The organism is Pseudoalteromonas sp. S2721, from assembly GCF_005887425.1.
GTDB classification, from domain to species: domain Bacteria; phylum Pseudomonadota; class Gammaproteobacteria; order Enterobacterales; family Alteromonadaceae; genus Pseudoalteromonas; species Pseudoalteromonas simplex.
On record NZ_PNCZ01000021.1, the window covers coordinates 1 to 115,343 of the forward strand.

At 41.1% G+C, this 115,343-nt stretch carries 108 protein-coding genes and 2 pseudogenes; 53 read left to right on the top strand and 57 right to left on the bottom strand.

Annotation, left to right across the window (positions count from 1 at the left end; genetic code table 11):
• Window positions 1–325 precede the first annotated feature (325 nt).
• The 4 genes from CWC02_RS09140 (at window position 326) to CWC02_RS09155 (ending at window position 4,248) form a co-directional block, all read left to right on the top strand.
• Window positions 326–556 carry a helix-turn-helix domain-containing protein gene (locus CWC02_RS09140; RefSeq protein WP_138617797.1) on the top strand — a complete coding sequence of 77 codons (231 nt, stop codon included), beginning with the start codon at window positions 326–328 and terminating at the stop codon, window positions 554–556.
• A gap of 48 nt (window positions 557–604) precedes the next feature.
• Window positions 605–1,948: an N-succinylarginine dihydrolase gene (gene astB / locus CWC02_RS09145; RefSeq protein WP_138617799.1), complete on the top strand. Its 1,344-nt coding sequence runs from the start codon at window positions 605–607 to the stop codon at window positions 1,946–1,948.
• A 3-nt stretch (window positions 1,949–1,951) separates the two neighbouring features.
• Complete coding sequence (locus CWC02_RS09150) at window positions 1,952–2,461, top strand: GNAT family N-acetyltransferase (protein WP_138617801.1); 510 nt, start codon at window positions 1,952–1,954, stop codon at window positions 2,459–2,461.
• Window positions 2,462–2,559: 98 nt separating this feature from the next.
• Window positions 2,560–4,248, top strand: a complete 1,689-nt coding sequence (locus tag CWC02_RS09155; protein ID WP_138617803.1) for a methyl-accepting chemotaxis protein — start codon at window positions 2,560–2,562, stop codon at window positions 4,246–4,248.
• Window positions 4,249–4,285: 37 nt separating this feature from the next.
• Here the strand turns inward: CWC02_RS09155 and CWC02_RS09160 are convergent, their stop codons facing one another.
• Window positions 4,286–4,726 carry a hypothetical protein gene (locus tag CWC02_RS09160; RefSeq protein ID WP_054553598.1) on the bottom strand — a complete coding sequence of 147 codons (441 nt, stop codon included), beginning with the start codon at window positions 4,724–4,726 and terminating at the stop codon, window positions 4,286–4,288.
• 229 nt (window positions 4,727–4,955) lie between these two features.
• Between CWC02_RS09160 and CWC02_RS09165 the strand changes: the two genes are divergently transcribed.
• Complete coding sequence (locus tag CWC02_RS09165; protein ID WP_138617948.1) at window positions 4,956–5,954, top strand: DUF4382 domain-containing protein; 999 nt, start codon at window positions 4,956–4,958, stop codon at window positions 5,952–5,954.
• 40 nt (window positions 5,955–5,994) lie between these two features.
• Here the strand turns inward: CWC02_RS09165 and CWC02_RS09170 are convergent, their stop codons facing one another.
• Window positions 5,995–6,606 carry a MarC family protein gene (locus CWC02_RS09170; protein ID WP_054553595.1) on the bottom strand — a complete coding sequence of 204 codons (612 nt, stop codon included), beginning with the start codon at window positions 6,604–6,606 and terminating at the stop codon, window positions 5,995–5,997.
• A gap of 253 nt (window positions 6,607–6,859) precedes the next feature.
• On the opposite strand from CWC02_RS09170, the gene CWC02_RS09175 reads away from it, so the two are divergent.
• Window positions 6,860–8,452, top strand: coding sequence for a carboxylesterase/lipase family protein (locus tag CWC02_RS09175; RefSeq protein ID WP_138617805.1), 1,593 nt, complete (start codon window positions 6,860–6,862; stop codon window positions 8,450–8,452).
• A 36-nt stretch (window positions 8,453–8,488) separates the two neighbouring features.
• Here the strand turns inward: CWC02_RS09175 and CWC02_RS09180 are convergent, their stop codons facing one another.
• From CWC02_RS09180 to CWC02_RS09190, 3 genes are all read right to left on the bottom strand, one after another.
• Entirely contained in the window at window positions 8,489–9,208 is a 720-nt protein-coding gene (locus CWC02_RS09180; protein ID WP_138617807.1) for an SIR2 family NAD-dependent protein deacylase, read from the bottom strand.
• Window positions 9,205–10,227, bottom strand: a complete 1,023-nt coding sequence (locus CWC02_RS09185) for a Kelch repeat-containing protein (RefSeq protein ID WP_138617809.1) — start codon at window positions 10,225–10,227, stop codon at window positions 9,205–9,207. Before CWC02_RS09185 ends, CWC02_RS09180 begins: the two co-directional genes overlap by 4 nt.
• 68 nt (window positions 10,228–10,295) lie before the next feature.
• Entirely contained in the window at window positions 10,296–10,925 is a 630-nt protein-coding gene (locus CWC02_RS09190) for an NAD(P)-dependent oxidoreductase (RefSeq protein WP_138617811.1), read from the bottom strand.
• Between the two features lie 102 nt (window positions 10,926–11,027).
• Here CWC02_RS09190 and CWC02_RS09195 point away from each other — a divergent pair, with 102 nt between their 5' ends.
• Together CWC02_RS09195 and CWC02_RS09200 are read left to right on the top strand one after the other, a co-directional pair.
• The gene (locus CWC02_RS09195; RefSeq protein WP_054553590.1) at window positions 11,028–11,912 is read left to right on the top strand and encodes a LysR family transcriptional regulator; all 885 of its coding nucleotides are present in this window, start codon (window positions 11,028–11,030) and stop codon (window positions 11,910–11,912) included.
• 45 nt (window positions 11,913–11,957) lie between these two features.
• The gene (locus CWC02_RS09200; protein ID WP_054553589.1) at window positions 11,958–12,209 is read left to right on the top strand and encodes a TIGR03643 family protein; all 252 of its coding nucleotides are present in this window, start codon (window positions 11,958–11,960) and stop codon (window positions 12,207–12,209) included.
• A gap of 2 nt (window positions 12,210–12,211) precedes the next feature.
• Here the strand turns inward: CWC02_RS09200 and CWC02_RS21130 are convergent, their stop codons facing one another.
• The 17 genes and pseudogenes from CWC02_RS21130 to CWC02_RS09280 all read right to left on the bottom strand — a co-directional run bounded on the left by CWC02_RS21130 (window position 12,212) and on the right by CWC02_RS09280 (window position 35,397).
• Window positions 12,212–12,652, bottom strand: coding sequence for a methyl-accepting chemotaxis protein (locus CWC02_RS21130; RefSeq protein WP_425334987.1), 441 nt, complete (start codon window positions 12,650–12,652; stop codon window positions 12,212–12,214).
• A 102-nt stretch (window positions 12,653–12,754) separates the two neighbouring features.
• Window positions 12,755–13,537, bottom strand: a pseudogene (locus tag CWC02_RS21135) (PAS domain-containing protein); the annotation flags it as partial.
• A 272-nt stretch (window positions 13,538–13,809) separates the two neighbouring features.
• Complete coding sequence (locus CWC02_RS09210) at window positions 13,810–15,129, bottom strand: methyl-accepting chemotaxis protein (RefSeq protein ID WP_138617813.1); 1,320 nt, start codon at window positions 15,127–15,129, stop codon at window positions 13,810–13,812.
• Window positions 15,130–15,217: 88 nt separating this feature from the next.
• On the bottom strand, window positions 15,218–15,463 hold the full coding sequence (locus CWC02_RS09215) for a YfhL family 4Fe-4S dicluster ferredoxin (RefSeq protein WP_054553587.1): 246 nt from the start codon (window positions 15,461–15,463) through the stop codon (window positions 15,218–15,220).
• A gap of 568 nt (window positions 15,464–16,031) precedes the next feature.
• Window positions 16,032–16,316: a hypothetical protein gene (locus tag CWC02_RS09220; RefSeq protein ID WP_138617815.1), complete on the bottom strand. Its 285-nt coding sequence runs from the start codon at window positions 16,314–16,316 to the stop codon at window positions 16,032–16,034.
• A 504-nt stretch (window positions 16,317–16,820) separates the two neighbouring features.
• Complete coding sequence (locus CWC02_RS09225; RefSeq protein ID WP_138617817.1) at window positions 16,821–19,256, bottom strand: PKD domain-containing protein; 2,436 nt, start codon at window positions 19,254–19,256, stop codon at window positions 16,821–16,823.
• 29 nt (window positions 19,257–19,285) lie between these two features.
• On the bottom strand, window positions 19,286–21,988 hold the full coding sequence (locus CWC02_RS09230) for a TonB-dependent receptor (RefSeq protein ID WP_138617819.1): 2,703 nt from the start codon (window positions 21,986–21,988) through the stop codon (window positions 19,286–19,288).
• Between the two features lie 77 nt (window positions 21,989–22,065).
• Complete coding sequence (locus CWC02_RS09235) at window positions 22,066–23,046, bottom strand: DUF4880 domain-containing protein (protein WP_138617821.1); 981 nt, start codon at window positions 23,044–23,046, stop codon at window positions 22,066–22,068.
• A gap of 5 nt (window positions 23,047–23,051) precedes the next feature.
• Window positions 23,052–23,567, bottom strand: a complete 516-nt coding sequence (locus tag CWC02_RS09240; RefSeq protein ID WP_054553565.1) for a sigma-70 family RNA polymerase sigma factor — start codon at window positions 23,565–23,567, stop codon at window positions 23,052–23,054.
• 112 nt (window positions 23,568–23,679) lie between these two features.
• Complete coding sequence (locus tag CWC02_RS09245; protein ID WP_138617823.1) at window positions 23,680–24,963, bottom strand: HlyD family type I secretion periplasmic adaptor subunit; 1,284 nt, start codon at window positions 24,961–24,963, stop codon at window positions 23,680–23,682.
• Window positions 24,960–26,672: a type I secretion system permease/ATPase gene (locus CWC02_RS09250; protein WP_138617825.1), complete on the bottom strand. Its 1,713-nt coding sequence runs from the start codon at window positions 26,670–26,672 to the stop codon at window positions 24,960–24,962. The genes CWC02_RS09245 and CWC02_RS09250 overlap by 4 nt, the downstream gene beginning before the upstream one ends.
• Complete coding sequence (locus CWC02_RS09255; protein WP_138617827.1) at window positions 26,669–28,564, bottom strand: hypothetical protein; 1,896 nt, start codon at window positions 28,562–28,564, stop codon at window positions 26,669–26,671. Before CWC02_RS09255 ends, CWC02_RS09250 begins: the two co-directional genes overlap by 4 nt.
• 54 nt (window positions 28,565–28,618) lie before the next feature.
• Window positions 28,619–29,257: a heme acquisition protein HasA gene (locus CWC02_RS09260; RefSeq protein ID WP_138599167.1), complete on the bottom strand. Its 639-nt coding sequence runs from the start codon at window positions 29,255–29,257 to the stop codon at window positions 28,619–28,621.
• A 106-nt stretch (window positions 29,258–29,363) separates the two neighbouring features.
• On the bottom strand, window positions 29,364–31,298 hold the full coding sequence (locus CWC02_RS09265; protein WP_138617829.1) for a choice-of-anchor tandem repeat GloVer-containing protein: 1,935 nt from the start codon (window positions 31,296–31,298) through the stop codon (window positions 29,364–29,366).
• 17 nt (window positions 31,299–31,315) lie between these two features.
• Window positions 31,316–33,820 (bottom strand): TonB-dependent receptor, encoded by a 2,505-nt coding sequence (locus CWC02_RS09270; RefSeq protein ID WP_138617831.1) that lies wholly within the window; start codon window positions 33,818–33,820, stop codon window positions 31,316–31,318.
• Between the two features lie 101 nt (window positions 33,821–33,921).
• Complete coding sequence (locus CWC02_RS09275; RefSeq protein ID WP_138599164.1) at window positions 33,922–34,887, bottom strand: FecR family protein; 966 nt, start codon at window positions 34,885–34,887, stop codon at window positions 33,922–33,924.
• Between the two features lie 6 nt (window positions 34,888–34,893).
• Window positions 34,894–35,397 carry a sigma-70 family RNA polymerase sigma factor gene (locus CWC02_RS09280; RefSeq protein ID WP_200909101.1) on the bottom strand — a complete coding sequence of 168 codons (504 nt, stop codon included), beginning with the start codon at window positions 35,395–35,397 and terminating at the stop codon, window positions 34,894–34,896.
• Window positions 35,398–35,683: 286 nt separating this feature from the next.
• On the opposite strand from CWC02_RS09280, the gene exbB reads away from it, so the two are divergent.
• The 5 genes from exbB to CWC02_RS09305 are packed head-to-tail and all read left to right on the top strand — an operon-like array spanning window position 35,684 to window position 38,905.
• A complete protein-coding gene (gene exbB / locus CWC02_RS09285; RefSeq protein WP_212751476.1) occupies window positions 35,684–36,556 on the top strand; it encodes a tonB-system energizer ExbB in 873 nt (290 codons plus the stop codon).
• A 4-nt stretch (window positions 36,557–36,560) separates the two neighbouring features.
• The gene (locus tag CWC02_RS09290) at window positions 36,561–36,992 is read left to right on the top strand and encodes a biopolymer transporter ExbD (RefSeq protein WP_054553556.1); all 432 of its coding nucleotides are present in this window, start codon (window positions 36,561–36,563) and stop codon (window positions 36,990–36,992) included.
• On the top strand, window positions 36,992–37,846 hold the full coding sequence (locus CWC02_RS09295; protein WP_138617835.1) for an energy transducer TonB: 855 nt from the start codon (window positions 36,992–36,994) through the stop codon (window positions 37,844–37,846). The genes CWC02_RS09290 and CWC02_RS09295 overlap by 1 nt, the downstream gene beginning before the upstream one ends.
• Window positions 37,847–37,869: 23 nt before the next feature.
• The gene (locus tag CWC02_RS09300) at window positions 37,870–38,475 is read left to right on the top strand and encodes a biliverdin-producing heme oxygenase (RefSeq protein ID WP_138617837.1); all 606 of its coding nucleotides are present in this window, start codon (window positions 37,870–37,872) and stop codon (window positions 38,473–38,475) included.
• 46 nt (window positions 38,476–38,521) lie between these two features.
• Window positions 38,522–38,905 (top strand): YbaN family protein, encoded by a 384-nt coding sequence (locus CWC02_RS09305; RefSeq protein WP_138617839.1) that lies wholly within the window; start codon window positions 38,522–38,524, stop codon window positions 38,903–38,905.
• 296 nt (window positions 38,906–39,201) lie between these two features.
• Here CWC02_RS09305 and CWC02_RS09310 read toward each other — a convergent pair whose 3' ends face one another.
• The 4 genes from CWC02_RS09310 to CWC02_RS09325 all read right to left on the bottom strand — a co-directional run bounded on the left by CWC02_RS09310 (window position 39,202) and on the right by CWC02_RS09325 (window position 48,425).
• Complete coding sequence (locus tag CWC02_RS09310; protein ID WP_138617841.1) at window positions 39,202–42,666, bottom strand: ATP-binding protein; 3,465 nt, start codon at window positions 42,664–42,666, stop codon at window positions 39,202–39,204.
• A 17-nt stretch (window positions 42,667–42,683) separates the two neighbouring features.
• A complete protein-coding gene (locus CWC02_RS09315; protein WP_138617843.1) occupies window positions 42,684–44,945 on the bottom strand; it encodes an ATP-binding protein in 2,262 nt (753 codons plus the stop codon).
• Window positions 44,946–44,954: 9 nt separating this feature from the next.
• Window positions 44,955–46,223, bottom strand: a complete 1,269-nt coding sequence (locus CWC02_RS09320) for an ABC transporter substrate-binding protein (protein WP_054553551.1) — start codon at window positions 46,221–46,223, stop codon at window positions 44,955–44,957.
• Window positions 46,224–46,310: 87 nt separating this feature from the next.
• The gene (locus CWC02_RS09325) at window positions 46,311–48,425 is read right to left on the bottom strand and encodes an EAL domain-containing protein (RefSeq protein ID WP_138617845.1); all 2,115 of its coding nucleotides are present in this window, start codon (window positions 48,423–48,425) and stop codon (window positions 46,311–46,313) included.
• 323 nt (window positions 48,426–48,748) lie between these two features.
• Between CWC02_RS09325 and CWC02_RS09330 the strand changes: the two genes are divergently transcribed.
• Window positions 48,749–49,792, top strand: a complete 1,044-nt coding sequence (locus CWC02_RS09330) for a flavin reductase family protein (RefSeq protein ID WP_138617847.1) — start codon at window positions 48,749–48,751, stop codon at window positions 49,790–49,792.
• Entirely contained in the window at window positions 49,789–50,850 is a 1,062-nt protein-coding gene (locus CWC02_RS09335) for a fatty acid desaturase family protein (protein ID WP_138617849.1), read from the top strand. Before CWC02_RS09330 ends, CWC02_RS09335 begins: the two co-directional genes overlap by 4 nt.
• A gap of 84 nt (window positions 50,851–50,934) precedes the next feature.
• Here CWC02_RS09335 and CWC02_RS09340 read toward each other — a convergent pair whose 3' ends face one another.
• On the bottom strand, window positions 50,935–51,999 hold the full coding sequence (locus CWC02_RS09340) for an ankyrin repeat domain-containing protein (RefSeq protein WP_054553549.1): 1,065 nt from the start codon (window positions 51,997–51,999) through the stop codon (window positions 50,935–50,937).
• The gene (locus tag CWC02_RS09345) at window positions 51,996–52,964 is read right to left on the bottom strand and encodes an NAD(P)H-dependent oxidoreductase (RefSeq protein WP_138617851.1); all 969 of its coding nucleotides are present in this window, start codon (window positions 52,962–52,964) and stop codon (window positions 51,996–51,998) included. Before CWC02_RS09345 ends, CWC02_RS09340 begins: the two co-directional genes overlap by 4 nt.
• Before the next feature lie 110 nt (window positions 52,965–53,074).
• Here CWC02_RS09345 and CWC02_RS09350 point away from each other — a divergent pair, with 110 nt between their 5' ends.
• Window positions 53,075–53,977, top strand: coding sequence for a LysR family transcriptional regulator (locus tag CWC02_RS09350; protein WP_138617853.1), 903 nt, complete (start codon window positions 53,075–53,077; stop codon window positions 53,975–53,977).
• On the opposite strand, the gene CWC02_RS09355 is transcribed toward CWC02_RS09350, so the two are convergent.
• On the bottom strand, window positions 53,974–54,330 hold the full coding sequence (locus CWC02_RS09355; protein ID WP_138617855.1) for a winged helix-turn-helix transcriptional regulator: 357 nt from the start codon (window positions 54,328–54,330) through the stop codon (window positions 53,974–53,976). The two genes, CWC02_RS09350 and CWC02_RS09355, sit on opposite strands and share 4 nt — an antisense overlap.
• Before the next feature lie 127 nt (window positions 54,331–54,457).
• Here CWC02_RS09355 and CWC02_RS09360 point away from each other — a divergent pair, with 127 nt between their 5' ends.
• The 7 genes and pseudogenes from CWC02_RS09360 to CWC02_RS09385 all read left to right on the top strand — a co-directional run bounded on the left by CWC02_RS09360 (window position 54,458) and on the right by CWC02_RS09385 (window position 60,020).
• The gene (locus CWC02_RS09360) at window positions 54,458–55,039 is read left to right on the top strand and encodes an NAD(P)H-dependent oxidoreductase (RefSeq protein WP_138617857.1); all 582 of its coding nucleotides are present in this window, start codon (window positions 54,458–54,460) and stop codon (window positions 55,037–55,039) included.
• Window positions 55,040–55,048: 9 nt separating this feature from the next.
• Entirely contained in the window at window positions 55,049–55,597 is a 549-nt protein-coding gene (locus CWC02_RS09365; protein ID WP_054553544.1) for a redoxin domain-containing protein, read from the top strand.
• A gap of 9 nt (window positions 55,598–55,606) precedes the next feature.
• Window positions 55,607–55,972: a cupin domain-containing protein gene (locus CWC02_RS09370; RefSeq protein WP_249364090.1), complete on the top strand. Its 366-nt coding sequence runs from the start codon at window positions 55,607–55,609 to the stop codon at window positions 55,970–55,972.
• A gap of 12 nt (window positions 55,973–55,984) precedes the next feature.
• The gene (locus CWC02_RS09375; protein ID WP_138617859.1) at window positions 55,985–57,187 is read left to right on the top strand and encodes a low temperature requirement protein A; all 1,203 of its coding nucleotides are present in this window, start codon (window positions 55,985–55,987) and stop codon (window positions 57,185–57,187) included.
• A 169-nt stretch (window positions 57,188–57,356) separates the two neighbouring features.
• Complete coding sequence (locus tag CWC02_RS09380) at window positions 57,357–58,259, top strand: TIGR03571 family LLM class oxidoreductase (protein ID WP_138617861.1); 903 nt, start codon at window positions 57,357–57,359, stop codon at window positions 58,257–58,259.
• A gap of 9 nt (window positions 58,260–58,268) precedes the next feature.
• Window positions 58,269–59,075: pseudogene (gene dkgB, locus CWC02_RS20960) on the top strand (2,5-didehydrogluconate reductase DkgB); the annotation flags it as partial.
• Between the two features lie 102 nt (window positions 59,076–59,177).
• The gene (locus CWC02_RS09385; RefSeq protein ID WP_249364091.1) at window positions 59,178–60,020 is read left to right on the top strand and encodes an alcohol dehydrogenase catalytic domain-containing protein; all 843 of its coding nucleotides are present in this window, start codon (window positions 59,178–59,180) and stop codon (window positions 60,018–60,020) included.
• Between the two features lie 37 nt (window positions 60,021–60,057).
• On the opposite strand, the gene CWC02_RS09390 is transcribed toward CWC02_RS09385, so the two are convergent.
• Both CWC02_RS09390 and CWC02_RS09395 read right to left on the bottom strand, forming a co-directional pair.
• The gene (locus CWC02_RS09390; RefSeq protein WP_138617863.1) at window positions 60,058–60,912 is read right to left on the bottom strand and encodes a DUF417 family protein; all 855 of its coding nucleotides are present in this window, start codon (window positions 60,910–60,912) and stop codon (window positions 60,058–60,060) included.
• Between the two features lie 127 nt (window positions 60,913–61,039).
• The gene (locus tag CWC02_RS09395) at window positions 61,040–62,188 is read right to left on the bottom strand and encodes an MFS transporter (protein WP_054553540.1); all 1,149 of its coding nucleotides are present in this window, start codon (window positions 62,186–62,188) and stop codon (window positions 61,040–61,042) included.
• Between the two features lie 200 nt (window positions 62,189–62,388).
• Here CWC02_RS09395 and CWC02_RS09400 point away from each other — a divergent pair, with 200 nt between their 5' ends.
• The 10 genes from CWC02_RS09400 (at window position 62,389) to CWC02_RS09445 (ending at window position 70,867) form a co-directional block, all read left to right on the top strand.
• Window positions 62,389–63,165, top strand: coding sequence for a DeoR/GlpR family DNA-binding transcription regulator (locus CWC02_RS09400; RefSeq protein ID WP_138617865.1), 777 nt, complete (start codon window positions 62,389–62,391; stop codon window positions 63,163–63,165).
• A 94-nt stretch (window positions 63,166–63,259) separates the two neighbouring features.
• Entirely contained in the window at window positions 63,260–64,090 is an 831-nt protein-coding gene (locus tag CWC02_RS09405) for an AraC family transcriptional regulator (RefSeq protein ID WP_138617867.1), read from the top strand.
• Window positions 64,091–64,116: 26 nt separating this feature from the next.
• On the top strand, window positions 64,117–64,719 hold the full coding sequence (locus tag CWC02_RS09410) for a LysE family translocator (protein ID WP_138617869.1): 603 nt from the start codon (window positions 64,117–64,119) through the stop codon (window positions 64,717–64,719).
• A 59-nt stretch (window positions 64,720–64,778) separates the two neighbouring features.
• Window positions 64,779–65,489, top strand: coding sequence for a helix-turn-helix domain-containing protein (locus CWC02_RS09415; RefSeq protein ID WP_349304112.1), 711 nt, complete (start codon window positions 64,779–64,781; stop codon window positions 65,487–65,489).
• A gap of 98 nt (window positions 65,490–65,587) precedes the next feature.
• A complete protein-coding gene (locus CWC02_RS09420) occupies window positions 65,588–66,508 on the top strand; it encodes a DMT family transporter (RefSeq protein WP_138617871.1) in 921 nt (306 codons plus the stop codon).
• 1 nt (window position 66,509) lies between these two features.
• On the top strand, window positions 66,510–66,923 hold the full coding sequence (locus tag CWC02_RS09425; RefSeq protein ID WP_054562624.1) for an Rrf2 family transcriptional regulator: 414 nt from the start codon (window positions 66,510–66,512) through the stop codon (window positions 66,921–66,923).
• 386 nt (window positions 66,924–67,309) lie between these two features.
• Window positions 67,310–68,224 (top strand): alpha/beta hydrolase, encoded by a 915-nt coding sequence (locus CWC02_RS09430; RefSeq protein ID WP_138617873.1) that lies wholly within the window; start codon window positions 67,310–67,312, stop codon window positions 68,222–68,224.
• A gap of 58 nt (window positions 68,225–68,282) precedes the next feature.
• Window positions 68,283–69,218, top strand: coding sequence for an alpha/beta hydrolase (locus CWC02_RS09435; protein WP_138617875.1), 936 nt, complete (start codon window positions 68,283–68,285; stop codon window positions 69,216–69,218).
• Between the two features lie 107 nt (window positions 69,219–69,325).
• The gene (locus tag CWC02_RS09440; protein ID WP_138617877.1) at window positions 69,326–69,946 is read left to right on the top strand and encodes a flavodoxin family protein; all 621 of its coding nucleotides are present in this window, start codon (window positions 69,326–69,328) and stop codon (window positions 69,944–69,946) included.
• Window positions 69,947–69,961: 15 nt separating this feature from the next.
• A complete protein-coding gene (locus CWC02_RS09445) occupies window positions 69,962–70,867 on the top strand; it encodes an AraC family transcriptional regulator (RefSeq protein ID WP_138617879.1) in 906 nt (301 codons plus the stop codon).
• 38 nt (window positions 70,868–70,905) lie between these two features.
• On the opposite strand, the gene trhP is transcribed toward CWC02_RS09445, so the two are convergent.
• Window positions 70,906–72,291, bottom strand: coding sequence for a prephenate-dependent tRNA uridine(34) hydroxylase TrhP (gene trhP / locus CWC02_RS09450; RefSeq protein WP_138617881.1), 1,386 nt, complete (start codon window positions 72,289–72,291; stop codon window positions 70,906–70,908).
• Between the two features lie 767 nt (window positions 72,292–73,058).
• On the opposite strand from trhP, the gene ndk reads away from it, so the two are divergent.
• From ndk to CWC02_RS09500, 10 genes are all read left to right on the top strand, one after another.
• Window positions 73,059–73,490, top strand: coding sequence for a nucleoside-diphosphate kinase (ndk, locus tag CWC02_RS09455; RefSeq protein ID WP_036972405.1), 432 nt, complete (start codon window positions 73,059–73,061; stop codon window positions 73,488–73,490).
• A gap of 170 nt (window positions 73,491–73,660) precedes the next feature.
• Entirely contained in the window at window positions 73,661–74,791 is a 1,131-nt protein-coding gene (gene rlmN, locus CWC02_RS09460; protein WP_054553528.1) for a dual-specificity RNA methyltransferase RlmN, read from the top strand.
• 114 nt (window positions 74,792–74,905) lie between these two features.
• Complete coding sequence (pilW, locus tag CWC02_RS09465) at window positions 74,906–76,681, top strand: type IV pilus biogenesis/stability protein PilW (RefSeq protein ID WP_138617883.1); 1,776 nt, start codon at window positions 74,906–74,908, stop codon at window positions 76,679–76,681.
• Complete coding sequence (locus CWC02_RS09470; protein ID WP_138617885.1) at window positions 76,678–77,562, top strand: RodZ domain-containing protein; 885 nt, start codon at window positions 76,678–76,680, stop codon at window positions 77,560–77,562. The genes pilW and CWC02_RS09470 overlap by 4 nt, the downstream gene beginning before the upstream one ends.
• A gap of 5 nt (window positions 77,563–77,567) precedes the next feature.
• On the top strand, window positions 77,568–78,686 hold the full coding sequence (ispG, locus tag CWC02_RS09475) for a flavodoxin-dependent (E)-4-hydroxy-3-methylbut-2-enyl-diphosphate synthase (RefSeq protein WP_054553525.1): 1,119 nt from the start codon (window positions 77,568–77,570) through the stop codon (window positions 78,684–78,686).
• A 132-nt stretch (window positions 78,687–78,818) separates the two neighbouring features.
• Window positions 78,819–80,093 carry a histidine--tRNA ligase gene (gene hisS, locus CWC02_RS09480; RefSeq protein ID WP_138617887.1) on the top strand — a complete coding sequence of 425 codons (1,275 nt, stop codon included), beginning with the start codon at window positions 78,819–78,821 and terminating at the stop codon, window positions 80,091–80,093.
• A 24-nt stretch (window positions 80,094–80,117) separates the two neighbouring features.
• Window positions 80,118–80,738 carry a YfgM family protein gene (locus CWC02_RS09485; protein ID WP_054553523.1) on the top strand — a complete coding sequence of 207 codons (621 nt, stop codon included), beginning with the start codon at window positions 80,118–80,120 and terminating at the stop codon, window positions 80,736–80,738.
• A 9-nt stretch (window positions 80,739–80,747) separates the two neighbouring features.
• Window positions 80,748–81,926: an outer membrane protein assembly factor BamB gene (gene bamB, locus CWC02_RS09490; protein WP_138601964.1), complete on the top strand. Its 1,179-nt coding sequence runs from the start codon at window positions 80,748–80,750 to the stop codon at window positions 81,924–81,926.
• 75 nt (window positions 81,927–82,001) lie between these two features.
• Window positions 82,002–83,471, top strand: a complete 1,470-nt coding sequence (gene der / locus CWC02_RS09495) for a ribosome biogenesis GTPase Der (RefSeq protein ID WP_138617889.1) — start codon at window positions 82,002–82,004, stop codon at window positions 83,469–83,471.
• 115 nt (window positions 83,472–83,586) lie between these two features.
• Window positions 83,587–83,967, top strand: coding sequence for a VOC family protein (locus tag CWC02_RS09500; RefSeq protein ID WP_138617891.1), 381 nt, complete (start codon window positions 83,587–83,589; stop codon window positions 83,965–83,967).
• Here the strand turns inward: CWC02_RS09500 and CWC02_RS09505 are convergent.
• A complete protein-coding gene (locus tag CWC02_RS09505) occupies window positions 83,964–84,404 on the bottom strand; it encodes a MarR family winged helix-turn-helix transcriptional regulator (RefSeq protein WP_062565867.1) in 441 nt (146 codons plus the stop codon). The two genes, CWC02_RS09500 and CWC02_RS09505, sit on opposite strands and share 4 nt — an antisense overlap.
• 193 nt (window positions 84,405–84,597) lie before the next feature.
• On the opposite strand from CWC02_RS09505, the gene CWC02_RS09510 reads away from it, so the two are divergent.
• Entirely contained in the window at window positions 84,598–85,596 is a 999-nt protein-coding gene (locus CWC02_RS09510; RefSeq protein ID WP_138617893.1) for an NADP-dependent oxidoreductase, read from the top strand.
• Between the two features lie 430 nt (window positions 85,597–86,026).
• Here the strand turns inward: CWC02_RS09510 and CWC02_RS09515 are convergent, their stop codons facing one another.
• The 4 genes from CWC02_RS09515 to CWC02_RS09530 all read right to left on the bottom strand — a co-directional run bounded on the left by CWC02_RS09515 (window position 86,027) and on the right by CWC02_RS09530 (window position 88,073).
• Window positions 86,027–86,422: a DUF805 domain-containing protein gene (locus tag CWC02_RS09515; RefSeq protein ID WP_138617894.1), complete on the bottom strand. Its 396-nt coding sequence runs from the start codon at window positions 86,420–86,422 to the stop codon at window positions 86,027–86,029.
• A complete protein-coding gene (locus CWC02_RS09520; protein WP_054553516.1) occupies window positions 86,415–86,930 on the bottom strand; it encodes a TFIIB-type zinc ribbon-containing protein in 516 nt (171 codons plus the stop codon). The genes CWC02_RS09515 and CWC02_RS09520 overlap by 8 nt, the downstream gene beginning before the upstream one ends.
• A gap of 20 nt (window positions 86,931–86,950) precedes the next feature.
• Window positions 86,951–87,538, bottom strand: coding sequence for a DUF4202 domain-containing protein (locus CWC02_RS09525; protein WP_138617896.1), 588 nt, complete (start codon window positions 87,536–87,538; stop codon window positions 86,951–86,953).
• A gap of 82 nt (window positions 87,539–87,620) precedes the next feature.
• Window positions 87,621–88,073 carry a TlpA family protein disulfide reductase gene (locus CWC02_RS09530; protein ID WP_138617898.1) on the bottom strand — a complete coding sequence of 151 codons (453 nt, stop codon included), beginning with the start codon at window positions 88,071–88,073 and terminating at the stop codon, window positions 87,621–87,623.
• 172 nt (window positions 88,074–88,245) lie between these two features.
• On the opposite strand from CWC02_RS09530, the gene CWC02_RS09535 reads away from it, so the two are divergent.
• The gene (locus CWC02_RS09535) at window positions 88,246–88,581 is read left to right on the top strand and encodes a zinc ribbon domain-containing protein YjdM (protein ID WP_054553514.1); all 336 of its coding nucleotides are present in this window, start codon (window positions 88,246–88,248) and stop codon (window positions 88,579–88,581) included.
• Window positions 88,582–88,635: 54 nt separating this feature from the next.
• On the opposite strand, the gene CWC02_RS09540 is transcribed toward CWC02_RS09535, so the two are convergent.
• The 4 genes from CWC02_RS09540 to CWC02_RS09555 all read right to left on the bottom strand — a co-directional run bounded on the left by CWC02_RS09540 (window position 88,636) and on the right by CWC02_RS09555 (window position 92,885).
• Entirely contained in the window at window positions 88,636–89,472 is an 837-nt protein-coding gene (locus CWC02_RS09540; protein ID WP_054553513.1) for a mechanosensitive ion channel family protein, read from the bottom strand.
• Window positions 89,473–89,508: 36 nt separating this feature from the next.
• Window positions 89,509–90,480, bottom strand: a complete 972-nt coding sequence (locus tag CWC02_RS09545; protein ID WP_138617900.1) for a calcium/sodium antiporter — start codon at window positions 90,478–90,480, stop codon at window positions 89,509–89,511.
• 467 nt (window positions 90,481–90,947) lie between these two features.
• Window positions 90,948–91,922, bottom strand: coding sequence for a hypothetical protein (locus CWC02_RS09550; RefSeq protein ID WP_138617902.1), 975 nt, complete (start codon window positions 91,920–91,922; stop codon window positions 90,948–90,950).
• Between the two features lie 63 nt (window positions 91,923–91,985).
• Entirely contained in the window at window positions 91,986–92,885 is a 900-nt protein-coding gene (locus CWC02_RS09555; RefSeq protein WP_138617904.1) for an EamA family transporter, read from the bottom strand.
• Window positions 92,886–92,986: 101 nt separating this feature from the next.
• On the opposite strand from CWC02_RS09555, the gene CWC02_RS09560 reads away from it, so the two are divergent.
• Complete coding sequence (locus tag CWC02_RS09560) at window positions 92,987–93,886, top strand: LysR family transcriptional regulator (RefSeq protein WP_138617906.1); 900 nt, start codon at window positions 92,987–92,989, stop codon at window positions 93,884–93,886.
• Between the two features lie 127 nt (window positions 93,887–94,013).
• Here CWC02_RS09560 and CWC02_RS09565 read toward each other — a convergent pair whose 3' ends face one another.
• Entirely contained in the window at window positions 94,014–94,376 is a 363-nt protein-coding gene (locus CWC02_RS09565) for a MerR family transcriptional regulator (protein ID WP_054553508.1), read from the bottom strand.
• A 74-nt stretch (window positions 94,377–94,450) separates the two neighbouring features.
• Between CWC02_RS09565 and CWC02_RS09570 the strand changes: the two genes are divergently transcribed.
• Window positions 94,451–95,335: an alpha/beta hydrolase family protein gene (locus CWC02_RS09570; protein ID WP_054553507.1), complete on the top strand. Its 885-nt coding sequence runs from the start codon at window positions 94,451–94,453 to the stop codon at window positions 95,333–95,335.
• Window positions 95,310–95,711 carry a hypothetical protein gene (locus CWC02_RS09575; RefSeq protein ID WP_138617908.1) on the top strand — a complete coding sequence of 134 codons (402 nt, stop codon included), beginning with the start codon at window positions 95,310–95,312 and terminating at the stop codon, window positions 95,709–95,711. Before CWC02_RS09570 ends, CWC02_RS09575 begins: the two co-directional genes overlap by 26 nt.
• A 49-nt stretch (window positions 95,712–95,760) precedes the next feature.
• On the opposite strand, the gene CWC02_RS09580 is transcribed toward CWC02_RS09575, so the two are convergent.
• From CWC02_RS09580 to CWC02_RS09615, 8 genes are all read right to left on the bottom strand, one after another.
• Entirely contained in the window at window positions 95,761–95,898 is a 138-nt protein-coding gene (locus CWC02_RS09580; RefSeq protein WP_206004046.1) for a hypothetical protein, read from the bottom strand.
• Window positions 95,899–95,903: 5 nt separating this feature from the next.
• On the bottom strand, window positions 95,904–96,443 hold the full coding sequence (locus CWC02_RS09585) for a GNAT family N-acetyltransferase (protein WP_138617910.1): 540 nt from the start codon (window positions 96,441–96,443) through the stop codon (window positions 95,904–95,906).
• On the bottom strand, window positions 96,440–97,621 hold the full coding sequence (locus CWC02_RS09590; protein WP_138617912.1) for a MerR family transcriptional regulator: 1,182 nt from the start codon (window positions 97,619–97,621) through the stop codon (window positions 96,440–96,442). The genes CWC02_RS09585 and CWC02_RS09590 overlap by 4 nt, the downstream gene beginning before the upstream one ends.
• 144 nt (window positions 97,622–97,765) lie before the next feature.
• Window positions 97,766–98,974 (bottom strand): organoarsenical effux MFS transporter ArsJ, encoded by a 1,209-nt coding sequence (gene arsJ, locus CWC02_RS09595; RefSeq protein ID WP_138617914.1) that lies wholly within the window; start codon window positions 98,972–98,974, stop codon window positions 97,766–97,768.
• A gap of 5 nt (window positions 98,975–98,979) precedes the next feature.
• Window positions 98,980–99,990 carry an ArsJ-associated glyceraldehyde-3-phosphate dehydrogenase gene (locus CWC02_RS09600; protein WP_138617917.1) on the bottom strand — a complete coding sequence of 337 codons (1,011 nt, stop codon included), beginning with the start codon at window positions 99,988–99,990 and terminating at the stop codon, window positions 98,980–98,982.
• A gap of 2 nt (window positions 99,991–99,992) precedes the next feature.
• Window positions 99,993–100,493, bottom strand: a complete 501-nt coding sequence (locus CWC02_RS09605; protein ID WP_138617919.1) for a phosphatase domain-containing putative toxin — start codon at window positions 100,491–100,493, stop codon at window positions 99,993–99,995.
• 13 nt (window positions 100,494–100,506) lie between these two features.
• Window positions 100,507–101,529, bottom strand: coding sequence for an ACR3 family arsenite efflux transporter (arsB, locus tag CWC02_RS09610; protein ID WP_054553500.1), 1,023 nt, complete (start codon window positions 101,527–101,529; stop codon window positions 100,507–100,509).
• Between the two features lie 9 nt (window positions 101,530–101,538).
• A complete protein-coding gene (locus tag CWC02_RS09615) occupies window positions 101,539–102,303 on the bottom strand; it encodes a metalloregulator ArsR/SmtB family transcription factor (protein WP_138617921.1) in 765 nt (254 codons plus the stop codon).
• Window positions 102,304–102,479: 176 nt separating this feature from the next.
• Between CWC02_RS09615 and CWC02_RS09620 the strand changes: the two genes are divergently transcribed.
• Together CWC02_RS09620 and CWC02_RS09625 are read left to right on the top strand one after the other, a co-directional pair.
• Entirely contained in the window at window positions 102,480–103,262 is a 783-nt protein-coding gene (locus CWC02_RS09620; protein ID WP_138617924.1) for an SDR family NAD(P)-dependent oxidoreductase, read from the top strand.
• Window position 103,263: 1 nt separating this feature from the next.
• Window positions 103,264–104,262 (top strand): AraC family transcriptional regulator, encoded by a 999-nt coding sequence (locus tag CWC02_RS09625; protein WP_054553497.1) that lies wholly within the window; start codon window positions 103,264–103,266, stop codon window positions 104,260–104,262.
• Between the two features lie 87 nt (window positions 104,263–104,349).
• Here the strand turns inward: CWC02_RS09625 and CWC02_RS09630 are convergent, their stop codons facing one another.
• Genes CWC02_RS09630 through CWC02_RS09645 form a run of 4 tightly spaced genes read right to left on the bottom strand, consistent with a single transcriptional unit; the run spans window position 104,350 to window position 107,068 of the window.
• Window positions 104,350–104,595, bottom strand: a complete 246-nt coding sequence (locus CWC02_RS09630; protein WP_054553496.1) for a hypothetical protein — start codon at window positions 104,593–104,595, stop codon at window positions 104,350–104,352.
• Window positions 104,592–105,539 carry a polysaccharide deacetylase family protein gene (locus tag CWC02_RS09635; protein ID WP_138617926.1) on the bottom strand — a complete coding sequence of 316 codons (948 nt, stop codon included), beginning with the start codon at window positions 105,537–105,539 and terminating at the stop codon, window positions 104,592–104,594. Before CWC02_RS09635 ends, CWC02_RS09630 begins: the two co-directional genes overlap by 4 nt.
• Window positions 105,540–106,640 carry an alkene reductase gene (locus CWC02_RS09640; RefSeq protein ID WP_138617928.1) on the bottom strand — a complete coding sequence of 367 codons (1,101 nt, stop codon included), beginning with the start codon at window positions 106,638–106,640 and terminating at the stop codon, window positions 105,540–105,542. It abuts the gene before it with no gap.
• Window positions 106,641–106,651: 11 nt separating this feature from the next.
• The gene (locus CWC02_RS09645; RefSeq protein WP_138617930.1) at window positions 106,652–107,068 is read right to left on the bottom strand and encodes a VOC family protein; all 417 of its coding nucleotides are present in this window, start codon (window positions 107,066–107,068) and stop codon (window positions 106,652–106,654) included.
• 97 nt (window positions 107,069–107,165) lie between these two features.
• Here CWC02_RS09645 and CWC02_RS09650 point away from each other — a divergent pair, with 97 nt between their 5' ends.
• Window positions 107,166–108,077 carry a LysR family transcriptional regulator gene (locus CWC02_RS09650; RefSeq protein ID WP_171043833.1) on the top strand — a complete coding sequence of 304 codons (912 nt, stop codon included), beginning with the start codon at window positions 107,166–107,168 and terminating at the stop codon, window positions 108,075–108,077.
• Window positions 108,078–108,116: 39 nt separating this feature from the next.
• Here CWC02_RS09650 and CWC02_RS09655 read toward each other — a convergent pair whose 3' ends face one another.
• From CWC02_RS09655 to CWC02_RS09665, 3 genes are all read right to left on the bottom strand, one after another.
• A complete protein-coding gene (locus tag CWC02_RS09655) occupies window positions 108,117–110,078 on the bottom strand; it encodes a TonB-dependent receptor plug domain-containing protein (RefSeq protein ID WP_138617934.1) in 1,962 nt (653 codons plus the stop codon).
• A gap of 499 nt (window positions 110,079–110,577) precedes the next feature.
• Window positions 110,578–111,714 carry a serine hydrolase domain-containing protein gene (locus CWC02_RS09660; RefSeq protein ID WP_138617936.1) on the bottom strand — a complete coding sequence of 379 codons (1,137 nt, stop codon included), beginning with the start codon at window positions 111,712–111,714 and terminating at the stop codon, window positions 110,578–110,580.
• A gap of 130 nt (window positions 111,715–111,844) precedes the next feature.
• Window positions 111,845–112,654: a sulfite exporter TauE/SafE family protein gene (locus CWC02_RS09665; protein WP_138617938.1), complete on the bottom strand. Its 810-nt coding sequence runs from the start codon at window positions 112,652–112,654 to the stop codon at window positions 111,845–111,847.
• A 380-nt stretch (window positions 112,655–113,034) separates the two neighbouring features.
• On the opposite strand from CWC02_RS09665, the gene CWC02_RS09670 reads away from it, so the two are divergent.
• Together CWC02_RS09670 and CWC02_RS09675 are read left to right on the top strand one after the other, a co-directional pair.
• A complete protein-coding gene (locus tag CWC02_RS09670) occupies window positions 113,035–114,012 on the top strand; it encodes a DUF1852 domain-containing protein (protein WP_138617940.1) in 978 nt (325 codons plus the stop codon).
• A gap of 11 nt (window positions 114,013–114,023) precedes the next feature.
• Window positions 114,024–115,061, top strand: coding sequence for a methionine synthase (locus tag CWC02_RS09675; RefSeq protein WP_138617942.1), 1,038 nt, complete (start codon window positions 114,024–114,026; stop codon window positions 115,059–115,061).
• Window positions 115,062–115,343: the final 282 nt, after the last annotated feature.

A 115,343-nucleotide genomic window follows, 5' to 3' on the forward strand; every position in this document is an offset into this window, starting at 1 on the left:
GCGATTTCACATCGCGTATTTCCTCGTTCAACAATAAAAGCACGCATCATTAAAGTGCATTACTGCATTTGCCTTTCACTATTTTAGTGCCTGATTTTAGGGACACCCAAACCACCACAAGTTAACCTATTGATTTTTAATGAATTTGAATTTAATAAAGGGTTGGCACAGATCTTCCAATAGTGAGTGTGAACTGGCACTAACAAGGAGACTAACGTGACTAACTTCTTTCACACTCTTTATCTACTTTGGCGATTAGACATCAGCACATGGCATATACATGAAGCAAACGATCCGCATAATGTTGCTGATTTGGAGCGTCGCTATGTTAAATAATGACCCTGCATTTGTTGAAGCGCTAAAAAAAATTTCGGTGCACCAACTGACAATCACCGAAGCGTCTGAGCAGTACCACATTCCTAAACGTGTGTTGTATAAAGCTGCACGACAGCAACAAGTTAAACAGAACAAACAAAAAGCGTATTTAATTGCCACTCAGAAACGCCTTCAACAAAGTTTGCGTCATGTCGAATTAGAGTTAGCTGGCTTCAGCTAAATAACTTCTGTATGGTTAAAATACATGCACAAAAATGATGGACAAAGTATGCACGCAGTAGAAGTTAATTTTGATGGCTTAGTAGGGCCTACCCATAATTACGCGGGATTATCGTATGGCAATGTCGCTTCACTAAGTCACGCCTCTTCGCATTCAAACCCTAAAGAGGCTGTACTACAAGGCCTTGAAAAAATGAAGGCGATGCACGAGTTAGGACTAGAACAAGGTATTTTTGCACCTCATGCTCGCCCCGACATTAATGTGCTGAAGCGTTTAGGCTTCACAGGCACCGATAGCCAGATTATTGAAAAAGCATTTAAAGCCGACCCCATTTTACTGCGAGCTTGTTACAGTGCATCGGCCATGTGGACAGCCAATGCTGGCACTATCTCGCCTTCAGTCGATACCCTTGATGGCAAAGTACACTTTACGGCTGCTAACTTAAATAATAAGTTTCACCGCTCGCTAGAACCCGTTACAACTACAGCATTATTAAAAGCCATGTTTAACGATGAGCGTTACTTTAGCCATCATACGCATTTACCTGCTCAAGGCTTTTTTGGTGATGAAGGCGCCGCAAATCATAATCGATTGTGCGACAGCCATGCAGATACAGGGCTTGAGATCTTTGTTTATGGGGCAAGTAGTTTTAATAGCGCCTTACCAAAACCTGTTAAATTTCCTGCAAGACAATCTCTTGAGGCTTCGCAAGCAGTTGCCCGTTTGCATCAGCTAAAGCCAGAAAATCAGTTATTTATTCAACAAAATCCTGATGTGATAGATCAAGGTGTCTTTCATAACGATGTGATCGCTGTGGCCAATGGCAATGTACTTTTATGCCATGAACAAGCGTTTTTACATCAAGCTGACACGCTAAAACAGATTAAACAAGCTTACTTAGGTAACAAGCCACTCCATATTATTGAAGTGCCAACCAATAAAGTGAGCATTACAGATGCTGTAAGCAGCTATTTATTTAATAGCCAATTAATTACCTTAAGTGATGACAGCATGATACTGGTTGCACCTAAAGAGTGTCAGCGTAATCAAGCTGTTCACGATTACATTCAAGAAATGATTTTGGCTGATAACCCTGTTCAGCAAGTGCGCTTTTTTGACTTGCGCCAAAGCATGCAAAATGGCGGTGGCCCTGCTTGTTTACGCTTGCGTGTTGCACTCAATACTGACGAACTAGCCGCGGTTAATCCGGCAGTACGATTCAGCGAAGAAAAATATACCCAACTAGTAAATTGGGCGAATAAGCATTATCGTGACTCGTTAAGTAGTGATGACTTTGCCGATCCGATGCTTTTAACCGAAAGCTATCAGGCACTTGATGAGCTAACCAGCTTACTTAATTTAGGTTCTGTGTATCCATTTCAACAAGAATAAATAATGAAAATTAAAGCAGTGCATTCTATAAAAGGGGTGTCGAAATCCCTCAATAATTTGCTGATTGATAGCGTGGCCAGTGGCGCGTCAATTGGCTTTATTGCTCCTTTATCATTACAGTCAGCACACGACTACTGGCAAGGGGTTGATAGAGATTTAGCAACGCCTTACCGTAGGCTTTACCTTGCCCTAAATGGTGATACGGTGATTGGTTCAGTACAGCTTTCTTTATGCGCCAAAGCTAATGGCGCTCACCGCGGTGAAGTAGAAAAGCTCATGGTGCACAGCGAATATCAAGGCCAAGGAATTGCAAAACAATTGATGAATAGCCTAGAGACCGACGCGCGTATTTTAGGTCTTCAATTACTATTACTTGATACCCGCCAAGGTGACACTGCCTCATATTTGTATCGTAAACTCGATTATATTGAAGCGGGCACTATTCCTGGATTTGCGAAAAGTTCCTCCGGTGAATTTGATGCAACAGTGTATTTTTATAAGCAGGTCGCATAAACCAGCTTCAATAGCCTATCGATCTAACCATAAAGTCGACTAATAAAACTTTTGAAAAGTACTAAACTAGTACTGCGGATTTTTATTAGGAGCGATAGATGGCGCTATCAATACAGCAACGGGTACTCTTTCTAGCCCTACTTCCCCCCCTACTCATTGCAATTATGCTGACACTCTACAACTATGTGCAATCAAAACACAGTGGTGCACAAACCGTTGAAAGTTTTGCTACACAAATGGAAAACGACCGTAAGTCTGAAGTTAGCAATTACCAAAAAATTGCTATGAGCTCGATTGCTAACCTCATCGCACAAGATGATGGCTCTAATACTGAGCAACTACAAAACCAAGCAAAAAGCATTTTACGTAATTTGCGTTTTGATGATGCTGGCGATACTGGCTATGTGTTTGTTTATGATGTAAAAGGTGTCAACATTGCCCATGGGGTTAACACCTCTCTTGAGGGTAAAAACCTTTATGATTTCAAAGATCCTAATGGGGTTTACCTCATTCGAGAACTGATTGATGCTGCAAAGAACGGCGGTGGTTATGTTCAGTATTCTTGGAAAAATACCAATGGCAGTGTGAATCCTAAGCTCGGCTATGCCGCTTTAGTACCAAAATGGAATTGGGTGCTAGGAACAGGTTTTTGGATCAGTGGTCTTGAGCAACAAGTTGCAGTAACAGAACAACGGGTTAATGAAGGTATCGATAATGCCTTTATAAACACCATCATCGCTTCTGTATTTGCTGTCGCAATTACCGCAGCGATTGCAGTGGTGGTATCGCGCAGTATTACTAGCCCTTTGCACACAACCGTACTAGCAATGAACGATATATCACAAGGTGATGGCGATTTAACCCAACGTTTAATGGTGAAACGAGACGATGAACTCGGCAAGCTTGGCAGTTCGTTTAACCGCTTTGCCGATGACGTTGGTAAAATGGTTATTGATATTCGCCAATCATCGCAATCGATGAATCAAGCCTCACATAAGCTCAACGAGCTACTTGCCAATATGCATGCAGGTATTAATCGCCAACATGAAGAAAGTGAACAAGTTGCAACCGCAATAAACGAAATGTCGGCGGCGTCAATGGAAGTTGCACGCAGTGCGCAAGAGGCCTCAACGGCTGCTGAACATGCCGATCATTTAGTCAAACAGGCTAACAACCAGTTGCTCATTGCCATAAAGGTGATTAACGGCCTTGCTAAACAAGTTGATGAAGGGGCGAATGCGGTCGATCAGCTTAATCAACAATCGAGTCAAATTGGTAGTGTGCTTGATGTGATCAGAAACATTGCCGAGCAAACAAACCTACTAGCACTAAATGCGGCAATTGAATCTGCCCGAGCTGGTGAAGCGGGTCGTGGCTTTGCGGTGGTGGCTGATGAAGTGCGAACGCTTGCAAAACGCACGCAAGATAGCACTCATGAAATAGAGGCGATGATTGAGCAAGTACAACAAGGAACAACAACTGTAAATAACATTATGCAGTCAATCAAATCAGGCAGTGCAACCAGTGTTAATGAAGCGGGCGAAGTCGAAAAAGCACTCAATGAAGTATTGCTTTCGGTAAACACTATCACGTCACAAAATGCACAAATAGCCACAGCTGCTGAAGAGCAAACATCAGTGTCTGAAGCGATTAACCAAAACATGACGACCATTGTCGATATTGCGAATAAAACCGCCAATGATACCGATGTAGCCACATCGTACATGCACGAGCTGACAGACACAGCAACTCAGTTAGAACAAAATGTAAGTCGTTATAAAACCTAATATCTAGCGCCATGGTTAAGCAGGTAAATGTGCCTGCTTAACAAAAGTCATTGGTCTTTTGTAAGTTCTTTAACCAATCAAACAAATCGTTATCGTAGCGCTTTAAGCGTTGTTGGTGTTTGTCATTAAGGCTATAAAAAGGCGCAAAGCAAATATATTTTTCGCCCATAACAAGCACTAATCGCAAACCAAAAAACGAGTAATGGTGAATAAATTGCACTTGTCTTGCATGCATATGGCGGCATTGCCCGAATAAATTGCGGTAATGCACACCGTGGCGGCATACCGTTAAATTGCGTTTTGAATTGAATACAAGTACCGCTAATAGTAATGAAACAGAGCACAACAAAAAACTAAAAAGTAAATTACTTACCTCCGATTTACTATTCATAAACCCCACTAGTAAAAGCATATTTACTGCACTTAATAATGCCCAGCTCATAAGCTCAAAGCGCTTTTCCAAGTCAATAACCTTCATTTTCGTTCCTAGGTTCTTATTTTTTGTCATGGTGTCAGCAAAATGTGGAAGAAAAATGGATTTACCTAAAAAGCATTCTAAACTTGCAGTTATTTTTTATTCTGACTTTCAGCTTGTTACATAAAAGGTACAAAGGTGTTAATCGAAACTTATCATTAGAAGTTCAAGTTACATTAAGTTTTAGTTATTACACTGCTAATAAATTTTTAGAACACAAAGGGAAGAAATGATGAACTTTAAAACTACATTACTTAGCAGCGCCGTTTTATTTGCACTTGTTGGTTGTGGCTCAGATAACGACAAGAACGACTCGGTTGATCCTCAGCCGCAAACTGCACAGTTCACATTAGGTGTGTCTGATGCACCAGTGACAGGTTTAAAAGCTGTAAATGTTGTGTTTGATTCAATCACATTGAAAACCCAAGGTGGTGAAGAATTCACGTTTGAGACCCGTGAAGATAATGATGAAACAATGCCTGAAATGGTTAACTTATTAGACTACACAGGTGATGATGTATTTTCTTTATTAGAAGATGAAGAAGTGCCTGCTGGCGAATATCAATGGATCCGTGCAGATGTGATCAATGGTGACACAAACGATTTAACCATGACTTCGCATGTTGTTTACGAAGATGACAGTATTGCACCACTGGTTGTTAAACGTAAAGGCAACGATGGTATCGGTGAAATTCAACTTGATGGCCTTACCCTAAACCAAGCTGGTAACGAGTTTGTTATTGAATTTGACCTTAAAAAGTCATTAGTTGATCCACAAAATAGTGATGAGATCTTCTTAAAACCACGCGGTGTTCGCTTAGAAAACCTTGCTGAATCTGAAGATATCGAAGGCACTGTAAGCGACGTACTTATCGCTAACTGTGAAACTGATAATATCGATATCGCACTCGAAGATGGCTCATTCGGTCATGCTGTTTACCTATATAGCAGCGATGTTGAAATGCCAATGGACAACTATGAAGTTAACGAAGATGAAACACCATTAGATGCACCTCTTGCAACGGCGGATGTTGTGTTCGATAGCGAAGATAACCAATTCGAATTTGAACTTGCGTTCATTCAACCAGGTGATTATCAACTTGCTTATACCTGTGCAGCGCACATCGATGACGCTGAAACGCAAGACGAAGCATTTACGCTTTATCAAGTAAAACCAATTACAGTAACATCGGGTGAAGACTTAGACGTATCTTTCACTGTTTCTGAATAATATTGGCATACCCCATTAAAAAGCCCGCGCTGCGGGCTTTTTAATTATTGGCCACCCATTTAGCGACTCCTAGTGCTTCCATCACAAACTCAACAGATAATGCAGCTAAAATTAACCCCATAATTCGCGTTAGTATCGATGCACCGCCAACCCCAATAACTTTCAAAATTCGCTCACTTAACAACAGCAATAATAAAGTGATCAATAACACTACCAGCATTGTTATTGCCGAAATTACTTGTTCCTGAACGCTATAAATATGGTTATCGGTAATTAGAATAACCGCTAAAATTGCACCCGGCGATGCTGTTGCGGGAATTGCTAAAGGGAATACAGAAATATCGTGCTGTGACTCAACATCACCTTGCTGGGCCTCCTCAGCAAAAATCATTTGTAGACCGAACAGAAATAAAATAATGCCACCAGCAACTTGGAACGACAACAAACTAATACCCATTGCAGTTAACAGCAACTGCCCTATGACAATCGCTCCAATTAATACAATGGCAGCATAACCCACCGTTTTAAAAGCAGTCTTTCGCCGCCTATCGGCAGGCAATTTAGCTGTTAAAGCAGCAAACAACGCCATTGTGCCGATAGGGTCTATTGTTGCCCAAATGACTAAAAAATCATGCAAAACTTTATCTAACATATATACCTTAAAATGAGAATGCACTCCTTTTACATTAGCAATTTTTTGCACTAATAAGTATTACACAGATCCTTGAGTTATTGAGCTGCAGATTTTTAGAGCCTTTTTGTAACGATTTAATGACAGGAAAACTCTTTATTAGCCAAATACTAAAACCAGCATAGCCTCCCCTTGTAGCTATGCTGGTTTTCTCGTTGTTACTATCTGAATATGTTAATATTATAAGCCTTACCCAAACAGCCTAGGCTTTGTTATGACATCGCGTATTCTCAAATCGATTTTTTACTCATCTTTTCTATTAGGCTCTGCTGTATTTTTGCAAGGTTGCCAAGAACAACCTCAATCAGATCAAATTACCGTCACCGGCGGGCTTATCCAAGGGCAAAAAGAAGGACGTTTTATTGCCTATAAAGGCATTCCGTATGCTGCAGCTCCGGTGGGAGAGTTACGCTGGCGAGCGCCGCAACCTGTGCCCAAGTGGCAAGATGTAAAAGTACTTAACGATTACGCGCCTGACTGTATGCAAAAGCCGTTTGCAGCCGATGCAGCACCGCTGACAACAACCCCTTCGGAAGATTGCCTTTATTTAAATGTATTTAAACCCACTAAACCCAGCGATACTCCTTACCCTGTTGTGGTTTGGATACACGGGGGTGGTTTTGTAAATGGTGGCGCATCACCTGCTGTTTATTCAGGTGAGAGCTTTGCTAAACAAGGGGTTATTTTTGTTAGCTTTAATTATCGCTTAGGCCGATTTGGCTTTTTTGCGCACCCTGCCCTTAGTCGTTTTGAGAACGATGCACTGGGCAATTACGCTTTGATGGATCAAATTGCAGCCCTAGAATGGGTGAAACAAAATATCGCTCAATTTGGTGGTGATGCTGCAAAAGTAACACTCATGGGTGAATCTGCAGGAGGCGCATCGGTACATGCGATGATGCAAACCCCTGCAGCTAGCAGCTTATTCCAGCAAGCGATTATTATGTCAGCAGGCGGACGAGAACTATTTAAGCAGTTGCCACTTAATAGTGATGACGACACCGTGTTAAGCGCCGAAAAGATTGGCGAAAACTTTGCCAAACAACACACCATTTTAGGCAGTGATGAAAATGCCCTTGCTGCACTACGTGAGTTATCTGCCGAAGACGTGGTTGATAACCTAAATTTGAGCACATTAAACCGACAAAATGATGATGAACCTACGTACGTTGGCGGGCCAATTATTGATGGCACTATTATCAATTCGGCGACTGAAGCGCGCTTGAGTAAAGGCACATTTAGCCATGTCGCGACTATGGTTGGCACAACAGATATGGATTTAGGCTTTGCTAATTTTGCCTCTAAAGAGGCGCTATTCGCAAGTTTTGCCCCGCACAGTACACAAGCAAAAATGACTTACGATGCAAATGACCAAATGCCTTTACCCTTACTTAATTACCAAGTTGGTCAAGACGCTTTAATGCAAGAGCCAGCAAGGTTCGTTGCAAAGCGTGTGACAGATATGGGTAATGATGCCTTTTTGTATCGATTTGGTTATGTGGCGCAAACTTTAGATAAACCTGGTGCAGAGCACGCCAGCGAAATTCCGTACTTCTTTAATACTGTGGCTGCTAAATATGGGCACGTTACCACTGAGCAAGATAAGCAAGCCGCTAAAATAATGCACCGTTATGTGACGAACTTTATTAAATTAGGCACACCAAATGGCCCAGGTTTACCGACTTGGCAAGCATATCAAAATGATGAATCTTTTATACTGCAAATGAGTAAATCAGGGACTGCAGAGTTTTTACCGGACCCCTTACAAGCGCGGTTAAACATCACAGCAACCAAAGCTGAAAAGTAATAATTAAATAAGGCGCTTAATATAAGCGCCTTATTTTTATCCTTGCTGCTGAACATACTCAAGCGCTGTCATCTTGTGGTATGTCACATTAGGATGAAATACGTGAGTAGGATCTGGGTCTACTACTTCAATTGGCGTGCCTTGACTGCGTGCAATGTCGAGTGCCATTTGCGTAATATTGACGCTAAACGAGGTGCCGATAAAGACGATTTTATCGGCATCGAGCATACGCTGTTGCGCCTCAGAGATTCGATAAAGCTCAGTGTAGTATTCATCAAATAACAACACGTACGGCTTAAACGATTCGTTTAGCTTGGGGCTTTCATTATTAATATTGAACACCTCAAGCAAGGAGTGGTGGAGGTTGTCTTCGTTTACTTTATCCCACGGCGCGTTAAAAGCCATCACATCGTCACCTTGATGGTGAAACAGTGTCATTTGATCTAAGCGACCATGAATAGCAATAAAATCAGTGTTTCCAGCTTTGCCATCAAGGCCATCAATATTTTGCGTAATGAGATTTTTATCACTCAACCAATGATGAACCTCATTAGGGCCGTGATGGCGGTAGGTTGCAAAACGATGATAATACCAAGCTAAAAATTCGCGAGGGTTGTTTTCGTACATAGCACGGGTTGCCATTTCCATCGGCGTATAATTTTTGCTACCAATGGTCCAATAACCATCTTCACCACGAAAGGTTGGTATACCGCTAGCGGCACTCACTCCCGCTCCAGTAATATAGAGTGTATTCATAGAGATAACTTAACCTTGTAACCAAGTGCATCGGCTGTCACTTGTTGATTATTGTCCATACCACCCAGACGATACAAACTTCCTTGGTGCTCTAATAAACCTCGGTGATCCATACTCGCGGTATCGGCTTTTGGCATCACCTGCCAGGTGTTTTTGTCAACATCAAAGCGCCAAACATGATCACTCGCTGGCGCAGGTTTGCCATCGTATCCCATGCCATTGTAGTTATATGGGTTATCAGAGCCTCCCATCATATAAATATCGCCATTAAAACTGGTTGCTGCCATACGGTAATGGGCAACACCTGTAGGGTGCGGCACGGTACGCCAATCTATTTTTAATGGGTTATCAGCATCAATCGTGCCTTTTAAACACTGTGCAACCGCAGCAAAAGAGCGGCGCTTATCAGCATTCGCCTGTGTTTTAACGCCATCACACACCAATAGAGTGTTTCCACTAATTGCCGCTGCTTGGCCAAACACCGGTTGACCTAAAAACGGCGAAGCCTGTTGCCAAGTATCTGTTTGTGTATCATACACTTGCACTAAGTTAACATTACCATCGTTATGCCAACCACTGACTAAATAGATATAACGCTGCTGGTACTTAAGTGCCACACTGTCATCCACCGGCACAGGCATACTGGCAAGTTGCGTATATGAATTAGAGAGCACATCATAGCGATATACATCGGGTGTAGAGATTTCTTGATGATCGGCGCTAACGGTATACCCACCAAATACATAGGCATGCTTACCCACACCCACTGCGGTACTTGCCAAACGACCAGTAAGGGGCAATGTACTTGGCACAGCTTTAGCCGCTTGCCACGCGTTGTCGCCCACTTTAAGGACCCACACTTTATTATGAACATCGGTATGTGCTTTGCCTGAGCTCAAGCCCATAAAGCTTAGGAAGTAGGCTTGTTCATCAATAACAACTTTGGCGACAGCATTGTTTGCGACGGGTTCAGGTAAAGCAGGAATGGTTGCAAGTGCAATAGAAAATAACAGGCTCATAAATTAAACAGGTAACTTAACACGTCTCTTAAGAATACCATTTTATGAGCCTGAATAAAGGCTCGCTATTAGTAAGCAATACTAATACGTTGATTTAAATGCGCTGCCGAGTGTGCCTCATCAAGCATCGCTTTAGCATAATCAGTAACTGATATTTTGCTTTCGCCATTTGCATCAGTAAAGAAGCTGTCGCCACCAACACGGTACGGACCTTCTGACTCCCCAGGGTAAATGACCGCTGCCGGTGATACAAAAGTCCAAGCTGTATCTGCTGCTGATGCTCTAAATACATCAAGTGCCTCACCTTGAGCAATGGCTTCTGCTTTGTATTCAGCAGGAAAATCTGGGCTTGATACCAGAGTTACACCGGGTGCCACTTCTAAGCTACCTGCACCGCCCACCCATAAAATGCGTGTGCCAGTACCTGCAAGCGAGTTTAGTAATTGCTTTGCCGTGTTTGCAACAATTTCATGATTCCCTAAAGCACGACCACCAATTGCCGCAATAACAACATCACTACCTGCAGCTGCAGTTGCGATATCGTCTTTAGTTAAATCAAATTCAGTCACAGTGACGTTATCTTGGGTTACTTTACTTGCGTCTCTAACTAATGCATTAACTTGATGACCACGTGCGATTGCTTCTGAAGTAATGTGGCTGCCAATCCAACCTGTTGCGCCAATAACTGCTAATTTCATGAGGAATTCTCCGTTGTTTGTTTCAATGATTGCAGTTTACTTGTTCACCAATTACTGATAAATACACTATATAGATACACATTGTTTCATTTTAAGATACCAATGGATAAACTCACTTCAATTACTAGCTTTGTCGAAGTTGCCCGTACAGGCAGTTTTACTCAGGCTGCAGAGCATTTAGGTTTAAGCCGATTACAAGTTTCTAGGCATATTCAAGACATTGAAAAGTGGCTAAATTTAAGGTTGTTTCATCGCACAACACGCAAAGTAAGTTTGACCCTTCAAGGCGAAGAAGCCCTTAGCTATTGCCAGCAAATATTAAATCAAGTGTCTGATTTACAAAGCCGAGCACACAGTCATAACAACGAATTGGTAGGTACCATTCGCGTTGCCTCCCCGATTGGGCTTGGCCAACATAAGCTATTTGATGCCATCGAAGAGTTTACCAAACGCCACCCGCAGACGCGCTTTGAACTGTTACTTTCAGATAGTTTATCGCAGCTGGTTGATGACCGCGTTGATATCGCTTTGCGTTACATCCACCAGCCCGATGAAGGTCTTATTGCCCGTAAGCTAATGTATATCGCAACCGCCGTATGTGCCTCTAACGATTATTTAGCTGTGCACCCACAGATTTTTGAGCCGAGTGACTTATCTGTTCACAATTGCCTTGTTCATAACAAACACACTATTTGGCAATTTCAACACGGCGACAACACACAAAAAGTGACCGTGAAGGGCAACATTGTTGCCAACGATATGGGGGTGCTTCTAAAAGCAGCAAAACAAGGAATCGGGGTGGCTCACCTACCATGCGATCTCGCCAATGACTATTTGGCATCGGGTGAGCTTGTAAAAGTACTGCCAGAGCATACTACTATGGGCTCTCACTTATGGGCGGTGTATTTATCGCGTAACTTCCAACAAAATGTGGTGAGAGCGTTCATCGACTTTTTAGCAGAGCACTGGCAACACGATATTTTATAATCTAAACCTGCTGCAAATACGTATAAGCTACAAAAAGGAGCCGTAATGCAGCACTTAGATCATGAAGTATCACGCATCATAGAGATGGCGTGGGAAGACAGAACCCCGTTTGAAGCAATAAACCAACAGTTTGGTTTAAATGAAAAAAACGTTATTGCACTGATGCGTGAGCAATTAACGAGCTCGAGTTTTAAACTCTGGCGAAAGCGCGTATCAGGGAGACAAAGTAAACATATTAAACTTCGCCATCCCGATATTTTAAGAGGTTATTGCAAAACTCAATATAAGCACAGGTAACACTATTTAAGTTGGTCAGCGAACTGACCAACCGCATCGACCACTTTTTGTGCGCCATTTTGAATATCTGACATAACTTTGCCAGATTCAGTTGCTAGGCTGTAGCCTTGTTCAGCTTTGCTCTTACCTTGTTCTATAACTTCAACTGTATTTTGAGTCAGTGCCCTGTTTTGCTGTACAACATCAACAATTTCAACAGTCGCTTTTGAAGTACGTGAAGCGAGCTGTCTTACCTCATCAGCAACAACAGCAAAGCCCCTTCCTTGTTCGCCAGCACGGGCGGCTTCAATCGCTGCATTAAGCGCTAATAGGTTTGTCTGATCAGCAATACTACTGATACTTTGAACTATATTTGCGATTTGCTGAGACTGTTTATCAAGTGCTGTGATCTCATTTGCTGCTTGTTCCATTTTATTTGCAAGTTCATCCATAACACTAACCATATTACTGAGTACTTCAGCCCCTTGATGAGCGATTTGATCAGTTTCAGTCGAGGTACTATAAGCAATGTCAGCTGCTTGAGACACAGCTATTTCACGATTTACTTGATCAGTAATCACCGTTGCAAACTTAACAACCTTATAAAGCTCCCCTTGTTCACTAAACACAGGATTATATGTGGCTTCTAACCACACGGGATCACCATACTTATTAACACGTTTGAATCGAGAGGAAACAAACTCACCTTTTTGTAGTTTCTGCCAAAATGCCGCGTACTCTGATGAGCTTGCTTCTTCAGGTGAACAAAACATACTATGGTGTTTACCAATAATTTCGTGCTCTTTATAGCCCACACCCAGTAAAAATTGCTGATTTGCTTTTAATACATGACCCGTTAAATCAAACTCGATTACGGCCATAGAGCGATGAATTGCTTTTACTAAGTCCTGGTTTTCGCGTGACGATTCAATCGTGCGTGTTAGTGCATTTGCATGCAATGTAAAATGAAGAAATTGGTTTTGCTTATTTACCACAGGATGAACGAACACTCTTAGCCAAGCCTCTTCACCTTTAGCATTGACCAACTGAACGGCTCCTGCCCATGGCTTTTTGTTTTGTAGTGCGTGTTTAAAGTTCAGATAGTGTTCTGTTTTTCGCGCCAATTGCGGCACTAAATCAAGTAATGCAATCCCATCAAGTTGATTTGCGCTAAAACCCAGTTCAATTTGAACTTGGGGATTAGTATCAATAACACAGCCTTTGCCATCAAGCGTTAATGTAAGCATTAGCTCATCAAGATTTTGCTTTATTTGAGAAACCCTAAATAATTCGTCTTCAAGATTAGTTATTTTATTTTTTAGTGGCTTGGTAGAAAACATGGGGTACATCACTTCATTGCTAAATTAAAATTCAAACAGTGAACTCATTTACTTAAAAAGTTACTGAATATTAAACTATTACAATATATCCCTATATTTCTATGATATGGAGTTTCAAGAAGTGAGACAAGGTATTCCTTCCAATTCGCAAAAAATAGGAGGATCTTTTAAGGAAATTGAACCGCATTGATAACACAGCAAAATTTCGTTATTAGGTTGCTTATAATACTCTACAGCTGCATCAATGCAGATGCCTAAGGCTTATTTATTGCAAATTAGAATCACTTATTTAACTGGTTAGCAAACTGGCCAACCGCATCAACAACTTGCTGTGCTCCATGTTGAATATCTTCCATTACTTGTCCTGATTCATTCGACAAAGCAAGACCTTGCTCTGCTTTGACTTTCCCTTGTTCTATAACCTTTACTGTATTTTGAGTTAATGATTGATTTCGCTGAACAACTTCCACAATCTCTTCAGTTGCTTTAGATGTCCGAGATGCTAATTGCCTAACCTCATCTGCAACCACCGCAAAACCACGGCCTTGCTCACCTGCACGAGCTGCTTCAATTGCAGCGTTAAGCGCTAATAAATTAGTTTGATCAGCAATACTACTAATGCTTTGTACAATACTTGCTATATGCTGCGACTGCTTATCTAAGGCTGCGATTTCTTGCGCCGCTTGCTCCATCTGTAAAGCAAGTTCATCCATAACAGCCACTGTGTTTTTAAGTACTTCAGCTCCTTTTACAGCGAGTTTGTCGGTTCCTGTTGAGGTACCGTAAGCAATCTCTGCCGCTTGAGAAATTGCATGCTCACGATTCACTTGTTCAGTGATCACAGTTGCAAATTTCATTACTTTATAGAGATCCCCAAAATCATTAAAAATCGGATTGTAAGAGGCCTCAAGCCAAACGGTATTACCAAACTTATCAACACGTTTAAAGCGAGACGCTATGTACTCACCATTTTTTAAACGCTGCCAAAATTGCTCATACTCAGTAGAGTTTGCTTCTTCTGGTTCGCAAAACATTCTGTGATGTTTACCTTTTATCTCTTTTTCGGAGTAACCCATCGCATTATAAAAATGACTATTTGCACTTAAAACATGACCCTCTAAATCAAATTCAATAACCGCCATAGCACGGTGTAACGCTTTAATAATGTCTTTATGCTCTCTTGCGGTAGCAATTGTATCGGTTAGTAAAGTGGCATAAATTGCGAAAAATAGAATTTGATCTTGAGGACCTTTTACTGGGTGCGAAATAATTCTAAGCCACTCTGTTTTACCATTTTTGTGATAAAACTGCAGCGCCCCAACCCAGTGCTTACAATGCTCTAAAGCAGAAGAGAATTGGCTAAATTGTTCAGTAGATTTGGACTCATTTGTAATGATGTCAAATAGGTGCGTGCCAGGGAACGCATCTTTATCGTAGCCAAGTGCTTTGATAAAGTTTTGATTTATATAGGATACCTCGCCGCTTTCAAGTACATTAAGCGAAATCATTTCTTCATTCAAGCCATCACGCACCTGCTGTAGATGAAATAACTCAGTCTTTAACGACACAAGCTCAGAGTTTACTGACTTACTGAAAAACATAGGATCCTCAAGAGATTAACGTGCATTAAAGTAAGTGTAGAACATTTGAATCAAGGTGTACTAATAAGCTGTAAATTTAATTATTAATTCACTCAGTCAGCTTAATATATTTTTCAGCAAGCTCATCTAACGTTTCACGATGATTAGGATCGGGCTTAATACAGTCGATAGGACATACACTAACGCAGGTAGGATTATCATAATGCCCAACACACTCAGTGCATTTATTAGGATCGATTTGATAGATTTTTGCACCCATATAAATAGCTTCATTCGGGCACTCAGGATCACACATATCACAGTTAATACATTTGTTATTGATGAGTAATGCCATGACACACCTTTAAGCACTATAAATGGGTATTGTTTTTAAAATCTAATCTAGTTTTTAAAAACAACGAAAATTGCAGCCGCGCACTATAAATTGCAGCGTATTAAGTTTCTTTGATCTAGATCAAGCTTAAAACCTGTTTGGAATCTCCAAGTCCGATACTGCAAAAATAAATGCAATTATTGATTATCTACCGAACTAAGTTATGTGATGAGATAAGTGAGAGGTTTGGTGACTATGTGTGTTTTAAGTATGAATAGCATTAATAAGATAATAACTCGTTCCTGGACAGAAACGTTTTTGTGGCTTTCTTAAATTAGAAAAGTTCGGATAAATTCACGTTTTGGAAGATTGCAGTAATAACACTCTACATACGGATAAAAATTCTGAGGATGTTAACCCATCTATAGGGTTATTTGAGATAGTTCAAACTGCTATTATACCTATCCTCCTCTCAGTTAAGGTAGGCTAAAATAACGAATGAAGCGAGTAAGGAGCACGTGCTTTTGCCCCATTAAGCTAAGCTTGTGTCTACAGCTGTTTGTTATGTATCCTTGTGCCAAAAAACGATCTAGATGAATTCCAAAATTGAGCTACTAGCTTCGAGGATTACAGCTTTATTCTCAAATGCAAAAACCCCATATATTCCTTCTACGTCAATGACTACAAAAGGTAACTTTCCTCCAGGTACCGACTTAGGCTCTAAAAGGTATATCAATACTGCATTAGATTCTGTATCTACTTGATACTCTGCGACCTTTAGCAACTTATTTTCATTTATATCAAATTGTAGCTGACACTTCTTTAGTTCTCTTTGAACCAAAATGTCGATACTTCTTATTAATCTATAATTCATGACGACACATAAAATATTAGTATTTATGAGACACGCAGTTTGTGTTGCATAATTGCTTGCTGGACTGAACAGCTACCTGCTCGGTCTGTCAGAGATGGTGTTGTTTATGCTATGGGAATTTGCCTGTTGGAGGCTTTCACTTAGCTAGTGTAAGCTTTCCCTACATTGCTCAGCGCTTATTATTGTATTCATTACACCTAAATTTGGCTGGATTAGCAATTATAGTTTTACACGTTTAGAGACAACTTTCCTAAGTTATTAATTTATTTTAAGCACGCTAATCATTCATTGCCCTTAAGCCTCGCCTTACATTATCGTTAGCAATACGCTTTTGCATTACCACAATGAAAAAGTATATTTGCGTACAATTCCCTCACTAGTATTATCAGAGTGAATTCTGAATGCGTTTGTTTGATTTTCGATATGGTCTAAAGGAACGTGGAAGGGGTAATATTAAGAAAGCGAACCCGAAGGTTCGCTTGTTTAAGTTTTTAAATTGGCTGTTTAATTTAGCTGGCCTTCTTCACACTCTTCCCACTCATTGAAAAGACTGTCGTCATTGGCTGTGCGCCATATTTCGTATACATAAGTAATTTCTGGGATTTCTCTAATATTGAAAGAGAAATGGAAGCCTTCAGACTTATCGTCATTACGAATACAAGGCACTGCAGGTACTACGGTTTGAAATGCTAAGCTTTCGCCTTGTTGAATAACACGTCCTTCATATAGGTTTTCAAAACGAGGGGTAAGACTCGCAAGACCACCATTAATATGGCTCACCTTAACATTTTCAACTGTATACGCACTGTCCATAGCACTTAGCTCCCACTGCACATAGCCTTCTTCTAAGAATGGACGCGAGCTTGCACTAAAGCCATTTGCAAATGGTGGAATTGTTTCATACGGTAGTGGGTGCCATAAGCTTTCGCCATCTTCATTAATGCTTCGTAAGCGAACACCTTTCGCTTCTGATAATGGGTCAACTTTAACAACAAAATCATATTGTGGTGCATCGTCTATTAAATCAGTCGCTGAATAACGGAATGTATAAGTACCTGGTTTAGTAAACACTTGACCGCGTGTGGCAGGACAATCAGCTTCATCAGGGTAACTTGTGAATTCTCCACCTTCAGGCGTGCTAATTAACTCTTCATGGGTGAATACTTCGTCACCATCAGCATCAACCGTAACAGGGCGATGTAATAATGACATGCACGGTAAGATTTGATAGTAATCTTCACCTGGCTGTAGTCTTCCCCAGCTACGTGCCCACACAACAGAACGAATTTCAGGCGCAGTATTGGTAAGTTTTGCAAGGCCATTATCTTCTGCATAAGTTTTTGCAAAAAGTCCGCGGTCATCTTCAACAATCAAGCGCGCAGTATATGAGCCTGGTACATCAGTTACCACGCGAGCACGGCGATACTCTTGGGTTTCAGGTTCAATAACTGGCTCAATAACCGCGTTACTGCCATCTGGACGATCAACAAGTTCCCAATGGAATGTCATTGGATCATCATTTGGGTCTTCACTTGATGCATCGAATACAAGTGCATCACCTACAATAACTGATTTAGATTGAGCATCTACACCGCGTGTTGAAGGCTGCCCATTAACATTACCAATTTTAGCTTCCATTGTTGCATTGGTTGTTAGTTGATTAACACCATCAGATACGACCATTCGTACTTTATACATGCCTTCAACATCAAGCTTTTGGATCTTTTTACCCATTGGCTTCCAAGAACCAATATCAACTAACTCAACAGTACTTGTTTCTGGCTTTTCTATAAGTTCCGCACTGATTATTTGCAGTGCTTCACCTTCTGGATCATAGCCTGAAAAATTAAACTCAGCGCGTAAACCAACTTCTTGTTCACCAATACTATAAGAAGGGAAATAGCCTGTTGCGAGTAACTCGCCAACGGGTGCTTTGTTTTCATTAGACTCAGGATCTTTCTCTACAGTTACAAGAACTTCACGCTCTTCGCTTTTTCTTGCACCATCAAACACAAACAGTACCAATGAATACTCTCCCGCTGCAGCTGGCGTAAAAGTAAGTGTATCTGTTGTTCTTCCTGTTAATTCAGGTAATGGAATAGCATCTGGTTCAACAGGACTGTAAGCCCATTTCCAACGGTATTGTAAAGACGCTCCTTCAGGGTCATTACTTTGTGATGCATCAAGCGTGACTGTTTGCCCAAGCTTAACCGTCACATCGTCAGCAATCGCAACAGGTGGAGCATTACCTGATGAAACAGTTACGGTAACCGTTTTTGGTTCACTGGCAATATTTCCGTAATAAACAACCAACTCTAGTTTGTAATCTCCAGCTACATCAACAAATAGAGTAGCTAAACTAAGTGTTTCATTGCTTAAATAACCCGCACTCTCAGCCGGTTTTTCAACAATCTTCCATTGATAATCTAAACTGCCTGTCTCGCCTGTAGGAGGTAAACTGGCACTTGCATCTAGGCCGACACTCGTTGTGCCCAAACTTACACTGTATACAGGCTCAGTGATTGCTGTCGGATATGGTGATGTTGCATTAAAAGTAATGCGTGTTGCTTCACTGTTATTAACACCATCATTAACAATAAGACTAATGACATATTCACCAGGAAGATCAGCCACAAAATCGGTGCTAAGACTATCGTTACTGGTTAAAGCTGCTTCACTTTGTTCTGGGCGAGAAATAAGTTGCCATTGATAACTAAGTTCTTTGTTATCAGCGCTACTACTTTGATCAGCACTTAGTTGAATTTGTACTGCACCATCTTTAAGTGAAAACGTTGTTTGTTCTGTACTGCTAGTGATAACAGCCGTCGGTTTTTGTTCAACAACAACAGGGGTGCTATCGTCGTTACCACCACCTCCACCACAAGCGGTTAGCGCTAAAGCTAGCCCTATAGCAGTGAATGTATGTAGCATCAATTTCATCGGGGTCTCCTTGCAGGTTTTTCTGGCAATTAAAATTGTAAAGTTAAGCTAAGCTTGGCTGTGCGCCCTGGGGCTGGCACAAGTCCTAAGCTCAATGCGTCTAAGTAGTAACGATCGGTAATATTATCGATAGTAAAATCAAGGGTCGCCGTATCGTTAAATTGGTATGAACTGTAGAAATCTAAAAGGTTATAGCTGTGCCATAGCACAGGCTCATTAAAACCTGTTGGTGCGTTGTATCGAGGAATTGAGTTTCTCTCGCCCATAAAGGTAGCGCGTAAACCAGTCTCGAATTTTTGATCAAAAAGACGTAAGCCTAAATGCATGCTGGCATGCCAGTTAGGCGGGATCATATTATTGATGTAGCTCTCAGGGATCCCCCAGTCATTACAGTAATAGCGTACATAGCTACCAACATTACACACTTCAATATGGGAATATTTAGTGCCACTTAATTCAACTAACCAAAAAGGTGTTGTGTAACTAAAGTTCAACTCAACACCATTAAGATCTAAACTGTCGATATTGCGCATGCGGAAAAAATCGAGCATACCGCCTTGTGATTGCTCCCATGCATTTGGTTGTGTTCGAGTCAAATAGTCATCTACATGATTCTCGAAATAGGCAAGCTTGATAGCCAGTTGCTCTGTGTTATTCGCTATTTTTTCGTTTAAATAATTAATACCCAATTCTTGGTTTTTGGCATGCTCGGGTTTCAGAGGGATATCAAGCACAGGGCTCACAGACCAGCCCGAAGTACTTTCAAACAAGCTTGGCATGCGTAAAGCTTCTGCGTGTCTAATGTATAATTGAAGACCGTCTAACGCTTGCCATGTTAAAGCAATAAGCGGCGCACTACCTGAGTGACTATTCTGATAATTGACAGGGACACAGCCTCCTTGCCCATCAGGTGTGCATGCGGGATCATTGGGCTTAAGCTCTAAAGGATTATTATCTTTTGAAGAGAAATGACTAAAGCGTAATCCTGCTTCTAATTGCCACTGCTTTGTAATTTGCCAATCTACGGCGCTAAAAGCACTAAACTCTTTACGCCAACCGCTTCTTGAACCAGCATAAAAACCTTCTGTTTGGGGCGTGTCGGTATCCATATCTTCCCACTGCCCAGCAATGCCATAGCTCAATGCAAGTTCGCCATGATCGTAAAACATCATTTTATTACTAAATTCAGCACCCCAACGCTGATAGTCATCTTTTCGAGCTATGTTATCGGCAATATCCACCGAGCCGACATCTGGCGTATTTAAATCTGTAATCGCATCTGTGTGCCACAAATTAGCCGAAAAGTCGGCCCAATCATAAGTAAGCGGTTGCCATTTGTATTTTAATGTATAGGTATGGTTTGTTACTTCGCTGTCAAGCCATTGTCTTGCTTGACCAAAAGAGCGAATTTGCGAAGGCATCATTTCGCCATATTCGCTGTTATAAAGGATATAACTCATCTCTAAGCTATGATCTTTTGGCATCACCAAGTTCGTTTTAAGTAATACCGACTCACTACTGAAATTTGTATTTGGTATACGCTCATTAGCACGAAATCTTGACGCACCTTCCACTGACACTGGGGTCTCGGTATACCAAGCCATTTTAACCGGCTCACCATAAATCAATTCGGGTTTAGGGCCATGGCTACCTGCATAATAATTGCCTTGTTCACGCTTAGCGTAAGCACCAACTAAGTCACCCCAACTAAAGCGTTTTGCTGCAGCGACACTCCCCGCGTAACTCGCAAACTCTAACAAACTAGGCCTGTCCATTCCTTCTTCTGGGGCAAAATGCTCAGGCATCAAGTACTGTTCAGTACAATAAGTTGGAAAGCGACAGTCTGAGCGATAAGCATTACGAGGGAGATAATAGCCTGCATAGGTTCCAGGCTGAGGTGCGTTTGAGCTATTACCAATAGCACTCGCTCTTAAACGTACACCTGACAGCTCACCTTCTTTGACAATATCGTCTGCATTAAGAGTGCTAACACTTACTAATCCGCCCGTCGCACCGGTCCCTTGCGCGTCCATAACAGGGCCTTTACTAATCGTCATTGAGCCAATTAAATCAGGGTCAATATAACTGCGGCTAGAGACACCTGAATACCCTCGATAAACAGTTGTTTCTTGGCGACTTCCATCAATAATAACTGGCACACGGCCTTGACCTTGCATACCGCGGATATTGATGTCTAAACCACCTGAGTTACGGTTCTCACTGACTAATACCCCAGGTGTACCTTGGAATATATCGCCAACACTGGTACCGCGAAATCGTTCAATATCTTGCTGAGTGATGACGTTTACCGATTTTGCCTCGGTATAGGTTTTATTTTTTAGTTTATTGTGTTGTCCCTGAACTTGAATAGTATCAAGAGCAATCACATCTGATTGTGGCTTTGCTTTAATGATCCAAGCGTTTTGAGCAATCAAAAACGCTTCTAATGAGGTTGATTGTAAAAGTTTATTTAAAGCCGTTTCTGTGCTGTAGCGTCCTTTAAGCTCTAATACAGAGATATTTTTTACGATTTGCTCATCAAAGCTCAGTGTGATCCCTGCTTGTCGTGAAAGCAGCGTTAATGAATCACCTAGATTACCTGCAGGTAAGTCAAATTGAACTAATGTGAAATTAGCTGAACTAGCTGATGATTGCGCCGCATAAATTGGGGCCACAGACAACAGGCTCGAAACAAATATGGCACAGCTAGTAAGCAATACACGAGACGGCATGTGAGTTTCCTTTTTTCGTTACATACCTATAAAGCCGAACGAAAAATGAAAAGCCGTAAAAATAAATGAGAATTATTTTACTTTGGTAAAATTTCAGCCCAGAAACGGGTCAGATAGTTAAGCTTTGCGCCCAATGACTGTGCGACAGTTGATAAAATTAAATCTGTATCTGAAAGCTGAAATACACCAGAAATTAGCGTGTCGTTTAAACTTGGATGACAACGAATATGGCCGCTTCGATAACGAGCCAGCTCGTGTAAAAAATCGGCAAGCGGCATGGCTCTGGCAGTGAGTAGATTTTGACGCCAACTACTGTAATCAAAAACCCCAGAATTTAACGAAAATTGTTTATTGGAAAAGAGTTGATACGTTGAGCCTGCTTGTAGGGATAAACTGTTTTCACCTGCCGCTGCACTATAATGCAGTAGGCCTTTATTTACTTGTACAATCGCATGGCTTGCCTCATGACGAACAAATACTTCTGCGTTTTGAGTAGCAAATACACCATGCGCAGTGTGCAGTTGAACAGGTGCATCAATAGCTGCGGTTTTTAAAAATAACTCGCCTTGCGTGAGCGTAATAGAATTACTCTTGTGCTCATCAATTTCTACCGTACTATGGCGGTTTAACCACAGTTGGCTATTTTTGAAAACGGTAAATTCTTCGCGACTATTTCTGGTTGATAAATCGGCACTTAAATAATGACGAACGCCTTGCTGCTCAGCTAAAAAAGCCACACCAGCTACACTTAGTGTCGTACCAAGCGCGCTTTTGAGCAAACGTCTACGCTGCAGATTATCAATTTCATGGTCTGTTTTTTGTAATGTTTCTCGTGCATACCCGGCGGACTTAACAGCAACATCACTAAATGCTTTATCAAGGTGTAGTAACCGAGCACATGCCAGCTCATGCAATGGATCTGCACTGCGCCACTTCACAAAATGTGCCTGCTCTGCCTCACTGATGCTGCCAGATTCAATTTTAATTTGCCATCGAATTGCTTGTTGAACTATGTGTTCTGGAATATGAGCTTGATTGTGATTGAGTCTAAAATTCATCAGATTTAGCTGTCAAAATAAACAAGTTGGTAGCACTGTAGTGTTGCTTTAGCGATATATTTTTCGACTGAAGATAAACTTACTTTTAGTTCGCTTGCGACATCTTTATAACTCATGCCATCCAATCTAACCATTAAAAAAGCTTTTTTTTCTTTTGCTTTCAAACCCGTGAGTAACTTGTCAATTTGCTCAAGTAAGTTAAGCAACTCTAATTGCTCTTCGGGCGAAAAGTAGTCAGACTCAGGCATTGATTCGAGCATGCTTTGATAATTACGTTCAAGCACTTGCCTGCGTAATTGATCTGTCATCAAGTTACCAGCAACTTTCGTAAGCCAGGCACGAGGGCTACGCATATCATCATAAAGCATTGGCTTATTTAACAATTTTATAAACGTATCTTGCGCCAGATCCTGGGCATTATCAGCACTACTTGTTCGCTTAGCAATCCAACGAACTAACCATTCGTGGTGTTCTTGATACAGCGAGTTGAACCCAGTTCTGTTAGTGGTCTTGCTAGTCAAAATTTACAAAGTCCCGTTGCGTGGCAGGTGGACATTATAAACAATAATCATTCTCATTCAAGCTAATTTATTAGGTAAACCTTCTTAATTATTAATTAAAGTGAAATTCTTTTTAATTATCAGCCATTGCATGAGGAATACGATCAATAAAAGGTTTAAACAAATAACTCAGCATCGAACGCTCTCCATTTTTAACAAATGCTTGAACTGGCATCCCTGGCTGTAACACCAAATCTTTTAGCAGCGCTTGTTCATTGACGCGAATAGTTACTTGATAATAAGGTTGCCCAGTTCGTTGGTCGTTGACAATATCTTGTGTCAGGCTATCTATATTGCCTTTTACCTTTGGCGTGGTGCTGGTATTAAAAGCATTAAATAGCAAATCAACTTCTTGACCAAGTAAGATGCTATCAATTAGATGAACTGGTACTTTCGCATCGACAATAAGAGTTTGGCCTTTAGGCATTATTTCCATTAATAATTGTGATTGGGATACTACATCACCAAACGCATTAAGGCCTACGACTTGCCCCGCTGCTGGTGCGCGAACTTCACTATTATCCAGGCTAAATTGAGCCGTAATGATCTGCTGTTTGAAATGACTAATACTTGCTTGATTGGTAGCCATCTGTTGACTGAGATCTTGTTTGTAAGCTTTTATTGTCTGTTGTAATTGAGTGTCTTGCTCTAATAACCTGGCCTGTTGTGCTTTTAGTTCTGCTTGTGAATTTGCTGAATCAGCACTGATCTCCGCAGCTTGTGCCTGTAATTGATAAAGTTTTTCTTGTGATTGATAGCCTTTATCAACTAAAGCTTGTGTGTCTCTAAGCCAGTTTTTATATACCGCCAATTGCTGTTGCTGACTGGCAACCACATTTTGTAGGCCTAAAATTCTCGATTGCGTAGTGTGTTTGTTATTTTCTAACAGTAAGAGTTTAGCATCCTGTGTTGCTTTTCTTTGTACAAACAATTGCTGATGCAAGCGCATAGCCTCTTCGGCTTGTGGTAATGCTATTTCGGTTAGCGCTGATGAATAATGCAACTTCGGCGTTTGTGTAAACTCAGCATATAAACGTTCCTTTTCTGCCAGTGCCATATAATATTGAGTTGTTGCGGCCTCAAGCTGACTTTTAGCGACTCGGTTATCGAGGGTCACTAAAGGCTGATTTTTCTCAACCCACTGACCATTTTGCACTAACAGCTGGGCAAGCACCCCACTTTGTGGAGCTTGTATTTGTTTTTTTCTTCCAGATACAATAACTTGACCTTCAATCACAGCACCTTTATCCAGTGGTGCAAAGGCTCCCCAAAGTAAAAAAACACCCAAACTTAGTACCGTCATAATCCAGCCCCAAAGAATGTATTTACGACCTGCTATGCCGTGTTGAGCATTCATGCTATTGCCACTCCCTGTTGACTTTGTTTGGCTCTTTGCATGGCGTTTAATACGTTTTCTTTAGCGCCAAATGCCTGAACATGGCCTTTGTTTAGTAACAAAATTTTATCGCTCATAGCTAAAATATTCGCTCTGTGAGTTATGAATATCACACTACTTCCAGCTTGCTTTAACGTTTTGATTGTTGCTGCTAACGCAGCCTCACCGCTGTCGTCTAAATTCGCATTTGCTTCATCTAAAATAACCACCTTAGGATCAGCATACACTGCTCTTGCAAGACCTATGCGCTGTTTTTCGCCGCCCGATAAACCGGTTCCGGCTTCACCTAGTTGCGTTTCATATCCATTACTTAACTTGAGTATCATGTCATGGACCCCAGCCAACTTCGCGGCTTTAATCACCAAGTGATCATCCACCTCGCCAAATCGTGCAATATTTTGCGCGATACTGCCTGCAAAAAGGCTCACATTCTGTGGTAAATAACCAATAAAAGGGCCTAAGCTTTGTTTATTCCACTGAAACACATCTGCGCCATCTAAACGCACTTTACCTATACGCGGCTCCCAAATACCGCATAGCATTCTCGCAATTGATGATTTACCAGCACCTGAGGGGCCTATAATGGCCAAAATTTCTGCTGGTTCAAGCTCAAAACTAATATTTTTAAGAACAGGATGCTGAGCCATTGGTGGGATTAAAGTGGCGTTCTCAATGGTTAATTTACCGCTTGGTTTAGGTAAACAAAGCCCTTCCTTTACTGATGGATATTGACATAACAAGCCATTTAAACGTTGTTGTGATTGCTTAACTGATTGCCATTGTTTAAAAGCACCAACCAATTGCTCAACTGGCGAGAGCATGCGTCCTGCCAAAATAGAGCCCGCAATCATCATTCCAGCTGTTATTTCTCCCGCAACAGCTAACCATGCGCCTGCACCTAGCATCATTGACTGTAATGCGAGTCGTAAAACTTTACTGGTTGCAGTAAGCACAGAACTTAAATTACTCGCTTCACTTTGATGGCAAATTCCAGCCCAGTGCTCTGATTGCCATCGTTCTTGTAAATTTTGCTGCATACCCATGGCTTGAGCAACTTCGGCATTATTAATGATATCGCTGGCGAGTCTGTTAGCATTTGTAGTTGCTTGAGAGGCTAAAACTAGAGACTGTTTAGCCCATAATTCATTTGCTAAAGCTAAAGCAAATAACACTAAACTACCAACCAATGCGAGCGTGCCCAATAAAGGGTGAAAAAAGAACAGAATGACTAAGAAAATAGGCGCCCAAGGCGCATCAAAAAAGGCAAACACGCTACTCCCAGTCATAAACTGACGAACTTGATTAAGATCGTTAATCAGTAGTCCTGAGTTAGCGTTACCAGTTTTAAGTTGATGCTGATATAACGCATTAAATACACGGTTGTGTAAAGTTTTATCAAATTGCTGACTAATGCTTATTAATACTCGGCTCCGGATCCACTCCAGCCCCCCCATTAATAAGAAAAATACCGCAACCATCGAAGAGATTAGCCATAAGGTGTCTAAATTTGCTGAGCTCAAAACGCGATCATAAACCTGCAACATGTAGATTGCAGGCAACAGCATTAATACATTAATGACTGCACTAAACCCTGCAACATGATAAAAACTGCGCATTTGCAGCTTTAAAGCATCTTTAAGTGGTTTACTAAGCGCTTGCGAAGCCTTCATTTAAACCTCGTTGTACGAACTGGTTTAAACAATGCTGCCGCAGTTAACAAAAACAGCCAACGCCAGTCTAAACTGCCGCCATTACCATAGCTAAGTGACTCACTGTCTTTTGCTTTTGCTTCTGCATCCACATACAAGGTTGCTAGGGCAGCAAAACGACTATTCACATCGCTATCCTTACAATTAACTGTCAATGTATAAACCCCTGTCTGTGGCGAAATAACCATACTGCCTTGCGGCTCTAGTGGCGAATTAGGTTGCCAGTCGCCAATCACTGTTTCCCCCGTTGCTTTACAATCGGTTGCGTTAAAACTAGACCAGGTCACTTCCGCTTGCTCTCCTTGCTTTATAGACCCTGGAGTTATGCTGATTGACACTGAGCCTGTCGGCTGTTGAGCACTTAAATCTACTTCAAATACAGTACCGAATTTATCATTGAGGTATTTATTACCAGAATTATCGGTGTACCCTCGGCCACCATATAAGGTGGTGCCGTATAAGTTACCGTTTGCAGCTAACATAATACCGGTTGGCACTTTGCCGTCGGCATCAACATCTATCCCCGCTTTAAAAGAGTGTACATGTTCAAAACCACTTTCAACGACCACGCCATTTTCAACTTTAATATCTGCGAGGCGAATGCGATAAATGGTGCCATTCCCGGTTACTTCCCCGAATTCCGAGGGATAGGGGTTACCTTGCTTTACGCTTATAACTTCATCTTTATGGGCACCGCCCCCCATCGTTGTACCATAAAGGTAGCCATTGTCCGTAATCGCCATTGGTCCGCGGGGCTGACTGCCATCTAAGTCACTAAATGTATGCACTAACACAAAATCAGAACCATCTTTTTTTACTCTAAATACAGAGCCAAAAGGGTTACTGCCATCATAATGAGGATATTCTGTATGGATGAGGTTTTCTTTATCGGTCACAGAATATAAGTCATAGCTACCACCACAAATGCCATTATCAAATTTTGCCTCTTGCTGATTGTGAACGATTATTCCTTTTGTTTTACACGTACCTACCGACGTGGTGCCGTATAAATAACCTTGTTGGTCTTCAACCAAATAGGTGGCTATACGCGCAGCTTCACCTCTTGTCCACGGAACTTCTCCCTCGGCTAAGGTAAACTCGTGTATAATTTCAGGGCTTTGTACTGGGTCGTTACTTAAGTCCATTGCGTAGAGGGCGCCGACAATAAAATCATCATCAATCGAGAGTGTATCTAAAAATGGTGTGCCTCTGGGGTAGGCCAAATAGCCAAATAATGTATTACCACTCAATAACATACCTCCCGCACCAGTATAATAGCCATGCGGGTTATTGTTAAAACTATGCAGTTCAATCAGGGTATTATCGGCGTCTAAGCGCATTAACCGCGAGTAAGATTCGCCGTCTGTGTCTATAAACAGTAGCCGCCCCTGCTGATCAAAAATGGGCTGAACGTTAGGTTGACTGCTAAGCTCTTCTTCACTGTTATCAAAAACAATATTTTTATTACTGCCATCTGAGTGGACATAAAAAATGTTACCATCTAAATCAATACTATAAAGCCTATCGAGCTGTGGATGCTCAGCAAACCCCACGTATGATTTAATATCTTTAGCCAATGAAAAATAATGACCTTGCACCGGCGCCAGCCCCCACATATTTGCTGCCCTAGTGTCGTTACCAAAAATATCTACATGTCCTGTGGATGATATTCCCAGCAGTTGGTCTCGCTCAGCATTATAGATAGGGGGTGCATAGGGTTTCCCTGCCGTAGGCCAACCTTCAGGGCCACTATAATGAAGTGAAGTCAGGTAATTTACACTAACATCGTCAACCGCCGTGGTAGCAAAACAAGAAAGCGGCAAAGTGAATAAAAAAATGCAGAGTGTTTTCATAGCTAGCTCAATAAATTTTAAGTAGCACTGCAGCAAAGCTACAGTGCAGTTAGATTATGCAACGAGTTCGTATTCGACAAAGCTTGAAACACCAATAGTCTCAAGTGATGCAAAGCTAGCAGCACCAGTGTCGTTTAGGGTTAAGTCAATTCCATTGTCAGATAGTAAAGTAGTGAAGTAATCAAACTCCGCATCTTTTAAGCCATCTACAATGTTATGGGTGGTATTGTCACCAGTTGTACGGTCAATCACATTGCCGCTTGTATCAATACCGGCATTTAGGCCTATGGTATCTAGACCATCGAAACTAACTAACTCATCAGTGAAGCTGTATTCACCGTTAGCATCTTGAGTGATGCCGTAACCAAAGGAAATTGAGGCAATTTCACCGTAAATTGTATGAGATGGGCTAGAGAAGAAGGTGTAATCTAAGTAAGAGCCATCAGCAGCCTGAATGATAAAGCCTAGGCTGCCATCGCTTGAAGTGCCCTCTTGCACAAATTGCGTGCCAGAGAATGTGCCAAAGCTCCCCCAAAAACCTAAATCTACAATAGGATCTGGATTTTCAGTACCAGCGAAACTACCAATGCTTTCATCGTAAGTTGTATCCGTAAAAAACTCACTTGCGTAGGTGAAAAAGTCATTTAAACTGCCGTAGCTATAATTTGCACCATATGAAACTTGTATAGACATAATATTTCCTTTTCTGTTTTTGTAATGACCTAGAGGTCTGAAATAGTCATATCAATTGCGCGCCAGATTGATATGACTGGGTTAATTAGCAAAACTGGTTGCTAATTTAGCTTTTAATTTTGTTACGAAAGCGTCTACCAACTAATAAACCAAGAGCCAAGATTACACCGCCAAATGCCCCACCACTGCTGCTATTATCTTCTGGTTCAGGCTCTGGTTCTGGTGCAGGATTAACTAAAATATCCAAAGTTTGAACATAGTCAGTTTGGTCGTTATCTTGGCAAGTTAGAATGTATGATTTGTTGCCATCAGTGCTTGGCTCGATAGTTTCGGTACCACTGGTTTCTTTTGTACCTTCCCAGTCACCACTAGCCGTACATTGGCTTAAGTTAGATGTTTGCCAATTTAACTCTACGCTTTCTCCTAAGGTGATTTCGGTAACTGAAGAAGTAAAGTTCAGCTCTGGTTTTGGATTTACAACCACATTAACTAACTGAACATGTGTTTTTTGGTCAGTGTCTTGGCAACTTAATAAATAAGATTTTTCACCTTCAGAGCTTGGCTCAATTGATTCAGTACCACTGGCTTCTTTTGCACCTTGCCAATCGCCACTGGCAGTACATTGGCTTAAGTTGGTTGACTGCCAGTTGACTTCAACACTCTCTCCTAAAGTTATTTCAGTGGTTTGAGTATTAAACTCCAAGGCATGCTCTTTTACAGTGAATTGATATACGCTTCCTGTGTCGTTTACCGCGTCGCCATTGGTGGCACCGTAAATAATTTGTTCGCCATTCACTAGCGCACCAGCAGTTAAACCTACTGGTAAAGGTGAGGCTTGATCTGCAAAGTGGAGTACAAGCTGAAAATTGTCTTGCTCTTTATCAAGGTCACGTGCATCTGTACTTAGATTAATACGAAATAGCACACCTGAATTATCGTCACTGCCTCCGGCGCTTGTTGTACCGTAAATATTTCCATCTGCTGCAACTACAAGTGGACCCGCTGGCGTTTTACCATTTAGGTTTGTTTCTGCTTCATTTTGTTCTGAACCAAATGTATGTAACACGGTAAATGCGTCTAAATTGGTTTTGTGGGCACGCCATACTGTTTTAGCTGACGTTCCATATAACCAATCACCGCTTTCTACTAACGAGTTGGTTGCTAAGGTATGGTCATCGATAAGACCATGTAGGTTATTAGAAAAGGTTTTTAAAATTTGTACTTCTGAGCTGCCATCCGTTTTAGCATTAGTTAAATCTAGCTTAAACAAGGTGCCGCTTGGGAAGTCGCCATCTTCTAAGCCTTCGGTACTGCCTGCTCCATCAGACTTTGAAGATTTATGTGCAAGGCCATAAATAGCATTATCTTGTTCACTGTATATCAATGAGGCAGGCGCTTCACCTTTAGTAAAAATATTGCCTTGTTTATATTCATCACGGCTAAAGTCAATCAGTACAGCGATTTCACCTTCACTATTAAGGCGCAGTAATGCACTATAATCACTACCTCGTTCATAAGCGGCAAAATAGATGTTGTCTTGTGCATCTATCGTCATCAAGCCTTGTACTCGGAAGTCTCCGCCATTAATACTAGAGAGATCCAAATGCGATAGTGCGTCCTCTATTACTTCGCCTTCACTCCATTTGAATAATGTTCTGTTTGCGCCACCGTAAACAACTCCCTGACTATCAACCACGGTATTCGTTACAAAGGCTAGCGTGTCGTTATTTACTTCGTTTATATATGTGGTGTAGTCGGTTAACTCGCCATCGGTTAATTGGGGAGTGAAGCTATAAATACCCGACTGCGTTAGCGTGGCAAAGTCACTACCACCACCAGAAAGAAAAGTACCTATTAATTTACCATTATGGGTATTTAATGTTGGTGGTTTTGCAGGCATCATGCCTTTATCGCCGCCCATCATAATGGTCGGCGGTGTACCAAATGCATGTAATTGTTGTAGGTTAATTTCAGCGGCACTTGCAAGATTTGCGCTAAACAATGCACTGGTAATAAGGGCTAGCTTAAAGGTATGTCGCATTTTTATTCCTTTATTATTTAAAATGTTGCGGTTAATTGAGCAGTGGCGGTGCGCCCAGGCGCAATCCAATATGAAGTACCATTTGCTTCGGCATAATTGAGATCGGTCAGGTTGTCGACCGACATACGTAATTTAAACTGTGATGTGAATTGATATTCCAACCAAAAGTCATAAACTTGCCAGTCAACAACGTCTTCATAAGCGCTGCCACCACGACCGTCGTTATCTTCGTAACGCATTCGAGCGCCTAACTTTAAAGTGTCTTCAAATAACTTTAAGCCTAGGGTCAATGCACCACTATGTTTAGGTGGAGGGATATAGTTCAAGCTTCCCGATCCAGCTTGACCCATACTTGTTTCTGGATAACCTACTTGGCTGCCGAGAGGAAATGGATCATAGCCTCCCTTGCCAAGGTCAACATTCATTTTGGTGTAATTAAGCTCAGCAAATAGCCTTTTTGATTCATAATCAGCTTGCAGTTCAAGGCCATCAAAACGGATTTCATCTTGTAAATTGACATAACTCAATGTCATTCCATTGTCATCAATAGAAGTAGGTCTCATCACGCGACCTTGGACAATAAAGTTATCGATGGTATTTTCGAACCATGCTGTTTTAATGAATAAATCGTGGCCTTTGGCTATATCAAGCAACTCAAAATTAAGACCAATTTCATTATTCCAAGCTTCTTCAGCTTCAAGTCCAGGGTTTGGGTAAAAAGGGAAAGAGTTACCAACATGAGCACCAAATAATAAGGTTTCTGTGATTTCAGGCGGCCTGACTGCCTGAGCTGAACTTAAGTAGCCTTGTATTTTATCGTTAAAGCGATAGGCTAAACGCATATTTGGTGAAAGGTAATTTTCATGCCGGTCAACGTCAAAGTCGGTATAGATCAAAGTGCGACTAGGCGAAACTCCGGGAGGGTTAAGAATGTAACCAGAGTATATTTCTCCACCTCCTTGCAGTGAAAATTGCTCATAGCGCAAACCTGATTCAAAAGAAAAATGCTCGCCGTATTGCCATTCTGCTTGAATATAAGCACTGCCTAGAGAGCGATCACCTTCAGGGGTTGCACCTGTAAACCAAGATGGGTCGCCAGTTCCTGGCGTTTGCTGTATTGCTTGAGGCTCTGTCCAGTCTTTAAAATACTCGCCGCCTAAAGTAACTAATAACAATGACTCATGTTGTGTTAACCAATCATGCTTGAGACTAAAAAAGGCAAGATTATCAACAACCATACCTAGGGTGTTGGTTTCATATTGCAATTTAAACTCGCCGTAGGGATTGCTGCTTTCTCCCATTTCATAAACATGCTGACGCATTTGAGTGCGGTTGTAATAAACACTGGCATTAAGATTGAGGTAATTTGAGTTTGCAGCCCATGTGTAATCTAATTTAATCGTATCGTTATTAAGTGAACTGCTACTTTCGGGCTCTGCATCTACTGATGTCGTTGAGCCTTCTTCAAAGTTGCCATAAAAGCCGATATAACTAAGTTTTACTGACTGCTCTTTATTTATTGTGTAATCAGCTTTGAGTAATGACGACCAGTTATCTTGCTCGGTAAAGTTACTCATTGCGCTAAAGTAATTACTAGAATCAGCATTACCACCATGTTGGCCTGGCTTAAAACGGCCAACATTCTTATGCCCTACCGCAGCAACAAGTTCTAGATCTTTTCCCACACGCACAGTAGACGCTAATAAGCCTTGCATGTGATAGGCATTGTTGCCAGATGAAATGGCTAGCTTAGTACCATGATCTTTACCGGGAGCCGCCAAATCATCAAATTCAAGCGTTTTAAAATTTACAACACCAGCAATCGCGCCAGCACCACCACTTTCGCCTACTGGTCCCTTTGCAATTTCGACACTCGACAGTAATTGAGGATCTAAATAAACCATCCCATTAGCACCATGACCACTTCGTTTGAAGTTCTGCCTAGCTCCGTCAATCATCACATTAACTCGACCAAAATCTTGTAAGCCACGAACATTTACTGCAACCCCAGGCTCCTGCCGAGTTTGGGAAGTGGTAACACCTGAAACGTTATAGAAAATATCTGATGTATCACGTGGGGCAATACGTTGAAGCTGAGCTTGATCAAGTTGAGTATTTGAAGAGGCTGATTGATAAATTTCTATACGCTTATTAGATGTAGCCTGAACCTCTAAGGTATCGAGTAAAATATCACCATTTGATTGGGCTAAGAGTGCACGTATAACATAACTTCCATTAGCCGTTTTCTCGGCATACAAGCCAGTCCCTAAGAGAAGCTGTTGGAACCCTGTATCAAGTTCGAACTCCCCTTTTAGACCAGTTGATTGCAGATCGCCAACTTGCTTAGGATCAAACTGCAGCAAGATGCCTGTTTGGAGGGCAAATGTATTAAGTGCTTCAGCCAAACTACCTTGCGGTATATCAAGTTGGTGGGCTTGATCCGCTAACACCTTTGCAGAAAATGTAAATTGCAAGCATAGCAAGACTGTAAAAATTAAACGCGATAAGCGGCCTTTTAACATAAATAGTTCTCATTATTTTTTAGAGCTATTAATAGGACGCAGCAAAATCAAAAAGCAGTAATAAAATTTATTAATTAATGAAAATAATTTTATAACTTATTTTATTTCAATGAGATATATTCAAAATACTTAGCGACAGAGGTATGGGTCACCGCGGGTTCTGACGCTATCATCTGTAGCGCCATAGCAATATTGTCTGTTGGGTAAACACCTGAAACTCGGATATGTTCAAGTGCGGATTGGTTGTAAATAAACACGCCTTGATAATGAGGCTCAAGCAAACTTAATAACCTAGCTAAACTCATATTATTAGCAACTAACCTATTATTTAACCATGCTAATTCTATATCGGGGTTTGCAGCTGTTGGCCCAATGAGGTGACTATTAGCCACTGACATTGCTTGACCTTCCTTACCTACGACACATTTTTGAGCAGGTAAATAGCACAGCTCTACTTTTGATTCACTCACAACGACAAAGGTATCTTGTTCGTGGCGTTTAACAGTAAATTGTGTCCCCAAGGCTGTTGCCGTTGCTTTATCTGTTTCCACCACTAATGGCCAACTTGAATTAGTTTTTGCCACTAAATGTATCTCTCCCTGATTCAACTTAATCAATCGTTGCTTAGAACTAAATTCTATATCCACTTGGGTTTGCGCGTTGAGAGTCAGTATGGAGCCATCTTTAAGCTCAACAGTTTTTTGCTCCCCTTTTAGAGTGTAATAATCAGAACTGATTCCTGTTAGACCTACATGACTGGCTATGAGACCAAACCCGACAAAAAGTGCCGATAAAACGACCGATTTAGCAAAATGATTAGACTTAGGCTTATCTTTATCTAGTACCCTATTAAGGATTTTCGAATCAAAATGGCTGTTATCAGTGCTGTCAAATTCGCGCCACAGTGCTTGCAATTCTGAATAAGCTTTTTGATTTTCAGGATCGGCTTTGAGCCACTGACTATGGGCTTGAATATCGGCATCGGTGAAGTTGTCAGAATTGAGTAAAACACACCAATTTGCGGCTTGTTCAAGCTTAGATTTGTAGTCTGGGTACTGTACGGACATTATGGCTTAATCGAGTAATTGACTGTGACAATGAAGCAATGTTTGAGCGATATATTTTTGCACCATACTCACCGATATATTCAGTTCCTGAGCAATTTCTTGATACTTCAGACCATCTAACCTTGCCATTAAGAATGCGCGCCTTGGTTTATCTGCTAACCCTTCAAGTAAGCGCGATAACGCCTCTAGTTTTTGAATCATTTCATGCACTTCTTCACACGAAGGGGCATATTCTTGTGAAGACTCTAACTGAGCTTCAAGGTAGGCTTGCTCAATGCGTTTACGTCTTGCTTTATCGATAATTAAACGATTTGCAATTGTAGCAAGGTAAGCACGGGGTTCTTTCACTTCAAATAAATCAATTGACGAAGTCAGAGCACGAATAAATGTGTCTTGTGAAAGGTCTTGTGCATCATGATGGCAATGAAGGTTAAGTTTCTTCTGTAAAAACCTTAATAACCAAAATTGATTGTCGCGAACAAATAGATCCATACCGGTGTAATTAAGCACTGCGGTTCCCTACCAACAACGGCAAATGATAACAATTATCATTACCGTATCATTGTTATTTCTTCAAGGCAAGTTTGTTGTTTAAAATATGATAATTACTACTTTTGGCTAATCTCTTTTCAAAACATTCCATTCAATCAGAGAATTACAACGAATCGCTTAAGGCAAATGCCCGCCGTCGACAAAAAATTTTAATTTTTATTACGGGAAAATGATTTTGGTGCGTCTTATTAAATATGATGTTTATTTTTTTCGCCATTTTTGTCAGTTGGCTGGAGTAGGTTTAATGAAATTTGGAGTAGTGCTTTTTGTGGCTCTTGTTGGCTTTTTTTCCGGGCATAGTTATTCATCTGAGCAAGACCCAGTAAATGAAATAGTAAGCCAAGTAACTAAATTAGATAACCCACAATTAGCCGATAGCGCAGCTTTTGTTAGTCATGATCTGTCGCCTTGGGGTATGTATTTAGCGGCCGATGTGATTGTTAAAACCGTTATGATTGGCCTACTACTAGCTTCAATTGTGTGTTGGGGTATTTTTATCGCGAAGCTTATTTATCTTAATAAAAGTAAACGTGAAGGCAGGGCTTTATTAGTCAAACTATTAAATAGTCATAACTTAAAAATGGCAGAACAAGGTTTAACTCAAGAGCCAAGTACGGCAAAACTATTAATTCAAGCTTGCCTACATGAGCTTAACTTAAGTAGTAATAACGCAACGACAAGTGATGCATTAAAAGAGCGTGTTGCAGCTCGATTAGATAGGGTAAAAGCCGAGCTATCTGCAGATATGAACAAAGGAACGGGGGTTTTAGCAACCATTGGTTCTGTTGCTCCATTTGTTGGTTTGTTTGGTACTGTTTGGGGGATTATGAATAGCTTTATTAGCATCGCCAAAACACAAACAACCAACCTTGCTGTTGTCGCGCCAGGCATAGCTGAAGCATTACTTGCAACAGCTCTTGGTTTAGTTGCAGCAATTCCCGCAGTTGTAATGTACAACTATTTTTCACGCTCTATAACAGCCTATAAATCGCAATTGTTAGACACAGTGACTGTCATAATGACAATCCTTAGCCGAGATTTATCAGCAAAAGATTCTCAAGCAAAACCATTAGAGCAGTTAATTGACTATCAGCAAATCAAAGCTGCAGGGAAATAAAGCCGTGTCTTTTAACTTACAACAAGATGATGAAGAACTAGTTGAACAACATGACATTAATGTCACGCCGTTTATTGATGTTATGTTGGTTTTACTGATTATTTTTATGGTTGCTGCACCATTAGCAACAGTTAGCGTGCCTGTTGAACTACCCAGTATTGATTCTGAAACGAAAGCCTCTGAACAAAAACCAACTTACCTTACATTACAAAAAGATTTGTCTTTGGTTATTGGTGAAAAGCAGTCTGTCGCGAAAACCGAACTAGTTGAAGCGTTATTGCAGCAAAAAATCACTCATGAGCACGCAATTTTGATCCGCGCAGATCGCAGTGTGGATTACGGGGACTTTGTTGATTTGCTGAATATTCTTTCTAAAGCAGGCTATAAGAACATTGCGTTAGTTGGGCTAGAAAAAACACAAGCGAGTCAGCAGTAATGAGCATGATAGCTGGCCAGCCAACGCTTAGAACAGGCTATCGTAAATTACAGTTACTCTGTGTTTCAACAGTATTAGTTGTTCATCTATTGGTTGCAGCTTACTTTATTATGAGCCCAGCAGTTGCAATAACACAAACGGCAAATGCCGCAATGCCTGATGCCGTCGTCATTAGTATGGTAGCCGCACCTAAAGTACCCAAAAATGCACTACCTGAGGGGCCTGAACAACAGATGGCAAGTCAATCCTCAGCTGAGAGTAAGCCTAAACCCAAACCAAAAGAACAACCAAAAGTCGAGCAACCAGAGCTTATCGCCAAGCAGTCTGAAATTAAAATTACAAAGCCTAAAGTAACTAAAAAACCCAAAGTAGCTAAAGTTGAAAAAGTGCAAGAAACAGCTGTTGATGACGCTAAGCCTGTTAAAGAGAAAGTTGAACAGACAAAACAAAATTCCCAGAACGACAGCGCTGTTGCACAGACAACTGCACCAAAATCAATTGATGCAGCCCCAGCAGAACAGCGTACAGGCCCAGTAAGTAATGTATTTAGCAAGCAACAAGCTGAGGCTAAGCAGCGCTGGCAAATGCAATTATCAGCTCACCTTGAAAGACGTAAACGCTATCCTCGAATGGCAAAACTGAAACGTCAGCAAGGCGTACCTTGGGTCAAATTTACAATGGATCGAGAAGGCCAAGTAATTGCAGTCTCTTTATTTAGAGCAAGCGGTGTGTCATCCCTTGATGAAGAGGTACTTGCTCTGGTCAAACGCGCAGAACCATTACCCTTACCCCCAGACGAAATAACAGGTACTACATTAACGCTCACCTTACCTGTTGAATTTTTTATAAATTAAATATTAGCTACACGGAGTTAATCATGTCTTCATTGGATATGGAAACAATTAAAGAGAACACTTTAACAGCCCAGTTTAAAGCAGAAACAACTTCTATTCATGATGGTTTAGATAAAGCGATTATGACTCAAAGGCCTTTTTCAAACATTGAACGCTATGCATTGTTTTTACAAGTACAGCTAGCATTTCATATTACGGTCGCCCCTTTATATCATGATAAAAGGTTTCAAGATTGCATTGCAGGGCTTGCAGGTATGCAGCGCTTAGATGCTGTGTACGATGATTTATGCGATTTATCATTTAAACAGCAGGCCGATGAAATTCGTAAGCAATACGCTGATAAGCACACATTCTCATTTGAACAAGGCTTAGCGTGGTTGTATGTAGTTGAAGGCTCAAACCTCGGTGCAGAATATTTATTAAAAGCCGCCAAACGTATTGATTTATCAGAGACATTTGGCGCTAGACATTTAGCACCAGCCGAGCAAGGCCGCGGTGCTGCATGGCAACAGTTTTCTAATTCAATCAATAAAATAGAGCTTGATGATTTACAAAGAAAAAATGCGCTTATTGCTGCTCAACAAGCATTTTCGTTTGTTCGTGAGCTAGTCGATAAAACATTTGCATAAGTCAAAAATAAAAATGAGCAGCAACAAAATAAAAAACGCACACGGAATGACTGAAGGTTCCAACGTACTGAAAGTACTATTCTTTCTCACAGGTTTAATTTTTACAGGGCTTGGAATTATAGGTGCGATTCTACCCGTGATGCCTACGACTGTTTTTTTAATTGTTGCTGTTTATTGCTTTGGGCGCTCCTCATCGCGGTTCGAAGCCTGGCTTTTAAATCATCGCCATTACGGACCAACATTAAGAAACTGGCAACAATATGGCGCGATTTCGCGTAAAGTTAAATGTATTGCCTGTGTGGGGATGGCAATAGGCTTCATATTATTTTATCTTGGTGCGTCACCAGCGTGGCCGCTTACAACAACAGTCGCTTTGTTTATACTATTGTCTGCTTGGTATGTCTTATCAAGGCCGGTTGCAGCTGAGTAAGAAACTCACGTTAGCTGTTTAAAGTTACAGCTAATACTAATCTGCAATAATACTTAATCATTTTAAGGGATTAAACCCACTATCTGCGTTAAAAATTTCTGCTTTACGACCGCATGGATGCAGAAGGTAAAGCAATCAAGAGGCAATTGCCGAGCACAACTGAATAACGAAATTTTTGCCTTGTTATCAACGAGATTTTATTGCTTCAAAATAAACCACTTTATTAAGCGAATTGGTATAATTCGATATCGTAAAATTGTGTTTATTTTTAAATTGCTCTTTGAATGAAACATAAACTAATTTTCTTCTAACCATTGAGTGATATCAGTAATAAGCTGGGTAAGTATTTGCTCTATTTCTATAATAGTTTTCTCAAGGTTTAAATTGCCTTCGCTCGCTTTTTTTTCAACGTCAGCGAATAAACTTCTCAAGTGACTGGCACTTATTTCTCCGCACATCCCCTTTAAGGCATGTGCAACCTGACGAACTTGCTCACTATCTTTAGCATTAATTTGGCTTTGCAATTCTTTAAGCCTTAGCGGCGCTTTAGTAATGAACATCTCGCATATTTTGATTAATAAGGCTTCTTTATTTAAAAGTCTAACCAATGCTTGCTCACGATCCCAAAGAGTCTCTAAATTACTTTGTTCAGTACTAAGCGAATCTCCCTCGTAATTCGATAAAGACCACTTAACAACTTTTGACTGAACTTCGTGAGCTTGGATAGGTTTACTAACATAATCACTCATTCCAACTGCAATACACTTTTCCTTCTCACCAGCCATATCACTTGCCGTCATTGCTATGATGGGAATTTGTGCATAGTATTGACCAGCCTCTGCGGCTCGGATTTTTTCACACACTTCATAACCATTGAGAACCGGCATTTGGCAGTCCATTAAAATACAATGAATAACTTCGTTACTCGCTTTAGAATTTAATAAAATTTCCAGCGCTTCTTGACCATTTTGAGCAGTAATAACCTCTATAGGCAATCCATCTAAGGCGCCAAGTGCAACTTCAATATTTATATCATTGTCATCCACAATTAATATTCGGCAGCCTTTAAGTTGGGTTAAAACATCTGCTGTTATGTCATTTTCTGTCGTTCTGTTTTCACTCAGCAAATAAAGTGGCTCATTTTCTGATACTTCAAAACCTGCAACTCTCAATAAATTAGTTTGTGTAATTGGTTTATTAAGGGATGTAACTTTTGTATCGAGCGCCTTTGGAAGGGGGTTAGTTGGTAGATGCAGTAAAATTATACGGCCTTTTTCTAATGTATTCGCGAGGCTATTTACCAGTGATTGAGGGTTTATCGCTTGAATACTTTCATAATCAATAAAAACATAATCAACATTGCTTGTATGTTCATCAGCAAGTGTGTTTATGTCGCTAACTTTAACATCAGCCCCATATACTTTTAGTAACTTTTGCATCACATCATGGCATTGCGAGTTGTTACTAATCAATAAAATACGTTTATGATTATAATAGTCTGAAACATCTGGTTTAGGGGCTTGGCTACTCCCAACTTTAATGTAAAAGCTAAATGCGCTCCCTTCATTAATTGCAGAATTAACTGCAATATCACCATTCATTATATTACACAGCTGTTTGCATATTGATAAACCAAGCCCTGTTCCGCCATAGTTGTCGGCTATAGAACTATTAGCTTGTTGAAATGCATCAAATAAATGACGTTGAGTATTTAACTCTATTCCTATCCCCGTATCTTGCACGGTAATTTTTAAGGTATGCTCTGTATTAGAAACCTGCTCAGATGATGCCGTTACTTTGATAAAGCCTTGCTCTGTAAACTTAATCGCATTACTAATCAAATTATTAATGATCTGAGTAAGCCTAAGTGGATCAGTCTTAACTTCGTAACAAGCCAGCCCGCTCGTATCTAAATAAACATCAAGACCTTTATCAAAAGCCCTCACAGAGCATGACTCGACTAAACTTTCGATCAGTAATTGAGGTTTGATTTTTTGAATGTTTAAATCGAGTTTACCCGACTCAATTTTAGATAAATCTAAAATATCATTTATTAATAGCCTTAAATTTGAAGCACTTAACTCCATCATATCTACAAGCTTACGGGCATTATCGGGCAATGTTTGACGTTTTAAAATATTCAACGTGCCAATCACTCCATTTAATGGCGTGCGAAGTTCATGACTGATATTAGATATAAATGCGCTTTTGATATCGCTGTGCTTTATTGCTTCATCTTTAGCTTCAGCAAGTGCTTGAGTTCTTTGCCTTACTTTTGCCTCAAGCTCCGAATTTAAACGTTTAACTTTATTCGCAGCTTCTTGCTCTTTGCTAATATCTCTAATAATCAATGCAACCCCGATTAAAACGCGCTGATCCGAAAAAACAGGGCTGACCGAAATGGCGAAATAATTCACCACACCGTTTTCAGAAATACTGCATTCATCTTTGATTTGTGTTTTTGAGTTTTGAATATCCGCAATGTAATCAGGAATAGGTAATCGGGCCAAAAAATCAATATCTTTACTCGCTTTTCCTATCGACATCGAACTTGCCAACATTAATAGGTTTTCAGCTGTTTTATTTAAACTTGTCAATTTACCTTCTAGATTTAAACCAACAATGGCATCTATCGACCCTTCAACGATAGCAGACGCTTCTCTTCTAGCCTCTGCTAGTAACTGGCTCCGGTTTGCGTTTCGGTAAAACGTTAACAGTAATACCCCCGTAAAAAGAATTATCAAAATTAATAAGCTATAGGTCATGACCCGCTTTTCATTTATTACTTTATCAACGTATTGCTTAGCCACTAAAAGATTAAAATTGATAAAGCCATAACTTTTACCTGGTCTTGTTTGTACTTTTTCTGAATGAACATAAAACTGCTGAGTTGTTGGTGAAGTTGCAGTAACTAAATATAGCCCTTGGTGCTGAACAGGCTGATCGTACACTGACTGCCATGTAATAGACGGATCTAAGTCTCTCGTGAATTGATACCCTTCATAAGGGTGATAAATAAAATCTCCCTCTGAACTGCTGATCACTAACTGAGAATAATCAAAAATAGTTTCTTTTAGCTTCTGTATTAATGGGGTGGCATTTACATTCATGATTAAAAAAGCAAAACGCTTTCCTTTATCACTGTATATGGGTATAGAAAAACGCAACATGGGTTTGTAAGGAAACACTACCTCGCCAAACTCTTTGTTTAGCGACATAGGCGACATGTATATTTGGTTCACTTCTAATAATGAACTTGGCAAAAAATAAGGTTCTGCACTTTTCGCTTGTAAAGAATAGTCAGGTACAGCTTCTACTGAAGCGCCAACACGTTGCACACGAATTAACTCTTTTCCTTCTGCGCTCACAGCTATTATGCGCAGCTGTTCAACCGCAAGGTTGTTCTCCATAAAGCCTATAAAAATGGTTTCAAGCCGCTCCTTCCATTGCTGATAGGTTGTACCATCGTAGGGGTCAATTCCATCATTAAAATGAGCCCGAGGTAGGCCAGCTATAGGGGGCGTTGAATATAAAAATCGTAAATCAGATTTCGACTGCAATATCGAAGATGTGAGTATTTTCTTTAAACGCTGGTTTGTTTCTGTAAACTCTTGATCAATTGAGTTTAACGCATCCCGTTTAACATGCCCCTCGAAAAAGTAGACAGCGATGGCAGCAAAAACGCTAAAAATTAATGAAACAAATAACAAAAACGTTTTAGATGACATTGTGCTTTTATTATCTATATTGAGACTGTTCACATTGCTTCCTTGTTAGTTTATTGGTGATGCTGAGAGCACCACTTAACCAAAACACGTTTTAAGTTTTCGAACTTAATTGGCTTGCCAATAAAGTCGTTCATACCCGCTTCAAAGCATCGCTGTTTGTCTGCTGCAAGCACATTTGCGGTTAATGCCACTATGGGTGTGTGCTTATAGGCAGGTAGTTTTCTAATTTTCAATGTTGCCTCAGGGCCACCCAATACCGGCATTTGCATATCCATAAAAATAATATCAAACGCCCCTATTTCACACTGTGCTATGGCCTGTTCCCCATCATCAGCTAAACTGATCGACTTAATATTAAACTCAGCCAGCATAGACTCGATTACCACTTGGTTAATATCATTGTCTTCAACCACCAGTGCAGTTACATGGGAAAAATCAACGGACTTTTCACTACTCTCTTCAAGAAGGCTTTCACTGATAGCAGGGGTTATGAATGTTCGGGTAACATTAAGCTCAAAATAAAACATAGAGCCTTTATCTGGTTCACTTTCTACTTTTAATGACGAATTCATCAAATGTAACAACTTGCTTGAGATAGTCAGGCCAAGCCCAGTGCCACCGAAGCGACGAGTAATAGAAGCATCTGCTTGAGAGAAAGCGTCAAACAAAGAATCTAGCTGTTCATTGGCAATACCAATACCCGTGTCAGATACACTAAAAGTTACTTTAAACTCATCATTCACTACTTCTTCAATAATGACGTTGAGTAACACGCTACCACGATGAGTGAACTTAATTGCATTGCCTAATAAATTAATGAGTACTTGTTTGAGCCGAGTTTCATCACCTAAAAATATAAAGTCGGTGAGCTCTGGCGTTGTCGTAATAAATAACTCAATACCTTTATTTTCAGCTTGTTGCGAAAATAAATGCGTTAACTCGTTCAACAAGGAGCTTAATTCAATTGGACCTGACTCAAGCTCTACTTTAGCAGCCTCAATTTTACTCAAATCTAAAATATCGTTAATAATAACCAGTAAACTTGCACCTGATGATTTAATGATATTGAGCATCTTTGCTTGCTCTGCCGATAATGGTGTGCGACTTAGCTGCCGAGCCATACCTAAAACACCATTCATAGGAGTTCTGATCTCATGACTCATATTTGCTAAGAATTCAGATTTTACTTTCGCTGTACGCTCAGCTGATTGCTTTGCATCTGCAAGGTCTTTACTTAAAACCCTGAATCGTTCTGCTGCATTCGCTAAAACACCAATTTCATCTTTGCGATTTAAATCATAAATTTTGGCCGAAAGGTCACCACTCAAAAAGTATTTAAAACTAACGGTAAGGCGCTTAATTGCATGCGAAATTTGCAAATGAAACGCAATTGCAAAAGCCACAATATAAATAACAACACCGATCGCAAGGAGCTTTAAAATACGCTCAGAATTTGAAACTGTTTTTTCAGCCTCCGATTTAATTTGTTTTAATCTCGATAAAGAAAGCTCTCTTAGCTGGTTTGATAAGGTACTAAATTCAATAGCATCACCTGCCATAACCACATTGACTAAACTTAAGTAATGACGGTTAGCTTGAATACTTTTAGAGAATTGCTGCTGATAATTAGCAGTAAACTGGGACATTTTATCGAGTGTTATCGCAGGACCTTGAAGCACTTGTAGTTTTTGATTAAGCAAGCGCAGTGTAGTATTCACTTTAGCCCTTTTTGAATAGTCTTTCTTCGATAAAAATTGATACGCATCGTGATGCATTGAATGCCATAGGTTAGTAAGCTCTGCGATACTTAATTTATCTTCTGTATTGATGCTATTTGATTTCAAAGTTTCAAGTTCTGCTATCGCATTGGTGTATATACTTGGTAACACCTGATAGATTAAATGTGCCCTGACCTCATAGCGTTTTGTAAGTACTGCTAGGTTCTCATCGTATCGACTCAAAAGCTCAGACATCGAATCTAAGTAAACCTGACTGTTTGCTTCATTTTGATTAAAATTTATATTACCTAAACGTTTTTTTATACTTTGAAAGTTATCTTCTATTTTATTAAAAACAGACTTACTCCCTGAGTTGCCGTACACAGAAATATCACGCTGCATCTCTACAATGTCTTTATTTATTCTTAAGATACTCACCGCATAATTACTGATACGGCTAATCTCTACAAATGCCGTTTCTATGGTTTTTAATCGCTTATCCATTACAAAAAAACTAGCACTCAATGCTAATAGTAATAGCAGCAGCGCCAGCGACATCTTTGCAGCAATTGATTTAGAAAAGATGTTAAGCAATCTAAGCCCTTATGAATTTAACAATTCAAACCATTTATCTAAGCTGTAATCGTAATTAGGCATCACAGTATTCCATACTGCGATATTTGAAAATCGCTGAATATAGCTACCACCATCACGCTTTTGACCCGCTTTTACAGATACCTTTTCATCGGTACCGCGTAAATCTACAACGGCTTCTTTACCCTCATACCAATAACTCCACTCCGGCTTTGACATTAAGGGCTGGCTTCGCTCTGGGTTTGAAATGTAGTACCCTTGCCTTGCGATAAAAGCTCCTGGATAACCAGATAACCACCAATTCATATAATCGTATGCTGCATCTTTTACATGCCCTTGTGTATTGGCTGATAAGCACATAACACCATGCCAAGCTCGGTAGCCTTCTTTTGGAGATGCATAAACCACGGGAATGCCTGCTCCACGACACGCACTCACCCCTGGCGAGAACATACTTTGGATGTTTACTCGTTTTGTTTTCATAAAGTCCACCGATTGTGGAACCGATGTCCAAAAGCCAGAAAAATGCCCTTGTCGTTTTTTTTCTAATAAAATAGCAAAAAGTTGATCAATTTCGGCAATACTCATATCGCCCATGTCATTAAAAGTCATTAGTCCCTGACCCTGCGCAGCAAGGGCCGCATCAAAGATACCTATTGTAGGGGCGTTTACTAGCGCAACTTTTCCTTTGTGTTTTTCATCAAGTAACCAAGCCCATGATTCAGTTTGATAAGGGATCCCTTGCTCTATCACTTGGGTGTTGTATCCGAATGAGTCAACATTATGAACATAAGGCATAAAGCTAATTGCTTTGCTCGGAGTTTGCGATAGCGTACCGTCGTCTTGAACATAAAGCAGTTTATTAGGAGAGTCGCCCGCGCCAAGTTTAGCTTCAGGGACTATTTTTCCGGTTTTTGTTAATGGGTTTATTTCATCCCAATAAACAAGCCTATCTATATCGATAGGTTGAATTGCCCCCGCTTGCCATAAAATATTAATTGAGTCTGACCATTGTTCGTACAAATCAAATGAACTTGGATTTGCTGCTGCTTTTTGTAAAACGGCGGCGCTTCCCATTGGCGTAAACTCTAGGTTAATGCCTAATTCACGCATTGCCCTGCTTCTGAGTTCTTCTTGCAATGTAACATGTGTGCCAAGCACCCTTAATGTGACTTTATTTTTAGCAAAAACATAAGGTGCTTTAAATGCAAGAGTAGAGACGGCCGCGCCAGCTCCTAAACCTTTAAGAAAACGCCGACGATCAACTGAGTTAGTCATTTGAAGTTCCAACGAATTTATAGTTTTTAAAGTGTAGAATAAATTTCAAAAATTGATTCAAAAGACATACAAAAGATAAACTTAAGCTCAAACATACTGGTCGTTATTGTGCAACGAGGGTAAAAGCAATTGCGTTAGGCTTTCATAATTCATTGGCTTACCAAGCAAGTAGCCTTGCCCTGTGGCACAGCCCAGCTCATCTAGTTTGTTTTTTTGCTCAGCCGTTTCTATTCCTTCAGCAACAATTTGAAGATGAAGAGAGTGCGCAAGTTCAATAATCGTTGAAACAATATCAAGCGCTTGCGAATCAGTTAGCATATCACGTACAAAGGACTGATCTATTTTCAATACATTTAAAGGAAACAGCCTTAGATACGACAAGCTAGAATACCCTGTACCAAAATCATCAAGGGCAATACTTACTTTCATATTGGCAATTAATTTAAGTTGATTGACCGCATACTCATAGTTTTCAATTAGCGCTGACTCTGTCACTTCTAACTCTAAATATTTACTCGGTAGCTGAGTTTTCTCTAAAATCATCGCGACTGTGTCTACAAGTTTTGAGTCGGTAAACTGTTTAGCGGAAATATTTACGGCTACTTTTGTCGGCACACCTGCATCTAACCAGCGTTTTGCACTAATACAGCTTTTTTCTAAAACTTGCTCGCCTAACCTAAAAATTAAGCCCGTTTCTTCAGCATACTCAATAAAATTCAGTGGTGATATAAATCCGCCCTCATCATCACTTAAACGAACTAAACTTTCTACGCCAACCATTTCGCCACTACGTAAATCGTATTTAGGTTGATAGTGCACATCAAGGGCGTTATTTTCGAGGGCTTTTCTTAACTTATTACCTACATCAAGGCGTTTATTCATTTCAACCTGTAAGTCTGTGCTGAAATAGCAATAACTATTTGCCGCTTCGTTCTTTGCCTTATACATAGCGGAGTCTGCATGGCGAAGCATTTCTTCAACACAATTAGCATCATCAGGGTAAACACTTATGCCTAAGCTTGCAGAAAGAATATGTTGTTCGCCACCAGAGCGAAATGGCTTACTAATTACATTAAGCACTTGATTTATCAAAGGCTCTAGACTCAAAGAATGTGACTCATGAGGGACAACAAGCGCAAATTCATCCCCCCCGACACGTGCAACTGTAATATCGTTACAAGCAAAGCAATCTAAAGAGTGGCCAATATGAGCAATAATTTCGTCTCCAATATGATGGCCTAACGCATCATTTATAAACTTAAATTTGTCCAAATCGAGCAGTAATAAACTTAACTTAGTGTCATTAAAAGAGGCTCTGGCAATACCTTGAGTTAATCTATCATGCAGTAATACGCGGTTTGGTAGTGAGGTTAGTTGATCATGATGTGACAAGTACGTCATTTGAACCGACATAGCGAGCGTTTCACTAACATCTTGAAAAACCATAACAGCACCGCATTGTTGTTTTTTTTCATTTAAAATTGGTGCTGCGCTATCTTCAACTCGGTGTTCAACCCCTTGTTTACTCGTTAGTTGCGTGTTTATTGCCATCGCCACAGGGCGGTTTTCCTTTAGAGCAACAGTAAGCGGGTTTATTGAAGGTGTTTTTGTTGTGGAGTCAGTTAATTTCATCACCTCTTCAATATGACGACCCTTTGCAGCAGTTTGAGACCAGCCCGTAAGCCTTTGCGCTACAGGGTTCATATAAGTAATTTGGGCATGTTGATCCGTTGAAATAACGCCGTCTGCTATCGAATCAATTGTAATACGTAAATGCTCTTTTTCAGCAAATAAAGCAGCTTGGGTATTTTGTAAAATATTCTCTTGCGCTTTAACTTTAACGTGATTTTCTATTCGCAATCGACATAACTTTAAGTTCAGAGGTTTAGAAATAAAATCAATTGCGCCTAAAGATAATGCTGATTCTTCAATTTGTGGATCACCATGTGAAGTAATAACAATAATTCGTAGCTGTTCAAACTCTGGGTTGAATTGAAGTTCTTGTAAAATATCAAAGCCACTAATTTTTGGCATTTCTAAATCAAGTAGCAAAACATCAGGCTTTGCTTTATGGATTAACTCTAGTGCTTGGGTACTGTCGTTTAAGGTGATTATGTTACCAACATCTTCTAGTGCGTGTTCAAGTTGTAAAGTGTTAATCTCTTCATCATCAATGATAAGAATAGTGCAATTATCGACCATCTTTTTCCCTCTACTACGTATTTGTACCTGATTAAACATAGTTCGAAAATCAAAAAAGCGGCAACACTTTTTCATTAGAAAAATTAAAATTAAATCCATTTTCATTAACTGCTTTAACTTTCTAAGCCAAAGCCAATTCCTTTTAACTAGCTAAAAGAGCGCTTTGCTTGGCCTTACTCTAAATAGTCTTGCTTCGATGCCGCTTTTAAAAACCTTGGTCAACTGCTTTTTAGAATAATTACTCAAATTAGACTTGCAATTATCACATTTCAGCTTACACTTGTGCGCCAAATGAGCGTACACTTGTAAGCTAAAGGCGAAAAATGAGAGCGTTATTAAATTCATTATCAAAACATTTATTGCATCATCAGTCATGGGCAGGATACTGGGAGCCGGTGGTTCAGTGCTTTAAACCAGGCTGGCGCGAAGGCTACTTTCGTGCACAAGTAAAGCATGTACAGGTGTTTGCTGAACAAAGCGTTGAGTTGATTATTGAGCCAGAAAAAGCATGGCCAGTTCATCAAGCAGGCCAGCACATTGCGTTAACAATTCAAACAAATGGACGACTGCTTACGCGCGTGTTTACCATCGCAAGCGAACCACAATTGGCAAGGCAGCAGCGACAAATTCGTTTATTGATCCGCAGCCAAGAAATCGGCGCATTTACATCAAAGCTAACAAATTTGAGGCCAGGGCAATGGCTTAATATTTCTGAGCCTAAAGGCCAGTTTGTTATGCCAAATACCGCGCGATCTTTAATCATGCTTGCCGGTGGCTCAGGCATTACGCCATTCATAGCCATGCTTAAATCTTTACCTGCAGATAGCAAACACACTATAACCCTGCTTTACTATGCAAAGCCGAACAGCCACTGGCTTAAAGATGAGCTTGAGCAATTAAAGCAATCACTGAGCAATTTTGATTATCACTTACTTGAGCGCGGCAAAGACGGTAATGCGACGACATGGCTGACAACAAATGCGCATAAACACTGGTTAGTGTGCGGCCCTGCTGCTTTGTATAAGCAAGCAGCCGCTTTAGCTAAGCAATTAAATACGCCTATAGACAGTGAGCATTTCAGTGCAGTCCCTGCTGTTTTAGCAACCTCTGATAAGCACGATTTAACACTCACTCATCAGGGCAAAACATTCACGATTGATAACCAACAAACCTTACTGACCCACTTACAAGCGAATAAGCAACCTGTGACAGTTGGCTGTGGTATGGGGATTTGCCACCAATGCCAATGCGTCAAAAAGCAAGGCATCGTGCGTGATATTCGCACCGGTGAGTTCTCTGATAGCTCAGAGCAGTTAATTCAACTTTGTATATCGCAACCAGTCAGTGACGTGGAGTTATCAGCATGAACACAACAAAAACAGTCAATTATGAAAAATTAGCAGCTCAACTCGATAGCGTTAAAGCAGATGTAAAATCTAAACTCGGTGAGCAAGACGCGAAATACATTCGCCGCGTTATTGTTTGCCAGCGAGTGTTTGAATGGAGTGGCCGAATTCTATTAATGCTAGGCTTTATTCAGCCTGTTTTATGGCTCGTGGGTGTGCTTAGTTTAGCCATTGCAAAAATCCTCGATAACATGGAAATTGGCCACAATGTGATGCATGGCCAATACGATTGGATGAATGATAAATACATAAATTCAAGGTCTTACGAGTGGGATATAGCGTGCGATGGGGCTAGCTGGAACCGCGTTCACAACTACGAGCACCACACCTATACCAATATTATTGGTAAAGATCGCGACTTCGGTTATGGATTACTGCGCTTATCGAATGACTTTCGTTGGCGAGTAAAAAACCTGTGGCAATTTGTCACTTACCTATTGCTCAGTGTGCTGTTTCAATGGGGTGTGTCGTACCATGAAATGGCAGCCGAGCGAGTATTTTTTGGCAAGAAAAAAGATGACCGTGATTACAAAGTATCGCACAGCGAACTGAAAAAGCGCTTTTTTAGTAAGGGTGCACGCCAGCTAGTGAAAGACTATCTGCTCTTTCCACTCCTTGCTGGGCCTTTATTCTTGTGGGTTTTTACGGGCAACCTAGCGGCTAATTTATTACGTAACCTGTGGACCTCAACCATTATATTTTGCGGGCACTTTACCGGTGAAGTTGAAACATTTAACCAGCAAGACTGCGAAAATGAATCACAAGGCCAGTGGTATTACCGCCAAGCGTTGGGGTCATCAAATATCAAAGGGGGTAACCTGTTTCATGTAATGACTGGGCACTTGAGCTATCAAATAGAACATCACTTATTCCCAGATTTACCCGCAAAACGCTACCGCGAAATTGCCCCTAAGGTGCAAGCTATCTTTAAAGAGCACGGCATCCACTACAATACCGGCGGCTTCTTTCGCCAGTACTTTTCTGTCGTAAAACGAATTGTGCGCTACTCTTTTCCGTAATTGAAATACGCTAGCAAATTCTGCTAGCGTATAGCTTTAGGTATACTTCCCTTTAAACGCTCTTTCTCGCAGAGGCTATCAAAACTAATTTGATGCCATTTTTAAGAAATGCGCTATTTCAGTATAACCATTTTGAATAGCGAGCTGCTCAGGTGTATTACCATCATAACCTGTTAAATCAAGCCTTGCTTTAGCTTCTACCAATACCTTCACGGCCTCAAAATGTCCATGCCATACAGCATCATGTAAAGGCGTATAACCATTATTAGGACCTTGAGCATTTAGGACACTTTTAAATCCAGGGTATTGACTTAAAAGAGTTAGCATATCAGCCCGACCAAAATAAGCAGCCTTGTGCAAAGCAATCGCGGCCATATAGGCCCCAGTTAGAGTTTGATCCGCACCGTTCTCAAGTAGTATTTTAGCGACAGCTAACTGTCCCTGCATAGCAGCTAATAATAGGGCACTGTGAAAGTCACTACCGTTTTTAAGCACAGGTGCTAAAGCGTTAACATCATAGCCTTTTGAAATTAAGTCTTTTATTTTCTCAACCTTTCGTGCTTGCGATATTGAACTATCTGCAACTACCAAATAAATTGCTGCTTTCTCAATTGCTTTAGCTTGAGTGCGTGCGTGATGTTCAGTAAACAACTGATTTATCCTTGATACATCCTCATTAAGTGAGGCATCATTTGTTTTTCCTCCTGAGCGATTAAACTGTAAGGCTGTAGCTCCCGCAGCTGATAAGACTGTAGTATCAATATCATCTAGACTGAGTAAATACGCTACTGCATCAACATTGCGATGCCACACAGCTAGTAACAAAGGGGTTCCGCCAAGCCTAACAGACTGTAAATTAACATAAGCTCCATTCTCTACTAATAATTTTACCATCGCTAGATTCCGGCCTTGTACTGCTATGTGTAAAGGGGCAATCCCCATTAACTTATCAAGCTGGTTAACATCGGCTCCTTGCGCGATCAGTAATTTTACTTGAGATATATCATTGGCAATAACCGCTTTATGTAAATCTGATAAATTTTGCTTAATATTATGCTCAACAATTGGGGAATAAAGTGTACTTTTACTTTGTACATTAAATCCTGTCAGGCTTGCTAACAGTAATGCTGAAATTAATCTCTTTCTCATAATTGATCGCCCAATGATGAAACTAAGTACTGCTCAATGAGCACATGTTGCCCATCAATTATTCTTAAACGCCAATTTTCTTTAACTTGTACTTCAACATTTTGCCCAGCAAAATCAGAATCAATGTATGTGTGTGCGCTCAAATTAACTCTCAAAGAAAGGTTAAAATATTCTCCGTCAGCAGTAATATCTATTTGCTCAACTGTGTGCCTACAATTAGGTTTAAATGTTGATAATGCCCATTGGTACCATTGTTTAAAGCCCGCGTGCCCCAAAAAATCTCCTTCTGGCAAGCACAAAACAAGTTGCTTTGATAAATGGGGTAAAAACGCTTCGGTTTTTTCTGACAAAGAATCTAACTTATCGAACCATTTATTTACAAATTGCTTAATTATACTCTCTGGCGAATGTAATAAATCAGCAATTTTAGCCGCTAAGCGCTCTCCATGTTCGACAGCTCGATTTTGGACATCCGATAACTCATTGTACACCCCCTCTATATAAACCATTCGATGACTATAGATTGGCCTATGGTATTGCATTTTTGCAAGGTAAGCAGTTTGTTCTAGTGGACGCAAAAACTCTTCCACACTGAAATGATTATAGCCAAGAGGTGAATATGCTTCTTCAGGGCCACCGACAGTAACTGATAAAATTAGATGTTTGTTTGCTAATTTGTCACCTTTAGGCCCATAAGCAAAATTGTAAGATAGCACTTCATCAATCCAACGTTTCATAAGCGCTGGAACAGAGTACCAATAAAATGGGAACTGTAAAACAACAACACTAGCGCTTAACAGTGCTTCATGTTCTGAAACTATATCGATCTGTTTTTCACCATATAGTGAATCTAACCGTCTTATAGCTACATCATCATGCCGCGATAACAATGTCTCGATGACAGTCGTATTCGCATTTGATTCTGATAGGTTTGGGTGGCCTGAAATAACTAAAATTTTACTCATGAATTTGCCTTCAAGGTATATAAGGAACGAATTCGATAAGCATAAGATATACTATTAATTAGTTTTAGATGATATTATCAACAATAATTATTAGATAGAAACTAACAATAATGAACGGTACCGACTACTCTCAATTACTTATTTTTCATGCAATTGCTATGGAAGGCAGTATTAGTGGCGCAGCCCGAAGACTAGAAATGACGGCACCTTCAGTAAGTCATGCATTAAAATCTCTTGAACGCTCGCTACACGTACCATTATTTAATCGTACCACTCGGCGAATCGAACTAACTGAAGCAGGCGAACAACTTCGCCAACAGACAAAAACAGCTATAAGCGAATTGTCAGGTGCTTTTGAAAGTGTAAAAGAGTTTAGTGCAACACCAAAAGGGACAGTGAGATTAACAACCCCTCGTTTTGCATTCCAATTATTATTAGAGCCATACTACGAGGAGTTTTGTCGTCGCTATCCTGAGATCCAATTAGAGATATCAATAAATGATGCAACTGTTAACTTGATTACTGATGGTATGGATATAGGTATTCGGTTTGGAGACAAAATTGAGCCTGGCATGGTAGCTAAACCTCTTACTGCACCTTTCAAAGAGGGCTTTTTTTGCTCACCGAGCTATGCTAAAACCTATGGGATCCCTAAAACTATTGAAGATTTAGCTAACCATAAATTAATCCAATACCGATATATAACATCTAAAAAGTTAGTAGCCATTAACTTATTAAATAAAGGGCAGACAACGTCAGTAACAATGCCATTTGCGATGGTCGTGAATGATACGGATTTGATGATTAACGCGGCGAAAAAAGGCCTTGGCATAGGGCGAATGGTAGAGCCAATGTTACATAGCCACTTTAAAGAAGGCACTTTAATTCCAATCCTTGAAGAACATTGGTATCCCTTTTCTGGGCTTTTCTTATACTTTCAGCAGCACAGTCAAAAGGCGCGAAAAGTGAGAGTTCTTATAGATTTTATTCTAGAAAAGAATCGCAAACTTTAAATCTCATTTGATTCAGACCAAACTCGTAACTCATCGAGTATATGCAGTGCTGAGCGGCCAAAGTCAGTTAGCTCATAGGTCACCGCTATCGGGCGCGTGCTAATAACATGACGGGTGATCATCGCTCTACTTTCAAGCTCTTTTAGACGCTGGTCGATCATCTTTTTGCTTGCACCACCCAGCATGCGCGTTAAATCATTAAAGCGTACAGGGCCATCTTTTAAATGATAGATAATAGAGCCAGTCCATTTACCGCCAATCAAACGCATGCCTTTTTCAATAGCACATGGCTCCATGCAAGTATTTAAAACTTTTTTTCTACCCTTACTATCTGTTTCTACTGAACTTTCCAAAACATCCTCGCATTTTTCAGCCTAGTTACAAAAAGGTGACTGGTTGATTAAATAATCTAGGTTACTATTATATACCACAGAATGTATTTTGAACACGATAAAGTAACTAGCAAACGGATACTCAACTATGAAAAACGTATTAATTCTTAACGCACATCACTATTACCCTTTTTCTGAAGGTAAGTTAAATGCTGCTTTAATCGCAAAAGCCGACGCTTTTTTTCAAGCAAAAGGCTATCAAACACGTGTGGTTAACACACAAGACGAATTTGATGTAGAAACTGAACTTGAGAACCATCAATGGGCAGATATCGTCTTTTTGCAATCACCAATTAATTGGATGGGCATGACTTGGTCATTCAAAAAATACATGGATGAAGTGTACACCGCGGGCATGGGTGGAGCGCTTTGCCATGGTGACGGTCGTCATCAAGACAATCCAAAAGCCAATTACGGTAAAGGCGGCACCTTGACTAACACTCAATATATGATGTCGCTGACTTTAAATGCACCTGCAGAATCATTTGCAGATGCCGCTGACTTTTTTGAAGGTAAAAGTGTTGATGACCTTGTTTTCCCAATGCATATGAACTTTAAGTTTTTCGGTATGCAAGCGATGCCAACTTTCGCCTGTTATGACGTGATGAAAAATGCAGACATCGACAGCGACTTTGCGCGCTTTGAAAAACACTTAAACGAGAACTTTTAAGGAACACTCATGAGTAACGAATCTGTTTATAGCAACAAACTCCATCCGGGCAGTGCATTTCCTAGTATTAGTGCTGCACTTTTAAATGGTGAAGAGGCTGTTCTTGGTCAACCTCAACACGGTGCAAGCTGGCAGCTTGTTGTTGTTTATCGTGGTAAGCATTGCCCTTTATGTACCCGCTATTTAAATAGCCTCGAGCAGTACAAAGCGGCGCTATTAGAAACGGGTGTTGATGTAATTGCTGTTTCAGGTGATAGCAAAGAGCAGCTAGAAGCGCATTTAGAGCAGCTATCTGTGTCATTTCCACTTGCTTACGGTTTGACTACAGAGCAAATGCAAGCATTAGGTACTTACATTTCTGATCCCCGTTCACCACAAGAAACGGATCACCCTTTCGCAGAGCCTGCACTGTTTGTGGTTAACGAGCAAGGTAAAGTACATGTGGTTGATTATTCCAATAACCCATTTGTAAGACCTGATTTAGCAACTTTGGTAAGTGGGCTTAACTGGATACGCGACCCAAAAAATAACTACCCAATTCGCGGTATGCATAAGTAGAGAGTCGCCATGAGCAAAATGACAACTTTGCTGATTGGCTTGGTGAGCACAATTATGTGCTCACCACATGCTTTTTCAGCACAGCTTCCCCATGCACATATTGCTTCACCTAATCACTATGAAGTATTGCTAGATAACAGTGAAGTACTTGTTTTACGTATGACTTTAGCACCAGGTGAGCAAGATAATTGGCATAAGCATAATGCTGAAACAGTCTATTTTGAGACAGGTGGTAAAGCGACTATCAGTACTAAAGAATCACAAACAACAATTGAGATCCCTAATGGCTATGTGATGTGGCATGACGCATGGACTCATCAAGTCAAAAATGAGGGTGAAACCACCATCACTGCAATTATTGTCGAAAGGAAATAGATAGGATCAATTATGGCATTAGAAAACCACCCAATGTGGCGCTTACCTAAGCATCACCTAGATTTAAAAAGTTCACATGACCATGTTCATTGGGTTGAATTATTTTATGACCTTATCCATGTGGTAATCATTTTTTTGCTAGGTAATTTTTTGAGCGACCACTTACATTTAAGTGGTTTTCTTACATTTGCAGGTTTATTCATCACAGTATGGTTCGCATGGGCTGACTCCAGCGTTTTTAATTCACTCTATGTCAGTACTGATGTAAAACACCGGCTGATCATGGCCTGCCAAATTGTTACCGCCATGGTTATGGCTGCCTCGCTCCCTCATGTACTTGATAAAGGTTGGACATATTTTGCATTAGCCTATGCTGCTAATCGCCTTATTACAGCTTATTTATTTCATCGCACCAATCAATTGGGGGTCGAATCAACAAAATTAGCACGCAGTGTGAGCCGTAACTACTTTGCTCTTGCTATCATTTTTGCTACCACAGCATTTATGCCTGCCCCCTATCGTTATTGGGTGTTTGGCGCTGCGATTGCCGCTATCCAAGTTTTATATATGGCTCCAAAAATTGGTGTACTTGAAAATAAACGCTTTTTACCACGCCTTGGGCATATGTCTGAGCGTTTCGCCCTTTTACTGCTTATTGTCGTAGGCGAAGGTTTCTTTAAATTGGTGATTACTTTATCTGAAAAAGGAGTTTATAAAGTCGACCCCACTGTACTGGCTAACTTTATGTTTGGTGGTATTGCGGTATTTGTGCAATGCTGGATTTACTTTGATTTTGTTGGCAATGGTAAACCTAAAAATCAACACAAATGGACACTCGTAAGTTGGTGGTTAGCTCACCTATTTTTAATGCTATGTGCAGTTATGGTTGGCGTTGCACTCGCCGGCGAAGTGAAAGCCGGGTTCTGGCAACCGTACCCCCTAAAATATGGTGTCATTGGTTGTGTAGGGTTAGCAGGCTACTTATTAAGCTTATTGTGGATCCAGCTAATGATCGAACATCGCGTAGCCCATCGTTTTGCTACAGCCAAAGTAAGAATGTTTGGCGTCATACTTGCCTTGGTTACCATTCCCATTTTACCCCATGTGCCTTCGCTCATTGGCAACTTACTTTGGGGCACTGCACTGATTTCACAAATTGCCTACCCAGTCACTCGCGCATACTTTACCCTTTCAAAAGAAGAAGCTAATTCATAACGATTAAAACACCTTTGCAAAAACGACAAAGGTGTTTTGTTATCCTTGCTGTTTTTCGCAAATAAATTTAGCGCCACAATACCCTCATTACTTAATCATAAATCACTTTCAGGGCCGCATTAAATTGTTAAGTATTGCTTAGCTATGTCCCTTAAAGTTTGGAGTCATAATGAGTTTTGATAAATTAGCGCAAAAACCATTCTCAATTGGGGTTGAACTTCCGCTTGATAATGATTGGGTACATTTCAATCAACAATCAAATCAATCATTTGGGATCCCTAATTTAGCTAACCATGAATCACGTGTTCAACTTGCTGATGAGCTTGGCTACGCAGCGGCATGGGTTCGCGACGTACCGATTTATGACCCGCAATTTGGTGATGCCGCCCAAGTTTATGAAACCTTCAGTTACCTTGGCTACTTAGCAGCTAAAACCAAGAATATATTACTTGGCACCGCAGCGGTGGTATTGCCATTGCGCCAACCTTGGCTTGTTAAAAAGGCAGCAAATACTGTGCAAGCGCTTAGTAATGATCGGCTAATTTTAGGTGTTGCCAGTGGTGATAGACCTATTGAATATCCTTTATTCGATATTGATTTTGCAAGCCGTGGTGAGCAACTACGTGAATCTGTTTCGCTACTTAAAGGCGCCCCTAAGCGATCTTTAGAAGCGGGTCAAAAGCTACTACCAGAAGTGAAAAATTTCCCACTTTATGTAGCAGGTCTTGCTCAGCAAAGCCCTCAATGGGTTGGCGAAAATATGGACGGCTGGCTTGCTTACCCAGGCACACCAGATGATCATCAAAAGCGTGTCGCTTTGTGGCGAGAGGTCGCAGGAAATAAGCCGTACGTTAGTTTTATTCATTTAAATTTATTAGATGATCCTGATGCACCTATAAAACGTCATCGTTTTGGGGTTGAAACAGGCGTCAACGGACTCATCTCAGAGCTAAAGGCAATGAGAAATGCCGGTGTGAATCACATCGGCCTGCACTTTAGACGTAACGAATTACCCATTGAATGGGCATTAAAGCACATCGGCGAACATGTTTTGCCCACGTTCCATAATTAAGGAGTTATGATGTCACAATCAATTATGCCAAAACTGGGTTTTGGTACATTTAGATTACAAGACGAAGTTGCATATCAAAGTGTGCTAACAGCTATTGAAGAGGGCTTTAGACACATCGACACTGCGCAAATTTACGGTAACGAAGAAGCTGTTGGCCGAGCGATTAAAGACAGTGGTGTTGCGCGTGGTGAGTTATTTATTACCACCAAAGTATGGAATGATAAGTTAAATAAAACGGACTTTATTAACAGCGTAAAAGAGAGCCTGACTAAACTACAACTAGATTACGTCGACTTACTGCTTATTCATTGGCCAAGCCCAGCCAATGGCGAAAGCATGCATGAGTATTTGAGTGAATTACAATCAGCAAAAGAGCTTGGTTTAACGAAAGAAATTGGTGTTTCAAACTTTACCATTGCACAAATGGAAGAAGCCTTAAGTATTTTGCCAAAAGGCGCATTATTTACCAATCAAGTTGAAGTTCACCCCTACCTAACCAACCAAAAGGTACGTGATTTTTGTGCCCAAAACGACATTCTCGTTACCGGCTATATGCCATTTGCGGTAGGTAAAGTACTTAAAGATCCAACCATCAAAGCGATTGCAGACAAACACCAAGTGAGCACCGCTGAAGTAGTCATTGCTTGGGAGTTAGCGCATGACATGGTGACGATACCGTCATCTACCAAACGCGAAAATATGGCTACCAACTTAAAAGCCCTTTCGCTTAGCTTAAGCCAAGACGAGATCAATCAAATTGATGCCCTTAGTTGCGGCGACAGGCAAGCAAACCCGGATTTTTCTCCTGACTGGGATCATGATGAAGTAAAGACAACTCATGCTTGGCAGTTTCAAGGCGCTGATAAAGCACTCGCTTTGGGATTGAAAGCTGTACCAGCACTTAAAGCAGGGCAAATTTTGGTCCGAAACCTAGCGGTTGGTATTAATCCAGTTGATTGGAAGTTTATTCAAGCTGACCCTATAAATTGGGCAGATACACATACACCTGGCGTAGACGGTGCTGGGGTTGTTGATCTGGTAGGCGATGGCGTCGATACCAAACTAATAGGTAAAACAGTCGCTTATCATCATAGCTTGAGTGAAAACGGCAGCTTTGCTAAACACACAGTACTTTATGCAGACCGTGTTATGCAAGTGCCAAAAGGGTTAGCTGTCAATGTTGCTGCTGCATTACCTTGCCCACTGCTTACTGCATGGCAAGCTTTTAGCAAAATACCATTACGTAAAGACGAAAAAGTATTAGTAACCGGCATGGGAGCTGTTAATAAACTGCTGACACAAATGCTGAATCACAGTGGCTTTGAAGTACATGCTTTATCAAAAAGCCTAACGACTGAGCAAGCCGAAAAGCTTGGCGTTAAGTTAGTATTACGCGACGCACCATCTGAAGGTGGCTACTTTGCACTCTTTGATGCTAATGGCCCTGAAGAAGCTAAAAAGTTAGTGCCACTTCTACAGGCAAATGGTCATGTGATCAGTATTTTAGGACGTATTGAAACCCCAGTCGATGAACCATTCACGCGCACTATTTCTTATCATGAAATTGCCCTTGGTGCATTACACGATTATGGTGATTCACAGCAATGGCAACGTCTTGTAAGTGATGGCGAAAAGCTCCTTAATGACATTGTGTCGGGTACTTTAAATGTTGAAGAACCCACTGACTTTGAATTTAACAATCTCAATGATGCCCTTGAGTTTTCTAAAGTTCAAAAGCAAAAAGCCGTTGTAGTTGTTTAGTTATCATTTAAAAGGCCTCTTCTGAGGCCTTTTTATTTTATTCTGCTGTTTCTTTAGGTGTATTGTTGAATACAGCTAAATGATAAATAATCACTAAATTCGCTATAAACCACAGATCTTTAATTACAAACTGACCTAATCGCTCAAACACTGTAACGCTGCTAAGCGCATTAGGTGCGGTAATTAAAAATGTTTGTGTCATGATAAATACCGAGCAACAGGCTAGTCCAGCAAGTAAAATAAGTTTCGCATTTCTGATAAACAAGCCAACACCTAACAGCGCCACACTCAAAATATCAAATATGCCAATCGCATTTGATGCCCCTTGCACGCTAAAAACAATATACAACCAAGACATAAACGGTGAAGACTCAACAAGGCTAACAATCGCATTTGCTTCAAAAGCAAAAAACTTCATTGCGCCAATCCAAACCAACACTAATGCCACCGATGCATAATTCAAAGCAACATGCGCTTTATCACTCAAAACATCTTTGTAAAACACAAATAAAAATAAAGGAATAACAGCAAAATACTTAATAATACCCTGCCCCGAACCAATTACTGGAAAACCCCCTTCACTTGCAAGCCAACGATTTGCACTGAACAATGTAAGTAAACAGGTAAGTGCAATAATAAGAGCTGTCACGGTGGGAAGCGCCCTATTAATAAATCCTAAATGAGAATGAAGGCTGGTAATACCTACAAAACAAAGTGCAAAGCCTGCAATCATACTCATGAGATGATCAGGTACCTGAGTCTCTAAACCATAAAACGAAAATATACTGCCAATAGCATTGGGGTTTGCCCCCAAAATAAAAGACAAACCCAATAAAGAAAAACTGATAGTAATAAGTGCAATCACTAAATTATTTGATATACGTAAATTCATTTAAACCCCTCTATAAAACTCAATTAGAAGACCTAAGTTAGGGATAAAAACATTCACCATTTTATAATTTACTATCACCTTTTCCTGTTAAATACATATAACCTTTTGAATAATAACAATTATAAAGTTAGTCTTGTGAAACTTTCACAAAGAGTGAAAAGATAGTCGCCAAAGCAATTAACATCGCTATTACGACCAATGCAGACGCAAGTGAAGAAAAATGTGCAATTTGACCGACACTTGCAGGCCCCATTAATACACCTAAATAACCAAATGTTGTTACAGCAGGAATTGCCGTAGCTTGCGACATGTAGGTTTGCTTCCCTGCCGCAGAAAACATAATTGGTACAACATTGGCACAACCTATTCCCATTAACACATAACCAAATAGCGCAACATAAAAGCTCATTGATACAATAGCGATTATCAAGCCAAGGCTTGCTACTAAACCACTTATAGTCAGAACAGCCCTTTGCCCATGCTTTGCAATAATGCGATCGCCAAATAAGCGCCCTAAAGTCATTGTGACTGAAAAGCTAAAAATCCCTAATGCCGCCATTCCTGTTGATGCATTTTGATAATCAATTAAATATATTCCGCTCCAATCTAAAACGGTTCCCTCTGCGAGAAACATTGCAAAGCAAATAATGCCAATTAAAATCACCGGGCCTTTTGGGAGCGCAAATGCAGGACCTTCATTGGGGCTTGCAAAAGGAAGTAAGTCTCTCTTTGCGAAGATCAAACACAGTAATACTATCGCCGCCATTAGCATACAGATTTCGAATGCCGAAAAACCAGCAATTAGCAGCATTGCTACAGCACCCGCCCCTAAAATACCACCTAAACTGTAAAAGCCATGAAAACCAGACATAAGTGAAAGCTTAGAACGTTCTTCAACCAACACAGCCTGAATGTTCATAACACAATCAGTTGCGCCGATAGAAAGGCCAAAAATCACCAGTAAAGTTGCCAAGCTAGCCACACTATTTACTAAAGCAAAAAATGGTAGGCAAAAAATAATCATCATCGTTGAGAGCTGTAATACACGTTTACAACCATACTTAGTTGCGAGCGCACCTGATACAGGCATAGCAAATATTGCACCTGCACCAAGACACAAAAGCAACAACCCTAAAGTACTCTCATCAATGCCAATATGCGCTTTAATTACTGGTATGAGCGATGCCCACGTAGCCGTGGCTAAACCTGCACACAAAAATAGTAACCTTGTAACGAGTACTTCGCGCTTTTTAAACGGATACCTTTCTAACAACATCAAACAAAACCTTCCATAAAACATCACAATCGAGCAGGGTAAGTGACTAGGTTAAAACCCGTCACCTTCCCTCATTCCAGTTTATAACTAAGCTAAGGCTTAGTTATTGAGCTATTTAACTCTAAATAATCACAAAATTGCTAAAACGAGCATGCAATGCTACATTAGACTCAGTTTAAACTGCTCAATTATGATTACTTATGCTCGATTATGCTTCATTCCCAGATCAGAGGCAAGCACTGATCAAAGATCATTTACAACAAACCGGCCGAGTTGTGTGTGTTCAATTAGCCAAAGAACTTAATGTCTCAGAACATACGATCCGCCGAGATCTGCAAGAATTAGCAAATCAAGGGGTGTGTAAAAAAGTGTATGGCGGCGCTGTCATTAATGCACAAAATGATGGCAGTTTAGTGCAACGAATGGTTTTAAATAGTGACCGTAAGCAGCTTTTAGCTAAAGCGTGTATTCCTTACTTTAAAGAGCATGCATTTATTTTTATTGATTCTGGCAGTACCAATTTAGCCATTGCAAGTATGATCCCACACGATCTTACCTTAACGGTGGTTACCCACACGCCTGCAATTGCTATTGCACTACAATCACACCAACAATGTGATGTGATTCTGTTAGGTGGAAAAATAAGTAAGCAACAAGGCGCTGCAATTGGTAGTTGCTCGTTAAAGCAATTACAAACAATGCATTTTGACCTAGCAGTTTTAGGTGCTTGCGCAATCGATGCCGAGGTGGGTGTTTCAGCGTTTGACGTTGAAGATGCACAGTTTAAACACGCTATAGTAAAACAAAGCAATAATGTATTAATCGCCGTTACTGAAGAAAAACTGTCTTCAGTCGCAAGGCATAAAGTGACAGCGTTAGACGCTATTTCTGTTTTAGTTACTGATGCCAAAAAAAACGATATAAAACTCGCTGAATTTAAAGACACTGAATTAGAGCTTGTCTGTACCTCTGAATAAATTAAAACAGCAATTTTGTTCAAGTTTTTAGGTTGCCAGCTTCGCTATATTGGCGTAGGAATAATAACGAAGCGCACACCCTTCAGGAGCACCTGTGAGCAAAGACAATCACTTTAAGTACATTAACAACGAACAGCATCAGAGCATCTCTATGTTGACGGCGACTATGAGTGATTTTACCTATGCAAAACATGCTCACGAAGAGTATTCAATTGGTATTACTCTACAAGGGCGGCAAGATTTCTTTTGTCGTAATGCGTTTTATAAAAGCGTACCTGGCAATGTCATTTTGTTTAACCCAGAAGATATTCACGATGGTCACTCTGGCACTGAGCAAAACCTAGAGTATCTAATGCTGTACATTCATCCCGATGAATTTAAGCCTTTGTTCAAAGCACTTGGATATAAGCAAGATTGCACATTACGTATGGCAAACACCTTGTATGCTGATCCATTACTGCGTAATCAAGTGATTCACTTATCAAGGCTTTTACAAACCAATAGCACCAGCAAAATAGAGCGAGAAGCAGCAGTATTGCAAATGGCGCAGTCTTTAGTCAGGCTCAACGGCAGTCTTGATTTGCCAACTTTAAGCACCCGAGTTGATAGCTTGCTTCTGAGTGCAAAAGACTACATTTTGGCAAATATCTACAATGACATTGCTATTGATGACATTGCCCATGCTGCCACCATGTCGAAATTTCATTTTATCCGCCGCTTTCGCGAGCACTTCGGTATTACTCCACATCAATATGTTTTGAACTGTCGTATTAATTATGCCCGTAAAGCGTTACAGGTTGGCCGTGATGCCACCAGCGTGGCGGTTGAATCAGGGTTTGCAGATGCCAGCCACCTAAATCGTAACTTCAAACGAGCATTCGGTATGACACCAAAACAATTTCAACTGCAATGGGCTCGTAGATAGAGCTGAATTACTGATTTGGAGCTGTTATGGCAGATATTTTTGCATATGCTATTGGCATTATGTACACCCCTGGGCCAATCAATTTACTCGGTTTAAGCAGCGGCTTAAATAAACAAACTCGTTCACACCTTGGTTTTTTTATCGGCGTGGGTAGCGCGATGTTTATCTTATTTGTGCTGCTTGGCTACCTTGGCTTGCAAGTGATCAATCCGCAGTTTTTGCCTTATGTGAGCTTAATTGGTTGCGGCTATATTTTGTATATTGCCTGGAAAGTCGCAAAAGCAAATGTACAGGTGAGTGATACCTCAGCAGATGCCTCACTTAGCTTTTTCGATGGCCTGTTTATGCAGCTATTAAATCCAAAAGCCTTGGTGGCCACTTTGCCAATTGCTACGATTCAATTCCCAAGCGCCGATATTACTGGCGCTGCAATCGTATTTTGGTCTTTTATTTTAGCCATCCTTGCCTTCGGTGCGCCTACAAGTTACTCGTTAGCGGGCTTAGTGCTTGGCAAGCAAGTATCACGGCCGGGTGTTTTTAACATGTTTAATAAATTAATGGCTGTTTTGTTGGTTTATGTTGCGCTAATGATTGCCTACGAGCATGTGCTAACCCCGTTAATGGCCTAAAATTGATCATCCCTCGCAAACAGGCATAATAGCCTTATTCAGCAAACGGTTATCACAAAATGATGCAAGGCAATCTATCTATCCGCTCTTACAGTACTAAGCCTGTTAGTCATAGCCATGACTATCATCAACTTGTACTGCCCTTAAAAGGTGTGATTGCCATTAGTGTCGGCGATTTTCAAGGTAAAGTCGCCCCCGGTGAATGCGTGGTTGTCAAAGCCTCGCAATCACACCTGTTTACCGCAATGCCAGAGGCGCGATTTGTGGTGGCCGATATGCCAAAGTTACCAGATAACCTAGCGACTGCTGAACGCTGCGTGTTTGCTATTAATCAATCACTTTGGGCATTTTTGCAGTTTGTGGCAAAGCAACTTGAGCAAGCGGTTAATCGTGAATTAGAACTTGCCATGTTTAACACCTTCAATTTGCTGTTAGCTGAGCAAATTATGCAGCCTAAGGTCGACAGCCGTATTAGCGAGGCACTGCTTTATATTGACAGTCATTTAAGCGCTCCTCTTCATATCAAACACCTTGCCAGCATTGCCTGTTTAAGCCCTACGCAATTTAAGCTGCTGTTTAAGCAACAAACCGGATTAACTGTCATGAACTATGTAACTAAACAGCGAATGGAAAAAGCCCAAGCCTTACTCAGTCATACCGACTACCCGTTGCAGCGTATTAGTGAGTTAGTTGGTTACAATGAGCTTTCATCTTTTAGCCGTAGTTTTTCAAAGTACTTTGGCTTATCACCAAGCAAGTTTAAAAAATAACTTTAGTTTTTAACGCCAACAAAACCGTCCTTTTTGTCAAAAACCTTGCATCAATTTTGATTATGCTTTTGATATCTTAAATTTAAAGCGAATCATCAATGAACCATACCATCGCGACCATTGCCGTTTTAGTTGCCAGTGTGTTTTGGGGCACAACAGGCACAGCCGCAAGCTTTGCACCAAACATTAGCCCTTTTGCAATAGGTGCGTTTGCGATGGGGTTTGGCGGCGTATTACTTTGCTTAACCTCACTCACTCAGCTAATAAACAATGCAAGTACACTGCGTAAGCACTACCCCCTAACCCTACTTGGCTCAGCTTGTGTTGCTATTTATCCGCTGGCATTTTATACCTCGATGAATAGCGCTGGTGTGGCAGTAGGCACCGTTGTTTCGATTGCCAGCGCCCCTTTATTTACCGTCTTATTGGAATACTTAATTGAGAAAAAGCCTATTGCAACTCGCTGGCTAGTGAGCTTTTGCTTTGGTGCAGTAGGCATTGGCTTAATCGCGTTAGGCAAAGACTCACACTCTGCTGCTAAGGGGCTGTTTAGCCAAAACATCGGCATTATACTTGGCTTAATTGCAGGGCTTACCTATGCGGGTTATTCATGGGTTGCCAAACGCTTAATTAGCTACGGCATTCATTCAAGAGCGACCATGGCAAGCCTATTTGGTGGCGCTGCATGTGTACTCTTGCCTTCGTTATTAATCACTGGAGATGCGCTTTTTGCCACAGTTACCAATACCAGCGTGGCGCTTTACATGGCCATTGTGCCGATGTTTTTAGGTTATTGGCTATTTAGTATTGGTTTAAAAACCATCGCGGCTAGCCAAGCCGTGCTCATTACTTTACTTGAACCTATTATCGCCACCGTACTGGCTATTGTGATTTTAAATGAGCAATTTCAGCAAATTGGCTGGCTTGGAATTGGTTTAGTGAGCGTTAGTTTGGTAATTCAAACGGTCAATATTAAGCAGTTCGTGATACACTGCAAAAAACGCATATTGACGATTTAAGATGAGAAAAGACAGCCGACTATCACGGGTTTTACATGTACTGATCCATTTAAACAGTTACAGCCACCCTGTTACATCAGAGACATTAGCAAACATGTTAATGACCAACCCTGTGGTTGTGCGCCGTACTATGGCGTTACTGCGTCAAGCAGGTTATGTGTCGGCAATCAAAGGTCACAATGGGGGCTGGCTACTGGCCACTCCCTTAACAGACATCACCTTATTTGATATTCACCAAGCGCTTGGCGAAAAGAACCTGTTTGTAATTGGTCTAACCGATGAGCACAGCAACTGCCCTATCGAACATGCAGTTAACAGCGCCCTGCAAAACGCAATGGACGATGCAGAAGCCCTGTTATTAAAACGTTTTGCTGAAGTGTCGCTTGCAGAGCTTGCCAGTCAATTTAAAAAATAAGCGTCGTTACACTGCCTATTAATTGGCTTACGGCAATAAAAATAGGCAATCACAGCCTAATTAAGAGCCTTATACTTATAAAGCAAGCGGCATTTCGATTTTAGAAATAAAATCCCATCACTGTCATTATCTAGAACAAGCACTAGACCCCCTGCAAACCCTCTTAGCTTCAAACTATTAAGTATATTCTTAGCGTACTCTGGTCATTTTCCGATTGTCTGCCATAGTGCTTTTTCGGCATTTTAGACAAACACCCTGTCATTTTAGGCAAACATTCGTTTCAGCCCACTCCTATACTTAATCTCAATCAAGGACGCAAAGCAAACAGCTCTGCAATCGAGAATAGTCTCTGTCCTTACTCATTAACCCAAAGAGGATTTACGCTCATGAACAAAGTTACTTTTCCAAACACGAACGGTTTAGATATTACTATCGCTGGCTTATTAAATTTACCTGCTGATTTTGATGAAACAAAAACCTACCCAGCCGTTGTCGTATCGCACCCAGGTGGTGGTGTTAAAGAGCAAACAGCAGGGACTTACGCACGTAAACTAGCTGAGCAAGGTTTTGTCGCTATTGCATACGATGCATCTTACCAAGGTGAAAGCACAGGCGAGCCACGCCAACTTGAAAACCCACATGTTCGTACCGAGGATGTGAGTGCAGTAATCGATTACTTAACGACCTTACCTTATGTAGACAATGATCGCATTGGCGCAATGGGGATCTGTGCGGGTGCAGGTTACACCGCAAATGCTGCAATTAACGACCGCCGTATTAAAGCCGTTGGCACAGTCAGCATGGTAAATATTGGCCAAATGTTCCGTAATGGCTGGGATAACAATGTAAAAGACAGCGACGCTATCCCATATATCCAAGCTGGCTCTGATTCTCGCACATCGGATGCAAGTGGTAACGAGATTGCGACCATCCCAATGGCACCACTTAAAGAAGAAGATGCACCAAACGAAGAGCTTCGCCAAGCGTGGGAATACTACCACACAGACCGCGCAGCTTATTGCACTGCACCGGGTTTTGCGACTGCACGCAGCTTAAATCAAATCATCACTTATGATGCATTCTTTAAAGCTGAAGCATTTTTAACGCAACCATTACTGACCGTCGTCGGCAGCAATGCAGGCAGCAAGTGGATGAGCGATGACCTAATGGCGCGCGCAGCATCAAGCAGCAAAAAAATGTACATCGTTGAAGGTGCGAACCACATGGACCTATACGATGGCGAAAGTGAAATCACTGAAGCAATCAGCGTATTAGCCCCTTTCTTTACAAGCAATCTGTAATTATTAATCCGTATGAGCCCAAACAGGGCTCATACCTAAACGGCATTTAGGAGCAAACATGAACATTCAAACAGTTAGTATTCAAAACCACGATATGGCTTGGGCTATCTCAGCACTTGTTTTAACACCTGCTAATTTTGATGAGTCAAAAACCTACCCAACCATGATCAGTGTTCACCCATTTGGTAGCTGTAAAGAACAAACCTCAAGTAGTGTATATGGTAAAGCACTTGCTGAAGCGGGTTATGTGGTTATTGCCTTCGATGCCAGCTATCAAGGTCAATCTGGCGGTACACCTCGCTTTATTGAAAATCCATCACAACGTGTTGAAGATATTAGCCATGTTATTGATTATGCCGTGACACTGCCTTATGTCGATAACGAGCGCATTGGTAGCATTGGGGTATGTGGTGGGGGTGCTTATGTATTTAACTCTGCACTGACTGAAAAACGCGTAAAAGCCGTGGTCGGCATCACACCAGTTAATTTAGGTCGTTTATTTAGAGAAGCATTCACCGATTTTAACCCGCTTGGCGCACTTGAAGCGATGGCAGCACAACGTACTGCTGAAGCACTTGGTGGTGATTTACAAGTTAACGAATTACTCCCACCAAGCATTGAGTTTGCCCGCGACAATGGCCTGACTGAACGTGATGTTTTCGAAGCGACTGATTACTACAAAACACCGCGTGGTCAAAGCGAAGGCGGCGCAACACGTATGTTATTTTCTCATGCACAAAAAACCCTCACTTGGGATGCTTTCGCGTTTGCCGAAACATTAATGACTCAACCTATGATGGCTGTAATTGGTCAAAAAGTAGGAGCATTTGGCGCGTACCGTGACGGTAAAGAAATTTACGGAAAGTCATTTGCATCAAAAGACCGACAACTCGTTGAACTAGAAGATTGGTCGCACTATGACCTGTACGACAACCCAGAGCCAGTTGCATTAGCGATGCAGCAAATACTGCCTTTTTTAACCAAGCATTTATAAAAAGGCACTTGTAAGCTGAGCATGCATAAAGCAAATAAGTTAGGCCTCATGCTTGGCCTAACTTACTTTTGTTGTTGATTTGAATTTGCGATTTTAGGAGTTAACGAATGATTAAATGGCTATTTATAATACTCGCAGTTGTAATATTAGGGCTTTTATCTGTTGCCATTTGGGTCACACAAACCGAAAAATCACAGCATGCTAAAAACAGCTTACGTCTACAAAATGCGGAGCCGAAAATCACGCTTGATGCCAAAACAGCCGTCGTGGTTTTTTCTCGCTCTGGTAATACTGGGGTTTTAGCAGATCACATAGCACAAAAGCATAACGCAGAGCTGTTTGAGATAACGGCTACCGATTACGAACTAGGTATTCCTGGTTGGATAGCCGCTCTTAATGATGCCAGAAGCAAGGTAGCAACAATAACCCCGAGCAATATAAACCTTGAGAAGTATCAAACCATTTATTTAGGCTCGCCTATTTGGCTTTATAGCCCTGCCCCACCGATTTGGCAGTTTGCAAAAAATAATGACTTTTCAGGTAAAAATGTGATTTTATTTAATACCTTTAACAGTAAGTTCGAACAGCATTTTATTGATGATTTTGAAAAGCTGGTTCGGGCAAATGGCGCAAAAACGTTTTCTCACAGGTATGTGAATCGTGGCCGTATGGGCTCTCAAATTAGTAGCCAAGATATGCTCAATAAATTTGACAGCCAAGATAACTAACCGTGAGTTTAAAACATGATAGACACCAACCATCAAGAGATTGCTAAACCACTCGCGCAAAAGATTATGTTATTCGCTAATAAAGCGGGTGATATTACCTCTCATACGCCAGAGCTCACATTGCACATTCGTAACGCACCAACCGACCCCTTGCATTGTATTTACACATTAAGCCTTGCAGTGGTGCTACAAGGTGCAAAAATGCTTTCAGTCGAAAACAGTGTACTGCCCTGCTCTGGTGGGCAAACCATGTTAACAACTTTCGACTTACCTGTGGTATCCCATGTGACCGAAGCAACACGCCACCAGCCATTTGTTGCCATGGTGCTAAAGCTTGATTACAACTTAATTTTGCAAACAGCCGCAGAACTTAAACTGCCAAAACAATCACGCAACGAAACGTTTGCGCCGATTTCTATTCATAATATCGATGCAGGACTCACTGATGCACTCACTCGGTTATTTGAGCTTGAATATAATCCCGCACTTCGCGACGGCTTACAGCCATTACTCGCAAAAGAAATTGTTATTCGCCTTTTACAGGGGCCTCACGGGCCTCACCTTAGAAAACTGGCATCAGAGGGGTCACCAAGTAGTCATATCGTTAGAGTTGTGAGCTGGCTTAAAACCAACTTTATGCGCCCAGTACAAATTGACGAGTTAGCAAAACAAGCGCATATGAGCTCATCAACATTTCGCCAGCACTTTAAAACCATTACTGGCACCAGCCCATTGCAGTATTTAAAAACCTTACGCCTGCAAGAGGCTCGCGATCAAATGCTGATCAATGGTCTTGATGCTGGTCAAGCAAGTGGTGTGGTTGGTTACGAAAGCCCTTCGCAATTTAGTCGCGAGTACAGCCGTTTATTTGGCCTGCCACCGCAAAAAGATATGCAAAGGCTAAGGCAACAACAGTTATAAGAGATAATTGCGCTAAGTATGACTTAGCGCATCTTCAATTAAGCTTTATTAAATGGATTACGGGTATCTTGATCGGCATCGAGATTACGCATTAAGATTGCGTGATCTAAATCGATATCTTCTGGCAGAGGGATTTTAACAATATGGCCCGAACCTTTTGCATCGCTAATGGCTTCGCCTTTTTTGTTTTCCATAAAATCTAGCTTGAAGTTAATATTCCCTTTTGGCGTCATAAGCTCAAGTGAATGACCAGTACAGAACTTATTCTTCACATCAATTTCAACTAAGCCATTATCGTTGCGGCCTAATACTTCACCCACAAACTGCTGTTTATCTGACACCGAATGACCATACTCATAGTTTTGATAGTCTTGATGTGCGTGGCGCTTTAAAAATCCTTCTGTATAGCCTCGGTGCGCTAAGTTTTCGAGGGTTTTAAATAAGTTTGCGTCAAATGGACGACCAGCAACGGCATCATCAATGGCTTTACGATACACTTGCGCAGTACGTGCAACATAGTAGAAAGACTTAGTGCGGCCTTCAATTTTTAAACTATGCACGCCCATTTTCGTTAGTTGATCAACATATTGAACTGCACGTAAATCTTTTGAGTTCATTATGTAAGTACCATGCTCGTCTTCAAAAGCAGGCATATACTCACCAGGACGGCCCTGCTCTTCAAGCATAAATACTTCGTTACTTGGGGCACCATCTCCTAGAGTTGGGATCACCGCTTTAGGGTCGATTTTATGTACTATTTCGCCGGTTTCATTTTCAGTGCCCGGTTTCACATCGTAGTTCCAACGACATGCATTAGTGCACGTTCCTTGGTTTGGATCGCGTTTATTAATATAACCCGATAACAAACAACGGCCAGAATACGCCATGCAAAGCGCACCGTGAACAAACACTTCAAGTTCTGTATTTGGGCATAGCTCGCGAATTTCAGCGATTTCTTCAAGGGATAATTCGCGCGATAAAATGACTCGCTCAATGCCCTGCTGAGCCCAAAAGTTCACTGTGGCATAGTTTACCGCATTGGCCTGTACAGATAAGTGAATTGGCATATCTGGCCATTTCTCACGCACTAACATGATAAGCCCAGGATCAGACATGATCAGCGCATCTGGCTGCATTTCAATGACTGGCTCAATGTCGCGTAAATACGATTTTACCTTGGCATTGTGAGGAGCAATGTTCGACACCACATACAATTTTTTATTTTGCGCATGCGCTTCGTTAATACCGATTTGCAGGTTATCTAGGTCAAACTCATTATTACGAACACGAAGGCTGTAACGAGGTTGGCCAGCGTAAACAGCATCTGCACCATAGGCAAAGGCATAACGCATATTCTTTAAACTTCCAGCAGGTGATAACAACTCAGGCGTAAAAGGACGAGGGGTCAAAATAGGTGACGACATGAAAGCTCCACACATCGAACCGAGTACAAGTCGGTTGCATGAATTAATACGATAATGAAGCGCGGCAGTATAATAACCTGCCCAGTAATTTTATTGATCTAGATCATGCTTGATAGAAACTCAGCAAACCAGCTGTGAGCCTATAAAAAGAAAAAAGGTGACCAATCCAATGGCCACCTTTTTTGATCAAACTCAATTAACTATCCAGGGTAATTGGTTTGGATTTGTTAATGTTAACAGCCCAAAAAGCTACAACATATATTCTTTAATAATTATGTAGTTATATTATATGCTAAATGTGATTTTTTGATTACAAAAACTACAACAACAGCACTTCTTCAGTTTCAAGCGCAAAGGTTTTGCCGTTTGCAAAACGAATAGCGATATAAAAAATATGACTACTTCCAACTTCAGGAGCTTGGTTTGGTCTAGTTCAATAAATATAGGGGCTGTAATGGGTAATACGCTTGCGAAGTCCTCTACACAGGCATAGTTGCCATCACTGTAATAATCAAAATCATTAACAAACACTTCTGTGATATCAAACACGCTATGTATACTCGTAACCACGCTAAGTTCATTGTGGAAACAAGTACTTAACTGTAAAAGGTGTTCGCATTTTATACTCGTTTTGCTGAACATTTTTAGATTCATGAAAATGCCATCAAATGACTATTTAATTAAATTAGGAATTTTCACGTAAAGCGCGTATAATTCGCGCCCGTTAATATTTAACCTTTTAAATTTAAAATTATTGGAGCATAAAGATGGCTTTAGAGCGTACTTTTTCAATCGTAAAACCTGATGCAGTTGCTAAAAACCACATCGGTGCTATCTACAACCGTTTCGAAACTGCGGGTCTTAAAATCGTTGCAGCTAAAATGGTTCACCTTTCAAAAGAAAAAGCTGAAGGTTTCTACGCTGAGCACAGCGAGCGTCCTTTCTTCGGTGCTTTAGTTGAGTTCATGACATCTGGTCCAGTAATGGTTACTGTTCTTGAAGGTGAGAACGCAGTACTTAAAAACCGTGAAATCATGGGTGCTACTAACCCTGCTGAAGCACTAGCTGGTACTTTACGTGCTGACTACGCAGACAGCATCGACGAAAATGCTGTTCACGGTTCTGACGCTGTTGAATCAGCTGCACGTGAAATCGCATACTTCTTCGCTGACGAAGAAATCTGCCCACGTACTCGTTAATTTCGAGTTCACAGCTAAGTCTGTGATGCAGAAGAAAAAGGGCTTTCGGGCCCTTTTTTAGTCATTAGCTAAGCCCATTGTAAATCTGTTTAGCTAATGACTAAGTCGATTAAATAATGTACAATCGCGCACCCAAACTACTTACCACCGTCACTGATTGAGGTTGTTTCATGACCACTGAAAAAAAGATTAATTTATTAGATTTAAACCGAGATGCAATGCGTGAGCTTTTTGTATCATTCGGTGAAAAGCCATTCCGTGGCGATCAGGTGATGAAATGGATTTATCATTTTGGCGTAGACAATTTTGACGACATGACAAACGTCAACAAAAAGCTGAAAGAAAAGCTAAAAGCTGAATGTGAAATTGTTGCTCCTGAGATCTCAGTTAAACAAGTAGCGACTGATGGCACTATTAAATACGCCCTGATGCTACAAGGTGGCCAAGAAGTAGAAGCTGTTTGGATCCCAGAAAAAGACCGTGCAACTTTATGTGTTTCATCACAGGTAGGTTGTGCCCTTGAATGTACCTTCTGCTCTACGGCTCAACAAGGCTTTAACCGTAACTTAGCGGTGTCTGAGATCATCGGCCAAGTTTGGCGTGTCGCGAAAGATATTGGTTTAGACGGCGACAGTACTAAGCGCCCTGTAACTAACGTTGTAATGATGGGTATGGGTGAGCCATTACTTAACCTTAAAAACGTCGTACCAGCAATGGAACTTATGATGGACGATTGGGGTTTTGGTTTATCAAAACGTCGCGTTACATTAAGTACCTCAGGTGTGGTTCCTGCGCTTGATCTATTAAAAGAGAAGATTGACGTAGCATTAGCTATTTCACTGCATGCGCCAAACAATGAGCTGCGAGATGTACTAGTACCAATTAATAAAAAGTACCCAATTGAAGAGTTTTTAGCCGCATGTCGTCGATATATCGATGGTTCTAAAGCAAACAAAGATGTGACTATCGAGTACGTTATGCTACAAGGTGTGAACGACAGTACCGATCAAGCCCACGAATTGGTTAAAACACTTAAAGGTACACCTTCAAAAGTGAACCTGATCCCGTTTAATCCATTCCCGGGTAATGAATATGGCCGTTCGAGTAACAGCCGTATCGACCGCTTCTCTAAAGTATTACAAGCAGCAGGTATTACCTGTATCGTTCGCCGTACTCGTGGTGATGATATTGATGCAGCTTGTGGTCAATTAGTGGGTGATGTCGTTGACCGTACTAAACGTTTAGCGAAAAAGAAAATGCGCGAAGATAACGCAATTGCGGTAAACATTCACCAAGCATAAGCGTAACTTTTGAAGTTAAGCCTTTGTGGCAAACTCGTTATTTTTAAAATAATAGATGCAACACAAAGGCTTTTCGGTAAGATAGGCATACGGAATCAAAGAAGAGATTAGGTAATGCGTTCTATACTTGCCATTACTGTTAGTGCATTTGCATTAACAGGGTGTGTTACAGAAAACAGCTACGAAGGTAGCGACAGACCCGTTGTTGAAAAACAAGTTAACAATACCGGTGCTGCCCGTACCCGTATCGCCCTTGCGTTACAGTACTTAAAAACAGGCAATAACTCACAAGCAAAATATAATTTAGAACGCGCCGCAGATTTTGCACCTGACCTCCCTGAAGTTCATTACTCTTTAGCTTATTACTATCAACAGGTTGATGAACCAGAACTTGCCGATAAAGCCTATCAGCGCGCATTAAAAATTGCCCCTAATGATCCAAACACCTTAAACAATTATGGTGTATTTTTGTGTGGCATTGGTGAGTATGACCGCGCTGCAGAAGAGCTTCTTAAAGCGATTTCAATTCCTAGCTATATCCGTGTAGCTGAAAGTTACGAAAACTTAGCTTTATGTGCGATTGAATTTGATGACTTCGAAAATGCGGAAAAATACCTAAAATCAGCACTTAATCACAGCTCGCAGCGCCCTTCTTCAATGATAAGCTTAGCTGGTTTGTATTACGCAAAAAGCGATTTACATAAAGCTGAAGATATTATTGAAAAATACGAATCAACAGGCCGCGTAACACCTCGTGCACTTATGCTCAGCTATCTTATCCAGCAACGAATGGGACACATAGAAAAAGCCGAAGCAACTGCAGGTATCATTTTACAAACTTACCCCGGCTCAAACGAAGCTAAAGCCATTTCTTCTGGGCAGGTTAAACGTTCAGAGTTTGAAATATTACGAGAAAAATATCGTCAAGCTCAACTCGAAGAGCTCCAGATTTCAAGCGATAACTCATCGGTTAGCAAAGACCAACCAAAGATCCGAATCGTAAAAAGAAAAGCCCCAACAAAGGCGAATGAAACAGTAATTGTAGATAAGACAGATGTACAAACTTCTAATGCAAAAGAAGTATATGCTACGAATCAGCAAAAGTCAGAAGTGCCTGCAATTAATGAACAAGAAACTGTCGAATCAACCCAATCTGTTGCAAACATGCCAGCCCAAGTTGTTGAGCAAGCAAAGACTCAGCCTGAAGCTTCAGGCTTTAAGACTGAAATAGCATCAACTCCAACTAAGCCTGTCGATACTGAAGCTGTTGTTAATGCGCTTGCGATAAAAACACCAGAACAAAAGAAAAGTATATCAACACCTAAAGCAGCTAACGACGAAGTCACTATTGTTTCTTTTGGGGCTCCCACATCTCCTGAAATTAAGCAACAAACTTCGACTTCTGCAAAAGCTGTCAGCAAAAATGAAAGCACAGTGATATTTTATCAGCCTGAAAAAGATGAAAGTGTCTTTGGCGAAGAATCCAACCATGCAGGCCAAACGAGTCAAACCTCGTACTCAGTGACTTCTGAACAAATACAATTACCCATGCTCAACCCACGTGTACCTGCGCTGAATATCCCCTACCATATTATTGAAAATGGTGAAAACCTATTTAGCATTTCAGTGCGATACAATGTTAAACTACAGAAGATTTTGCTGTGGAATGGCTTAAAAGAATCGGATCGCGTACAAAACGGTACTCGCATCTATTTAAATGATCCGAATATTTATCACGACATTAATGCTGGTGATACTTTGTACGACATTGCCACGCAGCATAGCGTATTAATCGATCAATTAATGCGCTGGAACAAATTGAGCCCAGATGTTGCCCTTAAGCCTGGGCATAGACTTTTATTGGTAGATCCAGACTCATACGCATTATGAATGAAGAAAACAATTTAGAACAACCACAAGAAACGCTCGGCCAGGCGCTAAAAAAACGCCGCGAAGATGCAGGAATGAGCCTTGAGCAGCTTGCTGGTGCATTAAAATTATCAGTTTTACAATTACAACGATTAGAAAACGACGAACATGAGTTACTAGGCCCTGCAACCTTCGTAAAAGGTTATATCAGAAGCTATTGTCGCGAGCTAAAAATAGATAGCCAAGCCATGCTTGAATTGTTACCTGAGCATGTTGAGCCAGCTAAAAAATCTAATATGCAGAGCTTCTCTCGTCGCACCGAAAAAGAAGCAAACGATAGCCGTTTAATGCTGTTCAGTTATTTTATTTTAGCTGTCATTATAGGCTCATCGGTCGTTTGGTGGTGGCAAAATAGTAATCAAAGTATCGAAGAGCCGGTAACAACGACGATGCCAAATCAGCTTGAAAGTAATGAGCTAACCACTAATATGGCAGACGAAGCGCCAGTTGAAGAAACAGTTCAATTGCCTACAGAAGACAAAGAAGTTATTGAGCCACAAGAAACTGTGCCAATAACTAACAACGAAGCAGCAAATCAGGCTGCATCACAAAGCCAATTAACTGCTCAGCCGCAAACCAAAAAAGCTGATCCTGAGCACAGCGAAGTGGTGATGCACTTCAATGAAGATAGCTGGGTAGAAATTCACGATGGCAACGGCGATCGTATTGCTTTTGGTGTTAAGAAAGCAGGTTACGTTATGACAGTAACCGGCCCACAGCCGTTTAGTGTGGTGCTCGGCAAACACCAAATAGTCGATATTACTTTTCAAGGTCAAGCCGTCGATACCTCACATTTTGCCAAAAATCGCTTAGCTAAATTTACTTTACCGTTATCAGAGTAACCGCAATGTTTTCAGAATCTCCTATTAAACGTAGAAAATCGACCCGTATTAACGTAGGTAATGTGCCAATTGGTGATGGTGCACCAATTGCCGTTCAGTCGATGACTAACACCAACACCCTAGATATCGATGCAACGGTTGCACAAATTCAAGCTATTCAAGATGCTGGCGCCGATATTGTGCGTGTGTCTGTACCAACCATGGAAGCAGCTGAAGCATTTAAAAGCATTAAAGAACAAGTCACAATTCCACTAGTAACAGATATTCACTTTGATTACCGTATTGCGTTAAAAGTGGCTCAGTATGGTGCGGATTGTTTGCGTATTAACCCGGGTAACATCGGTAGCGAAGAGCGTATTCGTGCCGTTGTAGACTCAGCCCGTGAGCATAACATCCCTATTCGTATTGGTGTTAATGGCGGTTCATTAGAGCGCGACTTACAAGAAAAATACGGTGAACCAACGCCAGAAGCTTTACTTGAATCAGCTATGCGCCACGTTGAGATCTTACAACGTTTAGACTTTGACCAATTTAAAGTATCCGTAAAAGCGTCAGATGTATTTTTAGCGGTTGGTGCATATCGTTTACTTGCCAAAGAAATCGACCAGCCACTGCATTTAGGTATTACCGAAGCAGGCGGTATGCGCTCAGGTTCTGTTAAATCAGCTGTTGGCTTAGGTATGCTACTTGCCGAAGGTATTGGTGACACATTACGCGTATCACTTGCTGCCGATCCGGTACAAGAGATCAAAGTAGGTTTTGATATTTTAAAATCATTACGCATTCGCTCACGCGGCATTAACTTTATTGCCTGCCCGAGCTGCTCACGCCAAGAGTTTGATGTGGTAAGCACCATGAACCAACTTGAAGAGCGCCTTGAAGACGTAGTTGAGCCTATGTCAGTGTCGGTGATTGGTTGTGTGGTAAATGGCCCTGGTGAAGCGCTGGTTAGTGATATCGGCCTTGCTGGTGCGAACCGTCGCTCTGGCTTATACATCAATGGTGAGCGTCAGAAAGCACGTATCGATAACGATAACATTGTCGACCAACTTGAAGGCTATGTGCGCGACTTTATCGCTAAAAAAGAGAAAGAAACGCCAATCGACATCAAAATCGTTGAATAATTCGCATATACTCGGCAAACCCTTGGGTTTGCCGTTTACCTTTAGAGCCCAAACGGTATAATAGCGGGTCAATTTTTAGTTTTTCTTGAGGCGCGACTTTTTCAGCGCACGTACAGTATTTAGGATTTATCAGTGGCAAAACAAATTCAGGCAGTTCGTGGTATGAACGATTGTCTGCCAGGCGATACGCAAATTTGGCAGAAAGTAGAAGACATTTTACGTGAAACAGTTTCATCGTTTGGTTATCAAGAAATTCGTTTTCCAATTGTTGAATCAACCGACCTATTCAAACGCTCTATCGGTGAAGTAACCGATATCGTCGAAAAAGAAATGTACACCTTTGCAGACCGTAATGGCGATAACTTAACTCTTCGCCCTGAAGGTACCGCAGTGTGCGTGCGTGCAGGTAATCAAAACGGTTTACTGTATAACCAAGAACAACGTTTATGGTATATGGGCCCGATGTTCCGTCACGAGCGTCCACAAAAAGGCCGTTACCGTCAATTCCACCAATTTGGTTTAGAAACATTCGGCATTGCCACTGCTGATATTGATGCAGAAGTTATTTTGCTGACAGCCCAATTATGGAAAGAGTTTGGTATCAATGAACACGTTCGTCTTGAGCTTAACTCATTGGGTTCAAATGAAGCGCGTGCAGACTACCGTGATGCACTTGTTGCTTACTTAGAGCAACACGTCGATGTACTTGATGAAGACTCTAAGCGTCGTATGCACACCAACCCTTTACGTGTGTTAGATAGCAAAAACCCTGATGTACAAGCCATTTTAACTGATGCGCCTAAACTATCTGAGCACTTAGATGCTGAATCAAAAGAACATTTTGAAAATTTATGTGAACGTTTAGACGCTGCTGGCGTCGAATACACGGTAAATGAAAAGCTTGTACGTGGCCTTGACTATTACAACCGCACCGTTTTTGAGTGGGTAACCGATAGCCTAGGCGCACAAGGAACCGTTTGTGCCGGTGGTCGTTACGATGGCCTAGTTGAACAACTTGGCGGTAAAGCAACACCAGCGGTAGGCTTTGCAATGGGTCTTGAGCGTTTAGTGTTATTACTTCAAGCACTAGAAAGTGTAGGTGACATCCGCCGTAGTGCTGATGTATATTTGGCAGCCATGGGCGATAAAGCCAGCATTCAAGCGCCTATCATTGCCGCTCAGTTACGTAAAGATATTGCAGGTCTTCGTGTTATGGTGCACGCAGGCGGTGGCAACTTTAAAAAGCAATTAAAACGCGCAGATAAAAGCGATGCGCTAGTCGCAGTTATTATCGGCGAAGATGAATTAGAACAAGGCGTTGTGACAATTAAGTACTTACGTGAGCGTAAAGAACAAGTCACCTTAAAACTAGAAGAAGCGAAAACGCTACTAGCTGAGCTTATTTAAGCCCAGCTTGCAACAGAGGTAAGCATGGAAATTTATTCAACAGAAGAACAACAAGAAGAAGCGATCAAACGCTTTTTCCGTGAAAATGGTTTAGCACTTGCGATTGGTATTGTTGCTGGTTTAGGTGGTTTATATGGTTGGAAAGCTTATAACCAAAACCAAATCACCACGGCTGAGAAAGCATCTGACTCTTTCACACAACTTGTTGAAAGCGGTGCCGTGCTAGAAAAAGCGGATACGTTTATTAAAGAAAATAACGAGTCAAGCTACAGCACGCTAACAGCATTTGTTGCGGCAAAAGAAGCCGTAGAAAAGAATGACCTTGATGCAGCAAGCGAAAAGCTTAACTGGATCATCACCAACGAGCAAAACCCTGAGCTTAAAGCAACGGCAACAACGCGCCTTGCTCGTGTTCACCTTGCGCAAAAGCAATATGAGCAAGCGCTAACAACGCTAAACGCCCAGCTTCCTGCATCATTTACTGCTGCAGTCGCTGAATTAAAAGGCGATGTTTATGCTGCACAAGGCGACAAAGACCAAGCACGCAGCCAATACCAAGCTGCTGCGGATAATGGCGGCCTTGAAAACAACCCGTTATTACAAATTAAACTTGATGACTTAGCACAAACTAGCCCAGCGGCGTAAGGGGTTAAGATGAAGAAGTTAACAGCGGCAACACTTGCTCTGTGTATCGCAACCCTAACTGGGTGTTCGTCAAGTGATGACGAAGAAGAACTGGTACTGCCTGAAATTGTTAATCAGTTTGAGACAGACGTAGTATGGCAAGAATCAATTGGTGACGGTGTTCAGCATTATTTCTCGCGCTTAACGCCGGCTATTCATAACGATGTTGTGTATGTAGCAAACCGCGAAGGTGAAGTTGAAGCCCTTTCGCTTGAAAATGGCGATACGCTATGGCAAACCGATGTGCGTGAAAACCCTGCCTTTTGGCCTTGGGAAACCACAGAAAGTGCCAAGTTATCGGGTGGTATTTTACAAGCTTACGGCAAAATTTTTGTTGGTTCTGAGCATGGTTACTTAACCGCGCTAGACCGTGAAACAGGTGAAATTGTTTGGCGTAAAACGATGCCTGGCGAAGTACTTGCTAAACCTGCTGCAGGCGACGGCTTAATCTTTGTAAACCTAGGCTCTGGTAAATTATTAGCAGTGCACCCAGATACAGGTGAAGAACGTTGGCGCTTCGAACAAGAAGTACCACCACTGACATTACGTGGTCAAAGTTCACCAACTGTGGCAAACGGCGGTGTATTACTAGGTCTTGAAACAGGTAAACTGAGCGTATTAATTTCAGAAAACGGCTACTCTGCATGGAGTGCTGAAATTGCCTCTCCAAAGGGTGCATCTGAGTTTGAACGTTTAGTTGATGTAGATACACAAGCATTAATTAGCGGCCCATACGCCTATGCAATCGCTTATAATGGTAACTTAGCAGCCGTTGATATTCGTTCTGGTAATGTTGTTTGGAAACGTGAATATAGCAGCTACCGTGATTTATCGATGGATAGCCAGTCTATCTATGTTGTTGATAGCGATGGTGTTATTTACGGTCTAGATAAAACATCAGGTATTGAGCGCTGGAGCCAACCAGCACTGCGCGGCTGGTACTTAACAGGCCCGACTGTGGCTGGTAAATATTTAGCACTAGGTGACCAAGAAGGTAACCTACACTGGTTAGACAAAGAAACGGGCGAGCTTGTATCGCGCGAAGACTTTGACAGCTCAGGTTTCTTTATTGAGCCTGTTGTTGCCGGTGACAAATTAATTTTATACACCCGAGATGGTGAAGTTAGCGCGGTTAAAATTCCAAACTAACTTACTAATAGTAAACGTTATTTTTCTAAGGCTTCGCTTGGCGAAGCCTTTTGTTGTTTTTTTAAGAGGTAGTTTATGCTTCCCGTGATCGCTCTTGTTGGGCGACCCAATGTGGGCAAATCCACATTATTTAACCGTTTAACACGTACTCGTGACGCCCTCGTAGCCGACTTTCCAGGCTTAACACGAGATAGAAAATATGGCCAAGCTGATTACGATGGCTATGAATTTATCGTGGTAGACACGGGTGGTATTGACGGTTCTGAGCAAGGTATCGAAACTGAAATGGCTGAGCAATCGCTTCTGGCAATTGAAGAAGCCGATATCGTGTTATTTTTAGTTGATGCCCGCGCAGGTATGACTGCCGCTGACCAAGCAATTGCGAATCACCTTCGTAAACAACAAAAGAAATGTTTTGTTGTGGCAAACAAAGTCGATGGTATTGATGCAGACTCATATTGTGCTGAGTTCTACCAGTTAAGCTTAGGTGACGTACATCACATTGCAGCGGCTCACGGCCGTGGTATCACGCAGCTACTTGAAACAACTTTACAGCCAGTCATTGCCGAACTTGCAGGCGAAGCTGAAGAGCTTGAAGAAAGTGATGACGAATTAGTTGATCTTTACAGCGAAGATGAAGAAGGCGAAGACAACCAGCAAGCCTTTGCTGATAAGCCAGTAAAGCTTGCTATTATCGGTCGCCCTAACGTTGGTAAGTCAACACTTACAAACCGTATCTTAGGCGAAGAACGTGTGATCGTTTACGATATGCCGGGTACAACCCGTGATTCTATCTATATTCCGATGACACGTAACGACAAAGAGTACATTCTTATTGATACCGCAGGTGTTCGTAAACGTAAGAAAGTAAGCGATGTTGTAGAAAAATTCTCTGTGATCAAAACCCTTAAAGCGATTGAAGATGCTAACGTGGTATTGCTTGTAGTTGATGCGCGCGAAGGTATTTCTGATCAAGATTTAAGCTTACTAGGTTTTGCCTTAAACGCAGGTCGTTCATTGGTTGTGGCTGTTAACAAATGGGACGGCCTAGACGATTACGTTAAAGAACGTATTAAGTCAGAACTTGACCGTCGTTTAGGTTTCATCGATTTCGCACGTTTACACTTTATCTCTGCTTTACACGGCACCGGTGTGGGTCATTTATTTGAATCAGTAGACGAAGCGTACGAATCAGCAACTAAGCGTATTAGCACTGCGATGCTGCGTCGTATCATGGATATGGCACAAGCAGATCACCAACCGCCACTTGTTCGTGGTCGTCGTGTAAAACTTAAATATGCTCACGCAGGTGGCTATAACCCACCACGTATCGTGATCCACGGTAATCAAGTTCATGACTTACCAGATAGCTACAAGCGCTACCTAATGAACTACTACCGTAAAGCATTAGGCATTATGGGTACGCCAATCAAAATTGAATTTAGAGAAGGCGACAACCCATACGCAGGCCGCTCAAACAAGGTGACCTTATCGCAAAAACGTAAAATCCGTGCATTTGCGAAAGAAAACCGCAACAAGTCGTAATTTCTACAGCTAAGCTTTAAGTATTAAAAAAACCTTGTGAGTATGACTTACAAGGTTTTTTTATTGCTGAAACTATGCTTTATTTAATAAACGAATAATAAATAGAGCAGCATAAATGGGCTTTTTAAGTCAGGTTATTTACGTCGATAACGTAGAAGAAGTACTCGACTTTTACTATCAAGCATTTGGTTTAAATACCAACCATATCAGTGACGATGCCGAATACGGTGAACTTGTTACTGGGGCTGTAAAACTTGCTTTTGCGACCCACCCGCATGCGCAAGCATATTTCAAGCAAGGGTATATTCGCGCCCACCCTAAGCAACCAGCTCTTGGTTTTGAGCTAAGATTCAGTTGCCATAATTTAGTCGAAAGTTACGATAAAGCTGTGCTTGCTGGTGCTGAGCCATTATGCCCGCCCACTAAAAAAGACGCCCAGCATTATGCGTATGTTCGCGCTATTGAGGGCACTTTAGTGTGTTTAGTAGAAGATTAGCTTTTTGTAAGGTCCGTTTTTGTTAGGTCAGTATGCAGCTCAAGGGTTAACTCGCGTAATAACTCGATTCGCTCCAAACTCATATTTGAGCGTGCCATTAACTTAGCTGTTAATTCTTCAGCATCAACTTTAAGTTGCATGCCCTGCTCTGTTAACGAAATTACTTTTTTACGCTCATCTTCACTTGATACCTGACGAGTCAATAAACCTTTGCTTTCTAGGCGCTTAACTATCGGTGTTAAGGTGCCTGAATCAAGGTGCGTGTCATGAGAAAGCGCTTTTAAGCTCACTTGGTTATTATACCAAAGCGAATGCATCACAATATATTGCGGATAGGTTAAGTCATAAGCTTCGAGGATTGGTCGAAACGCTCTGATCAACGCATTGGTTGCACTGTATAAAGTGAAACATACATTGTCTGATAAGTTGTTGCTCATGCTGCTACCCTAAACTGAAATACAGCCGTATTATTGCCTTAATTTAGTTTGCGCGCAAATTATTTTCTGACGATCTATTGCCTTTTACCGTAAACTTCATTAAATTGGCCACAAATAGTTTGCGCGCAAACAATTTGTGCGAGCTATAATTATTCGCTCACTAGCCTAGCTAGCTCAAGTATTCGAGGTTTATATGGTTACAAGTCAACAAATTCACTTAGTTTCACGCCCAACGGGCATGCCTACACAGGATAATTTTGCGCAGGTAGACGTATCACTTCCAGATTTGAACGACGGCGAAGTGTTAATTAAAAATACCTGGATGTCAGTTGACCCTTATATGCGCCCACGCATGATTGAACGTAAATCATATATCGCGCCATTTAAGTTAAACGAAGTGATGGAAGCCGGTGCTATCGGCGAAGTGATTGAATCACGCAATGATGACTTTCCTGTAGGAAGCAAAGTAAGCCATATTAGCGGCTGGCGTACCATGCATATTAGCGATGGCAGCGACTTAACGTTACTGCCAAACGTACCATTACCAGACCAACTGTTTTTAAGTACTATGGGCATGACTGGGCTAACTGCATGGGCAGGTTTAACAAAGGTAATTAGCCTAAAAGAAACCGATACCGTGTTTGTTTCAGCTGCATCAGGCGCTGTAGGTAGCGTTGTTTGCCAAATTGCCAAGCTAAAAGGCTGTAAAGTGATTGCTTCGGTTGGCTCTGACGAAAAGGCACAAATGGTTAAAGCGTTAGGTGTTGATGCCGTAATTAACTACAAAACGGTAGCAAACCTAACAGAAGCCCTTGAACAAGCGGCACCACAAGGCATTGATGTGTACTTTGAAAACGTAGGTGGCGATCACCTTGAAGCAGCACTCAATGTAATGAACGATTACGGCCGTATTCCTGTATGTGGCATGATCTCAGGTTACAATAACGACACTGCGCAGCCAGGGCCAAGCAACCTGTTTTATATCAACTCGAAAAAGCTCACCATGCAAGGCTTTATCGTGATTGATTATTTTGATCAGTTCCCTGAGTTTATTGAACAAATGGGCGCGTGGATCGGCGAAGGTAAAGTTAAATCTGAAGAAACGGTTTACCATGGCATTGAAAATGCCGTTGATGCATTTCTTGGTCTGTTCGAAGGTAAAAATAAAGGAAAAATGCTAGTTAAGCTTTAACGCCTAACGTGCAAATAAAGCCTGTATCTTAGTTGGTACAGGCTTCAAATTAAGCAAGTTTAAAAAATACGATTGCCGATACCAGCACCAACCCCACATAGGAAAGAAACAAAATCCCGGCTTGGCGATGTTTTTTTGCATTCGCTCACACAGTTTCGTTCTCCGTGGAATTTAAAAGTGCTAAGCCCTTTTTAGATACGAACACCATAGGTACTTTTAAAAATCGCGGCGCACCTAGTTGTTGCCACAGTTCCGGCTCTATAATTTTAACCGATTGATAGTATTTATACTCAGCTCTCGCAGCATAAAGCATTAACAGCGCCCACACTGAAACCAATATTATTGTTATTAGCATAGGTTACCTGATCAATTTATTTAGTTAGGTTTAAAGTGTATGCCATCAAACAAAATTCACAACCCGCTAATTTACTTACTCTGCCCTGTAAAGCGAACTACCATATTGATTCCTGAGCAAATGACCTTTGCTTAACCCTGCTTCAAATAATGTCATAATTAAACCAACAAAAGGTACAAACCAAATTAAGCAATTCCAGCCTGACTTTCCAATATCGTGCCAGCGTTTGACTTGAGAAGCCATTAGTGGCCATTGAAATAAAATAAATATGCCAATAAATAAAAATATATCAACTACAGCAATTATTTGGATCACAAGATAAAACACATGCACGAACCAAAACTGTTTTCGATTTAGGCGACCATGAAAAGAGAACATCACATCAAAAAACTCTAAATCTCGAGGTTTCGAGAGATAGACAGGTTTGCGAGTGAGCTCAGCTTCAGGTGTTTTATATAAATTATCAGTCATTCAAAATCGATAAATACGCAAGTTCTGCTAGTTTTTCTAAAGGTGACGTTGCATTAGACTCAGGCTTTTTAGCATGAACCGAGTAACGCCTTTTGGGAATTTTAACTTGAATAAAACCATGATTATTGGCCATATCAATACGCAGCATTTCACGCTCTTTTGGCGTTAAATGATTTTCATGGATCTTTTCAAGCTCGCCATGATCAAGCCAAATAGCCGCACAATTTGGACATTCGTCTATTTCAACCACTTTTAGTGGCGTGAAAAAGCGTCGCATCATCACCACGTCAGGGCACTTCGGGCAATTAATTCGCTTTGCTAAATCAACGCATTCTGTTGGCAGAGTTTGTAAATGAGCCACCAGCACTTGCGCTGGTTTTAAACTTGGATCGCTAAAGTGGAATATTTGTCGATTATCAAAAAATACACCACCGCTTTTTGATAAATACACGTTAACATCGCCAATGCTCACTGCTTCAAGTGCTGTTTTAGTACGTGGACAAAACATAGACCTTCCTTGTTTTAAATTTAACTTAGCGCTTTTGTAATTATCGGTTTAAGCGGCTCAGGTAAGCTGATGTTACCAGCTAACACAAATTCATGTGCTTCGTTTGACATTTTTTGCCAGGTTTTACGAATAATACCCAACCATTTTTGCTCATCGTAATCAGGCTTGCTAGTTGCAAAATCAAGCATGTAATGCTCAATAAATACAAGGCTTGCGATGTCTTCAATTAATTGGCTATCAGGGTTTCGCTTTATATTCTTTTTAGCCACGGCTGCGTATACGCGCTCACATTCACCCGTTGAGTAACCAGCGGTTTTCATAAGGGCTGTTACACGCTCGGCATGAAAATCATATAAAGCAGTGCGCCATTGATAATAACCTTGCTTATCCATAGGGAAGTCACTGCGAGGAGAGCGCCAGCGTTCAATATGTTGGCCCCGTGCAGCAATATGCATTAGTTCATCGGCTTGCGGATTAAAACGGTTAAGCATATCGGTCATACGCATTGAATATAAAGATTCTTTAGCTAACGCTTGCCCAGCATGCTTAACACGATTGGGATCTGCAGCATTCGCTGCATCTATGGCTTCTATAACAGTTTGAGACATATAACATTCTCTAGGTGGTTTATAGCCATGATTATAATGAGCAACAACTACTTTAGCTACTTTACTCTAGCAAACAACTCTATTACAAACGAGTAAGGTCCATCGCGATGCTGTGCTTAGGCTTTTCAATCATTCGAAGTAACTCTTTGCCGTTAGAGCTTACAATAAACGTTGGGGTATAACGAAGGTCGTACTGCTTAGCTAAACCATCAGGGTCAAGCTTATCGTAACCAACCGCAATTAATTGGAGTGATCCCAGCTTTACACCCGAACCATCAAGTAACTTTAGTAAACGAGGCACTTCACGCTTAGAGTCATGACACCACGTACCTAAAAATACTAATACTTGTTTACCACTGAGCGTTTTAATCGTGTTTAAATCATCCTCAGATGGTGAATAGTTTTTATACTCTTTAGCAAAAGCAGGATACTGTGCGAGTAAATCCTCAGCGGTAATTTCCCCACTGTACGGCGACGTCGTTGCAAATGTGAATGATGAGAATAATAAGGTAACGAAATAAATAACTTTTTTCATTGTGAGTGCTCTTTGTTCTAATTAACTCACAATAACCAAATTATCGAAAACACTCCAGCATTACAATTGCGAGTTTGCACATACTTACTTTCTATGAGGTGCTTTAGATAAACTCGCAATGCTGTGAATAAGCCATTAAAATACGCTTTTATAATTAACCATGGTGCCATTTATGTCTTTTCCTCCTTGCCCACAATGTAACTCTGAATACGTGTATGAAGATCAAAACAATTTAGTTTGCCCAGAGTGTGCTCACGAGTGGGACCCCAATGCGGTTGATACCGATGATGTGATCAATGTGAAAGATGCTAACGGCACTTTATTGGCTGATGGCGACAAAGTGACCGTTGCTAAAGATTTAAAAATTAAAGGCAGCTCGCAAGTTATTAAAATTGGCACCAAAGCCGTGATCCGCCGTGTGCTAGATAAAAAAGACCACGAATTAGACTGTAAAGTCGATGGCGTTGGTGAAATGATGGTAACCGCTAAGTTTGTTAAAAAAGCTTAAAGAAGTATAGTAAGTAAATCGACTAACCAGATTTACTTACTAACATTAGTAAAGTTACTTCTTTGTCACCACGCCTTCAGGTATGTGTAAAGTACGTTGTGGGAAAGGAATTGTCAGGCCAGCTTTCTCGATTGACTCTTTGACACGTTTGTTTAAATCCCAATAGGTTTGCCAATAGTCTTCATTTTTAGCCCATGCTCTTAGCTGAATATTCACCGAGCTCTCAGCCATGGCTGTCACCATCACTTGCGCCGCCGGTTCACTAAGTAAACGGCTTTCGTTCGCGGCAATATCTTTTAGCACCGCAAAGCCATCATCGATTGAATCGGCATATGAAATACCCACAACAATATCCATTCGGCGTTTGCCATTTCGGGTGAAATTTTTAATATTGTTACCCCACACTATGCCATTAGGTGACGCAATATAAAGACCATCAATCGTTTGAAAAACACTGGTGAATAGGTTTACCTCAGAGACAGTACCTTGCATCGAGCCTATCTCAACAAAGTCACCAACTTTAAATGGCCTTAATATAAGCAACATCATGCCCGCTGCAATATTACTTAAGGTGTCTTTAAGGGCTAAACCTATCGCCAAACCTGCTGCCCCCATTAGGGCAATAAGGCTTGCCGTATTCACGCCAAAGATATCTAAAATAAATACCCCGCCAATAATATACACCACATAGCCTGCCACAGACGACAAAATAGGCAGCAAGGTATTATCAACTTTTTTAAGCGTCGCGTTGGAGTTTTTTATAGCCTTTTTCACTGACTTAGCAAGCACTGCACTGGCAATTAAAATAACAATTGCGAGTATCAATTTATACCCTAGCGCTATGATTGTTTCTGAGTTATTGAGCCAAAATTCATTGAGGGTTTGTTTCATAAAAATCCTTGATTTTTTTTAAATTCGAAATTGCATTTATTGATAAATTGAAAATAAAAGCCATGCGTTATAGGCAATAAAAATCAGTAATAAACCAATACCTTCAGCGCGATTTACCCTGCCAATACCTCGGTGCCCATAAGCAAAAATTAATAAAAAAATTGAAAGAGAGAGCATCGCCAGCCAATCTCGCGATAATAGATCCGGTGAAAGGTTAACAGCTGGCGCTATCATCCCTGCAATACCTGTGACGGCCAAGATATTAAATATGTTTGAGCCAATCACATTACCAATGGCAATGTCGTGTTCACCTTTTCTGGCTGCGGCAATTGAAGCTGCAAGTTCAGGGAGCGAAGTGCCAAGTGCCACAATTGTGAGACCGATAATGAGGTCGCTAATACCCATAATCTCAGCAATACTGACTGCCCCCCATACCAATAGCCTTGAGCTAATAATGAGTACAACAAGCCCAACTACCAGCCAAACAATAGCTGCTTTAAGTGACATTGTTTGCACGTTAAGTTCTTGCTCAACATCTGTTGCTAAGCTGTCATTTTTGCTTTTAAGGCCAGAATAAATACTCCACCCCATAAAACTAAAAAATCCAAGTAACAATACACCTGCATCAAAACGTGATAAGCCACCATCAACAATCAGTAATGCAAATAGCACACTCACCACAAGCAATAATGGGAGTTCTTTTTTAACGATATTAGAGTGAACAGCAATCGGGGCAATCAGCGCTGTTATCCCTAGTATAAGCCCAATATTGACAATGTTTGACCCCAGCGCATTACCTAAAGCAAGCTCTGGGCTGCCATCAGCAGCAGCCATGGCCGATACCAACATCTCAGGAGCTGACGTACCAAACCCAACCACAATCATACCAATGAGTAAACTAGGCATACCTGCATATTTTGCGCTTACAGCTGCACCATCAACAAAGCGATCGGCGCTCCAAATCAGCAATACAAAACCAACTAAAATGGCAAGGATAAATAAGGTCATAGTGCTCTCCAACAGAAGGGTTGCAAAGCAAAATGTGATAAATAAACCGATTTAAGAGGACAGAAATAACCATATAAATGGTCTAGAAATGTAACAAGCACGAGACGGTTCCTTAGGGCGAAGAACTATAAGACACGCATCAAGGTCGCCCATTGAACCCAATACGTGCCTTAGGTCTTGTCAATCCGGCTTGCGGACATGAACGCCACGAACATTGGTTCGGAGACTGTTGACGTTCATCTTAATCTAAGAGACTACTCCCCTAAGGTTAGGTAAAGACTATATAACTAAAAGTCATACAATTAAAGCTCTATTTGTTCCTTTTTTACTTGTTATTTAGAAGCTCAAATGTTCTACAACAATCCTTGTAACTTGACAATCTTCACAGCTCTTCAAGAGTGTAACTTGTATAGTTTGGTTCAAACATCATTGCTATCCTTGCTTTGGGTTATTAATTCTTTGGGTACTCAGTGCTTTAGATATAATGTACCATTTTGCTTTATTTGCAAAAGCCATTGATCAAACAAATTGTTCGCGATACTCAGCTCTTCATCTGAAAGTGTCGGGTATTGTCTTTGCTCAAACCACGCATAACGATTATACACATCGTTATTTTGCGTGATTTCCATAATGAGTCGATTTATAGCGTAGGCTTTTGCTGCACTATGCTCACCAACTTGTTCGCTGTAATACATGCTCGCTAAACTCATCAGCGCTTGTTCACTGCCCTGCTTCGCTGCTTGCTCTAAAAATACGGTTTTACGCTCTTTAAAACCATCACGATTTTTGATGAACTCGGCACGTGACAACTTCTCAGGAAATTGCGACTTCATGTAAAATTCGGGAGTTAGCCCAGCAAACGTTTGCTGGGCAAAGGCAGAGCCCTGTTCTGCTGCCATTGCCAAATTACGGTAAAAAGACCGCCGCGTTGCTAAATCTAACCCTTGGCAATACTCATATTTTTCTAAAACACGGTTTTGCGTATCACCAGCATCGCTAAACTCATAGCTTTCGGCTAATGTTGCCTCAAGCGCCTCAGCATCTAAAGGAGCATTAAAACAATACTTAAGATTTTGTGCGATGAGATAGTTAGCCTCAGCATCACCTTGCTTAGCGCGTTGCTTTAGCTCAGTAAAATGGTCAATAAACACACCATCAAAACGCCATTTCGGTGCATTTTTGATAATAAATTCACGGCTATCATTGGCTTCACTCCCTTGCTCAGCAGATTCATCAGCTAACAAACTCGTATCAGGCTTTGTGGCTGATATGTTTGCTTGTGCCTCAACGTGCTGCGAAGCTGTTGTATCATTTGATGACTCTGAATTGGTTGCAAAGATTGCAGCTTCTCGTGAAGAATATATATAAATAACGAACAACAATACCAAAACCACAATTAAAAATGGCTTTACTCCTTGCCTAACAAAAGCATACCCAGACATAACAACCTACTTATTATTTTTGTTGCTCAGTAAGTTACAAGAAAACAGTGGTGAAAGCGAAACTTAACTGCGGTTTCGCTTTGTTTGCATTAAACAAGCAATAACAATAAAACTAATCCCAACTAATTGCTGCACATTTACCGGGCAATCTAGAATGGTTAACTGAAGAAGGTATGAAAACACCACTGACGTATAAATCAGCGGCGCTAGTTCAGAGCCGGTAGTAACTAGTTTATATGCAGAGCTTCTAAAGTATTGCGTAGCACTACTAAATACCGCTAATAACACTAATAAGCCTAATAATAACCAAGCACTCTCAAACACCAAGCTGCCTGCTGCGAGTTCAGCATTTAGCCATCCAACAAACAGCGGCAGAATGAAAAATAGCGTACTGAATAGTGCTGCAATTAAAAAGCAAAAACCATTGGCAACCAGAACCGGGGTTTTCTCTTTACTAATTTGAAATAAACACAATTGCGAGCAAGCATTAAAAAAGCCAGCCGCCAGACCAATTAATAGCTCCCAACGTAACGTAATCCCTTGGTCGGTCATACTTTGAATGATCAGCCCTATCATCATTAACAACAAAGTCGGCACGACAAACAAGTCGATTTCTCGCTTATACACGACACTTTCAAGCAGTGGGATAAACAAAGGCCCGGTGCTAAATAACACAACCGCCTCAATTAACGTAAGTTTGTAAAGCGCTAAAATAAAAAACCCTTGGCACAAGGTGATAAAAACAGCGCGTAGCATCACATTTTTTAATGCAGAAAAACTAACATAATGCCAAAACCGTGCTCGCGCTGTTGCTAACATTAAACAACCAGGTAAGAGCAACCTTAAGAATAACAGTAAAATAATTGGCAGCATGGGGGTTAACAGCTGGGTAACCAGTCCATTCAGTGCTAGAGTGAGGGTAGATAGCAGCATTAACGCACTAGAGCGGTGACTAATATTCATTTACATTGTTTATAAAGCGAGTAGATGACACTCACGATACGCTCTGCTGAAATTATAAAAAAGCGAATAAAACCGCATTAATATGTAAGAAAAACTAACATATGAAACACAATATCCCGCTCAAATCCTTATACAGTTTCATTGCTGTTGCAGAGACTGGCAGCATGGTTAAAGCCGCAGATTCAATTCACGTTAGTCACTCGGCTATCAGCCAAGCTATCAAGTCTCTTGAGCAACAGCTTGAGGTAAAACTTTTCGATAGGGTTGGCAGACAAGTGTATTTAAATGATGCTGGGAAACTTTATTATCAGCGCGTTTCGCCCGCCGTTCAGGCCATCATTTCAGCAAGCGAAGAGGTTAAAAATAAAGACAAAGATCATCATTCAATTTCACTCAACATGGTGAATTCTTTGGCATTACATTGGTGGATACCACGAGTTGATAAGCTACAAAATTGTTATGCTGAGTTAGATATTCGCTTATCAAACTTTGTAGGTGATGTTGATCTCGAAAGACGCAATATCGATATGGCTATTTTTCAAGGCGATCCGCAAAATTGGCAAAAGTACCACTGTGAGAAATTAGCAGATGATGAACTTGTTTTAGTTTGCAGCCCGTCATTATTAAAGTCAGAAACTACAAACAACATCAATGAACTATTAAACCGCTTTCCCGCCATTCAAGTGCTTAATGCACGCAGAAACAATAACTGGCAGATTTGGGCAGAGCATAACCACATTGCCTGCCCTAAAACACAAAAAAACCGCTCTTTTGAAACCACAGCTCAAGCATTGCAAGCTGTAACGAGAGAACTTGGCCTACTGGTTACCCATAAGCAATTTGTTCTAGAAAAGCTCGAATATGGCGAATTAGTGCAGCTAGGCAATGCAGTAATACATCCGCAGCAGTCATTTTTCTATGCCTGCAAAGCTGACAAGTTAAAACATACCAGCATTCAACAATTGATTGCATGGCTAAAAAATGAATTTTTAGCAAGTTAGCAAAATTGTAGCGACGATTTTATATCGCGTAGAATTGATTGCTTTACATTGAATCATTTATATAGCACCAGCAATAAAGACCAATTCAAAACTATTTTATTTAGAGCTAGTTATATGCCAAACGTGATTAGCTTAACTTATCTTTATACTCACACATGCCTTTTAACGCATGGTCGATTAAGGTTTTTATGTTCGTCAGCTCAGTGATCTTGGCGTCTATTTCTTTACTTTTTTCAATCAATTTGGCGGCCATAGCTTGCTGAGTTAAGTTGTTTTTGCCAAGTAGCTGTGTGAGATCTTTAATCTCTTTTAAAGTGAAGCCTAGGTTTTTAGCCATTGTGATCATGTTGAGCTGCTCAACTGTTTTTTCACTATAAATACGATAGCCATTCACATCTCTTGAAGGTGGCGGGATCAACTGCTCTTTTTCATAAAAACGAATGGTGTCTTTTGTGAGGCCGGTTAATTGCGTGACTTGCTTGGTTTTCATAAAAATACGCTTGACTGTAGAGTAAGCTCCACAGTTTATGCTCAACGCATTCTTCTATCAATACTAATAAAAAAATGAATACATCGATTAGTGTTAAAACAGCCGATAACGTCACTTTAAATGGCACTCATTTTGCGGCCAACAACCCTAAAGCAACGGTGCTATTAAACCCAGGTACAGCAACAAAAACCACCTACTATTTACCGTTTGCGGAGTTCTTAGTCAGCCAAGGTTTCGATGTGGTTGTTTGGAATTACCGTGGCTTTTGCGAATCGAAAACAAGCCAGTTAAAAGGCTGTATTTATCAATATTCAGACATTGGCCGCTTTGATATGCCTGCCATGATTGATAAAGCTAAAAGCATCAATCCTTCTCTGCCACTTTATTGCGTTGGTCATAGTGCTGGCGGTCAGCAAATAGGTTTAGCTGCCAATTACCAAAAGCTTGATGCCCTTGTCGCGGTTGCAGTTTCTGCCGGATACTTTGGTTATATGCCAACCGGTTACCGTATTAAAGCTAACTTCTTCTTTCGTTTATTTTCGCCGATTACGGGGGCATTATTTAAATACGTGCCTGCTAAAAAAATGAATTTTATGGAAGACTTACCCGTTGGCTTTACGCGTGAATGGTCAGCGTGGTGTAGAGAAAAGCAGTTGTTTTTCTCGAATAAATTTTACGGTAAATCGATTGCCGAAGGTACCTATAAAAACTTTGATATTCCTACCTATGTCTTTACCGCTGACGATGATGAAATCTGTACCGAGCAAAACGTGCATAACTTTTGGCGCAATGTAACCAGCAAACACCCAATTGCTTTTAAGCGTTATCAATCTGCACAATTACCCGCTAAAAAAGTAGGCCACTTTGGCTATTTCAGAAAACATAATCAAGCAATTTGGCATGACATATTAACCGCGTTAAATGAGACTCATAATGCAAAACAAAGCAGTGCTATTTAAACAACACGCTCGTTTACTCTTTATTGTACTCGCGAACTTTCTCGCCAGTATTTTGCATTATGTGCACAATATTATGTATTTTGAGCACTATCCTGAACCTGATTGGCTTGCAGCAAACGCGGTCGACTACTTTTGGTTTCTCATGACTTTTGTTGGCTTATATGCGCTGCTCTGTTTAGCTAAGCAACGCATTAAACACGCCATGTGGCTGCTCTATCTTTATGCTGCGATGAACATGTTATCGGTACTGCATTATGCGGTTGATAGCGATAACGTTATGACAACCGCAATGCATGTATTAATTTGGCTAGAAACCGTTGTTGCTATTTGGCTCATTGTTTTCGTTGCAAAAAACCGTTTAGCAACAACCAACTAGCGGTCACTCTTGAGTCTTTTTAATTGACCTATTTTGCTTTTGAACAGTATTAACCATTTTTGAAAACGACCTCTGTTTTGTGATGCTCAACAACACGCCCTAAATGGCTGTTTTCTAGCTCATCTAAATTCAGCTGTTGTTGAAAGAAAGGTCGCATGCCTAATTCTATCAGTGAAGGTGTTTGCATAATGTTTACCAAAGCGCAGGGTTATCGAGTGGTTTTAGGCAACTTGGCTTACCAGTAATTGGCAAAATTTCGTCATCTAAAACCGGTTTAGCTAGCCAGCCTTTTGGGTAAGATAAGTTATGAGGTGCTTGAATAATTTCTTCACTCACAACGGAAAACCCGACTTTTCCATAAAAGTTGATATCACCATAGGTCATCACTAGGCTAACATTATGTTCAGCTAACTTATCACAGCCGAATTGGATCAGCTTTTGTCCGATGCCTTGTCCTTGACAATCCGTTGCCACTGCAACAGGTGAGAGCAAAAACACCTCTTTAGCGTGCGTAAACTGTAAACGCGACAGCACAATAGCGCCGACGATCCGTTGCTCATCTTTCGCTACAAACACATATAAATCAGTTGATGGAAATGGCTCAGCTAAAAAGTCAGTGACTAAACGGGCAACTTGCTCGCCTTCTTGTTTTGACTCTGATGCACTAAATGTTGCCAAATAAAGCGCAATAATCTCGTTTTTTTGGCTCTGTTCGTAAATTGAAAAATTCACTTAGACTCCTTAAGTTTTAAAATAAAATAGTGATAAGTAAAATTTTGCCCAGTCTCATTTTCGTAAAGGGCAATTTCTGTTTGTATGTCTTTTACAGCTTGAGACTCACTTATCGATGGCGCTAACTCAGCAAGGCGCGCCTTAAGTGGTTGCCAATAGTTTTGCCAAGCTTGCTGATCCAGCGAAAACTGCTCTATAAGCTCATATCCAAGCTCATCAAATAAAGCAACGCGGCTTTCGATTGATTGCATATCTGGGTAATTCGCTTGCCAGTACTCTTTAACCGCCATTTCAGGCTGGCTGTTAAGCCAAACTAAATCACTGACCACAATCACCCCATCACGGCGAAGAAACGGTTTCCAGCTTGACAGTGCGCTTTGCATACCCATGACATATACACACCCTTCAGCCCAAATAACATCGAATGAACTTGCTTTAAAAGGCAGCGCAGTCATCGATGCGCACGTCAAAGACACATGCTCAGCCAATTGCTCTTCGAGCAATCGCTCCTGTAAATAAGCAAGTGCCGATGACTCATTATCTAAAGCTGTGATCTTGGCATCAGTTTGCTTGGCGATTAGTAATGTTGATGAGCCTTTACCGCAGCCAATTTCTAAAATTTGTTTGGCATTGTTAGGAACAGCAGCAATGGCTTTTAATGTGGCTTCTTCGCTACCAGGCCCCCATCGCTCTAATGGCTCAAACACAGTCATAAAATCGTGCATGTAGCTTTCATGGTCACTCATATCTTTTGATAACCAACGAAGCCGCAATGCCTCTTTTTCTGTGTATCCTTGCTTTAACAACCAATTTAAATGCGCACTTGGCGCACGCTTATTTAGCTCATCATGTAAGTGTTTTTGAGAGCGTTCGCCAAGCAAACTCAGTAACAAATCTTTGGCTTGTAACTTAGCGGTAATTTCATCTTCAAGTTGTGCTAAGCGCTGTTGCAAAATAGCTTTATCTAGCTCTACATCTAAACAGCTTTGACATTCTTTTAAGGTTAACCCCGCGCTTTGTAACTGCTGGATCAAAACCAAGCGTTGTAAATCAGCCTCGCTATAATAGCGATAACCATTTGCAAGCCTGCGCCCTTGAATGATTTTAAGCTTCTCGTAATACAACACAGCCGTGCGCGACAAACCAAGTTTTGCTGCTAACTCTGAAATTAAATACATGATGAAATAGGCCTATAAGGCTTTTGAATACAATAAGTATGAAGTGTAAAGCTGTAGACAGGTCAAATATTTTTGCAAAATAATTTAAGAAAATAAGGTAAGCAAGAAAGCTTGCTTACCTTCATAGGGCGTGTTTAGATTTAACTAAATTTGTTTTGGTAATTTAGTCGAAATAAAAGCAGTTATAATAATAAATAACAGTGATATAGCCAAACAGGCTGCTAAGCCATAAAGCTGAAAAACTAAGCCCGACAACACAGTACCAATTAAGCGACCCATGGCATTAGCCATATAGTAAAACCCGACATCGAGTGACACGCCATCGGCGTCAGCCATGCTCACAATTAAGTAGCTGTGCAACGATGAATTAATCGCGAATAACACACCAAATAACATTAACCCGCCTATCAGCATTGGTTTTACAGCCCACTCAAAACCAATAGCAAGGGTAATGGCTAAAGTGACTAAAGCAAGCAGTGATGCCCACTTAACTGTTTCTGCACTTGGTGATGTTTGCTTATTAAGCTTAATGATTTTGGGAGCAAAAGATTGCACAGCTCCATAGCCAATGACCCAACTCGCTAAGAAGGCACCCACGGTCCAGTGGTCCCAATCAAAGGCTTGTGATAAAAACACCGGAAGTGCAACTACAAACCAAACATCACGCGCACCAAACAAAAACAATCTCGCGGCCGACAAGATATTGATTGAACTACTCTTTGAAAATATCTCGTTAAACTTAGGTTTGTTTTTAGCTTTGCCTAAATCATTTTTAAGTGCATAAATACTAAAACACCACACCACCAGCAAGGTGGCAGCCATGGTTAGCATTGCGCCTTTAAACGACATTAATGTCAGTAGTAAGCCACCTAAAAAGAAGCCCACACCTTTTAAGGCGTTTTTAGAGCCTGTTAGTATCGCTACCCATTTAAACAAGGTGCCTTCTTGGCCACTGGCAACCAGCATTTTAATTGAGCTTTTAGCGCTCATTTTATTGAGATCTTTGGCAATGCCCGACAGCGCCTGCGCCATCATCACATAGGCAACACTCAGCCATTCAGGAGGGACTGCCAACATGAACAAGGCTGCAACCTGTATGGCAAGGCCAATGTTCATGGTCTTGTTTAAACCAAGCCTTGCGCCTAAATAGCCGCCCACTAAGTTAGTGACAACACCAAAAATCTCATAAAACAAAAACAGCATGGCAATACTCAAAGGCGAGTAGCCAAGCGCATGAAAATGCAGTACCACCAACATTCTCAATGCGCCATCTGTAAGCGTAAATGCCCAGTAATTCCCGGTGACAATTAAGTACTGCTTTATATCAGCGGGAAGATTAGCCAAACGCGTCATTGCTTTTAACCTTGTAGTGATCGCGCAACTTTACGGGCAAGTTCGGCGGTGCGGTTTGCATAACCCCATTCGTTATCGTACCAAACATACAGCTTAACTTGTGTCTCGTTGACAACCATGGTTGATAACGCATCAACAATGCTTGAGCGTGGGTCGGTTTTGTAGTCAATAGAAACAAGTGGCTTTTCTTCATAGCCTAAAATACCTTTTAGCTCGCCCTCTGCGGCTTCTTGCATCCATTTGTTAATTTGCTCAGCGGTGGTCGGCTTTTCAACTTCAAACACACAGTCTGTGATTGATGCATTTGCTAATGGCACACGAACTGCGTGGCCGTTTAATTTGCCTTTAAGTTCAGGGAAAATATGTGTAATCGCTGTTGCAGAGCCGGTTGTAGTTGGAATTAAGCTCATGCCACATGCGCGAGCACGGCGTAAATCTTTATGCGGCGCATCTAAGATAGTTTGCGTGTTAGTGATATCGTGAATGGTCGTCATTGAACCATGTTTGATACCAATTTTTTCTTGCAATACTTTAACCACAGGCGCTAAACAGTTGGTAGTGCATGATGCCGCAGTCACAATATCGTGCTGCTGTACATCATATAAATCATCGTTTACACCCATTACAACGTTCAACACGCCGTCTTCTTTTACAGGCGCAGTGACAACAACTTTTTTCACACCTTGATCAAGATAGGCTTGCAGTAATTCGGTTTTTTTCATTTTACCTGAGGCTTCAATAACGATATCGCAACCAGACCAATCAGTGTCTGCAATCGCTTTATTTTGCGTAACGTTTATTTCGTGGCCATCGATAATCACAGCATTGTCGTTACTTTCAACCTCATGAGGCCAAATACCGTGTACCGAATCATATTTTAGTAAGTGAGCCAGTGTAGCTGCATCACCCGCTGGGTCATTAATTTGCACAAACTCAACGTCATCCCATGCAAACGCTGCTCTTAGCGATAAACGACCCATACGGCCAAAACCATTAATGCCTACTTTAATTGCCATTGTTAAGCTCCTACTTTTTGAAAATTGTCGAAAAATGAACGTTGTACTGGGTTATGCAACGATTTAGGGCGAATAGCCTGCACTTGAGTAACTATGTCGTTTTTAGCATAGCCAAGCTCATGCATTAATAAACCAATAACTAAGCCTGTACGGCCTGAGCCGCCTTTACAATGTACAGCCACGCTACCACCACTTTTTATGATGGCAAGAATGTCTTTAAGGTGTTTGTTGAAAGCGAGACTAAACGCTTCGTTTGGCGCGTCATCATCCAAAATAGGTAACTGAAACCAGCTAAGGCCAGCTTGCTCACATTCGATTACAAGCTGCTGCGCCCCATTTTTAACAAGCTCTTCATCGTACATTAGCGTAATAATGGCTTTTGCACCTGCCGCTTTTAACTCAGCAACAGACTGTGATAAGCCAACGCCTTTTGTGCCAGGGCAAGGGGTAAAAATAAATGCCCCAGTTTCTAGCTGTAAAATATCAAATGGATGTGATTGCATTATGATTCCCCAATTACTCTTTAAACCAATGTGTTGTTTTATTAACGATTGCAACCAACGACAGCATTACAGGTACTTCGACCAACACCCCAACAACGGTTGCTAATGCTGCCCCAGAGTGCAAACCAAATAATGAAATAGCCACTGCGACCGCTAACTCAAAAAAGTTAGAAGTACCAATTAAACATGCTGGTCCTGCAATGTTGTGCTTAAGCCTAAGCTTTAACGCAATGAAATAGGTGATTACAAAAATACCGTAGGTTTGCAAAACAAGCGGAATAGCAATCAGTACAATGTTAAGCGGTTGGGCTAAAATCGTGTTCGCCTGAAACCCAAATAGCAAGACCACTGTGGCCAGTAAACCAATAACTGAGTAAGGTTTAACTTTCTCTAAAAATGACTGCACAGCAGCTTCATTTTGCGCTGAATTATTAAGAGCTTTGCGTGTTAATACCCCGGCAATGAGTGGTAGCAATACATACAACACAACCGAAATCATCAGTGTAAGCCAAGGTACATGAATATCAGACACACCCAGCAACAACCCCGCAATAGGTGCAAAGGCAAAAATCATAATGATGTCGTTCACAGATACTTGCACTAAGGTATAATTTGCATCGCCTTTGGTTAGTTGTGACCACACAAACACCATTGCCGTACAAGGTGCAACACCGAGTAAAATCATGCCTGCAATATATTCTTGCGCCGTTTCAGGGCTAACAAAATCAGCAAATAACCCTTCAAAAAATAACCAACCTAATGCGGCCATTGAAAACGGTTTGATAAGCCAGTTAATGATTAAAGTGAGCATCAGCCCTTTTGGATTCTTACCGACTTCTTTAATCGTTGAAAAATCAACTTGCACCATCATCGGGTAGATCATTACCCAAATAAACAGTGCAACAACAATGTTGACATGCGCCACTTCGGCTTTCGCTATTAGCTCAAATAAAGGCGGAAACATCACCCCAAGCGCCACACCGATGGCGATAGCAGCAGCAACCCACACAGATAAATATCGTTCAAAAACACCCATTTTTAGTCCTTAATTGCAGCAACGAGCAACACGGGTTGGGCGATCATCGCCCATCGCATTTAGCCTTGCTAACTCGTTTTCTATGAAATTTGGTTCGTTTACCACGGTCGAGGTAATTGTTTGTTTCATCCACATAGGTAGAGTCGGGTTTAAAGAGTAAAACACCCATTGCTGGTGTTTTCTATCCGACAAAATGCCCTGTTTTTTAAGTTGCGCTAAATGCCTTGAAACCTTTGGTTGGCTCTGCTCGTTAAGTGCCGTCATTAGTTCGCATACGCAAACCTCTTGCTCAACGGCGATAAGCAATAAGCTTTTTAAACGAATATCATCTGCAAGCGCTTTATAAAATGTGGTTGGCGAAATCGATGCTGGTTTTTCTTTGTTATGGGATTGCACAAACTGTTTGATTCGCTCATTGAGCTCTTGCAACGTTTTTTCAAAAGCGTGAGGTTCAGGACGCGTTTTAGGATCAACAAAGTCCCAGCCTAAACAATGTGTGCCATCAACACGATTTGCACATTCTTTTGCTGCCTTGTCGCACAATGTAATTACATAATCAAAATGCAGGTTAGTTACATCATTTAAGTGCTTTGAGTGTAAGTCATCGGTTTTTAGGCCAAAATGCTCAATCGTAGCAAGCGTGCGAGGGTCTACCGCATAAGGTTCTGTGCCCGCACTAAACACCTCAAACTCACCTTTACCATGATGTTTAAGCAACGCCTCAGCCATAATTGATCGGGCTGAATTTTCTGTACATAAAAAGAGAACTTTCACGACTCACTCCATAACAATTTGGTTATATAATATTTTTGTTATATAGAATTTGCAAGCTGAATTTTATAAATGGCGCGTTTTGCAATAACGATGGCGCGATCTGATGTCATGTGACACCAAAAGATGGCCTACCATGCATATAACAAAACAACAGCTCAAATTAATGGAGTACAAATATGACATCAACAGCATTGATCACTGGCGCCTCAAACGGGATTGGTTTAGAACTTGCGCATATTCACGCACAGCATGGCGATAATTTAGTGCTGGTAGCTCGTTCAGAAGACAAACTGAATGATCTTAAACAACAGCTTGAATCAAAACACAACGTAAAGGTTACAGTTATTGCAGCCGATTTATCTAAGTCAGATTCAGCTGAGTATGTTTTTACACGTACTGAGGCACTTGGTTTGCACATAGATATTTTGGTGAATAATGCCGGCATTGGCGGACATGGCAAGTTTCATGAGCGTGATCTCAGTGCAGAACAAACGATGATGCAACTTAATATTGTGACATTAACAAACCTAAGCCACTATTACTTACAAGGCATGGTTGAGCGAAATCGTGGCAAAATTTTAAATATTTCGTCTACAGCTTCCTTTATGCCCGGCCCACTGCAAGCGGTATATTATGCAACGAAAGCGTTTGTGACTTCATTCAGTCAAGCAATTGCAGAAGAAGTAAAAGATAAAAACATTACGGTCACCGCGTTATGCCCAGGAACAGTAGCAACAGGCTTTGTTGAAGCAGGTGATCTACAAGGGGTAGATGCTTGGAAGAATGCTAAATCAGCGCATTCTGTGGCACTGTGTGGTTACAAGGCAATGCAAAAAGGTCAGTTAATTGCTTTTAATGAAGCGCCGCTTAAATTTATGCTCAATTGGGTGATCCCTTTATTGCCTCGCAAAACTGTGTTAAAAATTTCTCGTCAGTTTATGGAAAAAAGCGGAAACTAATATGAAACGAGCCAGCAAGTTTTTGATCCCTCCCAACTGGCAAGTATTACTCAATGATTTAGAAATCAACCTAGAAGAGGCACTGGCTTATGCCCAGTTGCCTTCAGGTTTATTCTCTCAAGATAAAGTATACTTAACGCCCGCTCAATACTTCCAATTATGGCAGGGTGTAGAGACAGCAGCAAACGGCATTGAGTTACCCTTAAAACTTGCCGAAGTCATGACAATAGAATCATTTGACGTACCAATTTTTGCCGCGATTTGTAGCCCAAACTTAAATGCTGCTTTAGCGAGGTTACAACAGTACAAACCACTAATTGGCCCTATGGAGCTAGCACTTGAAATTACCAACACTCATACAAAAGCCCAAGTAAGCTGTTATGGTTTTATTGATACGCTGCCCAAGTGCTACAGCTTGGCAGAGCTGGTATTTTTTACACAACTCACTCGCCTTGCTACTCGAAAACAAATTAACCCTGTTACGGTTATTGTGCCAGAGCTACCTGAAAAGCTCATGGAATACGAAGCCTACTTTGGTTGCCCGCTGAGAGTGGGGAATACCCCTAGCGTGACATTTTTAGCAGAAGATGCAAAAGCGCCATTTTTAACTAGTAATCAAGTAATGTTGTCGTGCTTTGAGGGAGATTTAAAACGTAAGCTGCAAGATGTTATCAGCGAACAAAGCCTTACTGACAAGGTATCAAGTATTTTGTTTAAATCCCTACCTCAAGGGCAAAGTAACATTGAACATGTTGCCTCAGAGCTAGCACTCAGCAAACGCTCTCTACAACGAAAACTAACAGCTGAAAAGCAAAGTTATCAAAAAGTCTTACAACAAGTACGAGAAGACCTTGCGCAGCACTACTTAATGCAAACTGAGTTACCAATTATCGAAATCGCCTTTTTACTCGGTTTTAGCGAAACAAATTCGTTTGTTCGCGCTTACAGTAGCTGGACGGGCGTTTCTCCCGCCCATAAGCGCACACAAGTGAGACACTAGTTTTTTTGTTAAGCCAACTAAAAGCCTAGCTAAAGGCTGCTTAACAATAGCAGCCTTACTGGACACACCATAACCGATACGTAAAAGCTAATGTTTCTGCTTTAAATCTCTCTCAAATTCAGTTTCTGTTTTAACTGGATTGCAACGCGTTATAACTTCAGTTTTGCCAACTTTTTCAGGTTCATCAGAGCTATAAATCGTGGTGTTATAGCTTCGATCTATTTCCCCTGGGCAGTGATGATCTGCGATTACTACATCCTCAAACTCACCCGTTTGCTGCTGTGAGGCGCAACCAGATAAAAGTAGTGCAATAAAGGTTACTGTGTATTTCATAACAAATCCTCTGTAAAAGTACGGGGCTGATTTTTTGGCACATTGTCTTGGCGTAACATCCATTTTGCTATGTCATCTTTACGCATAAACTTAACCCCTTTGTGCTGCTTTGCATAGGTTATAAAGTCGTCCAACGCTTTCACTCTGGCGGGAGTGCCCGCTAATCTATCGTGAGCACTGATAGACATCATCCTTCTACGTTGTTTGCCTTCTTTGTAGAGCACATCAAACTCGTCTTTAAGCTCTTGTAAATATGCCTTACCAGTCATGGCTGTGCTGCCAGTGTAACGAACTATATCGTTGTTTCTAAACGTGTATGGAACAACAACAATGTCGTCACTTCCAACAGGTGTTAGCGATGGCTCATCACGAGATAAATCGTCTATGTGGTAAATAAAACCTAATTCTTTAAGAATTTTGAGGGTATTTTTTGAATGCCTCATCCAAAAAGCGTTAAAGCCCACAGGCCGCTGCCCTGTTACTTTTTCAATGATATTTGCACTTTTTATGTATGACTGTCGCTCTTGCTCTTCACTCATAGAGTATTGAGGGGTCCATGTTTGTCCGTGCCCTGATGCTTCATGCCCGCGTTGAACCACTTCTTTTGCTAACTCAGGGTTTAACTCAACAGCTCTGCCAACCATGTGAGAGGTGACTTTAATATCATGCTTATCCCATAAATCTAGCAGCCTAGGAATGCCCTCGTTCATGCCGTATTGGTACCAAGAAGGCGAAATGGTGTCAGGATACCCAACCTCTTGCGGTGGAAACGGGCCCGGATCTGATTGGTCTTGCGCTGTGGCCTCAAACTGCATCGAAATAGAGATCACAAGTTGAGCATCATCAGGCCAAAATGCAGATGTTGCCTCCTTAGCCTGAGCAACACCTAAGCAACTTAAAACAAATACCGACGCAATTAAAATTGGCTTTAAAAATTTCATCATTTATTCCCCCTGAAATACTGGATAGTCTGTGTAACCTTGCTCATCACCACCAAATAAAGTAGTAGGATCTGATATTTCATTTAGAGGTAAATTGTGCTCTAAGCGATAAGGTAAATCTGGATTTGCAATAAACTTTCTGCCAAATGCAACATAGTCAACTAAGCCTTCACCAATGAGTTTATCGGCCTTTGCTAATGTGTAGTTTCCTGCCACCACAATTTTTCCATTAAAGATTTCACGTAATTTAACTCTAAACTCATCGGTTACGAGGGGAGCATCATCCCAATCAGCTTCCGCTAAATGCAGATAAGCAATGCCAAGTTCATCAAACTTTTTAGCTAAATATAGAATGACATCGATTGCTTGCGGATCATCCATGCCTCTTTGTGTAATAAAAGGTGCTAATCGAATAGCCGTTTTTTCTGGGCCGATAGCTTGACTAATTGCAGTAATGATTTGCAGCGCGAACTTTGCTCTATTTTCAATATTACCGCCGTATTCGTCACTACGTTTATTTGATGTTTGTCTTAGAAATTGATCAATTAAATAGCCATTACCTGCATGTACCTCAACGCCATCAAACCCTGCTTCAATCGCATTTAAAGCAGCTTGTTTATAGTCTTGAACGATGCCCTTTATTTCATTGGTCGATAATTCACGTGGTGTAGGACAATCAAGCATTTGGCCTTCGCCATTTTCATCAACCACCCACACTTGCGCATTTGGGGCAATAGCACTTGGCGCAACCGGCAAGCCGTCTGGATGAAAGACACTATGCGACATTCTGCCAACATGCCATAACTGAGAAAAAATGAGTCCATTGTGCTGATGAACGGCTTGCGTTACTTTGCGCCATCCGTTGATTTGCTCTTCAGTATAAATCCCGGGGGTAAATGAGTAGCCCTTTCCTTGTGCAGAAATTTGCGTCGCCTCTGATACTATAAAACCCGCACTGGCTCGTTGCGCATAATATTCTGCCATTAGACTTGTCGGAATATCACCTGGTTGAGCCGTACGTGAACGGGTCATAGGAGCCATTACTATTTTATTTGCGGTTTTATGATGACCAATTTGGTCTGGATTAAATACTCTATTTTTCATGTGTGTACCTTTTAAATAAGCTCGCTGCGTTTAAATAAAATTTCTATTTTTAAGCCATCAGGCCCTTGAATAAACACTTGATGCTCATTCGCTGCCGGCACTTCCCGCTCAACGAATGGTATTGAAGTTGCTTTTAGCCGTGCTTTAACTTCTTGATAATCAGTTGCAAAGAAAGCAAGGTGGTCAACCGTTGATAAGCCAACTGCTTCTGTTGATACCGAAGCTTGGCTTAAGTAATCAGATTGCGATTCATTTATGCCAAACTTAGCTGCTATATGAATGCATGGCGTATCCAAGTCGTCATATAACCAAACACCATCAAAACCAAATGCTGGCCTTGGCCCCTTTTTAAGGCCTAACGACGACTCTAAAAACTGAGCCATGTGCTGGATATTCGTTGCTAAAAGCAGAGCGTGATTAAGCTGCATTTCTATCTCCTTCAAGTGATGAAATGAGTTTAACTATTTTGACTAAATTTATAATTAGCCTTAGAGTTAAATCAGTATTCATTAAAACTGAAGAATAATGTCAAAAATTGATGATATGGCGCTTTTTGTTCACGTTGTAAAAGCGGGAGGGTTAGCCGCTGCGGGAAGAAAATTGGGGCTTTCGCCTGCAAGCATGACAGCACGAATTAATAAAATTGAGCAAAATTACGATACGCGATTATTAACGCGTAATACGCGCAGTATTGCCTTAACAGATGCAGGCGAACGTTTTTATAGTGGCTGTTTAAGAGTATTAGCAGAAGTCGAAAATACTGAAAACATACTTCAAGAGTCACAACAAAGCCTAAGAGGCCAGCTAAAACTCTCTGCAACATCTGACTTTGGTCGCCAGTTTGTTGCACCCGCATTAGCAGAATTCATCAATAATCACCCAAATGTTAAACCGCATTTAGTACTGACAGATGGGGTCACCAATATTGTTGAGGAAGGTATTGATCTGGCATTTAGATTCGGCAATTTGCCTGATAGTAACTTGATTAGCCGCCCGCTATGTAATAACCGCCGTGTGCTATGCGCCTCACCTAGCTATATAAAATCGTTTGGCTTGCCAAGGCATCCCGAAGATTTAAAAAATCATCGTTGCCTTGTACTTGAGCGACTTGGGCAACCGCTAAATGACTGGCATTTTGAGGTAGATAACACGCACTTTTCTATTAAAGTAGCTCCCCACCTTTCATGCTCAGACGGTGAGGTGATCAGACGCTGGGCAAATCAAGGCCATGGCATAGCCTTAAAATCATACATTGATATCAAAAATGACCTCAAAACAGGCGACCTTATTTTGATACTAGATGAGTATGTTCGAGGCTTTAGCCACAGCGATAAAAAAAGTGTCGGCCTACAGGTGATATATCCGAGCAGGCAATTTCAACCTCGGCAAGTGAAAGCGTTTATAGAGTTTTTTGAGTGTTGGTTTAAAAATAAGTAAGCCGCCCAACAAAGTATGAGCGGCTTGGGTATTTATTAATTAACCACCAAATTGAATTCGCATGCCTGCATTAACGGTAAAACCGTCATTTCGAGACCATATATCAGTTGTCCAGCGTCCACTTGCAGCTTGCTCAGGCAAGGTGAGCGGATGTTCTTTTGTTTGACGAACGTTAAGTAAGTTCTCTGCGTTTACAAACCAGCTTACGTTACCCGTGGTTATTTGACCTAACAACCCCAAATGCCAATATGGTTTGCTTCGTTCAAGGTAAGGGTTGTCTTCAAGACGCTGAGTACCAGTATAATAGGCTTCAAAACCAACTAGATGACTGCCATGCTCCTCCCACATTACAACAAGTCCAGCCGAGTGCTCTGGTGTTAGTGTGAGTTTTTCGCGACCATCCCCTGCCTGATTTTGCTTCGTTGCATCGGTATATAAATAGCTGCCGGTAAACTTAATATCATGCCAGCGATAGCGCATTAAAAACTCTGCGCCTCTGATTTGTGTTTGCCCTTGGCTGTTTACAAGTCGAACGGCTTTTTCACTGCCAACTTGAGAGGATTCAAGCTCTGTAACATGCTCAATATTTGATGAAAATAACGTTATGCTGGTTTCTAAATCACCAGCAATGTAGCTAATATCGAATGAAGCTGTATCTGCTTGCTCTGCTTGTAAGTCATCAATGGGCTCAAGCTGTGATAAACCGACCTCATCAATCTCTTCAATAAAAGGGGTTGGTGCAAAATACCCTTTACCGTATGCACCTCTAAATAGCCAGTTTTCTGGATTATAGAGTACAGAAAGTCGGGGACTAAATTGATTGCCATACTCACTGTGATCATCTGCACGAGCACTCACTGACATTGATAAATCATCCGTTGCTTGGTAATCAATTTGTGAAAACAGTCCTGGCACCTCATAACGATAGTCAAACGCCGAAAATGTCTGTGAGGAAAACTGCTCTGTTTGATAAGCAACACCTACCAACCAAGCAGTATTGTGCAAATAACCTGACACACTCGACTCAAGTAAATAACTATTATGCTTATCTTTTTCAAATACCTGACCGTACTGGTGATCATGATCTTGTTCCATTGCTGAGCCACGAACATTTAAATCAAGTTCTTCAGCTAATGCTTGATCATAAACAAAACCTAAGTCTGTTCTGAGTGTATCTTGCTGCTGCACAAATGGCAGACCATCAGGCATTAAAGCCCCAGCTTCAGTGCCACCTTTACGCTGTTCTTTCATCCCTCCAAGAGTTAAGTAGAGGTTTTCTCCATTTTCGCCTTGATAGTAAAGCCTAGGCCTTGCAGTGACCCGTTCATACTGTGTCATATCTATCCAACCATCATCATCCAGATCCTGTTTTGCTTGATGATGAATGCCCGCCGTCAAAGAGCTTGCGAACGACTCATTGATCGGCGCCGATAAATAGGTTGTTACATCTTGGCCATCTTTAGATGTCGCATTAAATAATACCTCGCCGCCAAACTCGTCGGCAGGTGTTCGCGAAATTAAGTTAATTACACCACCAAGTGCTGAACCACCATATAAAGATGAGGCAGAACCTTTAATTATCTCAACATTTGCAAGATCAGTAGGTGGAATTTGTAAAAGGCCAATCGAAGCCGTTTGCCCACCATAAAGTGGCAAGCCATCGCTTAGTAACTGGGTATATCGACCATACAAACCTTGCAAACGAATATTCGCGCTGCCTAGTGACGGTGATGTTGTTTGCACCCTAACCCCCCCTGTTTCAGCAACTAACATCGAAATATTTCCAGGCCGCATTAATGCCTTTTCTTGAACTTCTTCACCGTTAATAATCTCAGTGCGAGTAGCTGATTCTGTCACAATACGCCCTAAACGTGACGCTCTGACCTGAATTCGCTCGATACTTTTTTCTTCATGATGATGTTCATCTTCATGTGCACTTGTATAACCAGCCGATGGCAATAGCAGTGTAACCGCGGCTAATTTAAATAGTCTTTGACGCATTTTTACCTCTTAGAATGCTTATTGTAATGACAAATAAATTTTCATTAACCAGCACCTATAGGCGAGCAAATGCCAACTTATAGGTTTTGGTTAAGAGGTAAAAATGGGTGGGCGATATAATTGCCGTGCAATTAAGTTGGGGGGTTGTGGCTGATCACTGAATCGAAAACCAGCAAAATAGGGCAACTTAATTTTTTTAACTTCAAGGTCTAAATACAAGATTGGTGAGCATAAACTTGCTATGCAAGAACACCCTAATTCACAGCAATCGATATTGCAGCAATCATTAGTTTCACTCGGGCTGATTTGGTTGGTTGCGCTATCAAGTGCAGCGAGCTGATAAATATCTTCACTTTCACAAGGTAACTCAGACGGCGACGCAATAACCTGCCCTACAAAAGAGAGCAAAACACACATTATCACCAACCAAGTTGAACAAAGCTTAGACATTTAATTTAAATCTGAAATAAGTTACGGGTCATTGTAACACTCATTGCGCTTATTTTGCTTGTAATGTTAAGTAATCACTCATCACTTTTTCAAGCTGGGCATAGTCTTTTTGCTGAGTAACAGCTCCTGCGACCACCACCTGCGTTGTTGGCTCATACATCACCAAAGTGCCCCAAAAGCCACCATGTTGATAAACCAAAGTGCCGTTATATTCTTTTGCAAATACACCTAAACGATAAGGGCTACCTGCAGGTAAGCCTTTATTAGAGAGCATCAGTTTGAGCGTTTCTGGGTGTTTGAAGACCTTACCTGAAAATAAAGCCTGATAAAATTTAGCCATACCAATTGGACTGGCAACAAGCCCACCGCCACCATATAAATCGACAGTTGGACTCCAATTAAAGGTGTCGGTGCCGTGCAAGTATTGATGCACGCGTCGCGAATCATCCACAGCAACTGAATCACCACGTTCCCAGACCACATTTTCGATATGATTTTTGTCAAAACCTAAGTACTTTCGAACCGCTTCAGGCAAGGGTAAATCTGTCACTCTTTCAATAATATGGCCGAGTAACACATATCCGGTATCTGAATATGAAAAAAGCTCGCCAGGTTTGCCAACTGGGTCGCCCCACTCTACACACCCTTTAATTTGCTCGCGCATCGTAATATCTTGCTGCGGATTTGCCATTATGCCAGCTAAATACTGATCGCTTTGAGCGTGATCGTATAGCCCTGCTGTATGACTCAGCACTTGCTTAAGCGTCATTTTATCAAGGACATAGCCATCGCTTTCAAGAAGCGCAAAAAAGTCGTCAGAAATTAACTTATCAAGTGTTGTATCAAGGTTTAATTTACCTTCTTCCTGCAAACGTAGCACCGTTGCTGCAGTGAAGGTTTTAGTCACGCTGGCAATTCTAAATAAACTGTTTGGGTTAATAACTTGCGGCGCATTTTCTTTACTTTGCTTTGCCGTTGAAAAAGCATGTCCATCATCAACAATCACATGAAGTGCAAAACCTGTAAGCGGTGTTTGTTGGTTTGCATTGAGAATTTGGCCCATTAAAGCGTGATGAGTTTCGAGTGACTTTGTAGGCTCAGCAGTCACAGGTAAAGCCAACATTGATAGAGCAACAAATAAAGCGCTTAGCGTTTTTTTACTTGCTAGAGAGCACCGACGATCCATAACAGGTTCCTTAAAAAATGAATCCTTTATTAGCGCCTAAAGCCAAAATAAGCGCGCAGTTAAGCAGCCTAATTACTACTTAACTGACATTAACAAACCGTTTTTGCGTTGTCGAATTAATAAGTTAACACTATTTTGTAAGCATATTCACAGCCATAATAACCAACAGCCCAGCAAATATTTTTTTAATAGTAGAGACGGGTAAATGATGCGTTGCTTTTGCACCTAATGGCGCAGTAAACCACGAAGTACACACAATGCCAAACAAGGCAGGCAAATAAACAAATCCAGCAAAGCCCTCTTTTAATGTAAAGTACTGACTGCCTGAGCTGATGTAACCCACAGAGCCAAATAGCGCAATGACAATACCGCACGCCGAGGCACAGCCAATGGCTTTTTTCATATCGACCGAGAAAAACGTCAGTAGCGGCACAAGTACCGCACCACCGCCAATACCTATCATGGCAGATAGACCCCCCGTGATGGTTGTATAAAGTGTCAAAAGGCCTTTATTAGGTAGCGTTCGTGTTGTTTGGCTATCGTTTTTACTGCTGAAAATCATTTTTAATGCAATAAGCACCACACTCACAGCGAATACAATTCGCACCACATTTGCGGGTAATAGCGAAGCCAAAAAGCCACTGATAAGTGCGCCTAGTGCAACCCCTGTCATTACCCACGGAGCCAATTGCCAAGGCACATTGCCATTTTTATGATGGGCAATAGCTGATGACGTTGAAGTAAAAAGAATTGAGGCGAGCGATGTAGCAATCGCCACCAGCACCACTTGCTCTGCGGGTAACACCTGAAAATACAGCAAGATCATGCTTAATATAGGCACGATCACTAGGCCTCCACCAATTCCTAACAGCCCAGCTAAAAAGCCAACCCCGCTACCAAGTATGGCGCAAGCGATAATAAGCACGATTAATTCATTCATTGTATTTGTCTGTGTTGTTGATTTGTGAAACCGAGTATAACAACAATAAAGTACGGGGTTGCTCTCAAAAGTCCTGTTAAGTAGTGAATATTACTCACGTTTTATATGAAATTACTGCAACTTCAATATGTAACTTTAGAAATCTAGACGTCCAAAATGACTTTGAAGCATTTTTTCATTCTGCGTTCCTAAATATTTTACTAAAACAGCAAATATGCATGAATCTGTCTCATGTTTTACCTGAAATTAAAACGTTTTTCTTCATGGTATTGATAACGTATAAATTTATTACCGCTGCAGAGCAACCTAAGGTTAATGACCTAGCGATTTAAGGAAGGTGAGCAGCAATCATTTATCTCAGGACTTTTGGATACATTGCCATGAACAACGACTTCAGATTTAAAATTAAAAGCATTAGCCTCGACGAAAATTATCATCCGTCAAATAGCACGCGACTGACTACAAACTTTGCGAACCTAGCTCGCGGTGAAAGTCGCCAACAGAATTTACGTAACGCATTAAAAATGATTGATAGCCGCTTTAATGCGCTAGCAAACTGGGATAACCCGCAAGGCGACCGCTACTCTGTCGAGCTTGAGATCATCTCTGTTGATTTAGAAATTGCACAAAGCACAGAGGCATTCCCGTCAATTGAAGTGCTAAAAACTAATATCATTGATCACCAAACTAATGAACGTATCGAAGGTATTGTTGGTAATAACTTTTCATCTTACGTACGCGATTATGATTTTAGTGTACTGCTGCTTGATCATAACAAAGCGAAAAATGAATTTAGCATTCCCGAAAACTTTGGTGACTTACACGGTAAACTCTTTAAATACTTTATTGACTCAGAGACTTACAAACAGCACTTTAAAAAACCACCGGTTATTTGTTTAAGCGTGTCTGATAACAAAACGTACCATCGCACAGAAAACCAACACCCAATTTTAGGTGCTGAATACCTACCAAATGAGTCGTCATTAACCGAGCAATACTTTAAAAAAATGGGCTTGCAGGTGCGCTATTTTATGCCACCAAACACAGTCGCTCCGCTGGCCTTTTATTTCTTTGGTGACTTGCTGAACGATTACACCAACTTAGAGTTGATCAGCACGATTAGCACCATGGAAACATTCCAGAAAATCTACCGTCCAGAAATTTATAACGCCAATGCTGTGGCGGGTAGTTGCTATCAACCAAATTTAAGAAACGCCGATCACTCTATCACGCAAATTGTTTACGACCGTGAAGAGCGCAGTCAACTTGCGATTGCACAAGGTAAATTTACTGAGCAGCACTTTATTAAGCCTTATCAGTCAGTACTTGAAAAATGGTCTGCCAACTACGCAATTTAATGAGATTAAAAATGAAAAAGTTATTACCTACATCAACAGCAGGCAGTTTACCAAAACCAGCTTGGCTTGCTGAGCCTGAAACCTTATGGTCACCTTGGAAATTGCAAGGTGCAGAACTTATCGACGGCAAACAAGACGCGCTGCGTGTTGCCTTACAAGAGCAGCAACAAGCTGGTGTTGATATCGTGAGCGACGGCGAGCAAACCCGCCAGCACTTTGTAACGACCTTTATCGAACACTTAAATGGCGTTGATTTTGAGAACCGTAAAACAGTGACCATTCGAAATCGCTACGAAGCCAGTGTACCAAGTGTGATTGGCCCGGTGTCACGCAGCAAACCCGTGTTTGTTGAAGACGCCAAGTTTTTACGTTCGCAAACCAAGCAACCTATAAAATGGGCATTGCCAGGGCCAATGACCATGATCGATACCTTGTATGACGCCCACTATCAAAGCCGTGAAAAACTAGCATGGGAATTTGCCAAAATCCTCAATCAAGAAGCGAAAGAGCTCGAAGCTGCAGGTGTTGATATTATTCAATTTGATGAGCCTGCGTTTAATGTGTTTTTCGATGATGTAAATGACTGGGGCATTAAGTGCCTCGAAAGAGCAATTGAAGGCTTAAAGTGCGAAACCGCCGTACACATTTGCTACGGCTACGGCATTAAAGCTAACACTGATTGGAAACAAACACTGGGCAATGAATGGCGTCAATATGAAGAAGTATTCCCAAAACTTCAAAAATCGAATATCGATATTATTTCACTTGAGTGCCACAACTCTCGCGTACCTATTGAGCTATTAGCACTGATACGCGGAAAAAAAGTGATGGTTGGCGCCATTGATGTAGCGAGCAATGAAATTGAAACCCCTGAAGAGGTCGCACACACATTACGCGAAGCTCTGAAATACGTTGATGCCGACAAGCTTTACCCATGCACAAACTGCGGTATGGCTCCCCTCCCTCGCCAGATAGCAAGCGCCAAACTCAGTGCGCTAAGTAAAGGTGCAGAGATTGTAAGAGGCGAGGTTTTAGAGGCGAGGAGCTAGGTTCTAGAGGTAGTTAGCGAGTAACTAAGGGAAAGAGTAAAGTTACGAGGTGCGAGATTCGAGAGGCGAGGTGCGCATCTCCCTCGAGCCTTGTCGCCATAAATAGCGACCTACATGGTAGGTCGGGCTTTAGCTGTCAGATTTTAAATTTAGTCTGAACCTGCTTGTGTAGCAGCGATTTCACATCGCGTTTTACCTCACCCATCACCCCTCGTTTCTCATTTCTCGTTTCTCATTTCTCGTTTCTCATTTCTCGTTTCTCGTTTCTCGTTTCTCGTAAAA

Bases quoted from the DNA above. Each gene is read 5' to 3' on its own strand.
- CWC02_RS09140 (WP_138617797.1), top strand. From the start codon at position 326: ATGTTAAATAATGACCCTGCATTTGTTGAAGCGCTAAAAAAAATTTCG.
- astB (WP_138617799.1), top strand. From the start codon at position 605: ATGCACGCAGTAGAAGTTAATTTTGATGGCTTAGTAGGGCCTACCCAT.
- CWC02_RS09150 (WP_138617801.1), top strand. From the start codon at position 1,952: ATGAAAATTAAAGCAGTGCATTCTATAAAAGGGGTGTCGAAATCCCTC.
- CWC02_RS09155 (WP_138617803.1), top strand. From the start codon at position 2,560: ATGGCGCTATCAATACAGCAACGGGTACTCTTTCTAGCCCTACTTCCC.
- CWC02_RS09160 (WP_054553598.1), bottom strand. From the start codon at position 4,726: ATGAAGGTTATTGACTTGGAAAAGCGCTTTGAGCTTATGAGCTGGGCA.
- CWC02_RS09165 (WP_138617948.1), top strand. From the start codon at position 4,956: ATGAACTTTAAAACTACATTACTTAGCAGCGCCGTTTTATTTGCACTT.
- CWC02_RS09170 (WP_054553595.1), bottom strand. From the start codon at position 6,606: ATGTTAGATAAAGTTTTGCATGATTTTTTAGTCATTTGGGCAACAATA.
- CWC02_RS09175 (WP_138617805.1), top strand. From the start codon at position 6,860: ATGACATCGCGTATTCTCAAATCGATTTTTTACTCATCTTTTCTATTA.
- CWC02_RS09180 (WP_138617807.1), bottom strand. From the start codon at position 9,208: ATGAATACACTCTATATTACTGGAGCGGGAGTGAGTGCCGCTAGCGGT.
- CWC02_RS09185 (WP_138617809.1), bottom strand. From the start codon at position 10,227: ATGAGCCTGTTATTTTCTATTGCACTTGCAACCATTCCTGCTTTACCT.
- CWC02_RS09190 (WP_138617811.1), bottom strand. From the start codon at position 10,925: ATGAAATTAGCAGTTATTGGCGCAACAGGTTGGATTGGCAGCCACATT.
- CWC02_RS09195 (WP_054553590.1), top strand. From the start codon at position 11,028: ATGGATAAACTCACTTCAATTACTAGCTTTGTCGAAGTTGCCCGTACA.
- CWC02_RS09200 (WP_054553589.1), top strand. From the start codon at position 11,958: ATGCAGCACTTAGATCATGAAGTATCACGCATCATAGAGATGGCGTGG.
- CWC02_RS21130 (WP_425334987.1), bottom strand. From the start codon at position 12,652: ATGGTTAGTGTTATGGATGAACTTGCAAATAAAATGGAACAAGCAGCA.
- CWC02_RS09210 (WP_138617813.1), bottom strand. From the start codon at position 15,129: ATGTTTTTCAGTAAGTCAGTAAACTCTGAGCTTGTGTCGTTAAAGACT.
- CWC02_RS09215 (WP_054553587.1), bottom strand. From the start codon at position 15,463: ATGGCATTACTCATCAATAACAAATGTATTAACTGTGATATGTGTGAT.
- CWC02_RS09220 (WP_138617815.1), bottom strand. From the start codon at position 16,316: ATGAATTATAGATTAATAAGAAGTATCGACATTTTGGTTCAAAGAGAA.
- CWC02_RS09225 (WP_138617817.1), bottom strand. From the start codon at position 19,256: ATGAAATTGATGCTACATACATTCACTGCTATAGGGCTAGCTTTAGCG.
- CWC02_RS09230 (WP_138617819.1), bottom strand. From the start codon at position 21,988: ATGCCGTCTCGTGTATTGCTTACTAGCTGTGCCATATTTGTTTCGAGC.
- CWC02_RS09235 (WP_138617821.1), bottom strand. From the start codon at position 23,046: ATGAATTTTAGACTCAATCACAATCAAGCTCATATTCCAGAACACATA.
- CWC02_RS09245 (WP_138617823.1), bottom strand. From the start codon at position 24,963: ATGAATGCTCAACACGGCATAGCAGGTCGTAAATACATTCTTTGGGGC.
- CWC02_RS09250 (WP_138617825.1), bottom strand. From the start codon at position 26,672: ATGAAGGCTTCGCAAGCGCTTAGTAAACCACTTAAAGATGCTTTAAAG.
- CWC02_RS09255 (WP_138617827.1), bottom strand. From the start codon at position 28,564: ATGAAAACACTCTGCATTTTTTTATTCACTTTGCCGCTTTCTTGTTTT.
- CWC02_RS09260 (WP_138599167.1), bottom strand. From the start codon at position 29,257: ATGTCTATACAAGTTTCATATGGTGCAAATTATAGCTACGGCAGTTTA.
- CWC02_RS09265 (WP_138617829.1), bottom strand. From the start codon at position 31,298: ATGCGACATACCTTTAAGCTAGCCCTTATTACCAGTGCATTGTTTAGC.
- CWC02_RS09270 (WP_138617831.1), bottom strand. From the start codon at position 33,820: ATGTTAAAAGGCCGCTTATCGCGTTTAATTTTTACAGTCTTGCTATGC.
- CWC02_RS09275 (WP_138599164.1), bottom strand. From the start codon at position 34,887: ATGTCCGTACAGTACCCAGACTACAAATCTAAGCTTGAACAAGCCGCA.
- exbB (WP_212751476.1), top strand. From the start codon at position 35,684: ATGAAATTTGGAGTAGTGCTTTTTGTGGCTCTTGTTGGCTTTTTTTCC.
- CWC02_RS09295 (WP_138617835.1), top strand. From the start codon at position 36,992: ATGAGCATGATAGCTGGCCAGCCAACGCTTAGAACAGGCTATCGTAAA.
- CWC02_RS09300 (WP_138617837.1), top strand. From the start codon at position 37,870: ATGTCTTCATTGGATATGGAAACAATTAAAGAGAACACTTTAACAGCC.
- CWC02_RS09305 (WP_138617839.1), top strand. From the start codon at position 38,522: ATGACTGAAGGTTCCAACGTACTGAAAGTACTATTCTTTCTCACAGGT.
- CWC02_RS09320 (WP_054553551.1), bottom strand. From the start codon at position 46,223: ATGACTAACTCAGTTGATCGTCGGCGTTTTCTTAAAGGTTTAGGAGCT.
- CWC02_RS09325 (WP_138617845.1), bottom strand. From the start codon at position 48,425: ATGGTCGATAATTGCACTATTCTTATCATTGATGATGAAGAGATTAAC.
- CWC02_RS09330 (WP_138617847.1), top strand. From the start codon at position 48,749: ATGAGAGCGTTATTAAATTCATTATCAAAACATTTATTGCATCATCAG.
- CWC02_RS09335 (WP_138617849.1), top strand. From the start codon at position 49,789: ATGAACACAACAAAAACAGTCAATTATGAAAAATTAGCAGCTCAACTC.
- CWC02_RS09340 (WP_054553549.1), bottom strand. From the start codon at position 51,999: ATGAGAAAGAGATTAATTTCAGCATTACTGTTAGCAAGCCTGACAGGA.
- CWC02_RS09345 (WP_138617851.1), bottom strand. From the start codon at position 52,964: ATGAGTAAAATTTTAGTTATTTCAGGCCACCCAAACCTATCAGAATCA.
- CWC02_RS09350 (WP_138617853.1), top strand. From the start codon at position 53,075: ATGAACGGTACCGACTACTCTCAATTACTTATTTTTCATGCAATTGCT.
- CWC02_RS09360 (WP_138617857.1), top strand. From the start codon at position 54,458: ATGAAAAACGTATTAATTCTTAACGCACATCACTATTACCCTTTTTCT.
- CWC02_RS09365 (WP_054553544.1), top strand. From the start codon at position 55,049: ATGAGTAACGAATCTGTTTATAGCAACAAACTCCATCCGGGCAGTGCA.
- CWC02_RS09370 (WP_249364090.1), top strand. From the start codon at position 55,607: ATGAGCAAAATGACAACTTTGCTGATTGGCTTGGTGAGCACAATTATG.
- CWC02_RS09375 (WP_138617859.1), top strand. From the start codon at position 55,985: ATGGCATTAGAAAACCACCCAATGTGGCGCTTACCTAAGCATCACCTA.
- CWC02_RS09380 (WP_138617861.1), top strand. From the start codon at position 57,357: ATGAGTTTTGATAAATTAGCGCAAAAACCATTCTCAATTGGGGTTGAA.
- CWC02_RS09390 (WP_138617863.1), bottom strand. From the start codon at position 60,912: ATGAATTTACGTATATCAAATAATTTAGTGATTGCACTTATTACTATC.
- CWC02_RS09395 (WP_054553540.1), bottom strand. From the start codon at position 62,188: ATGTTGTTAGAAAGGTATCCGTTTAAAAAGCGCGAAGTACTCGTTACA.
- CWC02_RS09400 (WP_138617865.1), top strand. From the start codon at position 62,389: ATGCTCGATTATGCTTCATTCCCAGATCAGAGGCAAGCACTGATCAAA.
- CWC02_RS09410 (WP_138617869.1), top strand. From the start codon at position 64,117: ATGGCAGATATTTTTGCATATGCTATTGGCATTATGTACACCCCTGGG.
- CWC02_RS09415 (WP_349304112.1), top strand. From the start codon at position 64,779: ATGATGCAAGGCAATCTATCTATCCGCTCTTACAGTACTAAGCCTGTT.
- CWC02_RS09420 (WP_138617871.1), top strand. From the start codon at position 65,588: ATGAACCATACCATCGCGACCATTGCCGTTTTAGTTGCCAGTGTGTTT.
- CWC02_RS09425 (WP_054562624.1), top strand. From the start codon at position 66,510: ATGAGAAAAGACAGCCGACTATCACGGGTTTTACATGTACTGATCCAT.
- CWC02_RS09430 (WP_138617873.1), top strand. From the start codon at position 67,310: ATGAACAAAGTTACTTTTCCAAACACGAACGGTTTAGATATTACTATC.
- CWC02_RS09435 (WP_138617875.1), top strand. From the start codon at position 68,283: ATGAACATTCAAACAGTTAGTATTCAAAACCACGATATGGCTTGGGCT.
- CWC02_RS09440 (WP_138617877.1), top strand. From the start codon at position 69,326: ATGATTAAATGGCTATTTATAATACTCGCAGTTGTAATATTAGGGCTT.
- CWC02_RS09445 (WP_138617879.1), top strand. From the start codon at position 69,962: ATGATAGACACCAACCATCAAGAGATTGCTAAACCACTCGCGCAAAAG.
- trhP (WP_138617881.1), bottom strand. From the start codon at position 72,291: ATGTCGTCACCTATTTTGACCCCTCGTCCTTTTACGCCTGAGTTGTTA.
- ndk (WP_036972405.1), top strand. From the start codon at position 73,059: ATGGCTTTAGAGCGTACTTTTTCAATCGTAAAACCTGATGCAGTTGCT.
- rlmN (WP_054553528.1), top strand. From the start codon at position 73,661: ATGACCACTGAAAAAAAGATTAATTTATTAGATTTAAACCGAGATGCA.
- pilW (WP_138617883.1), top strand. From the start codon at position 74,906: ATGCGTTCTATACTTGCCATTACTGTTAGTGCATTTGCATTAACAGGG.
- CWC02_RS09470 (WP_138617885.1), top strand. From the start codon at position 76,678: ATGAATGAAGAAAACAATTTAGAACAACCACAAGAAACGCTCGGCCAG.
- ispG (WP_054553525.1), top strand. From the start codon at position 77,568: ATGTTTTCAGAATCTCCTATTAAACGTAGAAAATCGACCCGTATTAAC.
- CWC02_RS09485 (WP_054553523.1), top strand. From the start codon at position 80,118: ATGGAAATTTATTCAACAGAAGAACAACAAGAAGAAGCGATCAAACGC.
- bamB (WP_138601964.1), top strand. From the start codon at position 80,748: ATGAAGAAGTTAACAGCGGCAACACTTGCTCTGTGTATCGCAACCCTA.
- der (WP_138617889.1), top strand. From the start codon at position 82,002: ATGCTTCCCGTGATCGCTCTTGTTGGGCGACCCAATGTGGGCAAATCC.
- CWC02_RS09500 (WP_138617891.1), top strand. From the start codon at position 83,587: ATGGGCTTTTTAAGTCAGGTTATTTACGTCGATAACGTAGAAGAAGTA.
- CWC02_RS09505 (WP_062565867.1), bottom strand. From the start codon at position 84,404: ATGAGCAACAACTTATCAGACAATGTATGTTTCACTTTATACAGTGCA.
- CWC02_RS09510 (WP_138617893.1), top strand. From the start codon at position 84,598: ATGGTTACAAGTCAACAAATTCACTTAGTTTCACGCCCAACGGGCATG.
- CWC02_RS09515 (WP_138617894.1), bottom strand. From the start codon at position 86,422: ATGACTGATAATTTATATAAAACACCTGAAGCTGAGCTCACTCGCAAA.
- CWC02_RS09520 (WP_054553516.1), bottom strand. From the start codon at position 86,930: ATGTTTTGTCCACGTACTAAAACAGCACTTGAAGCAGTGAGCATTGGC.
- CWC02_RS09525 (WP_138617896.1), bottom strand. From the start codon at position 87,538: ATGTCTCAAACTGTTATAGAAGCCATAGATGCAGCGAATGCTGCAGAT.
- CWC02_RS09530 (WP_138617898.1), bottom strand. From the start codon at position 88,073: ATGAAAAAAGTTATTTATTTCGTTACCTTATTATTCTCATCATTCACA.
- CWC02_RS09535 (WP_054553514.1), top strand. From the start codon at position 88,246: ATGTCTTTTCCTCCTTGCCCACAATGTAACTCTGAATACGTGTATGAA.
- CWC02_RS09540 (WP_054553513.1), bottom strand. From the start codon at position 89,472: ATGAAACAAACCCTCAATGAATTTTGGCTCAATAACTCAGAAACAATC.
- CWC02_RS09545 (WP_138617900.1), bottom strand. From the start codon at position 90,480: ATGACCTTATTTATCCTTGCCATTTTAGTTGGTTTTGTATTGCTGATT.
- CWC02_RS09550 (WP_138617902.1), bottom strand. From the start codon at position 91,922: ATGTCTGGGTATGCTTTTGTTAGGCAAGGAGTAAAGCCATTTTTAATT.
- CWC02_RS09555 (WP_138617904.1), bottom strand. From the start codon at position 92,885: ATGAATATTAGTCACCGCTCTAGTGCGTTAATGCTGCTATCTACCCTC.
- CWC02_RS09560 (WP_138617906.1), top strand. From the start codon at position 92,987: ATGAAACACAATATCCCGCTCAAATCCTTATACAGTTTCATTGCTGTT.
- CWC02_RS09565 (WP_054553508.1), bottom strand. From the start codon at position 94,376: ATGAAAACCAAGCAAGTCACGCAATTAACCGGCCTCACAAAAGACACC.
- CWC02_RS09570 (WP_054553507.1), top strand. From the start codon at position 94,451: ATGAATACATCGATTAGTGTTAAAACAGCCGATAACGTCACTTTAAAT.
- CWC02_RS09575 (WP_138617908.1), top strand. From the start codon at position 95,310: ATGCAAAACAAAGCAGTGCTATTTAAACAACACGCTCGTTTACTCTTT.
- CWC02_RS09580 (WP_206004046.1), bottom strand. From the start codon at position 95,898: ATGCAAACACCTTCACTGATAGAATTAGGCATGCGACCTTTCTTTCAA.
- CWC02_RS09590 (WP_138617912.1), bottom strand. From the start codon at position 97,621: ATGTATTTAATTTCAGAGTTAGCAGCAAAACTTGGTTTGTCGCGCACG.
- arsJ (WP_138617914.1), bottom strand. From the start codon at position 98,974: ATGACGCGTTTGGCTAATCTTCCCGCTGATATAAAGCAGTACTTAATT.
- CWC02_RS09600 (WP_138617917.1), bottom strand. From the start codon at position 99,990: ATGGCAATTAAAGTAGGCATTAATGGTTTTGGCCGTATGGGTCGTTTA.
- CWC02_RS09605 (WP_138617919.1), bottom strand. From the start codon at position 100,493: ATGCAATCACATCCATTTGATATTTTACAGCTAGAAACTGGGGCATTT.
- arsB (WP_054553500.1), bottom strand. From the start codon at position 101,529: ATGGGTGTTTTTGAACGATATTTATCTGTGTGGGTTGCTGCTGCTATC.
- CWC02_RS09620 (WP_138617924.1), top strand. From the start codon at position 102,480: ATGACATCAACAGCATTGATCACTGGCGCCTCAAACGGGATTGGTTTA.
- CWC02_RS09625 (WP_054553497.1), top strand. From the start codon at position 103,264: ATGAAACGAGCCAGCAAGTTTTTGATCCCTCCCAACTGGCAAGTATTA.
- CWC02_RS09630 (WP_054553496.1), bottom strand. From the start codon at position 104,595: ATGAAATACACAGTAACCTTTATTGCACTACTTTTATCTGGTTGCGCC.
- CWC02_RS09635 (WP_138617926.1), bottom strand. From the start codon at position 105,539: ATGATGAAATTTTTAAAGCCAATTTTAATTGCGTCGGTATTTGTTTTA.
- CWC02_RS09640 (WP_138617928.1), bottom strand. From the start codon at position 106,640: ATGAAAAATAGAGTATTTAATCCAGACCAAATTGGTCATCATAAAACC.
- CWC02_RS09645 (WP_138617930.1), bottom strand. From the start codon at position 107,068: ATGCAGCTTAATCACGCTCTGCTTTTAGCAACGAATATCCAGCACATG.
- CWC02_RS09650 (WP_171043833.1), top strand. From the start codon at position 107,166: ATGTCAAAAATTGATGATATGGCGCTTTTTGTTCACGTTGTAAAAGCG.
- CWC02_RS09655 (WP_138617934.1), bottom strand. From the start codon at position 110,078: ATGCGTCAAAGACTATTTAAATTAGCCGCGGTTACACTGCTATTGCCA.
- CWC02_RS09660 (WP_138617936.1), bottom strand. From the start codon at position 111,714: ATGGATCGTCGGTGCTCTCTAGCAAGTAAAAAAACGCTAAGCGCTTTA.
- CWC02_RS09665 (WP_138617938.1), bottom strand. From the start codon at position 112,654: ATGAATGAATTAATCGTGCTTATTATCGCTTGCGCCATACTTGGTAGC.
- CWC02_RS09670 (WP_138617940.1), top strand. From the start codon at position 113,035: ATGAACAACGACTTCAGATTTAAAATTAAAAGCATTAGCCTCGACGAA.
- CWC02_RS09675 (WP_138617942.1), top strand. From the start codon at position 114,024: ATGAAAAAGTTATTACCTACATCAACAGCAGGCAGTTTACCAAAACCA.